This is a genomic window from Halomonas chromatireducens, assembly GCF_001545155.1.
GTDB classification, from domain to species: domain Bacteria; phylum Pseudomonadota; class Gammaproteobacteria; order Pseudomonadales; family Halomonadaceae; genus Halomonas; species Halomonas chromatireducens.
In genome coordinates this window covers 3,539,535-3,654,877 of sequence record NZ_CP014226.1, presented here as the reverse complement: position 1 = coordinate 3,654,877, position 115,343 = coordinate 3,539,535, and the positions used below count along the sequence as shown (strand labels likewise).

At 61.8% G+C, this 115,343-nt stretch carries 100 protein-coding genes, 3 tRNA genes, 1 rRNA gene and 6 pseudogenes (2 of these 110 cut by a window edge); 44 read left to right on the top strand and 66 right to left on the bottom strand.

The window, feature by feature from the left end; translation table 11 throughout:
• From carA to greA, 3 genes are all read left to right on the top strand, one after another.
• A protein-coding gene (gene carA / locus LOKO_RS16895; protein ID WP_201025424.1) for a glutamine-hydrolyzing carbamoyl-phosphate synthase small subunit crosses the window boundary here: on the top strand, positions 1–442 show its end. It extends 713 nt beyond the left edge of the window; the window shows 442 of its 1,155 coding nt (coding positions 714–1,155); its start codon lies beyond the left edge, outside the window; it ends in the stop codon at positions 440–442.
• A gap of 105 nt (positions 443–547) precedes the next feature.
• A complete protein-coding gene (gene carB, locus LOKO_RS16890; protein ID WP_066451862.1) occupies positions 548–3,793 on the top strand; it encodes a carbamoyl-phosphate synthase large subunit in 3,246 nt (1,081 codons plus the stop codon).
• Entirely contained in the window at positions 3,790–4,266 is a 477-nt protein-coding gene (gene greA, locus LOKO_RS16885) for a transcription elongation factor GreA (protein ID WP_066451861.1), read from the top strand. The genes carB and greA overlap by 4 nt, the downstream gene beginning before the upstream one ends.
• A 92-nt stretch (positions 4,267–4,358) precedes the next feature.
• Here greA and yhbY read toward each other — a convergent pair whose 3' ends face one another.
• Positions 4,359–4,685: a ribosome assembly RNA-binding protein YhbY gene (yhbY, locus tag LOKO_RS16880; protein ID WP_066451860.1), complete on the bottom strand. Its 327-nt coding sequence runs from the start codon at positions 4,683–4,685 to the stop codon at positions 4,359–4,361.
• Between the two features lie 176 nt (positions 4,686–4,861).
• Here yhbY and rlmE point away from each other — a divergent pair, with 176 nt between their 5' ends.
• The 15 genes from rlmE (at position 4,862) to pnp (ending at position 20,611) form a co-directional block, all read left to right on the top strand.
• The gene (gene rlmE, locus LOKO_RS16875; protein WP_417935374.1) at positions 4,862–5,551 is read left to right on the top strand and encodes a 23S rRNA (uridine(2552)-2'-O)-methyltransferase RlmE; all 690 of its coding nucleotides are present in this window, start codon (positions 4,862–4,864) and stop codon (positions 5,549–5,551) included.
• 179 nt (positions 5,552–5,730) lie between these two features.
• Positions 5,731–7,776, top strand: coding sequence for an ATP-dependent zinc metalloprotease FtsH (gene ftsH / locus LOKO_RS16870; RefSeq protein WP_066451859.1), 2,046 nt, complete (start codon positions 5,731–5,733; stop codon positions 7,774–7,776).
• A gap of 90 nt (positions 7,777–7,866) precedes the next feature.
• Complete coding sequence (gene folP, locus LOKO_RS16865) at positions 7,867–8,733, top strand: dihydropteroate synthase (RefSeq protein ID WP_066451858.1); 867 nt, start codon at positions 7,867–7,869, stop codon at positions 8,731–8,733.
• A complete protein-coding gene (glmM, locus tag LOKO_RS16860) occupies positions 8,726–10,075 on the top strand; it encodes a phosphoglucosamine mutase (protein ID WP_066451857.1) in 1,350 nt (449 codons plus the stop codon). Before folP ends, glmM begins: the two co-directional genes overlap by 8 nt.
• Positions 10,076–10,148: 73 nt before the next feature.
• Complete coding sequence (gene tpiA, locus LOKO_RS16855; protein ID WP_066451856.1) at positions 10,149–10,898, top strand: triose-phosphate isomerase; 750 nt, start codon at positions 10,149–10,151, stop codon at positions 10,896–10,898.
• Between the two features lie 5 nt (positions 10,899–10,903).
• Positions 10,904–11,260 (top strand): preprotein translocase subunit SecG, encoded by a 357-nt coding sequence (gene secG, locus LOKO_RS16850; RefSeq protein WP_066451855.1) that lies wholly within the window; start codon positions 10,904–10,906, stop codon positions 11,258–11,260.
• A gap of 25 nt (positions 11,261–11,285) precedes the next feature.
• A tRNA-Leu gene (locus LOKO_RS16845) sits at positions 11,286–11,372 on the top strand.
• Between the two features lie 151 nt (positions 11,373–11,523).
• Positions 11,524–11,600: transfer RNA gene (locus LOKO_RS16840), tRNA-Met, on the top strand.
• A gap of 214 nt (positions 11,601–11,814) precedes the next feature.
• Positions 11,815–12,276: a ribosome maturation factor RimP gene (gene rimP / locus LOKO_RS16835; RefSeq protein ID WP_066451854.1), complete on the top strand. Its 462-nt coding sequence runs from the start codon at positions 11,815–11,817 to the stop codon at positions 12,274–12,276.
• A gap of 53 nt (positions 12,277–12,329) precedes the next feature.
• Positions 12,330–13,823 (top strand): transcription termination factor NusA, encoded by a 1,494-nt coding sequence (gene nusA, locus LOKO_RS16830; protein WP_066452420.1) that lies wholly within the window; start codon positions 12,330–12,332, stop codon positions 13,821–13,823.
• Positions 13,824–13,850: 27 nt separating this feature from the next.
• On the top strand, positions 13,851–16,391 hold the full coding sequence (gene infB, locus LOKO_RS16825) for a translation initiation factor IF-2 (protein ID WP_066451853.1): 2,541 nt from the start codon (positions 13,851–13,853) through the stop codon (positions 16,389–16,391).
• 18 nt (positions 16,392–16,409) lie between these two features.
• Complete coding sequence (rbfA, locus tag LOKO_RS16820) at positions 16,410–16,865, top strand: 30S ribosome-binding factor RbfA (protein ID WP_066451852.1); 456 nt, start codon at positions 16,410–16,412, stop codon at positions 16,863–16,865.
• A complete protein-coding gene (gene truB / locus LOKO_RS16815; protein WP_066451851.1) occupies positions 16,865–17,791 on the top strand; it encodes a tRNA pseudouridine(55) synthase TruB in 927 nt (308 codons plus the stop codon). Before rbfA ends, truB begins: the two co-directional genes overlap by 1 nt.
• A 91-nt stretch (positions 17,792–17,882) precedes the next feature.
• Positions 17,883–18,152, top strand: a complete 270-nt coding sequence (rpsO, locus tag LOKO_RS16810) for a 30S ribosomal protein S15 (protein ID WP_043512930.1) — start codon at positions 17,883–17,885, stop codon at positions 18,150–18,152.
• Positions 18,153–18,478: 326 nt separating this feature from the next.
• Entirely contained in the window at positions 18,479–20,611 is a 2,133-nt protein-coding gene (gene pnp / locus LOKO_RS16805; protein WP_201025338.1) for a polyribonucleotide nucleotidyltransferase, read from the top strand.
• Between the two features lie 191 nt (positions 20,612–20,802).
• Here pnp and LOKO_RS16800 read toward each other — a convergent pair whose 3' ends face one another.
• From LOKO_RS16800 to dksA, 11 genes are all read right to left on the bottom strand, one after another.
• Positions 20,803–21,978 (bottom strand): acetyl-CoA C-acetyltransferase, encoded by a 1,176-nt coding sequence (locus tag LOKO_RS16800; protein ID WP_066451849.1) that lies wholly within the window; start codon positions 21,976–21,978, stop codon positions 20,803–20,805.
• A gap of 171 nt (positions 21,979–22,149) precedes the next feature.
• Positions 22,150–22,530 carry an aspartate 1-decarboxylase gene (gene panD / locus LOKO_RS16795; protein ID WP_066451848.1) on the bottom strand — a complete coding sequence of 127 codons (381 nt, stop codon included), beginning with the start codon at positions 22,528–22,530 and terminating at the stop codon, positions 22,150–22,152.
• Between the two features lie 52 nt (positions 22,531–22,582).
• Entirely contained in the window at positions 22,583–23,431 is an 849-nt protein-coding gene (gene panC, locus LOKO_RS16790) for a pantoate--beta-alanine ligase (protein ID WP_066451847.1), read from the bottom strand.
• 77 nt (positions 23,432–23,508) lie between these two features.
• A complete protein-coding gene (gene panB / locus LOKO_RS16785; protein WP_066451846.1) occupies positions 23,509–24,300 on the bottom strand; it encodes a 3-methyl-2-oxobutanoate hydroxymethyltransferase in 792 nt (263 codons plus the stop codon).
• Positions 24,301–24,400: 100 nt separating this feature from the next.
• Entirely contained in the window at positions 24,401–24,904 is a 504-nt protein-coding gene (folK, locus tag LOKO_RS16780) for a 2-amino-4-hydroxy-6-hydroxymethyldihydropteridine diphosphokinase (protein ID WP_066451845.1), read from the bottom strand.
• Positions 24,901–26,304 (bottom strand): polynucleotide adenylyltransferase PcnB, encoded by a 1,404-nt coding sequence (pcnB, locus tag LOKO_RS16775; protein ID WP_066451844.1) that lies wholly within the window; start codon positions 26,302–26,304, stop codon positions 24,901–24,903. The genes folK and pcnB overlap by 4 nt, the downstream gene beginning before the upstream one ends.
• Positions 26,305–27,160: 856 nt before the next feature.
• Complete coding sequence (locus tag LOKO_RS16770; RefSeq protein WP_066451843.1) at positions 27,161–28,555, bottom strand: sigma-54-dependent transcriptional regulator; 1,395 nt, start codon at positions 28,553–28,555, stop codon at positions 27,161–27,163.
• On the bottom strand, positions 28,533–31,484 hold the full coding sequence (locus LOKO_RS16765) for an ATP-binding protein (protein WP_066451842.1): 2,952 nt from the start codon (positions 31,482–31,484) through the stop codon (positions 28,533–28,535). Before LOKO_RS16765 ends, LOKO_RS16770 begins: the two co-directional genes overlap by 23 nt.
• Entirely contained in the window at positions 31,474–31,650 is a 177-nt protein-coding gene (locus LOKO_RS19960) for a hypothetical protein (protein WP_043517015.1), read from the bottom strand. Before LOKO_RS19960 ends, LOKO_RS16765 begins: the two co-directional genes overlap by 11 nt.
• 14 nt (positions 31,651–31,664) lie before the next feature.
• Positions 31,665–32,576 carry a tRNA glutamyl-Q(34) synthetase GluQRS gene (gluQRS, locus tag LOKO_RS16760; protein WP_066451841.1) on the bottom strand — a complete coding sequence of 304 codons (912 nt, stop codon included), beginning with the start codon at positions 32,574–32,576 and terminating at the stop codon, positions 31,665–31,667.
• Between the two features lie 80 nt (positions 32,577–32,656).
• Positions 32,657–33,094 (bottom strand): RNA polymerase-binding protein DksA, encoded by a 438-nt coding sequence (gene dksA / locus LOKO_RS16755; protein ID WP_066451840.1) that lies wholly within the window; start codon positions 33,092–33,094, stop codon positions 32,657–32,659.
• Between the two features lie 240 nt (positions 33,095–33,334).
• On the opposite strand from dksA, the gene LOKO_RS16750 reads away from it, so the two are divergent.
• Together LOKO_RS16750 and sfsA are read left to right on the top strand one after the other, a co-directional pair.
• Positions 33,335–34,498 carry a pyridoxal phosphate-dependent aminotransferase gene (locus LOKO_RS16750; protein WP_066451839.1) on the top strand — a complete coding sequence of 388 codons (1,164 nt, stop codon included), beginning with the start codon at positions 33,335–33,337 and terminating at the stop codon, positions 34,496–34,498.
• 30 nt (positions 34,499–34,528) lie between these two features.
• Positions 34,529–35,305, top strand: coding sequence for a DNA/RNA nuclease SfsA (sfsA, locus tag LOKO_RS16745; RefSeq protein WP_066451838.1), 777 nt, complete (start codon positions 34,529–34,531; stop codon positions 35,303–35,305).
• Here sfsA and LOKO_RS16740 read toward each other — a convergent pair.
• The 7 genes from LOKO_RS16740 to LOKO_RS16710 form a co-directional block, all read right to left on the bottom strand.
• Positions 35,264–35,605, bottom strand: coding sequence for a Rieske (2Fe-2S) protein (locus LOKO_RS16740; protein ID WP_066451837.1), 342 nt, complete (start codon positions 35,603–35,605; stop codon positions 35,264–35,266). The genes sfsA and LOKO_RS16740 overlap by 42 nt on opposite strands.
• Positions 35,602–36,057: a DUF4426 domain-containing protein gene (locus LOKO_RS16735; protein WP_066451836.1), complete on the bottom strand. Its 456-nt coding sequence runs from the start codon at positions 36,055–36,057 to the stop codon at positions 35,602–35,604. The genes LOKO_RS16740 and LOKO_RS16735 overlap by 4 nt, the downstream gene beginning before the upstream one ends.
• Before the next feature lie 53 nt (positions 36,058–36,110).
• On the bottom strand, positions 36,111–36,710 hold the full coding sequence (gene metW / locus LOKO_RS16730; protein ID WP_066452419.1) for a methionine biosynthesis protein MetW: 600 nt from the start codon (positions 36,708–36,710) through the stop codon (positions 36,111–36,113).
• Complete coding sequence (gene metX / locus LOKO_RS16725) at positions 36,710–37,867, bottom strand: homoserine O-succinyltransferase MetX (RefSeq protein ID WP_066451835.1); 1,158 nt, start codon at positions 37,865–37,867, stop codon at positions 36,710–36,712. Before metX ends, metW begins: the two co-directional genes overlap by 1 nt.
• Positions 37,868–37,916: 49 nt before the next feature.
• Entirely contained in the window at positions 37,917–38,498 is a 582-nt protein-coding gene (locus tag LOKO_RS16720) for a YggT family protein (protein ID WP_066451834.1), read from the bottom strand.
• A 61-nt stretch (positions 38,499–38,559) separates the two neighbouring features.
• Positions 38,560–39,384 carry a pyrroline-5-carboxylate reductase gene (proC, locus tag LOKO_RS16715; RefSeq protein ID WP_066451833.1) on the bottom strand — a complete coding sequence of 275 codons (825 nt, stop codon included), beginning with the start codon at positions 39,382–39,384 and terminating at the stop codon, positions 38,560–38,562.
• A 235-nt stretch (positions 39,385–39,619) separates the two neighbouring features.
• Positions 39,620–40,336, bottom strand: coding sequence for a YggS family pyridoxal phosphate-dependent enzyme (locus tag LOKO_RS16710; RefSeq protein ID WP_066451832.1), 717 nt, complete (start codon positions 40,334–40,336; stop codon positions 39,620–39,622).
• 67 nt (positions 40,337–40,403) lie between these two features.
• Between LOKO_RS16710 and LOKO_RS16705 the strand changes: the two genes are divergently transcribed.
• Complete coding sequence (locus LOKO_RS16705; RefSeq protein WP_066451830.1) at positions 40,404–41,435, top strand: type IV pilus twitching motility protein PilT; 1,032 nt, start codon at positions 40,404–40,406, stop codon at positions 41,433–41,435.
• Between the two features lie 78 nt (positions 41,436–41,513).
• On the top strand, positions 41,514–42,656 hold the full coding sequence (locus LOKO_RS16700) for a PilT/PilU family type 4a pilus ATPase (RefSeq protein ID WP_066451829.1): 1,143 nt from the start codon (positions 41,514–41,516) through the stop codon (positions 42,654–42,656).
• 25 nt (positions 42,657–42,681) lie between these two features.
• On the opposite strand, the gene LOKO_RS16695 is transcribed toward LOKO_RS16700, so the two are convergent.
• Positions 42,682–43,824, bottom strand: coding sequence for an anhydro-N-acetylmuramic acid kinase (locus tag LOKO_RS16695; RefSeq protein WP_066451828.1), 1,143 nt, complete (start codon positions 43,822–43,824; stop codon positions 42,682–42,684).
• Between the two features lie 118 nt (positions 43,825–43,942).
• Here LOKO_RS16695 and tyrS point away from each other — a divergent pair, with 118 nt between their 5' ends.
• The 3 genes from tyrS (at position 43,943) to LOKO_RS16680 (ending at position 46,796) form a co-directional block, all read left to right on the top strand.
• Positions 43,943–45,142, top strand: coding sequence for a tyrosine--tRNA ligase (gene tyrS / locus LOKO_RS16690; RefSeq protein WP_066451827.1), 1,200 nt, complete (start codon positions 43,943–43,945; stop codon positions 45,140–45,142).
• Between the two features lie 484 nt (positions 45,143–45,626).
• Positions 45,627–45,742: ribosomal RNA gene (gene rrf / locus LOKO_RS16685) — 5S ribosomal RNA — on the top strand.
• Between the two features lie 244 nt (positions 45,743–45,986).
• A complete protein-coding gene (locus LOKO_RS16680) occupies positions 45,987–46,796 on the top strand; it encodes a substrate-binding periplasmic protein (protein WP_066451825.1) in 810 nt (269 codons plus the stop codon).
• Between the two features lie 48 nt (positions 46,797–46,844).
• Here the strand turns inward: LOKO_RS16680 and hisC are convergent, their stop codons facing one another.
• From hisC to hisD, 12 genes and pseudogenes are all read right to left on the bottom strand, one after another.
• On the bottom strand, positions 46,845–47,900 hold the full coding sequence (hisC, locus tag LOKO_RS16675) for a histidinol-phosphate transaminase (protein ID WP_066451824.1): 1,056 nt from the start codon (positions 47,898–47,900) through the stop codon (positions 46,845–46,847).
• 95 nt (positions 47,901–47,995) lie between these two features.
• A pseudogene (locus tag LOKO_RS16670) lies at positions 47,996–48,175 on the bottom strand (TRAP transporter small permease subunit); the annotation flags it as partial.
• A 68-nt stretch (positions 48,176–48,243) separates the two neighbouring features.
• On the bottom strand, positions 48,244–49,353 hold the full coding sequence (gene dctP / locus LOKO_RS16665) for a TRAP transporter substrate-binding protein DctP (protein WP_066451823.1): 1,110 nt from the start codon (positions 49,351–49,353) through the stop codon (positions 48,244–48,246).
• Between the two features lie 149 nt (positions 49,354–49,502).
• Positions 49,503–50,069, bottom strand: coding sequence for a LuxR C-terminal-related transcriptional regulator (locus LOKO_RS16660; protein ID WP_066451820.1), 567 nt, complete (start codon positions 50,067–50,069; stop codon positions 49,503–49,505).
• 15 nt (positions 50,070–50,084) lie between these two features.
• Complete coding sequence (locus LOKO_RS16655) at positions 50,085–50,879, bottom strand: 3-hydroxybutyrate dehydrogenase (protein WP_066451818.1); 795 nt, start codon at positions 50,877–50,879, stop codon at positions 50,085–50,087.
• Positions 50,880–50,942: 63 nt separating this feature from the next.
• Positions 50,943–52,109, bottom strand: a complete 1,167-nt coding sequence (locus tag LOKO_RS16650; protein WP_066451816.1) for an acetyl-CoA acetyltransferase — start codon at positions 52,107–52,109, stop codon at positions 50,943–50,945.
• Positions 52,106–53,530, bottom strand: a complete 1,425-nt coding sequence (locus tag LOKO_RS16645; protein WP_066451815.1) for a class I adenylate-forming enzyme family protein — start codon at positions 53,528–53,530, stop codon at positions 52,106–52,108. The genes LOKO_RS16650 and LOKO_RS16645 overlap by 4 nt, the downstream gene beginning before the upstream one ends.
• Positions 53,531–53,543: 13 nt before the next feature.
• Positions 53,544–53,693, bottom strand: a pseudogene (locus tag LOKO_RS19000) (c-type cytochrome); the annotation flags it as partial.
• 2 nt (positions 53,694–53,695) lie between these two features.
• Positions 53,696–53,857, bottom strand: a pseudogene (locus tag LOKO_RS19565) (TRAP transporter small permease subunit); the annotation flags it as partial.
• 68 nt (positions 53,858–53,925) lie between these two features.
• Positions 53,926–55,029, bottom strand: a complete 1,104-nt coding sequence (gene dctP, locus LOKO_RS16635; RefSeq protein WP_066451812.1) for a TRAP transporter substrate-binding protein DctP — start codon at positions 55,027–55,029, stop codon at positions 53,926–53,928.
• A gap of 103 nt (positions 55,030–55,132) precedes the next feature.
• Complete coding sequence (locus tag LOKO_RS16630; protein ID WP_066451810.1) at positions 55,133–55,885, bottom strand: SDR family NAD(P)-dependent oxidoreductase; 753 nt, start codon at positions 55,883–55,885, stop codon at positions 55,133–55,135.
• On the bottom strand, positions 55,882–57,192 hold the full coding sequence (gene hisD, locus LOKO_RS16625) for a histidinol dehydrogenase (RefSeq protein WP_066451809.1): 1,311 nt from the start codon (positions 57,190–57,192) through the stop codon (positions 55,882–55,884). Before hisD ends, LOKO_RS16630 begins: the two co-directional genes overlap by 4 nt.
• Positions 57,193–57,463: 271 nt before the next feature.
• Between hisD and LOKO_RS16620 the strand changes: the two genes are divergently transcribed.
• The 5 genes from LOKO_RS16620 to LOKO_RS16600 all read left to right on the top strand — a co-directional run bounded on the left by LOKO_RS16620 (position 57,464) and on the right by LOKO_RS16600 (position 60,986).
• Entirely contained in the window at positions 57,464–58,399 is a 936-nt protein-coding gene (locus tag LOKO_RS16620) for a 3-hydroxyacyl-CoA dehydrogenase (protein WP_066451808.1), read from the top strand.
• Between the two features lie 52 nt (positions 58,400–58,451).
• Entirely contained in the window at positions 58,452–59,471 is a 1,020-nt protein-coding gene (locus LOKO_RS16615) for a LacI family DNA-binding transcriptional regulator (RefSeq protein WP_066451806.1), read from the top strand.
• Positions 59,472–59,543: 72 nt separating this feature from the next.
• Complete coding sequence (locus LOKO_RS16610; protein ID WP_083517747.1) at positions 59,544–59,816, top strand: DUF411 domain-containing protein; 273 nt, start codon at positions 59,544–59,546, stop codon at positions 59,814–59,816.
• Between the two features lie 42 nt (positions 59,817–59,858).
• Entirely contained in the window at positions 59,859–60,299 is a 441-nt protein-coding gene (gene gloA, locus LOKO_RS16605; RefSeq protein ID WP_066451805.1) for a lactoylglutathione lyase, read from the top strand.
• A gap of 231 nt (positions 60,300–60,530) precedes the next feature.
• Complete coding sequence (locus LOKO_RS16600; RefSeq protein WP_066451803.1) at positions 60,531–60,986, top strand: META domain-containing protein; 456 nt, start codon at positions 60,531–60,533, stop codon at positions 60,984–60,986.
• A 49-nt stretch (positions 60,987–61,035) separates the two neighbouring features.
• Here LOKO_RS16600 and LOKO_RS16595 read toward each other — a convergent pair whose 3' ends face one another.
• From LOKO_RS16595 to LOKO_RS16575, 5 genes are all read right to left on the bottom strand, one after another.
• The gene (locus LOKO_RS16595) at positions 61,036–61,770 is read right to left on the bottom strand and encodes a phosphatase PAP2 family protein (RefSeq protein ID WP_066451800.1); all 735 of its coding nucleotides are present in this window, start codon (positions 61,768–61,770) and stop codon (positions 61,036–61,038) included.
• Positions 61,771–61,911: 141 nt separating this feature from the next.
• On the bottom strand, positions 61,912–62,694 hold the full coding sequence (locus LOKO_RS16590) for a 3-hydroxybutyrate dehydrogenase (protein WP_066451798.1): 783 nt from the start codon (positions 62,692–62,694) through the stop codon (positions 61,912–61,914).
• A 22-nt stretch (positions 62,695–62,716) separates the two neighbouring features.
• Positions 62,717–64,087 (bottom strand): TRAP transporter large permease, encoded by a 1,371-nt coding sequence (locus LOKO_RS16585; protein ID WP_066451795.1) that lies wholly within the window; start codon positions 64,085–64,087, stop codon positions 62,717–62,719.
• Between the two features lie 11 nt (positions 64,088–64,098).
• A complete protein-coding gene (locus LOKO_RS16580) occupies positions 64,099–64,701 on the bottom strand; it encodes a TRAP transporter small permease subunit (protein ID WP_066451792.1) in 603 nt (200 codons plus the stop codon).
• An 82-nt stretch (positions 64,702–64,783) separates the two neighbouring features.
• A complete protein-coding gene (locus LOKO_RS16575; RefSeq protein WP_144439693.1) occupies positions 64,784–65,887 on the bottom strand; it encodes a TRAP transporter substrate-binding protein in 1,104 nt (367 codons plus the stop codon).
• A 329-nt stretch (positions 65,888–66,216) separates the two neighbouring features.
• Between LOKO_RS16575 and LOKO_RS16570 the strand changes: the two genes are divergently transcribed.
• Both LOKO_RS16570 and LOKO_RS18995 read left to right on the top strand, forming a co-directional pair.
• Positions 66,217–68,337 (top strand): tRNA(Met) cytidine acetyltransferase TmcA, encoded by a 2,121-nt coding sequence (locus tag LOKO_RS16570; protein ID WP_470303276.1) that lies wholly within the window; start codon positions 66,217–66,219, stop codon positions 68,335–68,337.
• A gap of 97 nt (positions 68,338–68,434) precedes the next feature.
• Positions 68,435–69,061 (top strand): annotated as a pseudogene (locus LOKO_RS18995) (M20/M25/M40 family metallo-hydrolase); the annotation flags it as partial.
• 168 nt (positions 69,062–69,229) lie between these two features.
• Here LOKO_RS18995 and LOKO_RS16565 read toward each other — a convergent pair.
• Positions 69,230–70,168: pseudogene (locus LOKO_RS16565) on the bottom strand (cyanophycin synthetase family protein); the annotation flags it as partial.
• The gene (locus LOKO_RS16560) at positions 70,155–70,982 is read right to left on the bottom strand and encodes a cyanophycinase (RefSeq protein ID WP_235588893.1); all 828 of its coding nucleotides are present in this window, start codon (positions 70,980–70,982) and stop codon (positions 70,155–70,157) included. The pseudogene LOKO_RS16565 and the gene LOKO_RS16560, both read right to left, overlap by 14 nt.
• Before the next feature lie 389 nt (positions 70,983–71,371).
• On the opposite strand from LOKO_RS16560, the gene LOKO_RS16555 reads away from it, so the two are divergent.
• Together LOKO_RS16555 and LOKO_RS16550 are read left to right on the top strand one after the other, a co-directional pair.
• A complete protein-coding gene (locus LOKO_RS16555) occupies positions 71,372–72,673 on the top strand; it encodes an ATP-grasp domain-containing protein (RefSeq protein ID WP_066451786.1) in 1,302 nt (433 codons plus the stop codon).
• A gap of 59 nt (positions 72,674–72,732) precedes the next feature.
• Positions 72,733–74,775, top strand: a complete 2,043-nt coding sequence (locus LOKO_RS16550) for a CocE/NonD family hydrolase (RefSeq protein ID WP_066451785.1) — start codon at positions 72,733–72,735, stop codon at positions 74,773–74,775.
• A 635-nt stretch (positions 74,776–75,410) separates the two neighbouring features.
• Here the strand turns inward: LOKO_RS16550 and LOKO_RS16545 are convergent.
• The 6 genes from LOKO_RS16545 to LOKO_RS16525 form a co-directional block, all read right to left on the bottom strand.
• Positions 75,411–76,769, bottom strand: a complete 1,359-nt coding sequence (locus tag LOKO_RS16545) for an acyltransferase family protein (protein WP_066451783.1) — start codon at positions 76,767–76,769, stop codon at positions 75,411–75,413.
• 295 nt (positions 76,770–77,064) lie between these two features.
• Positions 77,065–78,225 (bottom strand): stealth family protein, encoded by a 1,161-nt coding sequence (locus LOKO_RS18990; protein ID WP_158509957.1) that lies wholly within the window; start codon positions 78,223–78,225, stop codon positions 77,065–77,067.
• The gene (locus LOKO_RS16540; protein WP_066451781.1) at positions 78,206–79,198 is read right to left on the bottom strand and encodes an IS30 family transposase; all 993 of its coding nucleotides are present in this window, start codon (positions 79,196–79,198) and stop codon (positions 78,206–78,208) included. The genes LOKO_RS18990 and LOKO_RS16540 overlap by 20 nt, the downstream gene beginning before the upstream one ends.
• Positions 79,199–79,282: 84 nt before the next feature.
• Entirely contained in the window at positions 79,283–79,522 is a 240-nt protein-coding gene (locus tag LOKO_RS20675) for a transposase (protein WP_083517644.1), read from the bottom strand.
• A 180-nt stretch (positions 79,523–79,702) separates the two neighbouring features.
• Positions 79,703–80,137, bottom strand: a complete 435-nt coding sequence (locus tag LOKO_RS16530; RefSeq protein WP_066451778.1) for a hypothetical protein — start codon at positions 80,135–80,137, stop codon at positions 79,703–79,705.
• Positions 80,134–80,547: an FAD synthase family protein gene (locus tag LOKO_RS16525; RefSeq protein WP_066451776.1), complete on the bottom strand. Its 414-nt coding sequence runs from the start codon at positions 80,545–80,547 to the stop codon at positions 80,134–80,136. The genes LOKO_RS16530 and LOKO_RS16525 overlap by 4 nt, the downstream gene beginning before the upstream one ends.
• A 175-nt stretch (positions 80,548–80,722) precedes the next feature.
• Between LOKO_RS16525 and LOKO_RS16520 the strand changes: the two are divergent.
• A pseudogene (locus LOKO_RS16520) lies at positions 80,723–81,741 on the top strand (IS30 family transposase).
• Between the two features lie 85 nt (positions 81,742–81,826).
• Here LOKO_RS16520 and LOKO_RS19715 read toward each other — a convergent pair.
• From LOKO_RS19715 to LOKO_RS16505, 4 genes are all read right to left on the bottom strand, one after another.
• Positions 81,827–81,997: a hypothetical protein gene (locus LOKO_RS19715; protein WP_158509956.1), complete on the bottom strand. Its 171-nt coding sequence runs from the start codon at positions 81,995–81,997 to the stop codon at positions 81,827–81,829.
• Positions 81,997–82,368, bottom strand: coding sequence for a response regulator transcription factor (locus LOKO_RS16515; protein ID WP_066451774.1), 372 nt, complete (start codon positions 82,366–82,368; stop codon positions 81,997–81,999). Before LOKO_RS16515 ends, LOKO_RS19715 begins: the two co-directional genes overlap by 1 nt.
• A 169-nt stretch (positions 82,369–82,537) precedes the next feature.
• Positions 82,538–84,709, bottom strand: coding sequence for a cytochrome P450 (locus LOKO_RS16510; protein ID WP_066451772.1), 2,172 nt, complete (start codon positions 84,707–84,709; stop codon positions 82,538–82,540).
• A 90-nt stretch (positions 84,710–84,799) separates the two neighbouring features.
• Positions 84,800–85,858, bottom strand: a complete 1,059-nt coding sequence (locus LOKO_RS16505; RefSeq protein ID WP_066451771.1) for a phytoene/squalene synthase family protein — start codon at positions 85,856–85,858, stop codon at positions 84,800–84,802.
• Positions 85,859–86,534: 676 nt separating this feature from the next.
• Between LOKO_RS16505 and ispH the strand changes: the two genes are divergently transcribed.
• Together ispH and LOKO_RS16495 are read left to right on the top strand one after the other, a co-directional pair.
• Positions 86,535–87,542, top strand: a complete 1,008-nt coding sequence (gene ispH, locus LOKO_RS16500) for a 4-hydroxy-3-methylbut-2-enyl diphosphate reductase (RefSeq protein WP_066451770.1) — start codon at positions 86,535–86,537, stop codon at positions 87,540–87,542.
• Between the two features lie 400 nt (positions 87,543–87,942).
• Positions 87,943–88,482, top strand: a complete 540-nt coding sequence (locus LOKO_RS16495) for a hypothetical protein (RefSeq protein WP_066451769.1) — start codon at positions 87,943–87,945, stop codon at positions 88,480–88,482.
• Positions 88,483–88,637: 155 nt separating this feature from the next.
• Here LOKO_RS16495 and LOKO_RS16490 read toward each other — a convergent pair whose 3' ends face one another.
• The 4 genes from LOKO_RS16490 to LOKO_RS16475 form a co-directional block, all read right to left on the bottom strand.
• Entirely contained in the window at positions 88,638–90,284 is a 1,647-nt protein-coding gene (locus tag LOKO_RS16490) for an alpha/beta hydrolase (protein WP_066451766.1), read from the bottom strand.
• Between the two features lie 68 nt (positions 90,285–90,352).
• Entirely contained in the window at positions 90,353–90,661 is a 309-nt protein-coding gene (locus LOKO_RS16485; RefSeq protein ID WP_066451764.1) for a hypothetical protein, read from the bottom strand.
• Between the two features lie 278 nt (positions 90,662–90,939).
• Positions 90,940–92,190, bottom strand: a complete 1,251-nt coding sequence (locus LOKO_RS16480; protein WP_066451762.1) for a ribonucleotide-diphosphate reductase subunit beta — start codon at positions 92,188–92,190, stop codon at positions 90,940–90,942.
• Between the two features lie 73 nt (positions 92,191–92,263).
• Positions 92,264–95,158, bottom strand: coding sequence for a ribonucleoside-diphosphate reductase subunit alpha (locus LOKO_RS16475; protein ID WP_083517643.1), 2,895 nt, complete (start codon positions 95,156–95,158; stop codon positions 92,264–92,266).
• 337 nt (positions 95,159–95,495) lie between these two features.
• Between LOKO_RS16475 and LOKO_RS16470 the strand changes: the two genes are divergently transcribed.
• Both LOKO_RS16470 and LOKO_RS16465 read left to right on the top strand, forming a co-directional pair.
• On the top strand, positions 95,496–96,209 hold the full coding sequence (locus tag LOKO_RS16470) for a response regulator (RefSeq protein ID WP_066451757.1): 714 nt from the start codon (positions 95,496–95,498) through the stop codon (positions 96,207–96,209).
• 3 nt (positions 96,210–96,212) lie between these two features.
• Entirely contained in the window at positions 96,213–97,847 is a 1,635-nt protein-coding gene (locus LOKO_RS16465; protein ID WP_066451756.1) for an ATP-binding protein, read from the top strand.
• On the opposite strand, the gene LOKO_RS16460 is transcribed toward LOKO_RS16465, so the two are convergent.
• Positions 97,834–98,748, bottom strand: a complete 915-nt coding sequence (locus LOKO_RS16460; protein WP_066451753.1) for a LysR family transcriptional regulator — start codon at positions 98,746–98,748, stop codon at positions 97,834–97,836. The genes LOKO_RS16465 and LOKO_RS16460 overlap by 14 nt on opposite strands.
• 101 nt (positions 98,749–98,849) lie before the next feature.
• Between LOKO_RS16460 and metE the strand changes: the two genes are divergently transcribed.
• The gene (gene metE, locus LOKO_RS16455; RefSeq protein ID WP_066451752.1) at positions 98,850–101,150 is read left to right on the top strand and encodes a 5-methyltetrahydropteroyltriglutamate--homocysteine S-methyltransferase; all 2,301 of its coding nucleotides are present in this window, start codon (positions 98,850–98,852) and stop codon (positions 101,148–101,150) included.
• A 110-nt stretch (positions 101,151–101,260) separates the two neighbouring features.
• On the top strand, positions 101,261–101,989 hold the full coding sequence (locus LOKO_RS16450; RefSeq protein WP_066451750.1) for an MliC family protein: 729 nt from the start codon (positions 101,261–101,263) through the stop codon (positions 101,987–101,989).
• 408 nt (positions 101,990–102,397) lie between these two features.
• On the opposite strand, the gene LOKO_RS16445 is transcribed toward LOKO_RS16450, so the two are convergent.
• The 8 genes from LOKO_RS16445 to LOKO_RS16405 all read right to left on the bottom strand — a co-directional run bounded on the left by LOKO_RS16445 (position 102,398) and on the right by LOKO_RS16405 (position 108,395).
• Positions 102,398–103,732, bottom strand: coding sequence for an RNA polymerase sigma factor (locus tag LOKO_RS16445; RefSeq protein WP_144439691.1), 1,335 nt, complete (start codon positions 103,730–103,732; stop codon positions 102,398–102,400).
• A gap of 284 nt (positions 103,733–104,016) precedes the next feature.
• Complete coding sequence (locus LOKO_RS16440) at positions 104,017–105,027, bottom strand: GSU2403 family nucleotidyltransferase fold protein (RefSeq protein ID WP_066451747.1); 1,011 nt, start codon at positions 105,025–105,027, stop codon at positions 104,017–104,019.
• A 349-nt stretch (positions 105,028–105,376) separates the two neighbouring features.
• Positions 105,377–105,703, bottom strand: coding sequence for a helix-turn-helix domain-containing protein (locus LOKO_RS16430; protein ID WP_066451743.1), 327 nt, complete (start codon positions 105,701–105,703; stop codon positions 105,377–105,379).
• Positions 105,700–105,972: a hypothetical protein gene (locus LOKO_RS16425; protein ID WP_066451741.1), complete on the bottom strand. Its 273-nt coding sequence runs from the start codon at positions 105,970–105,972 to the stop codon at positions 105,700–105,702. Before LOKO_RS16425 ends, LOKO_RS16430 begins: the two co-directional genes overlap by 4 nt.
• 274 nt (positions 105,973–106,246) lie before the next feature.
• Positions 106,247–106,459 (bottom strand): hypothetical protein, encoded by a 213-nt coding sequence (locus LOKO_RS16420; RefSeq protein ID WP_066451739.1) that lies wholly within the window; start codon positions 106,457–106,459, stop codon positions 106,247–106,249.
• Between the two features lie 171 nt (positions 106,460–106,630).
• Complete coding sequence (locus LOKO_RS16415) at positions 106,631–107,347, bottom strand: nucleotidyl transferase AbiEii/AbiGii toxin family protein (RefSeq protein ID WP_066451738.1); 717 nt, start codon at positions 107,345–107,347, stop codon at positions 106,631–106,633.
• Complete coding sequence (locus tag LOKO_RS16410) at positions 107,344–107,556, bottom strand: hypothetical protein (RefSeq protein ID WP_066451737.1); 213 nt, start codon at positions 107,554–107,556, stop codon at positions 107,344–107,346. The genes LOKO_RS16415 and LOKO_RS16410 overlap by 4 nt, the downstream gene beginning before the upstream one ends.
• 314 nt (positions 107,557–107,870) lie before the next feature.
• Positions 107,871–108,395: a DUF1269 domain-containing protein gene (locus LOKO_RS16405; protein WP_235588892.1), complete on the bottom strand. Its 525-nt coding sequence runs from the start codon at positions 108,393–108,395 to the stop codon at positions 107,871–107,873.
• 173 nt (positions 108,396–108,568) lie between these two features.
• Between LOKO_RS16405 and LOKO_RS16400 the strand changes: the two genes are divergently transcribed.
• Positions 108,569–109,363 (top strand): glycosyltransferase family 32 protein, encoded by a 795-nt coding sequence (locus LOKO_RS16400; protein WP_066451735.1) that lies wholly within the window; start codon positions 108,569–108,571, stop codon positions 109,361–109,363.
• Between the two features lie 1,096 nt (positions 109,364–110,459).
• Here the strand turns inward: LOKO_RS16400 and LOKO_RS16395 are convergent.
• The 3 genes from LOKO_RS16395 to LOKO_RS16390 all read right to left on the bottom strand — a co-directional run bounded on the left by LOKO_RS16395 (position 110,460) and on the right by LOKO_RS16390 (position 111,809).
• Positions 110,460–110,969: a CAP domain-containing protein gene (locus LOKO_RS16395; RefSeq protein ID WP_083517642.1), complete on the bottom strand. Its 510-nt coding sequence runs from the start codon at positions 110,967–110,969 to the stop codon at positions 110,460–110,462.
• 112 nt (positions 110,970–111,081) lie between these two features.
• Positions 111,082–111,225 (bottom strand): hypothetical protein, encoded by a 144-nt coding sequence (locus LOKO_RS19710; protein WP_158509955.1) that lies wholly within the window; start codon positions 111,223–111,225, stop codon positions 111,082–111,084.
• A 284-nt stretch (positions 111,226–111,509) separates the two neighbouring features.
• The gene (locus tag LOKO_RS16390; RefSeq protein ID WP_066451733.1) at positions 111,510–111,809 is read right to left on the bottom strand and encodes a hypothetical protein; all 300 of its coding nucleotides are present in this window, start codon (positions 111,807–111,809) and stop codon (positions 111,510–111,512) included.
• A gap of 481 nt (positions 111,810–112,290) precedes the next feature.
• On the opposite strand from LOKO_RS16390, the gene LOKO_RS16385 reads away from it, so the two are divergent.
• Entirely contained in the window at positions 112,291–114,270 is a 1,980-nt protein-coding gene (locus LOKO_RS16385) for a methyl-accepting chemotaxis protein (protein ID WP_083517641.1), read from the top strand.
• 280 nt (positions 114,271–114,550) lie between these two features.
• Here LOKO_RS16385 and LOKO_RS16380 read toward each other — a convergent pair.
• Positions 114,551–114,627: transfer RNA gene (locus LOKO_RS16380), tRNA-Pro, on the bottom strand.
• Positions 114,628–114,874: 247 nt separating this feature from the next.
• On the opposite strand from LOKO_RS16380, the gene LOKO_RS16375 reads away from it, so the two are divergent.
• On the top strand, positions 114,875–115,343 hold the 5' portion of the coding sequence (locus LOKO_RS16375) for a BCCT family transporter (RefSeq protein ID WP_066451731.1). 1,160 nt of this gene lie beyond the right edge of the window; the window shows 469 of its 1,629 coding nt (coding positions 1–469); its start codon is at positions 114,875–114,877; the stop codon falls past the right edge of the window.

Sequence of the window (115,343 nt, the reverse complement as noted above, 5' to 3'; positions counted from 1 at the left end):
TGTCTTCCTGGCCAACGGCCCCGGTGACCCCGAACCCTGCGACTACGCCATCAAGGCGATCGGCGAGATCCTCGAGACCGACATCCCGGTCTTCGGCATCTGCCTGGGCCATCAGCTGCTGGCGCTGGCCAGTGGAGCGAAGACGGTGAAGATGGGGCTCGGCCACCACGGCGCCAATCATCCCGTGCAGGACCTCGACACCGGCCACGTGATGATCACCAGCCAGAACCACGGCTTCGCCGCCGAGGAGTCGACCCTGCCGGCCAACCTCCGTGCCACCCACCGTTCGCTGTTTGACGGTTCGCTGCAGGGCATCGAGCGCACCGACCGCCCGGCCTTCAGCTTCCAGGGCCACCCCGAGGCGAGCCCCGGACCCAAGGACGTGTCGCCGCTGTTCGACCGTTTCGTCGCCATGATGAAGGAGCGCCTCGCCACGCGCTGAATGAATCTGCCCGGTCAGCCCCAGGCCCCGCCGGGCATCGAACGCTTCAGCGGACTCTGCGAGAGCCGCCTCACTCGTTAGCCAACAATTTTCGCGGGAACCGTCATGCCCAAACGTACCGACATAAAGAGCATCCTCATCATCGGCGCCGGCCCCATCGTCATCGGCCAGGCGTGCGAGTTCGACTATTCCGGCGCCCAGGCCTGCAAGGCGCTGCGCGAGGAGGGCTACCGGGTCATCCTGGTCAACTCCAACCCGGCCACCATCATGACCGACCCGGCCATGGCCGATGCCACCTATATCGAGCCGATCACCTGGCAGACGGTGGAGAAGATCATCGAGGCCGAGCGTCCCGATGCCCTGCTGCCGACCATGGGTGGCCAGACGGCGCTCAACTGTGCGCTGCAGCTCGACGAGCACGGCGTGCTCGAGAAGTATGGCGTGGAGATGATCGGCGCCAACGCCGATGCCATCAACAAGGCCGAGGACCGCGACCTCTTCGACAAGGCAATGAAGAATATCGGCCTGGCGTGCCCCAAGGCCAAGGTGGCGCACTCCATGGCAGAGGCCTGGGAGATCCAGGCCGAGCTGGGCTTTCCCACCATCATCCGCCCCTCCTACACCATGGGTGGCTCCGGCGGTGGCGTGGCCTACAACAAGGAGGAGTTCGAGGAGATCTGCACCCGCGGCTTCGAGCTCTCCAACAACCATGAGCTGCTCATCGACGAGTCGTTGCTGGGGTGGAAGGAGTACGAGATGGAGGTCGTTCGGGACAAGAACGACAACTGCATCATCGTCTGCGCCATCGAGAACTTCGACCCCATGGGCGTGCATACCGGCGACTCCATCACCGTGGCCCCGGCCCAGACGCTGACCGACAAGGAATACCAGATCATGCGCGACGCATCGCTTGCGGTGCTGCGCGAGATCGGCGTCGAGACCGGCGGCTCCAACGTGCAGTTCGGCGTCGACCCCAGGACCGGGCGCATGGTGATCATCGAGATGAACCCGCGGGTGTCGCGCTCCTCGGCGCTGGCCTCCAAGGCCACCGGCTTCCCGATCGCCAAGATCGCCGCCAAGCTGGCCGTCGGCTATACCCTGGACGAGCTGCAGAACGACATCACCGGCGGGCGCACCCCGGCCCCCTTCGAGCCGGCCATCGACTACGTCGTCACCAAGATTCCGCGCTTCACCTTCGAGAAATTCCCCCAGGCCAACGACCGCCTCACCACCCAGATGAAATCGGTGGGCGAGGTCATGGCCATCGGCCGCACCTTCCAGGAGTCGCTGCAGAAGGCGCTGCGTGGCCTGGAGACCGGCAACGACGGGCTCGACCCCAAGTTTCCTGAGTGCAAGGCCGGCGACTTCAGTGACGATGCCATGGCGCACATCAAGGGCGAGCTGCAGGCCGCCGGCGCCGAGCGCATCTTCTTCATCGCCGACGCCATGCGCGCCGGCATGAGCGTCGACGAGATCTTCACCCTGACCAATATCGATCCCTGGTTTCTGGTGCAGATCGAGGATCTGGTCAACATCGAGCAGCAGGTGAGCAAGCGTTCACTGTCCGACTTTACCCCCCGCGAGCTGTTCGGCCTCAAGCGCAAGGGCTTCAGCGATGCCCGCCTGGCGAGCCTGCTGGGCGTCGCCGAGAAGGAGTTCCGCAAGACCCGCCAGAAGGCCGGCATCCGCCCGGTCTACAAGCGGGTGGACACCTGTTCGGCGGAGTTCGTCTCGGACACCGCCTACATGTACTCCACCTACGAGGAGGAGTGTGAGGCCGAGGTCTCCGACCGCCAGAAGATCATGGTGCTGGGCGGCGGGCCCAACCGTATCGGCCAGGGCATCGAGTTCGACTACTGCTGCGTCCACGCCGCCTTCGCCATGCACGACGACGGCTATGAGACCATCATGGTCAACTGCAACCCGGAGACCGTCTCTACCGACTACGACACCTCCGACCGCCTCTACTTCGAGCCGGTCACCTTGGAGGACGTGCTGGAGATCGCCGACAAGGAGAAGCCGGTCGGGGTGATCGTGCAGTTCGGCGGCCAGACGCCGCTCAAGCTGGCCCGAGAGCTCGAGGCCGCCGGCGTGCCGATCATCGGCACCACGCCGGACGCCATCGACCGTGCCGAGGACCGCGAGCGCTTCCAGCAGATGATCGATAAGTTGGGCCTCAAGCAGCCGCCCAACGCTACCGCGCGCAGCTTCGACGAGGCCTTCGCCAAGGCCGAGGCGATCGGCTACCCGCTGGTGGTGCGCCCCAGCTACGTGCTCGGCGGCCGTGCCATGGAGATCGTCTACGACGCCTCCGAGCTCGAGAACTACATGACCCACGCGGTGAAGGTCTCCAACGACTCGCCGGTGCTGCTCGACCACTTCCTCAATGCCGCCATCGAGATCGATATCGACGCCGTCTCCGACGGCCACCAGGTGGTGATCGGCGGCATCATGCAGCACATCGAGCAGGCCGGCGTGCACTCCGGTGACTCCGCCTGCGCGCTGCCCCCCTACTCGCTGCCCGCCGAGGTGCAGGACGAGATGCGCGAGCAGGTCAAGAAGATGGCCGTGGAGCTCGGCGTGGTGGGCCTGATGAACGTGCAGCTGGCCTGGCAGGATGGCGAGATCTACGTCATCGAGGTCAACCCCCGCGCCTCGCGTACCGTGCCCTTCGTCTCCAAGTGCATCGGCATCTCCCTGGCGCAGATCGCCGCCCGCTGCATGGCGGGCAAGACCCTGGCCGAACAGGGCTTCGAGCGCGAGATCGTGCCGCACTTCTATAGCGTCAAGGAGGCGGTGTTCCCGTTCAACAAGTTCCCCGGGGTCGACCCCATCCTGTCGCCGGAGATGAAGTCCACCGGCGAGGTGATGGGCAGTGGCGACACCTTCGCCGAGGCCTTCTACAAGGCGCAGCTCGGCGCCGGCGAGGCGATTCCCGCCCTCACCGGGGAGCGCAAGGCGTTCCTCTCGGTGCGCGATCCGGACAAGTCGGGTGTTATCGAGGTGGCGCGTTCTCTGCTAGCATTAGGGTTCGGCCTGGTCGCCACTCGTGGCACCGCTGCGGCACTCGAAGCGGCAGGCCTCCCGTTCGACATCGTCAACAAGGTCTATGAAGGCCGGCCGCATATCGTCGATCTGCTCAAGAACGACGAAATCGCCTATATCGTCAATACCACCGAGGGCCGTCAGGCAATCAATGACTCCTCGGTGATCCGTCGTACCGCGCTCGCCCGCAAGGTGCCCTATGCCACGACCCTGGCAGGGGCCAGCGCCGTTTGCATGGCGCTCGAATATGGCGATGCCATTACAGTACGTCGGGTACAGGAACTGCATGCAGGAGCTACGCAATGAACAAGGTCCCCATGACCGTTGCCGGCGAGGCACGCCTGCGCAAGGAGCTGGAATATCTGAAAGGCGAGGCGCGCCCCAAGGTGATCGCCGATATCGCCGAGGCGCGTGAGCACGGTGATCTCAAGGAGAACGCCGAGTACCACGCCGCCCGCGAGCAGCAGGGCTTTATCGAAGGGCGCATCAAGGAGATCGAGAGCAAGCTCTCGGCGGCCCAGGTGATCGATGTCATGAAGCTGCCGCAGACGGGCAAGGTGATCTTCGGCGTCACCGTCGAGCTGATCAACCTCAACAATGACGAGACGGTGACCTACCAGATCGTCGGCGAGGACGAGGCCGAGATCAAGGCCGGCAAGATATCGGTGACCTCGCCCATCGCCCGCGCCCTGATCGGCAAGGAGGAGGGCGACGTGGTGGTGGTGAACACCCCGGGCGGCGAAGTGGAATACGAGATTGCCGGCGTCGAGCACCGCTGAGCCGGCGCCAAGCGAACAACCCCCGGCGACGCGGGTCGGCGGGGGTTGTATCGTCAAGGGCTGCTTGATGCAGCCCTGCATGCGGCTCGGCTTCAGTGGCGGCCGTGGTGGCCCTCGAAGCGCTTGACGTTGGAGAGCTTGGGGTTGCCCTTGGGGTTGGCTCGATAGAGCAGCGCCATCTTGCCGATGGTCTGTACCCGCTCGGCCCGGCTCGCGGTCAGCAGGGCCTCCAGCGCAGCGGCGCGGTCATCACGCTCCGTCAGGGCCAGCTTGACCTTGATCAGCTCGTGGTCGTTGAGCGCGCGATCGAGTTCGGCCAGCAGCCCCTCGGATACGCCGTTTTCGGATACCGTTACCACCGGGGTGAGGTGGTGGCCGATACTGCGAAATGCTTTCTTTTGTGCCTGTGACAAGCTCATGGTATGTTGCGTCTTCCCGGTTGCGCTCAGCGCACCATGGTACGGTGAAACGCGTCTCGACGAAAGCATTCAAGCGCTTCTCGGCGGCTGCCGTTTCGCTTCGCACCTTGCCGCTTCTGGCGCTGGTCTAATGGCTTTACAGATCCCTATTTCAAACGATGTCTCAAGGTGATGCCGTGGCTCGTTCCACTCCCTCCTCGCGTGGCGATGCGTCCAGTTCCGGCGACAAGCGTGCGTCGGGCAAGGCCGGGGCAAGCAAGACCAGCAAAGGCTGGCTGAAGGAGCACTTCGACGACCGGTTCGTGCAGCAGAGCTGGCAGGATGGCTATCGTAGCCGGGCCAGCTACAAGCTGCTGGCGCTGGACGAGAAGGACCGGCTGTTCCGGCCGGGCATGGCGGTGATCGACCTGGGTGCGGCGCCGGGCGGCTGGAGCCAGGTGGCCGCCGAGAAGGTAGGCCCCAGTGGCGTGGTGATCGCCTCCGACATCCTGGAGATGGACGCCCTTGCCGGCGTCGACTTCATTCAGGGCGATTTCACCGAGGAATCGGTACTCGATGCGATACTCGAGACCCTGGGCAATCGGCCGGTAGACCTTGTGATGTCCGACATGGCCCCCAATATGAGTGGTATGGCGGCCATCGATCAACCCCAGGCCATGTACCTGGTGGAGCTGGCGCTTGGCCTGGCTCGCCAGACATTGAAGCCACAGGGTCGCTTCCTCGCCAAGGTGTTCCAGGGCGAAGGCTTCGATACCTACCTCAAGGAGCTGCGCGACAGTTTCAGCCGGGTGGTGACCCGCAAGCCAGAGGCCTCGCGTGCTCGTTCGCGTGAAGTGTACCTGCTGGCGGAAGGATTTCGCGGCTGAGCTCCGGCTCGGCCACAATGATAGTCAAAGACTAACGGCGCAATGGCCGGACAGGGCTGCTCAACTATGTCACAGTATGGGCAGACATAGCCCCCACGGCTGGGCGGAACACGCCCCGCAGTGCGTGGTCTTACAAACAGGCGTTTCGGCCGACAGATGCTTGCAACGAGGGTAGGCCCTTGAACGATATGGCAAAGAACCTGATTCTGTGGTTGGTTATCGCCGCAGTATTGCTCACGGTATTCAACAACTTTACCGTCGATACCACACCGCAGACGATGAACTACTCCCAGTTCGTCCAGCAGGTGCAGAATCAACAGATCCGCAGCGTGACCATCGATGGCCACACCATCACCGGTGAGCGTCAGGACGGGTCGGAATTCCAGACCATCCGGCCCGCAGCGGAAGACCCCCGGCTGATGGATGATCTGCTGACCAACAACGTCACCGTGGTGGGCAAGGAGCCGCAGCAGCAGAGCCTGTGGACGCGGCTGCTGATCGCCAGCTTCCCGATTCTACTGATTCTTGCCATCTTCATGTTCTTCATGCGTCAGATGCAGGGCGGAGCCGGCGGCAAGGGCGGTCCGATGAGCTTCGGCAAGTCCAAGGCCAAGCTGCTCTCCCAGGATCAGATCAAGACCACCTTCGCCGACGTGGCCGGGTGTGACGAGGCCAAGGAGGAGGTTGAGGAGCTGGTCGACTTCCTGCGTGATCCCTCCAAGTTCCAGCGCCTGGGCGGCACCATTCCCCGCGGCGTGCTGATGGTGGGCCCGCCGGGTACCGGTAAGACGCTGCTCGCCAAGTCCATCGCCGGCGAGGCCAAGGTACCGTTCTTCTCGATCTCCGGCTCAGACTTCGTCGAGATGTTCGTCGGTGTGGGTGCGTCCCGTGTGCGCGACATGTTCGAGCAGGCCAAGAAGCAGGCGCCCTGCATCATCTTCATCGACGAGATCGATGCGGTGGGTCGCTCCCGCGGCGCCGGCATGGGCGGTGGCAACGACGAGCGCGAGCAGACCCTGAACCAGCTGCTGGTAGAAATGGATGGCTTCGAGGCCAACGAGGGCGTCATAGTCATTGCCGCCACCAACCGTCCTGACGTGCTCGATCCGGCGCTGCTGCGCCCGGGGCGCTTCGACCGCCAGGTAGTGGTGGGGCTGCCGGATATTCGGGGCCGCGAGCATATCCTCAACGTACACCTGCGCAAGGTGCCGCTGGGCGACGACGTCAAGCCGTCGCTGATCGCCCGAGGCACGCCCGGTTTCTCCGGCGCCGATCTGGCCAACCTGGTCAACGAGGCGGCGCTCTTCGCCGCACGCCGCAACAAGCGTCTGGTGAGCATGGAAGAGCTGGAGCTGGCCAAGGACAAGATCATGATGGGCGCCGAGCGCAAGTCCATGGTCATGACCGACAAGGAGAAGCTCAACACCGCCTATCACGAGTCGGGCCACGCCATCATCGGTCTGGTGATGCCGGAGCACGACCCGGTCTACAAGGTGACCATCATCCCCCGCGGCCGAGCGCTGGGCGTGACCATGTTCCTGCCCGAGCAGGACCGTTACAGCCTGTCGCGTCAGCAGATTCTCAGCCAGATCTGCTCGCTGTTCGGCGGCCGTATCGCCGAGGAGATGACGCTGGGTCCCAACGGTGTCACTACCGGGGCGTCGAACGACATCAAGCGCGCCACCGAGCTGGCCCACAACATGGTGGCCAAGTGGGGCCTCTCCGAGGAGATGGGTCCGATCATGTACGATGAGGACGAGTCCCACCAGTTCCTCGGCGGTCCCGGCCAGGGCGGCAAGCTCAAGTCCGGCGAGACCACATCGCGCCTCGACAAGGAGGTGCGCAAGATCATCGATGAATGCTACGCCAAGGCGCAGCAGATCCTCGAGGAGAATCGCGACAAGCTTGACGCCATGGCCGATGCGCTGATGCTCTACGAGACCATCGACGCCGACCAGCTCCGCGATATCATGGAGGGCCGCGCGCCGCGGCCGCCCAAGGACTGGGAGGACGGCGATTCCGGCACCGGCGCACCGGTAACCGGCGAGACGCCGTCTACCGGCGAAGAGTCCGAACCCGAGCCCGAGGCGGCCGGACCCACCGATGGCGGCAGTGGTGGAGACAGCAGCAGCGATGGTAGCGATAGTGGTAATGGTGATGAGGATGAAGACGAGGAGCCGCGTCGTCGCCCGTCAGACCCGCTGGGTGGTCCGGCCGGGTCCTGATATCGACTCATCGCAGGCAGGCGCCCCTCTGGGGCGCCTTTGCCATGCGGGGCAACCGTTTTGTCAGCATGCCGCAACAGGACCGATTGCATGATGGAAACCGCTACACCCACCTGGCTGCCGTGCGGGCGTCACCGTCTCGATCTCTCTTACCCCCGCATCATGGGGATTCTCAACGTCACACCCGACTCCTTCTCTGACGGTGGCCAGCACACCGTCATCGACGATGCCGTGCGGCATGCCGAGCGCATGCTTGCCGAGGGCGCGGCGATCATCGATGTGGGGGGCGAATCCACCCGGCCTGGTTCCCGGGATGTCTCCACCCAGCAGGAGCTGGATCGTGTCATGCCGGTGGTCGAGCGTCTGGTGCGCGAGCTTGACGCCCTGGTGTCGGTGGATACCAGCAGTCCCGTGGTGATGCGGGAAGTCGCCGCGATGGGCGCGGGGATGATCAATGATGTTCGTGCCCTGCAGCGTGAGGGGGCGCTTGAAGCAGCGCTGGGTACCGGCCTGCCGGTCTGTCTGATGCACATGCAGGGCGAGCCGCGGGACATGCAGCACGCCCCTCGCTATGATGTGCCGGTAGAGGCCTCGGTCAGCGATTTTCTCGAGTCACGAGTCGCTGCCTGCGAAGCCGCCGGGCTGCGGCGTGAGCGCCTGCTGCTCGACCCGGGATTCGGCTTCGGCAAGAGCGTCGAGCACAATCTGAGGCTGCTCAATCGCTTGAGTGATCTGAGCACTCAGGGGCTTCCGCTGATGGTGGGGATGTCGCGCAAGAGCATGATCGGCAAGGTGCTCGGGCGGCCGGTCGAGGAGCGACTGCCAGGTGGCCTGGCGCTGGCGTCACTGGCCGTCGAGCGCGGCGCAAGCATTCTGCGCGTCCATGATGTTGGCCCAGTCCTGGATGCGGTAAACATGACATGGGCCGTGCTTAGGGAAGGCTGCGAGCATGACTAGACGCTATTTCGGTACCGACGGGATTCGGGGTACGGTGGGTGAATATCCGATCACCGCCGACTTCATGCTGAAGCTGGGCTGGGCCATGGGTCGCGTGCTGGCCCGGGACAACGGGCGCGCTCGTGTGCTGATCGGAAAGGACACCCGTATCTCGGGCTACATGTTCGAGTCGGCGCTGGAGGCGGGGCTCTCGGCGGCGGGGGTCGACGTGGCCCTGCTCGGCCCGATGCCAACGCCGGGGATCGCCTATCTGACGCGGACCTTCCGGGCCGATGCCGGTATCGTGATTTCGGCGTCGCATAATCCCTTTGCCGACAACGGCATCAAGTTTTTCTCCACCGAAGGCACCAAGCTGGCCGACGAGATCGAGGAGCGCATCGAGGCGATGCTGGACGAGCCGCTGACCACGGTGGCCGCCGATCGGCTGGGCAAGGCGGTGCGCATCGACGATGCCGCCGGCCGCTACATCGAGTTCTGCAAGTCCACGGTGCCCAAGCGTGTCAGCCTGCATGGGCTGAAGATCGTGCTGGACTGCGCCCACGGGGCTACCTACCACATAGCCCCCAGCGTCTTCCGCGAGCTGGGTGCCGAGATCAGCCTGGTGGGGGCGAGCCCCGACGGGCTCAATATCAACCGCGACGTAGGTTCCACGTACCCGGCCACGCTGCGTGCCGCGGTGATCCAGCAAAGTGCCGATCTAGGCATTGCCTTCGATGGCGATGGCGATCGGGTGTTGATGGTCGATGCCGACGGGCGCGAGATCGATGGCGACGACATCCTCTACCTGATCGCCCGAGACCGGCATGAGCGGGGGCAGCTCAACGGTGGCGTGGTGGGTACCCTGATGACCAACTTCGGGCTTGCCATGGCGCTGGAGGCGATGGGCGTTCCCTTCGAGCGCGCCAAGGTGGGGGACCGCTACGTGGTGGAGCGCCTGGTTGCCAACGAGTGGCAGCTGGGCGGCGAGTCGTCCGGTCACATCGTCTGTGCCGACGTGCAGAGCACCGGTGACGGTATCGTGTCGGCATTGCAGGTGCTGGCGATCATGGTCGCGGAAGACAGGTCGCTCAAGAGCCTGTTGTCGGGCCTGGAGAAGGTACCCCAGGTGCTGGTGAATGTGCGCCTGACGCCGGGCAGCGATGCCAAGTCCTTGATGGAGAGCTCGGCGGTCAAGGATGCGGTAGCTTCCTTGGAAGAGGAGTTGGGCGACGAGGGTCGCGTACTGCTTCGTCCTTCGGGCACAGAACCGCTGATTCGCGTGATGGTGGAGGGGCGGGCGCATCTCGATGTGGAGGGCATGGCTCGACGCCTGGCCGCCGAAGTGCAGCAGCAGTTGGGCTGACGACCGCGCCGAATGGTTGTCTTGACACGACGCCTCCTATACCATTTCGCACCACTTTGAAAGAGGACGCCGTATGCGAACGCCGCTGATTGCCGGGAACTGGAAGATGAACGGTTCGGCCTCTCTGGTCGAGGATTTCGGTCGTGCCTTTCCCCGTACCGTGCTCCCGGCGTCGCTGGATGTGGTCATACTCCCGCCCTTTCCTTACCTGGACATGGCGCAGCGGGCCTTTGCCGATACCTCGCTCGAACTGGGTGCCCAGACGCTCAACCCGCTGCATTCCGGAGCCCGCACGGGTGAGGTGAGCGGCCAGATGTTGCGGGAATTCGGCGTGAGATATGCGCTGGTGGGGCACTCTGAACGCCGCCAGCTCTACCGCGAAAACGACGAGGCCGTGCATGATCGGCTGCTGGCTGCGCTCAGTGTCGATATCACGCCTATCCTCTGCGTGGGAGAGAGCCTGGAGGAGCGGGACGCGGGTCACACCATGGAAGTGGTGCTGGGCCAGGTGGGCTACGTGATGGCGCGCCTCGAGCCCGAACAGCGTCCACGGGTGGTTATCGCCTATGAGCCGGTCTGGGCGATAGGCACCGGTCGCACGGCGACACCCGGCCAGGCCCAGGAAGTAATGGCCGGGATTCGAAAGTATCAGGCCAGCTTCGATCGCGGGCTGGCGGCAGGGATGCGATTGCTTTACGGCGGCAGCATGAACGCAAATAACGCGGCTGAGCTGCTGGCCCAGCCGGACATCGACGGCGGCCTCGTGGGCGGTGCTTCGCTCAAGGTCGACGATTTTCTAGCCATTTGTCAGTCAGCAGGTTGAATTCCATGCAAGTTGCCATTCTCATGATCCATGTGGTGATCGCCATCGCCCTGGTTGTCCTCATCCTGCTGCAGCAGGGCAAGGGCGCCGAAGCCGGCGCCGCCTTCGGTGGCGGTGCCTCCCAGACCGTGTTCGGCTCGCGAGGCAGTGGCGGTTTCATGTCCCGCGCCACGGCCGTGCTGGCGGTGACCTTCTTCGCCACGTCGTTGACGCTGGCCTGGTTTGCTACGCAGGCCCAGGCGCCGGAAGTCGGCATCCCCGATGCCCGCCTGATCGAGCAGCAGAACGGCGTGCCGACCCTTGACGACGACGCCCGTGACGTGGATAATACCGCGCCAGTGCTGGAAGAAAGCAACGACTAAGGTTGAGGCTCCAGACATCAAGAAAGCCGAAGTGGTGGAATTGGTAGACACGCTATCTTGAGGGGGTAGTGACCGTAAGGTCGTGCGGGTTCAAGTCCCGCCTTCGGCACCATCTGAAACGACGTGATCCGCTGGCTTGTCAGGAGATCACGAGACGACAGAAGCAGGATTGGCACCAGGAAGGTTGTAAGAAGAAGGGTTGTAAGCGCCAATGCGGCTTGACTCAAGCGCATCAGGCACCTACAATCGCCGACCTGGAATGTTGCGGGGTGGAGCAGTCTGGTAGCTCGTCGGGCTCATAACCCGAAGGTCATCGGTTCAAATCCGGTCCCCGCTACCATCTTCCGGTCAGCTGTCTTGCGAGGCAGTCATGAGCGCTGAAGTGGTACTACAGGTTTCTTGTGAAAGGCCCCTTCCTGCGAAGGGGCTTTTTGTTAGCAGCTTACTGTTGGCCCAGGCCGGCAGCGCTTATCCGGGCAACGCCAATCAGCCACCTAGCTTTCCTGTTTACTCCCGGCCAGGTGCCTGATGCAACGGCTGTAGGAGCTTTCTCTGTGGCACTCAAGGACGCTGCGCTGTATGCGCTAATCGAGCCGGTGGTCACCGCCATGGGTTTCGAGCTCTGGGGCATCGACTATCGCCCCCAGGGCAAGCATTCCCGTGTTGTGATCTACATTGATCATGCCGAGGGTGTGAGCGTGGACCATTGCGCTGATATCAGTCGCCAGGTCAGCGCCGTACTCGACGTGGAAGATCCCATTCCGGGTGAGTATCGCCTGGAGGTGTCGTCGCCGGGCATGGACCGGCCGCTCTTCACCCTCGACCAGTTCTCTCGCTTTGCGGGACATCAGGTGGCGCTGAAGCTGCGGGTACCCTTCGATGGGCGGCGCAAGTTCCAGGGACTGCTGGCCGGCATCGAGGACGACGAGGTGCTGTTGCAGCAGGACGGCGAAGAGTATTGCTTTCCCATCGAAAGCATCGATCAGGCACGTGTGGTGCCACGGTTCGAAGACTGAGGTTGAAGGCCGAGATCGGTGCATATGGACAGGTTTTCTGGCGAGGCAAAGGCATGAGTAAAGAAATTCTGACGGTCGTCGATGCGATCTCCAATGAAAAAGGCGTGCCCCGCGATGTGATCTTCGAGGCCGTCGAGGCGGCCCTGGCCAGCGCATCACGCAAGCGCTTCGAGGGTCGGGAAGTGAGCGTGCGTGTTCACATCGACCGTTACACCGGCGAATACGAAACCTTTCGTCGCTGGGAAGTGGTGGAAGACGACGAGTTCGAGAACCCCGATGCCGAGATCAAGGAGTCCTTCGCCGAGCGTCGCGATCCGCCGCTCAAACGGGGCGACGTGGTCGAGGAGCAGATCGAGAATGCCGCCTTCGGTCGTATCGCCGCCCAGACCGCCAAGCAGGTCATCGTGCAGAAGGTGCGCGAAGCCGAGCGTGCCGAGGTGGTGCGTCAGTACGCCGAGCGCGAGGGCGAACTGGTCGCCGGTATCGTCAAGAAGACCACCCGCGACGGCCTGATCATCGACCTGGGCGACAACGCCGAGGCGTTCCTGCCGCGTGGCGAGATGATCCCCGGCGAGCGCTACCGCATGAACGATCGGGTCCGGGCGCTGCTGACAAAGGTCGATGCCGATGCGCGTGGCGCCCAGCTGATCCTGTCGCGTACCTGCCCCGAGCTGATCATCGAACTGTTCAAGATCGAGGTGCCGGAGATTGCCGAGCAGCTCATCGAGATCAAGGGAGCTGCGCGGGATCCCGGCTCCCGGGCCAAGATCGCGGTCAAGACCAACGACCGGCGCATCGATCCGGTGGGTGCCTGTGTCGGCATGCGGGGTTCGAGGGTGCAGGCGGTGTCCAGCGAGCTGCAGAACGAGCGGGTCGATATCATCCTGTGGGACGACAACCCCGCCCAGCTGGTGATCAACGCCATGGCGCCGGCGGATGTCGGTTCCATCCTCGTTGACGAGGACGCGCATGCCATGGACGTGGCGGTTGCCGAGGACAATCTGGCCCAGGCCATCGGTCGTAGCGGCCAGAACGTGCGCCTGGCCTCGGAGCTCACCGGATGGCGAATCAACGTCATGACCGAGGGCGAGGCCGAAGACAAGCGAGAGCAGGAGATCGACAGCCTGGTCGAGCATTTCATTCAGCATCTGGATATCGAGGATGACCTCGCCCGGCTGCTGGTGGAGGAGGGTTTCACCACCCTGGAAGAGATCGCCTACGTGCCCCTCGAGGAAATTCTCGAGATCGAGGAGCTCGATGAGGAACTGGTGGAAGAGCTGCGTGCGCGTGCCAAGGATGAACTGCTGAACCTGGCCATTGCCTCCGAGGAGGCGCTGGACGGTGCTCAGCCGGCCGATGACCTGCTGGAAATGGAGGGCATGGAGCGTCATCTGGCCTTCATTCTGGCGAGTCGCGGCATTGTCACCATGGAGGACCTCGCCGAGCAGTCCGTCGACGATCTGATGGACATCGAGGGCATGGACGAGGAGCGCGCTGCATCACTGATCATGACTGCCCGTGCGCCCTGGTTCGCGGACGAACAGTAAACGGGTCACGGGCTGAGGAGGGTCAACATGTCAGAAATGACCGTTAAAGATTTTGCAGCGAAGGTGGGGCGCGACGTCCCTCGCCTGCTGGAACAGATGAAAGAAGCCGGGCTCGAGCACAAAGCCGAGACTGATGCGGTGTCCGAGGAGGACAAGCGTCAGCTGCTCGACTATCTCACCAAGAGCCATGGCGGCGGCGACGGTGCAGGGGCCAAGAATCGGATTACCCTGACCCGCAAGACAAGGAGCCGCATCAAGACCGGTGAGCGGGGCAAGACCATCGAGGTGCAGGTGCGCAAGAAGCGTACCTACGTCAAGCGCGCCGAGGACGAGGCGCCGGCTCCCGAGCCGGTGGAGGACGCCGGTCCGCGCCAGCTGGTAGGCGACATGGCGGATTCTCGGGCCAAGCGCGAAGCGCAGGATGCCGAGGACGCCAAGGATCGTGCCGCCGAGCGCCAGGCACGTGAGGAGGCTGCGAAGGCCGAGGCTGCCGCACCGGCACCCGCCGAGGAGCCAGCCCCAGCCAAGCTCGCCGAGGTACCGCAGATTCCGGTCCCTGAGTTGGATCAGTCGGAGCCTTCGGCAGAGCCGCCGGCACCGCCCAAGGAGGGTCGCAGCGATCGTCGCACCGCGCCGCCGAAGAAGACGGCTGCCAAGAAAGGGCGTGGTCGTGACGATGAGGATCGCGGTGATCGCGAGGAGCGTCGTCGCGGTGGTGCCGCCAAGAAGGCCAAGCGTTCCGAGCGCCGTGGCAGCCGCCGCGGTGGCTCCCAGGGCGGCGGCCAGCACGGCTTCCAGAAGCCGACACAGCCGATCGTGCGCGAAGTGTCCATCCCTGAGTCGATCAGTGTTGCGGAATTGGCCGACAAGATGTCGATCAAGGCCAACGAGGTCATCAAGGCGATGTTCACCATGGGTGCGGCGGTGACCATCAACCAGACCATCGATCAGGACACCGCGGCCATCGTGGTCGAGGAGATGGGCCACAAGCCCAAGCTGGTCAAGGACGATGCGCTGGAAACCGAAGTGCTGTCCGGCATCTCCTACGAGGGCGACGAGATCACTCGCTCGCCGGTGGTCACGGTCATGGGTCACGTCGACCACGGCAAGACCTCGCTGCTCGACTATATTCGCAAGGCCAAGGTGGCGACCGGCGAGGCTGGCGGTATCACCCAGCACATCGGCGCCTACCACGTGGAAGACGAGCACGGTGGCGTGACCTTCCTCGATACCCCGGGTCACGCGGCGTTTACCGCCATGCGTGCGCGTGGTGCCAAGGCCACCGACGTGGTCATCCTGGTGGTGGCGGCCGACGATGGCGTCATGCCCCAGACGATCGAGGCGATCGAGCACTCCAAGGCAGCCGAAGTGCCGATGGTGGTGGCGGTCAACAAGATCGACAAGGAAGGCGCGGACTTCGACCGTATCCGCAACGAGCTTTCCCAGCACGGGGTCATTTCCGAGGACTGGGGTGGCGATACGCAGTTCGTTCACGTTTCGGCCAAGACCGGTGAGGGTATCGAGGAGCTGCTGGAGGCGATTCAGCTGGTTTCCGAAGTCCTCGAGCTCAAGGCGGTGCCCGAGGCTCCCGGCAAGGGTGTCGTGGTCGAGTCGCGTCTCGACAGGGGCCGTGGACCGGTGGCCACCGTACTGGTCCAGAACGGTACCCTGCGCAAGGGTGACATCGTCCTGGCCGGGCTGCACTACGGCCGCGTACGGGCGCTGACCAACGAGCTCGGCCAGCAGGTCGACGCCGTGGGGCCGGCGATGCCGGTAGAGATCCAGGGCCTCGACGGTACCCCGGATGCCGGTGACGACTTCATGGTCGTGGCCGACGAGAAGAAGGCCCGCGAGGTCGCCAACTTCCGCCAGGGCAAGTACCGCGAAGTGCGTCTCGCACGCCAGCAGAAGGCCAAGCTGGAGAACATGTTCAGCCAGATGGGCCAGGACGAGGTGGCCAAGGTCAACATCGTGCTGAAGGCCGATGTGCAGGGCTCGCTGGAAGCCATCAAGGGCGCCCTGGAAGAGCTCTCCACCGGCGAAGTCGAAGTGGCCGTGGTCTCCTCCGGCGTGGGCGGCATCACCGGTACCGATGCCAACCTGGCGCTGGCCTCCGAGGCCATCGTGGTCGGCTTCAACGTCCGTGCCGATGCGGCCGCCCGTGAGATCATCGAGCGTGAAGGCCTGGATCTGCGCTACTACAGCGTGATCTATCAGCTGATCGACGAGGTGAAGCAGGCCATGAGCGGCATGCTGGCACCGGAGTGGAAGGAAGAGATCGTCGGCGTGGCCGAGGTTCGTGATGTCTTCCGCGCACCGAAGATCGGCGCCGTGGCGGGCTGCATGGTGGTCGAGGGCAGCGTGCATCGCAACAAGAAGATCCGCGTATTGCGCGACAACGTGGTCATCTACGAAGGCGAGCTCGAGTCCCTGCGTCGCTTCAAGGACGACGTCAACGAAGTGCGTAACGGCATGGAGTGTGGCATCGGCGTGAAGAACTACAATGACGTTCAGGTTGGCGACAAGATCGAAGTCTTCGATCAGGTCAAGGTCGAGCGGACGCTCTAACCGGCCAAGGAGTCGAGCATGCGCGAATTCAAGCGTACCGACCGTGTCGGCGACCAGCTGCAGAAGGAGCTGGCAGTACTGATCCAGCGCGAGGTCAAGGACCCGCGCCTGGGGATGGTCACGGTCAGCGGCGTCGAGGTCAGTCGTGACCTCGGCTACGCCGATGTGCATGTGACCCTGCTGGGCGAAGAGGATCCCGAACGTATCCGGGAGAACCTCAAGGTGCTCAAGCAGGCTGCTGGCTTCCTGCGCAGCCAGGTCGCCCGGCGGATCAAGCTTCGCCACGTGCCGGAGCTGCGCTTTCATTACGATGAGAGCGTGGTGCGTGGCCAGCGACTGTCGTCGCTGATCGACGAGGCGGTCTCCCGGGATCGTGCCCGTAACGAGGCGGAGGACGGCGAGGCTTCTGGCAATCAAGACGGCGACGTCGCTGACGGCCAGGCGCGTAGCGGCAACGAGGACGAGAAGGACTGATGGCGCGTCGGCGTCGCGGTCTGCCGGTGAACGGGGTGCTGCTGCTCGACAAGCCCCAGGGAGCGTCGAGTAACCATGCCCTGCAGCGTGCCCGGCGCCTGTTCCAGGCGCAGAAGGCAGGTCACACCGGGACGCTCGACCCCATGGCCACCGGATTGCTTCCGGTCTGCTTTGGCGAGGCGACCAAGTTCTCCTCGTACCTGCTGGAGGCCGACAAGGTCTACCGCACTCGCATCCAACTGGGTGTTGTGACCGACACCGGCGATGCCGAAGGCGAGGTGGTCGAGCGCCAGGCGGTACCGGTGCTGAAGGAGGCGGACATTGAAGCGGTCCTGACGCGGTTCCGCGGCGAGATCGAGCAGGTTCCGCCCATGTACTCGGCGCTCAAGCATCAGGGGCGCAAGCTCTACGAGCTGGCCCGCGAGGGCAAGACGGTAGAGCGTGCAGCCCGCCGCGTGACAGTGTATGATGCGCGCCTTCTGGCCCATGATGGCGATGCCTTCACGCTGGAAGTGCGCTGCAGCAAGGGCACCTATATCCGCACCCTGGCCGAAGACATCGGGCGGGCTCTGGGGTGTGGCGCTCATATCACTGCGCTGCGGCGGCTCAAGACCGGGCCCTTCGACGCCAGCGAGATGGTTGCCTTCGAGGGGCTTGATGCGCAGCCAGGCCAGGCCGAGCTCGAGGCAAGACTCTTGCCGGTGGATGTTCTTGTTGCGCATCTGCCGTCGCTCGAGCTGGATGCCGAGGCAGTGTCACGGCTGCGGCATGGGCAGTCGGCCTTTGTTTCGCCCGGCGCCATGGCGCCAGGCGAGACGACAAGACTCTATCACGACGGGATCTTCTTGGGTCTCGGCGTGGTCAGGGTGGCAGGGGAGATTGCCCCCCGCCGCCTGCTGAGTACCGCTCCGGCGGACTCGGTGTGAGACCAGCGCCTTCGGGCGCAGGCGTGGAGACTGCAAATATGCGTGGTCTCCGACATTCATTACTCAGGCATATTGCTTACTGGAGAGATAGATGGCACTTACCGCCGAAAAGAAGGCCGAAATCGTCAATGAATTTGGTCGTGGTGACAACGATACCGGTTCCCCCGAAGTGCAGGTAGCCCTGCTCAGCGCCAACATCGACGGCCTGCAGGATCACTTCAAGACCAACAAGCAGGATCACCACTCACGTCGTGGCCTGATCCGCATGGTCAACCAGCGCCGCAAGCTGCTTGACTACCTGAAGCGCAAGGACTTCGAGCGTTATCAGGCACTGATCCAGCGTCTGGGCCTGCGTCGCTAAGAAAAGGGTATTTCGCTACTGCGCTCGATATCCTGGTTGCCGGCGGTACTCGGAATCCTCATGTAGCGAGCTACACTCCGGTTCCTGCGCTCCGGCGGCAACCAGCCTCTCGTCGCTCGTAACGCGAAATCCTCCTTTTCTTCAGGTCATTCGAACGGGTAGCCCCTCAGGGGCTACCCGTTTTGCTTTTTTAGCCCCGAGAGGCGGATACGCGATTGCCTTGTGGAAATGTCGCTAACCGGTGGCCCTGAGGCGCGTCAACCCCTAAAATAGTCGCCGAGTCAAAACGACCCAAACACAGAAAAGTAACGTTGAAGGAAGTCGCCGTGAATCCGGTCAAGAAAACATTTCAGTACGGTCGCAGCACCGTCACCCTGGAAACCGGGCGCATCGCCCGCCAGGCCAGCGGTGCCGTGTTGGTCACCATGGACGATACCGTGGTGCTGTGCACCGTCGTCGCCAAGAAAGAGCTCAAGCCAGGGCAGGACTTCTTCCCCCTGGCGGTGTTCTATCAGGAAAAAACCTACGCGGTCGGCAAGATCCCCGGCGGCTTCTTCAAGCGCGAGGGGCGGCCTACAGAGAAGGAGACCCTCACGTCTCGCCTGATCGATCGCCCGGTTCGCCCGCTGTTCCCCAAGGGGTTCATGAACGAGGTGCAGGTGATCTGTACCGTCCTCTCTACCGACCGCAACCATGACCCGGACATCGCCGCCATGCTCGGCACCTCCGCGGCGCTGTGCATCGCCGGCGTGCCGTTCAACGGCCCCCTGGGTGCCGCGCGGGTGGGCTTCGACGAGGAGAAGGGCTACTTCCTCAACCCCACCGTGGAAGAGCTTGCCAACTCCGAGCTGAACATGGTCGTTGCCGGTACCGAGAAAGCGGTGCTGATGGTGGAGTCCGAGGCCAAGGAGCTGCTCGAGGACGAAATGCTGGGCGCCGTGCTCTATGGCCACCAGGAGATGCAGGTCGCCATCGAGGCCATCAAGGAGCTGACCGCCGAGGCCGGCAAGCCGAAGTGGGACTGGCAGCCGCCCGCCGAGAACACGCCCCTCAAGGACGCCATTGCCCAGGGCTTCGAGGCCAAGGTGGGCGAGGCCTATCGTGTCACCGACAAGATGGCCCGGCAGGACGCCCTGTCAGCACTCAAGGCCGAGGCCGTCGAGCAGCTCGCCGGTGAAGAGGAAGGCAAGTTCGATGCCGATGAGGTCAAGGGCGCCTTCGCCGCGCTGGAGAAGCGTGTGGTTCGCTCCCGCGTCGTCAAGGGCGAGCCGCGTATCGATGGCCGTGACCAGAAGACAGTGCGGCCTTTGAATATCGAAGTGGGTAGCCTGCCCAAGACCCATGGCTCGTCGATCTTCACCCGCGGCGAGACCCAGGCCATCGTCATCGCCACCCTGGGTACCCTGCGCGATGCTCAGCTGATCGAGTCGCTGGAGGGTGAGCGCAAGGACCGCTTCATGCTGCACTACAACTTCCCTCCCTATTGCGTGGGTGAAGCTGGCTTCATGGGTGGACCCAAGCGTCGCGAAATTGGCCACGGCCGCCTGGCCCGTCGCAGCATCGAGGCCATGCTGCCCACGTCCGAGGACTTCCCCTACACCATCCGTGTGGTATCGGAGATCACCGAGTCCAACGGCTCGAGCTCAATGGCATCCGTGTGCGGCTCCTCGCTGGCACTGATGGACGCCGGCGTGCCGATGAAGGCACCGGTGGCGGGTATCGCCATGGGCCTGGTCAAGGATGCCGACGGCTTCGCCGTATTGACCGATATCCTGGGCGACGAGGATCACCTGGGCGATATGGACTTCAAGGTGGCTGGTTCGTCTGCTGGTGTGACTGCGCTGCAGATGGATATCAAGATCGAGGGGATCAACGAGGAGATCATGGAGGTTGCCCTTCAGCAGGCCAATGAGGCTCGCCTGCATATCCTCCAGCAGATGAACGACGTGATCGCCCAGAGTCGTGCGGAGGTGTCCGAAAACGCCCCCTCCATGGCAACCATCAAGATCGACCCGGACAAGATCCGCGACGTCATCGGCAAGGGCGGCGCCACCATTCGCAAGATCTGCGAAGACACCGGCGCCTCCATCGATCTCGACGACGACGGCACCGTGCGTATCTACGCCGAGGACAAGGCGGCGGCCAAGAAGGCCATCGATACCGTGCTGGCGATCACCGCCGAGGCAGAAATCGGCAAGCTCTACCGCGGCAAGGTGGTACGCATTGCCGACTTTGGCGCCTTCATCAACATCATGCCGGGAACCGACGGGCTGGTGCATATCTCGCAGATCGTGCCCGAGCGGGTCAACGACGTGCGCGACTTCCTCAATGAGGGCGACGAAGTCATCGTCAAGGTGCTCGATATCGACAATCGCAACCGGGTGAAGCTCTCGATCAAGGAGATCACTCCGGAAGAGAAGGCCGCCTTCGAAGCGGCGGAAGCCGAACCTGTCGTCTAAGACAGCCAGGGCTCCAACGAAAACCGCCCCCATGGCCTGGCCATGGGGGCGGTTTTTTTAGCATCGCGGCTGATCCGGCGACAGGCCCCAAGTGTCGGACCATCACGGAGGCGCTGTAAACCCTTCCCTGGGCGCTACTTTTGCCTTCCCTGGCAAAAGACCTCCGCTGAGGCCTGTCCCGAGCGGTGCCTTTATCTTTCAATCGCCAGTGCCACGCCCTGCCCGCCGCCGATACACAGGGTCGCAAGGCCCTTCTTGGCATCGCGCGCGATCATCTCGTGCAGCAGGGTCACCAGCACGCGGCAGCCGGAAGCGCCGATCGGGTGGCCAAGTGCAATGGCGCCGCCATTGACGTTGACCTTGGAGACATCCCAGCCCAGCTCCTTGTTCACCGACAGGGCCTGGGCCGCGAAGGCTTCGTTGGCCTCCACCAGGTCGAGGTCATCCAGCGACCAGCCGGCCTTCTCCAGGCAGCGACGGGTGGCCGGTGCCGGGCCGATACCCATGATGGCCGGATCGACGCCGGCGTTGGAGTAGGCGGCAATGCGGGCGAGCGGCTCCAGGCCCAGCTGCTTGGCCTTGTCGGCGGAACAGATCATCACCACGGCGGCACCGTCGTTGAGCGAGGAGGCGTTGCCGGCGGTAATGGTGCCATCCTTCTTGAAGGCCGGGCGCATGCCGCCGAGCTTGTCGGCACTCACTTCGCGCGGGTTTTCGTCGGTATCGAAGACCACCGGGTCGCCCTTGCGCTGGGGTATTTCCACCGGGACGATCTGGCTCTTGAACTTGCCGTCACGTATGGCGGCGGCGGCCTTTTGCTGGGAAGCCGCGGCGAACTCATCCATCTGTTCGCGGGTGATGTCGTACTTCTCGGCCAGGTTCTCGGCGGTGATACCCATGTGATAGTTGTTGAAGGCATCCCAAAGGCCGTCGTGGACCATGGTGTCGATGGCCTTCCAGTCGCCCATGCGCTGACCGTTGCGCGAATTGGGCAGCACGTGCGGGGATGCCGACATGTTCTCTTGGCCGCCGGCGAGGATCAGCTCGGCGTCACCGCAGCGAATCGCCTGGGTGGCCAGGTGCAGGGCCTTGAGGCCCGAGCCGCAGACCTTGTTGATGGTCATGGCGGGTACGGTGTCGGGCAGGCCGGCCTTGATGGCGGCCTGTCGGGCGGGGTTCTGGCCCACACCGGCGGTCAGGACCTGACCCAGGAGCACTTCATCGACCTGGTCGCCGGAGACACCGGTGCTGGCGAGGATGTCCTTGATCACCAGGGCACCCAGGTCGCTGGCGGGAATTCCGGCCAGAGAGCCACCGAAGGCTCCCACGGCGGTACGGCGGGCGGCAACGATCACCACATCTTGCATAAGAAACACTCCTGAAATCGGTCGCAGACGGTAGCCCTGTCAGCATAGGCGACGCTTGTGCGCTGCGGCAATGCCCCAATGGGGTGAAATTCGTCAGTCAGCGTCCCCGGGCCATGCCGCAGCCCATGGCATCGTGGCCGGCGAACAGCCCGCGGAGGGTGCGGCTACTCGTCAAGCGAGCTGAACGGGGATGGCGTTGCTGGTGTGGCTGATGTCGTTACCTTCCTTCAGATAGACCAGTGCCGGCTGATGATTGTCCAGCTCGGCATCGCTGTAGTGGGCGTAGCTGCAGATGATCACCCGGTCGCCGGGGCCGGCCAGGTGGGCGGCGGCGCCATTGATGGAGATGACCTGAGAGCCCTCTTCGGCGCGGATGGCGTAGGTAGTGAAGCGCAGGCCGTTCTCGACGTTATAGATCTGGATCTGCTCGTTTTCGCGGATGCCGGAGAGGTCCAGCAGGTCACCGTCGATGGCACAGGAGCCCTCATAGTTGAGTACGGCATGGGTAACGCGGGCCATGTGGAGCTTGGCCTTGAGCATGATGGTGTACATGGGAGCAGCTTCCTCCGGAATACGATGCACAGGGTGCACATTGAATGCCGCGTCAGCGCGGCAGGGTCAGGGTCAGGTTGTCGATCAGGCGGGTTGGCCCCAGGCGGGCGGCGGCGAGGAGCACGGCATCACGGGTGGACTCGTCGACCGGTGCCAGGTCGAGGCCACGCAGCTCCAGGTAGTCTGGCTCGAAGCCATTTTCCCGTAGCCTTGCCAGGCCTGCTCCCAGGCTGGCGGTGACTGGCTCGCCGGCCTCGAGGGCGTCGCGCAACTCGCAGAGCGTCTGGTACAGCAGGGGAGCGATGGCGCGCTGGTCGGGGGCCAGGTAGCCGTTGCGCGAGGAGAGCGCCAGGCCATCCTCGGCCCGTACGATGGGTACGCCGACGATCTCGACGGGGAAGTGGAGGTCTTCCACCAGCTTGCGAATCACCGCCAGCTGCTGGTAATCCTTTTCACCGAAGCAGGCCGTGTCGGGCTGCACCAGGTTGAACAGAATGCTCACCACGGTAGATACGCCGTCGAAGTGGCCGGGTCTTGCGCCACCACAGAGCCCCTCGCTGACGGCAGGCACGCAGACACGAGTCTGTTCGTCCATGCCGCGGGGATAGAGCATGGCCGTATCAGGGGCAAACAGCAGGTCACAGCCTGCCTCTTCGAGCTTGGCCTGGTCATCGACCATGGTGCGTGGGTAGGCGTCCAGATCCTCATTGGGGCCGAACTGGAGCGGGTTGACGAAGATGGTCGCCACCACCACGTCGCCATGGCGGCGCGCTGCCTCCACCAGGGCGAGATGACCGGCGTGCAGGTTGCCCATGGTCGGCACCAGGGCGATACGCTGGCCGCGGCGGCGGTACGCACCGAGGGTCTCTCGCAGCTCAGGGATGTCTCTCAGGGTACGCATCTAGAACTCCAGGGTGTCACGAGGGAGCCAGGCCTTGCACGAAAAGTGCCTTCGCTCGCCGCCTTTTCGAACATATCCTAGAAACTGTGTTCCTCGGCCGGGAAGCGGCGCGCCTTGACGTCCTCGTGATAGCGGCGGAAGGCGCCTGGAATGTCGTCGGCCTCTGCCATGAAGTTCTTGACGAAACGCGGCATGCGGCCGTGGGTCACTCCCAGCACGTCATGCATCACCAGTATCTGGCCATCGGTGTCGGGGCCGGCGCCGATACCGATCACCGGCACGTCAAGTGCCTCTGTGATGGCGCGGCCGAGGCTGGCCGGCACGCACTCCAGCAGTATTACCGAGGCGCCGGCTGCCACCAGGGTGCGTGCATCCTCGAGAATCTGGGTGGCGCGCTCGGCATCGCGACCCTGCACCTTGTAGCCGCCTAGCTGGTAGACGGTCTGCGGCGTCAGGCCCAGGTGGGCGCAGACGGGCACCCCCCGCCGTGTCAGCTCGCGAATGCCGTCGGCCATCCACGCCTCGCCTTCCACCTTGACCAGCTCGGCACCGGCACGCATCAGCGCACCGGCGTCCTGCAGCAGGCGCTCCTGGCTGGAGTTGCTCATGAAAGGGAGGTCGACCATCAGCAGGCTTTGATCCTTGCCACGGGCCACGCAGCGGGTGTGGTAGCAGATGTCGTCCAGGGTGACCGGGAGGGTGCTGGCGTGGCCTTGCAGGACCATGCCCAGGGAATCACCGACCAGCAGCACTTCGATGCCGGCCTCGGACGCGCTCCGAGCAAAGGAGGCGTCATAGGCCGTCAGGCAACTGAAGGTTTCGCCTGCGCGCTTATGGGCCTTCAGCGTGCTTAGGGTGACGGTTTTCATGGCGTGCTCTCATGTTGTCCTCGGGTCGGCGCGGTGTTCTCCGCGCTGCCCTTGCGCGTGATTGTTACCAGAATGCGGGCGTGGTGTCGATAGGTAACACTTATCCTGGGTTATAAGGTAACACTCTGATCAGGTCCGGTGATCTCTGCTGCTCGGCCAGCGCGGTGACACTTTGGCCACCGGGAAGGATCAGCGTTGGCGCCAGCTCGGCGAGAGGGACCAAGACAAAGGCGCGTGCCTTCATCTCTGGGTGGGGCACCTGTAGTCGTGGTGTTGCGATGACCTGTTTCCCAAACAATAGCAGGTCCAGATCCAGGGTGCGGGGACCCCAGTGGCGCTGGCGAACGCGGCGATGGCGCTGTTCCAGTGCCTGCAGTTGATCGAGCAGCGCCAGTGGGGAGAGCCGCGTCGCCAGATGGGCCACGGCATTGATGAAGTCGGGCTGGTCCTGCGGCCCGACGGGACGGCTGGCATACAGGCTCGACACGCCTACCCGCTGCGTCAACGGCAGCTCGCCGAGCGCCTCGAGTGCCAGGGTCACCTGGGTTGCGGGCTCGTCGAGGTTGCTGCCAAGCCCCACATAGACGTCAACCAGGGGGATCACGGGTTATCGGGGGGCGCACTGCGTCGGCGGCGCTTGCGGGGCCGGCGGCGCTTGGGGCGATCACCGGGCGTGGCGTTGGCGCCGGCTTTCTCCAGCAGGCGCATCTGCTCGTGTTCGTCGCCTTCCTGAAAGGCGGTCCACCAGTCGCCAAGTCCGGGTTCGACCTCGCCAGCCTCTTCCCGCAGCAGCAGGAAGTCGTAGGCGGCGCGAAAGCGCGGATGTTCCCGGGTCTGCAGTGCGCGTTTGCCGCGACGCAGGGGTAGTCGCTGCTGTAGGTCCCAGATGTCGCGCATCGGCATGCTGAAGCGCTTGGGGATCGAGATGTGCTTCAGCTGGCGCGAGAGCACCTGCTGAGACGCCAGCTGAAGTGCGGGGATGGGCGGCATCCCATCTTCCTCCAGCGTCGCCTGGCGGAGCTGTACGGGCCCCCACAGCAGTGCTGCGAACAGGAAGGCCGGCGTTACCGGACGCTCCTCACGGATACGCTTGTCGGTGCTGGCCAGGGCCGCCTCGATCAGGCCTTCGGTCCAGGGCAGCGTGGCCATGGCTTCTTCCGTTTCGGGGAAGAGCATGGGAAACAGGCCATAGTGGCGCAGCATGCGGAAGGTTTCGACACCATGGCCGGCCATGAACAGCTTGAGTATCTCGTCGAACAGCCGTGCGGGCGGGATCTGCAGCAGCAGATGGGCCTGCTCATGGATCGGCGCCTCGGAGCCAGGCGCAATTTGGAAGTCGAGCTTGGCGGCGAAGCGGATGGCGCGCAGCATGCGCACGGGGTCTTCGCGGTAGCGTGTCGTCGGGTCGCCGATCATGCGCAGGGTGCGGGACTCGATGTCGCGAGCGCCGTTGGCGAAATCATGAATCGAGAAGTCGGCGATGCTGTAGTAGAGCGCATTGATGGTGAAATCGCGGCGCACGGCATCTTCCTGGATATTGCCCCAGACATTGTCACGCAGCAGCAGGCCTTGCTCGGACTGCTGGGCGATGTGGTCGCCATGGTCGTCGTTGGGTCTGCCACGAAAGGTAGTGACCTCAATGACTTCGCGACCGAAGCGCACATGCACGATGCGAAAGCGTCGACCGATGATCCGCGAGTTGCGAAACAGCTCGCGTACCTGCTCCGGCGTGGCATCGGTGGCGACGTCGAAATCCTTGGGCATTCGGCCCAGGAATGAGTCACGAATGCAGCCGCCAACCAGATAGGCCTCATATCCTGCATTGTGCAGGCGATAGAGTACCTTGAGCGCCGACTCACTCAAGTGCTGGCGCGATACGGGGTGCTCGTTACGGGGAATGATCCGCGGGCCGGCTAGTTCAGCGGCGGCGGCATCATCGGGGCCGAAGAGTGACCTGAGATGTTCGCCAGGGCTCTGCAGAAAGCGGGTAAATCCTTTGAACATGCGGCGATATCGACTCGCAGTTTGCGAAAGTTGTTGAGGGTAGTCGACCAGCGACACCTTGCAAAGCGCTGCGCCGAATCGCTGTACAGCCCAAACAGCAAAAGAGGAGGCCGATTGGCCTCCTCTGACAAGCTGAAAATGCTGCGTCCATGCGGCTGTTTCTTCTTCGTGATGGCACATCGCCTTGAATACGCACCACAGTCACCAAGATTTCACAGGCAAGCAATGTTGTTGTGATTGTTGACGTTCCTGGTTGCGACCGCCTCGTATTCAAAACAATAATCCAACCACGACGGCATCGTGAATATGCCTACCTTCGGCTTGTTGCTATTGTTGCCGAAGGCGCGCTTCTCTGGCCCTTGTTCTTGTTGGTAGCCATTGTGAGCGCGTCGCGTCCTGGGATCCGGTGCTTCGAGCGCATATTGTTGCTGTTGTTCAAGGCTTCGAAGGGCGGAGCATGTCGGGATGAGCTTGTTGTTATTGCTCCCGCGTCCGCATCGTTCACAACCCGCCTTGTTGTTGTTGGTGCGGGCTCTGTCTCGCCTGACCGCCTTGTTGTTGTTGTTGGCGCGGGTGACAGTCGGATGTTGTTTTTCTTACCCGTAAATATTGCACGCCACATGCCATGACGGTTATCGGCATTGCAAAACAGTGGGTTACGTTTTGGTGCGTGGTAAAGCCGATGCGGTCCCCCATCGGGTGTTACCCGGCTTGAGCCATCGCGGGGCAAATTCTGGGTGGTAAGGTAACACCTGGTGCAAAACCCCCGGCGAATCAGCAAAAAAGCGCCGCTGGCATATGCCAGCGGCGCTTGGACAATAGTCGTAGTCGGCCCTCGCACCCCATCGCTGATGGGTTAGGCACTGCTGCGTCGGGCCTGCTTCTTGCGCGGAATGCCCAGGCGCTGGCGCCGCTCCCACAGGCACTTGCGACTGATGCCCAGCTTCTGGGCAAGCTCCGTCTCGCTCATCTGATCCTGATGCTCCAGGACGAAATGCTGGAAATAATCCTCCAGGGAAAGGTCGTCACCATTCTCGTCCTGTTCGCTCTCGACCGGATCGACCGTTCTCGGCATCGGTTCGAGGGGCAGCCGGGATGAGGCCGGCCGAGCGGGGTGGAGGCCCAGGTCATCGGGGTGGATCAGGTGACCTTCCGCGAGTATCACGCCGCGCTCCAGAGCATTCTCCAGTTCGCGGACGTTGCCCGGCCAAGGGTAGTCCCTGATTTCCTGGCGTGCGGCACGTGAGAGACGCAGGCCGTTGCGCTCGTGACGCCGGCACGCCTTTTCCAGCAAAACATCGGCGATGGTCAGGACATCCTCCTCGCGGTCGCGCAGCGGTGGCAGGTCGATCTGCATCACGTTGAGGCGATAGTAGAGATCGAGCCGGAACTCGCCGGTCTTCGACAGGGCCCGCAGGTCGCGGTGGGTGGCGGCGATGAGGCGAACATTGACATGACGGGTCTCCACCGAGCCGATACGGCGGATCTCACCCTCCTGCAGGACCCGCAGCAGGCGTGCCTGTGCATCCAGGGGCAGTTCCCCGATTTCGTCAAGAAACAGGGTGCCGCCGTCGGCTGCCTCCACCAGTCCGGTGCGAGCGGCACTGGCGCCGGTGAAAGCCCCTTTTTCATGGCCGAAGAGCTCGGATTCGATCAGCGTCTCGGGAATGGCGGCGCAGTTGACGCTGATCAGCGCTGCCGCGGCGCGCTTGCTCTGCTGATGAATGGCCCGGGCCACCAGCTCCTTGCCGGTTCCCGACTCGCCCTGGATCAGCACCGTGACGTCTGCCGGTGCCGTCTTGCGGATGCGTGTGTAGACAGCCTGCATGGCGTGACACTCGCCGATCATCTGCTGGCGCGAGCCACCCGCATCGGTGATGTCCGGCGGCGGCGAGCGCTGGGAGGAGTGCTGGTGCAGTACCCTGGACACCGTTTCGAGCAGCTCGTCATGGTCGAATGGCTTGGCCACATAGTCGACGGCGCCTTCCTTCAGGGCATCGACCGCCGAGCGCATGCTGGCGTAGCTGGTCATGATCAGCACCGGAACCGGCGCCACGCTGGCGATAAGGGCGGTTCCCGGCTCGCCGGGCAGGCGTAGGTCGCTGATCACCAAATCGAAGTTCTTGGGATCCAGGGCGAGCGCCTCATCGACCGAGCCGGCTTCACTGACGCGATAGTCATGGCGTTCCAGCAGCCGCCGAAGGGCGGTGCGAATGATAGCCTCGTCTTCAACGATCAGAATCCTGCTCATTCGTCTCTTCACCATCCTGTCGTTCGGTGGGCAGCCACAGGCAGATGCGGGTGCCGCATTCATGCCCGGGGGGCGGTGACTCGATTTCGATTCTTCCATGATGCTCGGCAATGATGCTGTAGACCAGCGGCAGCCCCAGGCCGGTTCCCTCACCCGGTGGCTTGGTAGTAGTGAAGGGCTCGAACAGGTGATCGCGGACTCTGGCGTCGAGCCCCTCGCCTTCGTCGGTGACGGTCACTCTCACCATGCGGCCTTCCGGCTCCGCGGCTATCACTATGTTGCCACCCGGCTGGCTGGCGTCGCGGGCATTGCTCAGCAGATTGATCATCACCTGCTGGAGCCGCTGGGCATCGCCGATCACCTCCAGTTCGGCAGGGCAGAGATTATGGTACCTCACATCCTCGCCTGAGCGTGCCAGCTGTAACAAGTGCAAGGCCTCGTCGGTAACGGCCGCGACTGCGACCGGGGCGAAGCTGGTGCCGCCGATGTGGCGGCCGCCGTGGGCGAAGCCCACCAGTGAGCTCACGATACGGGAGACACGGTCGGTCAACTGCTGTATCTGGGCAGCAGTTTCCAGGACTTCGGGATCACTGGTGTCATAGCGCAGGTTCTGGGCCAGCGACGAGATGCCGGTGATGGGGTTGCCGATCTCATGGGCGACCCCGGCGGCAAGCTGGCCGATGGAGGCAAGACGAGCCGCATGGACCAGCTCGTCTTCCAGCCACTTCATTTCGCTATGGTCCTCGATCAGTATCACGGTGCCGCCGCGGACGTCGTCGTCGGCCTTGAGTTCGGCCCGGTGCAGGGTCAGGTAGCGGGTGCCGTCCTCCAGTGTCACCGCCTGCTTGTAGAGGTGATCCTCCTGCTCGGCTCGACTCAACAGATCTCCCCAGGGGGCGGGGAGGCCGTCGCGGCGGGCGCCGATCACGCTATTGCCATCGATGCCGGAGAGCTCGGCCAGGGCGTCGTTCCACATCAGCAGTTCGTCGTCGACACCGAAGGCGCACAGCCCCACGGGTAGCCGTGTCAGGATGCGACGATGGTAGCGACGTAGCCCATCCAGCTCCCGGGCCAGTCCGGTCAGGCGTGAGCGATAGGCTTCCAGGCGGCTCTCGACGAAGTGGATGTCGTCGGTGGGTTCCTGGCCACCACGCCGGTAGGGCAGGTAGCGGTCGACGATATCCTGGGCCACCGAAGGCCCCATGAGGCCGGAAAGGTTGGCCTGGATCCGGTCGCGCAGGCGGCGCAACGCATAGGGGCGGCCGTCCAGGGGGGAAAGGCCCAGGTCGGTCAGGGCTCGCTCCACTTCCCGTTCGGCGACTTCGTCACCGAGCGCCCTGGCCAGGGGTTGCTTGAACTCTTCACCGGTGGCTGCCTGCAGGGGCAGGCGCTTGGGGCGGATCACGGCGTCCACCGAGCAGGCCTCGGCAGCGGCACGCTCGCCGGGAGAGGTACGGGTGGCCAGCGACACGATGATGAAAGTCAGGCTGTTTGCGGCCAGCGACACTAGGGTTACGACATACCAGTTCGGCTCGCCGGTGAGCATCTCCAGCCCGGGTGGTATCAGCACCAGGGCGGGGAGGGCTGTGAGCAGGGGTAGCCACAGGCCGACAAGCCAGACCAGGGTCCCGATGACCAGGCCCGATACCATGCCCTTGCGATTGGCTCCGGGCCAGTAGAGCAGCGCAAGCAGGCCCGGCAGGCACTGCGCCATGCCTACAAAGGCGGCGAGCCCGAGGGTGGTCAGGTCATGATTGACCCCGACAGTACGGTAGAAGAGCCACCCACCCAGGATTACCGCGGCGATCAGCCCGCGACGAAGCCAGCGCAGCCAGCGATAGAGGTTGGGTTGGGCTTCCGGGGGGTGCGCGACCAGCAGCACATGATTGAGGATCATCCCCGACAGGGCCAGGGCGATGATCACCATGGTCGCGCTTGTGGCGGCCAGGCCGGCGATGAAGGCGAGCGCCTGGACCCAGAATGATTCCGATAGCCCGAAGGCCAGATAGGCGGAACCGATCAGTTGATCGCTTCCCAGTCGCTGGCCGGCCCACAGGATCAGCGGCACAGGTATTGCCATCAGCAGCAGAAACAGTGGCAGGGACCAGCTGGCTTGAAGCAGGGTGTGCCGTGAGAGCGTCTCGGCAAAGGTAATATGGAAGATGTGCGGCATCAGCAAGGCCGCGGCGAAAAACAGCAGCAAGAGGGTGCGCCAGTGGGCCGCATCGGGCTGTGTCACTCCCGCCTGATAGGCCTGGCCGGGGCCATCCAGCCAGAGCTGCAGGTCGGCTGGACCATCGAAGACCACGAACAGGGCAATTCCTCCCAGCGCCAGCATGGCGCCGAGCTTGATGAGCGAGGTCAAGGCGATGACCGTCAGCAGCGTGTCATGCCGAGCGTACTGGTGCCTGTGCCGGGTACCGAAAAGCATGGCGAACAGGGCTATAAGAGCGCTGAAGACCAGTGCCAGGAGGGCAGGTGAGGCCGCGCCTGTCATCAGGTAGATGGCATCACCCAGGGTCTGCACCTGTAGAGCGAGCAGGGGAAGCACAGCCAGCAGACTGATGATCGTTACCAGGGTGCCGACCCAGCGTGAGCGAAAGCGAAAGGCAAAGAGATCGGCCAGCGAGGAGAGCTGGTAGGTATGGGTCATGCGCTGAATGGGGACCAGCAGGACCGGCGCCAGCAGGAAAGCGCCGGCCACGCCCAGGTAGTAGGCGAGATAGCCGTACCCTTCGCTGGCGGCAAGCTCCAGGCTGCCGTAGATGGCCCAGGCGCTGGCATACACCCCTAATGCCAGGGTATAGACGGCGGGGTGGCGGGTAATGCGGCGGCCGATCCAGCCGCGCTCCACCGCCAGGGCGCACAGGAACATCAGCAGCAGATAGCTGGTGCCCAGGGCGAAGACGCTGGCCAGGCTATTGTTCATCCAGCTTCCTCTTCTGCTCCAGCCATAACGTCAGCGCAATAAGTATTCCCCATATGACGAAGGGGCGGTACCAGGCCACCCCCGGGCTGGACCAGCCGCTCATCAGCAGCGGCGAGAGCAGGTAGCCCCCGAATACCAGCAGCAGCATGATGCGATAGACGTACACGGCGTGCTCCTCGGTCAGGGTGGATCAGTGGCAGCCATGTCGGCAGCAGCAGCCTGCCGGGTGGCCTCGGGGCGAATGCGACCCACTTCCCAGTGGGTAATGGCCCATTCGAGCTGCTCGGTAGCGGGTGCGGAGGCCAGTGAATCGGGCGGCGCTTGATCCAGTGCTGCCAGGGCGCGATGCAGCAGTGGGCGCACCTCCTTCTCTCTCACGGGGAGCGCTGGTGCCAGGTTCTGCTTGGAGAGCTTCTGGCCGTCGCGGCTCATGATCAGGGGTAGATGCAGGTAGCGCGGTTCAGGCAGGCCCAGGGCATGCTGCAGCTGGCGCTGCCAGGGCGTATTGTCGAGCAGGTCGAAGCCACGCACCACATCGGTGATGCCCTGGTCGGCATCATCGACCACCACGGCCAGCTGGTAGGCCCAGAGACCATCCTTGCGCTTGAGTACCACGTCGCCCAGCTCGGCCGGATCGAAGCGCTGGATACCGAACAGCCTATCCTGCCACATGATCGGACGCAGCCCCTTGTCGCTGCGCAGTCGCCATGCCCATGGCTTTTCGGGCTCCCGCACGCCGTGGCGACACCAGCCGGGGTAGATCGGAAAGTCGCGCCACTGCTTGCGTGAACAGCTGCAGGGGTAGGCGAGGCTCTGTGACGTCAGGTTCTCCAGGGCGGCGGCGTAGGCCTCGTTGCGGTCGCTCTGCCAGTGGATCGGGCCGTCCCAGTGCAGCCCGAAGGCCTCGAGCTGACGCAGGATGGTATCGGCGGCCCCGGGGGGGCAGCGTGGCGGATCGATGTCTTCGATGCGCAGCAACCACTGGCCGTCCGCCTGGCGGGCATCGAGGAAGCTGGCCAGGGCGGCGATCAGTGAGCCGAAGTGAAGTGCGCCGGATGGGGTGGGGGCGAAGCGGCCGCGATAAGGGGGCATGGATGACTCCCGATGTTGGCGGTCGTCACGCAAACGGGCACCCTGGGGTGCCCGTTGCGACAGCAGCAATGGTTTGCGGCTCAGCCGCCGAGCTGCTTCTCCTTGAGCTCGGCCAGGGTCTTGCAGTCCACGCACAGTGTCGCTGTGGGGCGGGCTTCAAGCCGGCGGATGCCGATTTCGACGCCGCATGCCTCGCAAAAGCCATAGTCGTCCTCGTCGATCTTATCGAGGGTCTCGTTGATCTTCTTGAGCAGCTTGCGTTCACGATCCCGTGTGCGCAGTTCGAGGCTGAAGCCCTCTTCCTGAGTGGCACGATCGGCTGGGTCGGCGTAGTTGTTCGCCTCTTCCTGCAGATGGCGCACGGTGCGATCCACCTCTTCCATGAGCTCCTGTTTCCAGCCCAGCAGGATCTGTCGGAAGTGCTCCAGCTGTTGCTCGTTCATGTACTCTTCACCCGATGCTGGCTCGTACGGGGTGAATTTCTTGGGCGCTTCCGTTTTTTGGTCTGCTACTGGCATGGGACTGCCTCTTTAACTTTAGTGACTGCTGATCAATACCCGCTCCGATACTCTGCACGGTATCTCACGCCAAAGGCATGCTTGTTTAGCGGAAAAACGCCGCCTTTGCAATAGCTACCTTGGCAATACTGGCGAGGGAGCGGCCTGCGCGACGGTCTTGAAAAAAGATAGAATCTACCTTGGAAAGCCCGGCGGTGAAAGGTTCCCGTCAGGCCCGGAAATTTTAATCGGGAGTCAGTCATGTCGTGGAACGCGCGGGTCGATCGTGTAGCCCCTTTCCGTGTGATGAGCCTGCTGGAGATCGCACAGGCCCGTGAGGCAGCCGGGCACGATGTCATACACCTGGAGGTGGGCGAGCCCGACTTTACCACGCCGGCGCCGGTGCTCGCCGCCGGGCAGCAGGCGCTGGCGTCGGGGCAGACCCGCTATACGCCGGCAGCGGGGCTACCGGCGCTGCGCGAGGCGAGCGCCGGGCACTACGCCGAGCACTTCGGTGCCGTGGTGGACCCGTCACGGATTCTGGTCACCCCGGGGGCATCAGGAGCGCTCCTGCTGGCCAGCCAGCTGCTGGCTGGCCCCGGCGACCGGGTGCTGATGGCCGACCCCAACTATCCCTGCAATCGCCACTTCATGGCCCTGGCCGGCGCCGAAGTCGATGCCGTACCGGTGGGCCCAGAGAGCGGCTGGCAGCTGGATGCGGCACTGATCGAGCAACACTGGCGGAAGGACACCCGCCTGGCGATGCTGGCCACGCCCTCCAACCCCACCGGCCATATGCTCGATGGGGCGCAGCTTGCCGCGGTTGCCGACAGCGTGGCGGCCCGGGGCGGCGAACTGCTGGTGGACGAGATATACCAGGGGCTCTGCTACGACATCGCGCCGCTGTCGGTGGCCGCGATCACCCCCGATGCCTTCGTGGTCAACAGCTTCTCCAAGTACTTCGGCATGACCGGCTGGCGCCTGGGCTGGCTGCTGGCACCCGAGGCGGCAGTGGAGCCGCTCACCCGGCTGGCCCAGAACGTGTTCCTGGCGGCCTCCACCCCGGCCCAGCACGCGGCACTGGCCGCCTTCACGCCTGAGTGTCGCGATATCCTCGAGACGCGCCGTGCCGAGCTGGGGCAGCGCCGCGATGCGCTCCTGGCAGGGCTTGCCCGGCTGGGGTTGGCGCCCTCGCTGCCGCCCCAGGGGGCCTTCTACCTGTGGCTGGATATCTCCCGCTATAGTCGCGACAGCCAGGCCTTCTGCCGGCAGCTGCTCGAGGAGGAGAACGTGGCGATCACGCCGGGCATCGATTTCGCGCTGACGGGAGGGGAGCATCACGTGCGTATCGCCTTTACCACCGGTATTGCACGGCTCGAGGAGGCCGTGGCCCGGCTCGAGCGCTTCCTGGCGCGCCAACCGTAGCGGGCGCAGCAATGAATCGGAGGTTTTTCCATGGAGTATCCTCGGCTGGTGCCCGGCACCCTGCTGCGCCGCTATAAGCGCTTCCTGGCCGACGTGCGCCTCGCCGACGGGCGTGAGGTAACTGCCCACTGTCCCAATACCGGCTCCATGCGGGCGGTGAACGTGCCGGGCTGCCGCGTCTGGCTGGCACCCAGCGATAACCCGTCGCGCAAGCTCGCCTGGACCTGGGAGCTGATCGAGTTGCCCCAGTCTGACGGTAGCCTGGCATTCGCGTCGGTGCATACCGGACGGACCAACCGTATCGTCGAAGAGGCGCTGCGCGCAGGGCAGGTGGCGCCCCTGGCGGGCTATGCGACGTTGAAGCGCGAGGCGAAGGTGGCAACGGAGGGGGGAGCAGCATCGAGTCGGCTCGATTTTCGCCTGGACGATCCGCTGCGGGGAACCGCCTATGTCGAGGTCAAGCAGGTCACCCTCAAGGAGAGCGATGGCCATGGCTATTTCCCCGATGCGGTGAGCGAGCGGGGGCGGCGCCATCTGGGCGTGCTGGGCGACCTGGCGGCGCAGGGCCATAGGGCGGTGCTGCTATTCTGCGTGGCCCATACCGGCATCGGGGATGTGGCTGCCGCCGCACACCTCGACCCCGCCTATGCGATGGCACTGGGCGAGGCGTCGGAGCGCGGGGTCGAGATACTGGCTCATGGTTGCCGGGTGGACTGCCGCGAGGGGGTGCCGCAGGTGATTCGACTGACCGGGGCGCTGCCCGTTTCACTCACCCGCCAGCTGGATATTGCCCTCGGCGTCGACTGAAACCGCTACCGGCTCCAGGTGGCGCCCCTGGCAGGGACCGAAGACGCATTCGCCGGTGTCGGGCAGGAACAGGGCGCCGTGCATGGCGCACTGGATCAGCTCCCCGCCGGCTTCGAGAAAGACGTTCGGTTCCGCCTGCAGCGCAACCCCCTGATGAGGGCAGCGATTGACGAAGGCGCTGATTTTCCCATGCACCGTTACCAGAAGGACGTCGCGCCCGTCGGGCAGATGCAGACCCAATGCCGAGGTGGCGTCGAGCTGAGCGCGTCGGGCGATGATGGTGGCAGGCACAGGGCTCATCGGTCGATGGTGAATCGCTGGATGAAGCCGACCTTGGCGGGTGCCTGATTGCGGTCGTGGCGGACCTCGAGGTCGAAGCGCATGGGTTCGTCCTCAATGATACGGAAGACCGCTACCTGAGACACGCTGTCGCCGGTGCGCAGCGAGCGGAAGGAGAGGGGGGAGGGGGAGCCATCGCCGACCGTGCCGACCTTACCGCTGACGGGGGCGTTTACCGCCCGCATGGTGCCATCCTCAAGCGCTTCGAGCACGCTGACATTGACCAGCGCCATGGCAGGGCTGCGCTGAATGCCATGCTCGGCGGCCACGTCCGCGCTGAGAAAGCTGGTGCTGACGGCGCTGTAGTGTACCTGGTAGTCGCCCACCTGTTCGTACTGCTGGGCCTGCAGGGGCAGTGCCAGGCAGAGGAGCAGCAGGCAAGCGATGTTGGCCAGGCTGGTTGGATATTGCATTGTGGCTCCCTCTTGTCGCAGCCGGTCTGCCATGGAGGTCCCCGCGCCGGGGCTTATTTCCGCTGCCGGCTGATGCGGAAGATGGCGATTTCGCCGAACAGGTTGGGCCAGAGCCGCGAGGCCCAGTGACCTTCATGATCGCGTATCCCCACGGCCCGGTCGGTGATCGTCAGGCCCTTCTCACGACACAGGTGCTCGAAGTCGTTGAAGGTCGACAGGTGAATGTTGGGGGTATCGTACCAGGCATGGGGCAGCGTCTTGGAGACCGGCATGTAGCCGCGAATACCGAGGTGTACACGGTGCCGCCAGTAGGCGAAGTTGGGGAAGGTAATGATGCACTCGTCGGCGACCCGCAGCATTTCGTCGAGCATCCGGTCGGGGCGGCGCAGCGCCTGCAGCGCCTGGGTCATGACCACCAGATCGTAGGTGTCATCCTCGAAGTTCACCAGGCCCTCGTCGAGGTTCTGCTCGATGACGTTGACGCCCTTTTCGATGCAGGCGGTGATGCCCGCCGGGTCGATCTCCAGGCCATAGCCGCTCACCCCCTTGTCCCGGGCCAGCGCCTCGAGCAGGGTGCCGTCGCCGCAGGCCAGGTCGAGGATATGCGCGCCCTGGGGAATCCAGCGATGAATCAGTTCCAGATCGGCTCGCATCATGAGCGCTCCTCCAGGCCCAGGTCACGGGCCGCACGGGACATGAAGGCGGTAAAGACGGCCTGGTAGCGTGGCTCCGGCAAGAGGAAGGCGTCATGACCGTGGGGGGAGTCGATGTTCACGTAGCTTACCGACTTGCCGGCCCGGGTCAGGGCGTTGGCCAGCTCTCGGGAGCGGGAGGGAGGGAAGCGCCAGTCGCTGGTGAAGCTGACCACCAGGAAGGGGCACTGCGCCGGCTTCACCGCCTTGGCCAGGACGCCGCCGTGTACCGCGGCCGGGTCGAAATAGTCCAGCGCCTTGGTCATCAGCAGATAGGTGTTGGCATCGAAGGAGCCCGAGAAGGTATCGCCCTGATGTCGCAGGTAAGACTCCACCTGAAACTCCACGCCGTAGCCGAAATTGAGGTCTTCACTGCGCAGGTCACGACCGAACTTGCTGCCCATCGCATCTTCCGACAGATAGGTGATATGCCCCACCATTCGTGCCAACTTGAGGCCACGGCGCGGGACCTTGCCGTGCTCGTTGTACCAGCCGTCGTGGAAGTCGGGGTCGGAACGAATGGCCTGTCGTGCCACTTCATTGAAGGCGATGTTCTGTGCCGATAATTTTGGAGTCGCAGCGATGACGGCGGCATTGGCGATGCGTTCGGGGTAGGCCAGGCTCCATTGCAGCACCTGCATCCCGCCCAGGCTACCGCCGATTACGGCGGCAAAGCGCTCGATACCCAGGCGATCGGCCAGGCGAGCCTGGCTGTGGACCCAGTCGCCCACCGTCATCATCGGGAAGTCCGGCCCCCACTGGCGGCCGGTCTGCGGATTGATGCTGACGGGGCCGGTGCTGCCGTGGCAGCCCCCCAGATTGTTCAGCGACACGACGAAGAAGCGGTCGGTATCGATGGATTTACCGGGTCCGATATGGGCGTCCCACCAGCCCGGCTTGCGCTCATCGGCAGCGTGGAAACCCGCGGCATGATGGTGACCCGAAAGGGCATGGCAGATCAGCACGGCATTGGTTCGCTCGGCGTTGAGCGTGCCGTAGGTTTCATAGACGAGATCATAGGCTGGCAGCGTCTTGCCGCAGGCCAGTTCCAGAGGGTCTTCGAAGTGCGCCGTCTGTGGCGTCACCAGGCCGACCGAGTCGGCGGGAATCTCGGGCATTGGTGGTTCGGCGTCCTGTCGTTGGGGTCCGGTAAAGGTCGACACGGGCTTATAGTCCGACCAGGGCTCCGGCGATACCGGCGGCACGGGTCAGGGCGCCAACCACGATACCGTCGATAATGCTGATGGCGATGAATACCACGATGGGTGACAGGTCGATCATGCCCAGCGGCGGAATGACCTTGCGCACCGGCGCCATGATCGGCTCCACCAGCTGCATGACCAGCAGCGCACCCGGGTGGCTGGCGTTGGGGGCTACCCAGCTGAGTATGATCATCACGATCAGGGCGAAGAAATAGATCTTGAGGATTGCATTGGCAATGGCGGCCACCGCGCCGATGGCCACGTTGCCAATCGGTGGCATCCCGAACCCGGCGATTTGCAGGATCACCACAATGCTGATCGCCTTGAGCACGAAGGCCGCGGCCAGGGTTGCCAGATCGAAGCGGCCCATTACCGGACCCAGAAAGCTCTGGAAGGGGCGCACCACCGGCTGGGTGATCTTCACCACCGACTGGCTGATGGGGTTGTAGTAATCGGCCTGTGATGCCTGCAGCAGAAAGCGCAGCATCATCAGAAACAGATAGATATTGATCAGGGTGTTGACCAGCAACAGGCCAGCATTTCCCATGTTCGGCTCCTTTCTCTCATGTCGGGGGAGGTCGCCGCGAGCTGCGGGCGCCCTCTAGGTGCTAGCGCTGTGCGAATTCGTCGCCCATTTCGCGGGCGCGCTTGGCGCAGGCTTCCATGGCGTCGATCATCGTGCCGCGAAGGCCGGCCTGCTCCAGATGTTCAACGGCACGTTCGGTGGTTCCGCCGGGCGACATGACGTCACGCTTGAGACGTGCCGGGGTGAGCTCGCTTTCCTGGGCCATGCGCGCTGCGCCGAGAGCGGTCTGGATCGCCAGCCGGCGAGCCGTCTCGGCGGGCAGCCCCAGTTTCACACCGGCCTCCTCCATGGCCTCGAACATCAGGAAGAAATAGGCGGGGCCACTGCCGGAAACGGCTGTGACCGCATCCAGCAGGGACTCTTCTTCGACCCACTCGACCAGCCCCACAGCGCCGAGCAGCTCGCTGGCCTGGTTACGCTGTTCGTCGGTGACTTCGGGCGTGGCGTATAGCCCGGCGGCACCGGCGCCGACCAGAGAAGGCGTGTTGGGCATGCAGCGGACCAGCGCCGTGCCGCCGCCCATCCAGGCCTGCAGGGTGGCGGCGTCGATTCCTGCGGCCACCGAGACGATCAGCGGGCGCTGCCGCTGCAGGGTGTCACGCAACCCTTCACAGACGTTCCGCATGACCTGGGGCTTGACGGCCAGCACTACCACATCAGCGTCGCGTACCGCTGCGGCATTATCCGTATTGGTACGAATGCCGTAGCGCTCATGGATCGGCGCCAGGAAGGCATCGCTGGGTGAGGTGGCGGTAATCCCGGTGGCCGGGTGCCCACTGTCGATCATCCCGCCAATGATGGCGCTGGCCATGTTGCCGGCGCCGATGAAGGTGACTCTGCTGGCCATTGCGATCTATCCTTTTTCGTCATGAAGCGACCGGGTCAAGGCCGGTACGCACTACGCTTTGTCTGAAACTGCCTGCGCTCGACCATATTGCGTTAAACATCGGCTTGTGCGCGAGTCCGATCAAAAGTACGCATTTACACGCGCAAGCTTCACCTTTTGACTCGCAGCTACGATATCACTCGCTCTTCGAGCAGCGGAGCTGACCAAATCGCCTTTCCTGCCGACTTTCTCGGGCTCAGGTGGTGCGGTCCCGCTCGCCAAAGATGGCGGTACCCAACCTGACCAGTGTGGCGCCTTCTGCGACAGCAGCTTCCAGGTCGGCGCTCATCCCCATCGACAGGGTGTCCAGCGGCGCCTCGGGAAATGTCTCGCGCAATGTACCCAGTGCCTGGCGCAGTCGGGCGAAGGGTTCCCGCTGTGCTGAGGCCTCCCTGGCCGGGGCGGGAATGGCCATCAGGCCCCGCAACCTGAGTGCCGGCATCGACAGCACGGCTTCGGCCAGTCCCGGCAGCTCCTCGAGCATGACCCCGGATTTGCTCGGCTCGGCACTGATATTGACCTGCAGGCAGATATTCAGCGGCCCGAGCCCGTCGGGCCGCTGATCGTTCAGCCGCCGGGCAATCTTCTCACGGTCGACGCTGTGTACCCAGGTAAAGTGCTCGGCCACTTCCCGTGTCTTGTTGGACTGCAGCGGGCCAATGAAATGCCAGACGATATCCTCCAGATCCCTGAGTTCGGTCTGCTTGGCGAGTGCTTCCTGAACGTAGTTCTCGCCGAAGTCTCGCTGCCCCTGCAGCCAGGCTTCCCGGATCATGCCAGCCGGCTTGGTCTTGCTGACCGCGAGCAGGCGCGCATCTTCGGCCGGGCGTCCGGCTGCCGCCAGGGCATCGGTCAGCCGCCCTCGAGCGGCAGCCAGGGACTCACTGATGACGAGATTCGTGGTATTACTCACCTGAAGTCCTTCATGTCAAAAGGTCTGGCATACTGAAGAGAACCTTACCTGGAAGCAGGGGAACCGCATGGATATTACCGAACTGCTGGCGTTCTCGGCAAAGCAGAACGCTTCCGACCTGCATCTGTCTGCCGGTCTGCCGCCCATGATCCGTGTCGATGGCGACATTCGACGGCTCAATGTGCCGGCGATGGAGGACCGGGAGGTCCGCAAGCTGATTTACGACATCATGGGCGACCGCCAGCGCCGCGACTACGAGGAATTCTTCGAGACCGACTTCTCCTTCGAGGTGCCTGGCGTGGCTCGCTTTCGTGTCAATGCCTTCAATCAAGTGAGGGGCGCTGGCGCGGTCTTTCGTACCATTCCCAGTGAAGTACTGACCATGGACGACCTGGCGCTGGGGGATGTCTTCCGTCGACTGGCGCTGCTGCCCCGCGGTCTGGTACTGGTGACCGGCCCCACCGGCTCGGGCAAGAGCACGACGCTTGCAGCGATGATCGACTATATCAACGATCACCGCTACGACCATATCCTCACGATCGAAGATCCGGTGGAATTCGTGCATCGGAGCAAGCGCTGCCTGATCAACCAGCGTGAGGTACACCGAGATACCCACGGCTTTACCGAGGCCTTGCGCAGCGCTCTGCGCGAGGATCCCGACGTGATACTGGTCGGCGAGCTGCGCGACCTGGAAACCATCCGGCTGGCGCTGACCGCTGCCGAGACCGGTCACCTGGTGTTCGGTACCCTGCATACCACCTCTGCTGCCAAGACCATCGACCGTATCATCGATGTCTTTCCCGGCGAGGAGAAGTCGATGGTGCGCTCTATGCTCTCGGAGTCCCTTCAGGCGGTGATATCCCAGACCCTGCTCAAGCGTCAGAGCGGTGGCCGAGTGGCCGCACACGAGATCCTCATTGCCAACGCGGCAGTGCGCAACCTGATTCGTGAGGACAAGGTGGCGCAGATCTACTCGGCGATCCAGACCAGTGGCAACCTGGGCATGCAGACCCTGGATGCGTCCCTGGCCAAGCTGGTCACCGACAATGTCGTGACTCGCGAAGAGGCTCAGGCCCGGGCCAAGGGTATGCTGTCGTAGGATCCGCTGGCGCGGGGCTTGCTGGCTCAGGGCCATTGATTGAAAGTGCCAAAAATAAACAGGTAAGGGAGCAGGGACATGACAGCACAAGAATGGTTGGAGCAGCTGCTGGGCATCATGGCCCAGAAGGAAGCATCGGACCTGTTGATCTCGGTTCAGGCTCCCCCCACCATCAAGATCGCCGGCAAGTTGATCGCGCTGGGTGACCAGAAGCTCTCGCTGGCTGAGGTGCGGGAACTGGTCAATACGGCGGTTCCCGAGGGTCTGCGGGAGCGCTTCCTGATCGACCGTGAGGCCAACTTCGCTCTGAGCCTCTCCGGCTTGGGCCGCTTTCGAGTCAGCGCCTTTCAGCAGCGTAGTCAATTGGCCATGGTGATCCGCCGTATTGCCTTCGACATCCCTCATCTCGAAGAGCTGTCGCTACCGCCACAGCTGGGTGAACTGGCCAACCTCAAGCGTGGACTGGTGTTCGTGGTAGGCGGCACCGGCACCGGCAAGTCGACCACCCTGGCGTCGATGATCCAGCAGCGCAACGAGACGGTGGGCGGCCATATCATCAGCGTCGAGGATCCCATTGAGTACGTACACCCCCACAAGAAGGCGATCATTAACCAGCGTGAGGTGGGGATCGACACCGAGTCCTTCGAGGTGGCACTCAAGAACACGTTGCGCCAGGCGCCGGATGTGATTCTGATCGGCGAGGTGCGCACCCGCGAAACGATGGAGCATGCACTGACCTTCGCCGAGACCGGGCACCTGTGCCTGGCCACGCTGCACGCCAACAACGCCAACCAGGCGCTGGATCGCATCCTTCACTTCTTCCCCCACGAGCGACACGAGCAGATATGGCTCGACCTGTCGCTCAACCTGCATGCGATCGTTGCCCAGCAGCTGCTGCCGACCCGTGATGGCGGGCGCTGCCCGGCTATCGAGATTCTGCTGCGCACGCCACTGATTGCCGACCTGATTCGCAAGGGCGACGTCGGCGAAATCAAGAATGTCATGGCCCGCTCCCGGGATCTCGGCATGCAGACCTTCGACCAGGCGCTTTTCGAGCTCTACATGGCCGGGCAGATCACCGAGGAAGTGGCGCTGGTGCATGCCGACTCGGCGAATAACCTGCGCATGATGATCAAGTACGAGGATGAAGGCAGCGATGTGCTGGCCAAGGCGCAGGATTCGGCGCAACGGCTGTCACTCCGCGACGAGGACGACTTCTAGGCTGCGCGCTTCCTCGGTTCCTGTTTCAGGAAGCATAGATGCCGCCGAGCACCCGTGGGCCGGCGGCGCCGGTGACGCTGGGCAGGTTCCCGGGCAGGCCCTCCAGGCGTCGCCAGGCGAGCCAGGCGAAGGCGCCCGCTTCCAGCCAGTCGGCCGGCCAGCCCCAGTCACTGCTGGGCACCAGGGGGGTCTCCGGTATATGCCGGGCCAGGCGGGTCAGCAGGTCCGGGTTGTGGGCACCGCCGCCGCAGGGAATCAGCGCCGCTGCCGGCGGTGCCTGGAGCCGCTCTCGCGCCATTGCGATACCCAGGGCGACGCTGGTGGCGGTGAGCTCCGATAGCGTGGCCTGCACGTCTTCAGGTGCTTCCCTTCCCGTCAGATGACGCGCCAGCCAGTCGAGATGAAAGACTTCGCGGCCGGTACTGCGCGGCGGCGGTCGATGGAAGAAGGGCTCGGCCAGCAAGCGTTCCAGCAGGGCTTCGTCGACGCGTCCCGAGGCGGCCCAGGCGCCATCCGAGTCGAAGCGGCCACCGCGATGTCGCGCATGCCAGCCATCCATCAGGGCGTTGGCGGGGCCGGTGTCGAAGCCGATGATCTCTGCATCGCTTTCGGCCGGCGGCAGCAGCGTCAGGTTGGCGAAGCCGCCGAGGTTGAGCACCATGAGCCACTCATCCTGCCGACGAAATACAGCATCATGAAAGGCGGGTGCCAGCGGTGCCGCCTGCCCGCCGGCGGCCAGGTCGCGGCGGCGGAAGTCCGCCACTACCGTGCATCCGCTCAGTTCGGCCAGCAGGCTGGGGTTGTCCAGCTGCAGGGTATAGGCGGGTGCCTCCTCATGCCCCCTGCCATGCCCCCAGGGGGCATGCTCGATGGTCTGGCCGTGGCTGCCGATGGCGGCGATAGCCTCGGGCGGCGTGTCGTTGGCAGCCAGCAGCCGTTTGACGGCTGTCGCTTGCAGGTGGCAGAACGCGTGCTCGGCCGAAGCCAGTTCGGCAAACTCGACGCGCTCGGCCTGGCAGAGTGCCAGCAACGATTCGCGCAGGCTGTTTGGCATGGGCTCGGCGTGGGTGGCGAGCAGGTGCGCCTTGCCGTGGTCGTCGATTTCGACCAGGGCGGCATCGACGCCGTCGAGGCTGGTGCCGGACATCAGGCCGATGAACAGTGTCATTCCTCTACTCCAGTTGCTGAGCCCCCTCCGCGAGGCGCCAAGTCATGCTAACATTCTGCCCCATTCAATGGACCCTGCGGGCAGGGCCTGGCAACCGTATTGTGTGGAGTCGGAGACGATGACCGATGTCGCGAGCGCGCTGGCGCTTCTGAAGCGTGGCACCCACGAGATCCTGATCGAGGACGAGCTGGTAAAGAAGCTCGAGTCCGGGCGCAAGCTGCGTATCAAGGCGGGTTTCGATCCAACCGCCCCTGACCTGCACCTCGGCCATAGCGTGCTGTTGACCAAGATGCGCTTGTTTCAGGAGCTCGGCCACGAGGTCATCTTCCTCATCGGCGACTTCACCGGGCGCATCGGCGATCCCACCGGCAAGAATGTCACGCGCAAGCCGCTTACCGAGGAGGAGGTCCGCGCCAACGCTCAGACCTACAAGGAGCAGGTGTTCAAGATCCTCGACCCCGAGAAGACCGAGGTGCGCTTCAACTCGGAGTGGTTCTCCGCCATGACCGCGGCCGACATGATCGAGCTGGCCGGCCAGAGCACCGTGGCACGCATGCTCGAGCGAGACGACTTCAACAAGCGCTACAAGTCCAGCCAGCCGATCTCCATTCACGAGTTTCTCTATCCGCTGGTGCAGGGCTACGACTCCGTGGCGCTGAAGGCCGATGTGGAAATGGGTGGCACCGACCAGACGTTCAACCTGCTGATGGGGCGAGAGATTCAGAAGCACTTCGGCATGGAGCCCCAGGTCGTCATCACCATGCCGCTGCTCGAGGGCCTCGACGGCGTGCAGAAGATGTCCAAGTCGCTGGGCAACTATGTCGGCGTGGATGAAGCGCCCGGGTCCATGTTCAACAAGCTGGTTTCCCTGCCCGACAGCCTGATGTGGCGTTACTTCGAGCTGCTCTCGCTGAAGAGCAACGAAGAGATCGAAAGCCTCAAGCGCGATGCCGAGCAGGGTGCCAATCCGCGCGATATCAAGATGATCCTGGCCCGGGAGCTGATTGCTCGCTATCACGGCGAAGAGGCCGCGGCCAATGCCCACCGGTCTGCCGGCAACCAGTTGGCCGAGGGAGAGCTGCCCGAGGACCTGCCCGAGATCGAGGTCGACTTCGAAGGCAGTGCCCAGGCGCCCATCGCCGCCGTGCTCAATCGCTCGGGTCTGGCCAACAACAGTGCCCAGGCCAAAGACATGCTGGGCAACGGTCGGGTCAAGGTCGATGGCGAGGTGGTCGCCAAGGACCATATGCTCGATACCGGCAAGAGTTACGTCATCCAGGCAGGCAAGAAGCGCTATGCGCGGGTAACGCTCTGCTAAGGAGCTTATCCTTTCCCTGGAGCGACTGATTACAAGTCAGTGGCTCTACCAGCGCCCGCCATGTGCGGGCGTTGTCGTCTCTGGGCGGGCATTCCATCCACAGGCGATTGGCCCAACGGCCTGTGGAAAGCGCTTGTAAAAAGCGCCTGTGGGTAGTTTGGCTGTCCATCGTTCTGTCATTGGCCGGTCATCTTCCTGAAATTTTTTTACAAGGCCCCTTGCAGGGGCCAAGGGAAAGCCGTAAAGTACGCATCCGCTGCCGGCAACGGGCAAACGTTACCGGCGGTGGAAGTGGAGAAAGTGCTTGTTTCTGTTTGGTTTTTCCGGATCGGCTGATGAGATTCGCGATTGACAGAAGCGCCGGAGACGGTAGAATGCACGCCACGCTGAAGGCAGCCGGCAAGAGCGGCGCTTCGCGGCAAAATCACCCNCGGTGAGCACCGTGGCCGAGACGATCACGCCAGCATGATTCCAACCCGTTTTGCCTGACGACCATAGCGTTCGGGAACCACCTGATCCCATGCCGAACTCAGCAGTGAAACCGCTCAGCGCCGATGGTAGTGTGGGGTCTCCCCATGCGAGAGTAGGTCATCGTCAGGCATTTATTCAGAAGCCCCGGCCATTGGTCGGGGCTTCGCCGTTTTGGGGTCTCCCATGGAGAGTAGCGGGAGGCCGCCCCGGTCGTCAGGCATTTATTCCGAGAAAACCCCAAGCATTCCGTGCTTGGGGTTTTTTCATGGCACTTGCTCATATGTAACACTTGGCAAAGTTAGGTTAAGGTATGAGTCGGCGATAGGCTTGTGGTTATGCTGCAATCAAGATCGTGACTAGGGGGAGGGTTGCTATGAAACAGCTACAAGGTCTCTTCCTGTCGACATTCTGTCTGTTGGCTTTCTTCTGGGCGGGAGGGACAGCCTCCTATGCAGCCGAAGAGAAAACGGTGCGGATCGCCACACTCTCCGATTACCCCCCCTATGGTTTCTACAAAGACAACCGAGGCCCTCCATTCTCGGAGGTGTTGGTGCCTCCCGGCAGCGATGCCGACAGCTTTCAAGGCTACAGTTGGGATATCGTGCGAGAAAGCTTTCATGCCCAGGGCTACACCATCGAGCTGGTTATCACGCACTGGGCGCGCGCCATGGCGAGCGTCAGAGAAGGTAACGTCGACCTGCTCTACCCGACGGGTATGAACACGGAGCGATTGGGCTATTTTTCCTATTCGGAATCACCGGTCAACGATGCTGCCTTCCTGGTCTACGTAAACCAGGGCACAAAGATCGAGTGGCAGGGCCTGGCTTCGCTGGATGGCATGACTATCGGTATGGTCCGGGGCTACAACTTTGGGGATGAATGGGGCGAACAGGAAGGGATATCGAAGTATCCACTCAATAGCATCGAGCAGGGTTTTCGTATGCTCCAGCGAGGGCGTCTGGATGGGTTTGCCGGCTACGAAACGAACTGGGACTATGTGCTCAAGGAGATGGGGCTACAGGGGCAGTTCGACAAATTACCCGAATTCGGCGCCAGCAGAGAGTATGTGGTTGGATTGAAGACCAACCCCGACGCCGAACGCCTGCTGCGCGATTTCGACGCCGGGTTTCAGGCCATCAAGGAGAGCGGCGATTATCAGCGCATAGTGGCGCGCTGGCGCTGACTCTCCCTTGAAGAGAGCGCCAGCGAATATACGTCAACGACTGTCTTCTCAGCCGCAGAGTATCTCCAGAGCCTCTAGCAGGGAATCCATCTCATCGTCGGTGCCGATGGAAATGCGCAGGAAATTACGCAGCGCATCGGTATTGAAATGTCGCACCAGAATGCCGCGCTCCCGTAATCCGACGAAGAGCTGGGCGGCATCGAAGTCGGGATGCTCCACCAGTACGAAATTGGCCTGGGAAGGCAGTATTTCAAAGCCCAGTTCATTCAGGCGCCGTATGGTGCGTTCACGCGTCGCGATGACCTTCCCCCGACAGGCATCGAAGTGCTTGCGGTCCTCGAGCGCGGCGATACCGATGGCACTGGCCAGGCTGTCGATGGGATAGGAGTTGAAGGAGTCCTTGACCCGCTCGAGGCCTTCGATCAGCTCGCGTGAGCCAATGGCATAGCCAAGGCGCAGACCGGCCAGGCTGCGTGATTTTGAAAAGGTGCCTGTTACCAGCAGGTTGGGGTAGCTCGCTACCAGCGGCACGACGCTTTCGCCGCCGAAGTCGACATAGGCTTCATCGACCAGCACGACACACTCGGTGATACGCTCCAACAGTGATGCAATGGCATCACGGCAGTGGCCATGGGCAGTCGGTGCGTTGGGGTTGGCAAAGATGGCGCCGGCACTATCAGAAGTGAAAGCCTCGAGGTCGACGCGCCACTGATTATCCAGCGGAAGGGGGCGTCGCTCGATGCCATACAGCCGGCAATAGACCGGATAGAAGCTGTAGGTGGTGGCCGGCATCTCGAGGGGCCGGTTGTGACAGAAGAAGGCCTGGAAAGCCAGCGCCAGAACTTCATCGGACCCGTTACCGACGAAGACCTGCTCGGGCTCGACACCGTACTCATGGGCCAGGGCCTGGCGCAGGGCACGAGACTCCGGGTCCGGGTAGAGGCGCAGATGGTCGGCGGGGAAGTCACGCAGCACCGCCTCGACTCCTGGGGCCGGCGGATAGGGGTTCTCGTTGGTGTTCAACTTGATCAGGCGTTCCCGTGGCTGCTCTCCCGGTACATAGGGGGTCAGCTCGCGCACGGCGGGACTCCATAACTGGCTCATGCTCGCTCGCTTGGCTAGATGACGTGAAACTTTAGCCCATGTTGACCCGAGCGGCGTGACCGCGCAAGCCGTTGACGTGCTAGCCTAGGCGCNAGCATGAAATGGGCGCCGAACAGCATCTTGGTGATATCGAAGGCCCAATCGCTCGGGCGCCCGGTAAAGAAGCGCAAGGCAATGTCGTAAAGCACCACCAGGGTGATGATGGCAATCAACGGCGCAATGACACGCCCGAGTGTCTCATTGAGCGTGTCGATCGCCTTGGCAATCGCATTCATGGAGTCGAGTCTCCGGCGTCAGGGCGAAGAGTGCCGCTCCGGCGCAGGGCCGGAGCGGCAGGGAGGGCTTACAGGCAGGCTTCGACTTCTTCCAGCGACGGCAGGTCGTCCATGGTCCGGCTCATATTGAACGGCGCGGACAGGTCTCTCCAGTTGGCGTAATGGTCCATATAGCTCAGCATCGAGTGCAGCACCTTGGCATACATGGGGTCCTCGCAGGCGCCGCGTAGGTAAACTTCATTGGTGATCTCCTGAATGCGTGCGAGCTCATCCGCGCTCAGCTGGGAAATCTCCACGCCAGCCTCCTGGAAGTTCAGGGTGCCTTCCGTTGCGCTCTGCTCGAAGTGCGAAATTGACCAGGCCAGATTGGCCTGCGCCGCAAGCTCGAGCTTTTCCTGGGTCTCCTCGGTGAGGGCGTCCCAGGCATCCTTGTTGATCATGACCCCCAATACGGTAGCGGACTGGTGCCAGCCAGGCGTTGACCAGTAGTCGGCAACCTCGGCAAAGCCCGCCTGGTAGTCCACCCCGGGTGAGGAGAACTCGGCCCCGTCGACCACGCCGCGCTCGATGGCCTGGTAGATCTCGCCGCCGGCCAGGGTGACCTGGGAGCCGCCGAGCTGTTCTAGGATCCGGCCCTGATCGCGCCCCCCAAGTCGCAGGCGCTTGCCTTCGAAGTCGGCCAGCGTCTCTATCTTGGTACGCCCGATGAAGCCCGTCTCATTGTTGAGAATGGCATAGGGCAGGTACTGGATATTGAACTGGTTGTAGACCTCTTGGTAGAGCTCGTACCCCCCCCAGTGCTGGATCCAATTCAGGTAGTCGACCGCGTTAAACAGGCTCGCCGTGGTGCCCAGAAGGGCGAAGGCGGGAGAGCGCCCCGCCCAGTACACGCCCGTCTCACCGGCCGCTTCGATACTGCCGCTCTCGGTAGCATCGAAGACCTCTCCTCCCGGCATGATGGTGCCGCCGGCGCGAAACTCGATCTCGATCTCGTCACCGGCAATACGGTGTACCGTATCGACCCAGCGATGATCCGCCTCGATCAGGGCCAGGTTATCCGGCCAGGTCGTGGTCATGGTCCAGCGTGCCTTGTCGGCCATGGCCTGGGTTGAGAGAGTGCCCAGTGCAACGGCCGCTGCCAATGAACAGGTGGTAAGGAGATGCTGATGCGTTTTCATGACGTGATCCTTGTAATTGTTGGGTCGGTGCCGAGCGACATTCACGGAGCCGTACCGGTCGGAATGGTCGCTTCTGACTTCATCCTAGGGAGCCCTGTCCCGTGCCGATATACGTAGTACTACGTAGCGCAGTCCGTAGATGGTCCTGCCTATGAAAGCTGGATGATGCGCGACACCATCTCCGCGGTGTTGCGGCAGTCGAGCTTCTTCATGATGCGAGCGCGGTGGGCTTCCACGGTGCGATGGGAGATCCCCAACTGGCGGGCAATTTCCTTGCAGGTCAAACCATTGGCAATGAAGCTGGAAATTTCCCGTTCGCGCATGGAGAGTTGGTTTGCCCCCTGGGGGCGAACGTCGATCTTGATAAAGGTCCAGACCGCCAGGTCGAAAGGGGCCTCCGGCGTCAGTGTTCGTCCTCGAGTCTTGGCCCAGAAGACTTCGCCCGTTCGCGTCTGCATGAAGCGTTCGTCGGCATAGTTCGGCGTCCTCAGCATCTCCTTGTAGCCACGGTCGCCGATCGTCTTGAAGTCCGCAAAGCAGGGGTAGAGCTTGAGCATCAGTTGGCCGACCAACTCGCTGCGCGGATACTCGAAGAGGTCGCAGAAGGCGTGGTTGCACTCGAGGATGCGCCGTTTCTGCGTCACCACAATGGCGCTGGCCGAGTACTCGAAGGCCAGCGCCATCAGCTCGCGGCCCATGGGCGGAGAGGTAGCCATCAGGCAGTCTCCTCCTTAGACGCAGGTCCAGCCGCCGTCGATGGGCATGGCTGTGCCGGTGATATGCCGTGCCGACTCTCCCCCCAGGAACAGGGCCAGTTCCGCCACATGGGCGGGAGGAATGAGCCTGCCGTCCGGCTGCTTTTCCGAGACGAGGTCGCGAACGGCCTCCTCTCGGCTGCTACCCAGTGCCCGTTGACGAGCCTCGATCTGAGGCGCAATGATCGGCGTGTCGGTCCAGCCCGGACAAATGGCATTGACGGTGATGTCCTCCCGGGCGGTCTCCAGGGCAACCTCCCGGGTAAAGCCCACCACACCATGCTTGGCGGATACATAAGCCGACTTGCCCACTGAAGCCACTAGGCCATGCACCGAAGCCAGGTTGATGATCCGCCCCCAGCCCTTGCGGCGCATGTCGACCAGCGCTTGCTTGGTGCAGTGGTAGACGGCAACCAGGTTGATGGCGATGATCGACTCCCAGAGGTCATCGGGAAACGCCTCGATGGAAGCGGTCTTCTGGATGGCGGCGTTGTTCACCAAAATATCGACATCACGGCCCTCTTCACGAAGGCGGGTGAACATCTCATGAATGGCCTGTTGGCTAGCCAGGTCGGCCTGCTGGTAGCAGACCTCCCTGGCGCCGGCTACCTTGAGCTGATCAGTCAAGGCGCCGACCGCCTCTTCCGAACGGGCCACCCGATCGTGGACGATGATGGCGGCGCCCTGGCGGGCATAGGCCAGGCAAATGGCGGAACCGATGCCCCCCAGGGCGCCGGTGACCAGGATGTTCTTGTCGTGAAGCTGGGACATGGCCGTACTTCCTCGCTTGTTGTTGGTGTGAGTTGCTGTCATCAAGGACCCGAGTGAGAGGTGTCAGCCGATGGTGCGCTCCAGGACACTGGCGTAGCTGGCCACACCCATGCCGCCCATGTTGAAGACGGCGGCCAGACGGGCGTCGGGGATCTGGACGCCTGTGGCCTCGCCCAGCAACTGCCGGGCGGCCAGGACGTGCATGGATACCCCGGTGGCGCCGACCGGGTGGCCCTTGGACTTGAGGCCGCCGGAGGGGTTGACCGGCAGCTTGCCGTCGGGCATCACCCAGCCTTCGTTGATGGCGCGGGCGCCCTGGCCGAGCGGGGTGAGCCCCATGGCCTCATAGATCATCAACTCGGCGATGGTGAAGCAGTCGTGTACCTCGGCCAGCGATAGCTCGTCGAGGGTGAGGCCGGCGCTTTCCAGCACCTGCTTCCAGGCCCGGCCGGCACCTTCCAGGTGGGTGAGGTCGCGCCGGGCCAGCGGCATGAAGTCGGTGACCTGGGCCCTGGCGCGGAAGCGAACCTGGCGCTGGCTGGTGGGTGCGGCGTCGGGGTGGGACAGCACGATGGCCGCGGCACCATCGGAGACCGGCGAGCAGTCGGTGCGCTTAAGCGGCGCGGCAACGACCGGGTTCTTGTCCGAGACATCGCGGCAGAAATCGACCCCCAGGTCCTTGCGTAGCTGAGCCAGCGGGTTGTGGACGCCGTTGGCATGATTCTTGGCTGCGATGCGGGCCAGGCTATCGGTGTGATCCCCGTAGCGCTCGAAGTAGGCCCGCGCGACCTGGGCAAAGATGCCGGCAAAGCCGGCCTCGACACCCTGTGACTCGGGCCGGTAACTGGCACCCAGCAAGCCCTCGGCGATGGCGGTGGGTGAGGCGTCGGTCATCTTCTCGGCCCCAATGACCAGTACCCGTTTCGCCAGTCCGCCCTCGATCAGGTTGATGCCCTGGTAGAGTGCCGCCGAGCCGCTGGCGCAAGCGTTTTCGCAGCGTGTGGCGGGCTTGAAGCGCAGCTCAGGGTCGGTCTGGAGAGCCAGGGAGGCAGGAAACTCCTGTGGGCACATGCCGCTATTGAACTGTCCGACATAGATGGCATCGATGTCGCGGGCGTCGACGCCGGCGTCGGCCAAGGCGTCCCTGGCCGAGTCGGCGATCAAAGCCTCGAGGCTGTCGTCGAGCTTGCCGAAGCGGCTGTGTGATACGCCGATGATCCGCGTCTTCATGTTGGGTTCTCCTCTTGTTGGCTGGCAAGGCGCTTCCGCAGCTCCGTCTTGACGATCTTGCCATAGGCATTCTTGGGCAGGGCGTCGAGGATCTGATAGCGCTTGGGTCGCTTGAAGCGAGCCATGCGCGCCAGGCAGTGCTGGTCAAGGGCCTCAGGCTCGACCGTCCCGTGGAGGGAGACGAAGGCCACCACCTCTTCTCCCCACACCGGGTGATGGACCCCGACGACCGAGGCTTCGTGGACGGCAGGGTGCTGCAGCAGCACCTCCTCGACCTCTCGCGGGTAGATGTTGGTGCCACCACTGATGATCACGTCCTTTACACGATCGGTCAGGAACAGGGTGCCGTCAGCCTCCATGCGACCGATGTCCCCGGTCCTGAGCCAGCCGTCGCGCAGGGCCTCGTCCGTCGCCTCCGGGGCGTTCCAGTAGCCCAGCATCACGCTGTCGCCGCGTACACAGATCTCTCCCTCCTCACCGTCGGGCAATAGTGTCCCCTCGGCGTCCAGGATCGCCACCTCAACTTGGGGGTGGGGGCGCCCGACTGGTACCAGCGACTGGAGGTCACTCGAGGTGTCGCTGGCCTCGGCGTAGGAGGCATGTTCCTCGCGGCTCATCACCGAGATGGTCATGGGGCTTTCGCCCTGGCCATAGATCTGCACAAGCCGAGAACCGAAGGTCGCCAGAGCATCGCGCAGGTCACGCTCGTACATCGGCCCGCCGCCATAAACTATCGCCTGCAGATGGTCGAGTGACAGGGCCGTATCGGTGGCATCGAGATGGTCGACGAGACGACGAATCATGGTCGGCGCCAGAAACATGGCAAGGCCCTGATGGCGGTTGACCAGATCAACGAACTCGGACTCGTCGAAGCTGGCACTGGCAGGCACCAGGTTGGCACACCCCCGCATCAGGTAAGGGATGACATAGATGCCGGAGCCGTGGGACAGCGGCGCGAAGTGCGCCAGCACGTGGTGGGCCTTGACGCGCTCCACGTTGGTCAAGTAGCAGTTGCTCATGCAGGCCAGGTTGCCATGCGAGAGCGTGGCTCCCTTGGGGCGGCCAGTGGTGCCGCTGGTGTAGAAAATCCAGGCGGCGCTGGTCGATGCCCGGTCGATTGGTGCCGCGAGCGGCTTGCCATCGGGAACGAAGTTGGGGGAGTCGGGCATGAGCTGTCGGGCGGTGCTGGCCAACGGAGCTTCCGGTGTGCTGTCGCTGATCAGTAGTCGGCTGCCGCTGTCCTCGAGGATGAAGTCTACCTCGCGGCAGTGGAGTTTGGCGTTAATGGGCACCACGACCAGGCCTGCGTACCAGGCGGCCAGCAAGGCATCCAGATAGGCCGGCCGGTTCTTCATGTAGATGGCCACTCGATCCCCCGGGGCGAGCGCGTGGTGGATGAAGTGGCCAGCCAGGGCCTGCACAAGCCGTCTACGGCAGCATCTGCTCGTTGCCGGCCAGTGCCGGGAACGCCGGCGGAGAGCCCTGACCTTCCACCTGGTGACAGGAGGCACAGATGCTGCCGTAGACGGCTTCACCACGCTCCATCAGCTCATCCATTTCCCAATCGCGATCGACGCCAAGCGCNACAGCATCTTGGTGATATCGAAGGCCCAATCGCTCGGGCGCCCGGTAAAGAAGCGCAAGGCAATGTCGTAAAGCACCACCAGGGTGATGATGGCAATCAACGGCGCAATGACACGCCCGAGTGTCTCATTGAGCGTGTCGATCGCCTTGGCAATCGCATTCATGGAAGCTCTCCGTTGTAGGGCCCACAAAAAACCGCCCCGGGATCAGCCGGGGCGGCATAGACCTCCCGTTACAGGCAGGCTTCTATCTCTTCCAGAGAGGGCAGGTTATCCATGGTGCGGCTCATGTTGAACGGCACCGAGATATCGCGCCAGGTAGCATAGTCCTCCAGGTAGCTGATCATGGAGTGGTAGACCTTGGCGTGGTCGGGATTCTCGCAGGCGCCGCGCAGGATGACATCATTGGTGATGTCCTGGATGCGGGCCAGGTCCTCTTCGGAGAACTGGTTGATCTGCACGCCGGCATCGATGAACTTCTGCGTCGCATCGGTGGACTCACGCTCGGACCATGCCAGTGACCAGGTCATGGTGGCGTCGGCGGCAATCTTCAGCTTCTCTTGGGTCTCCTCGGAGAGGGCGTCCCAGGCCTCGCGGTTGATCATCACGCCAAACACACTGGCGGACTGGTGCCAGCCCGGGGTGGCCCAGTAATCGGCGACCTCGGCAAAGCCGGCATTGTAGTCCACGCCCGGGGTGGAGAACTCACCGGCGTCGATCACGCCGCGCTCGATGGCCTGGTAGACCTCGCCGCCGGCGAGGGTGACCTGGGAACCACCGAGCTCCTCGAGCACGCGGCCCTGATCACGCCCGGAGAGGCGTACGCGCATACCGTCGAGATCGGCCAGGCTCTCGATGGGGGTGCGGCCCATGAAGCCCGACTCGTTGTTCAGTGCGGCATAGGGGAGGTAGACCATGTCGTACTGACCGTAGATCTCCTGATAGAGGTCCCAGCCGCCCCAGCGATGGATCCAGTTGATGTAATCCACGGCATTGAAAAGGCTGGTGGTGGTGGCCAGGGGCGAGAAGGCCGGGTTGCGGCCGGCCCAGTAGCCGGGCCAGTCGCCGGCGGCTTCGATGCTGCCGGTCTCGGTGGCGTCGAACACCTCGGTGCCGGGCATCAGTGTGCCGCCGGCGCGGAATTCGATTTCAAGTTCGTCGCCGGTCAATTTGTTGGCCAGCTCAGCCCAGTGGCGGTCGATCTCGATCAGGTCGATGCTGTCGGGCCAGGTGGACGTCATTGTCCAGCGCTCCTGGGCCTGGGCCGTGGTGGCCATGGCGGCGAATGCAATGCTGGCTGCCAGGCCGGTGAGGGCGAACTTGGTCGTATTCTTCATGTAGTGCTCCCTTTCATTGGGTTTGTTTTGTGGTGCAAACAGTCATTAAGCAAGTTGGCGGGTAAAAGGCACCATAAGATGCCCTGCGTATCACGATTCCAAATCAATGTGCCGTCCAGCCGCCATCTACCATCAAGGCACTACCCGTGACCATGGCGGAAGCGGGAGAGGCGAGAAAGACAGCGGGCCCCATGACATCCTCAATCTGCCCGAGACGCCCCAGCGGAATCTTGTCCAGCACCCCTTCCAGAAAGCCGGGCTCCTGGAAGTAGGGCCGGGTCATCGGCGTCTCGATGAAGGTGGGGCAGAGGCTGTTGACTCGAATGCCGCGAGGGCCAAGCTCCACTGCCATGGCACGTGTCATGCCTTCCACCGCAGATTTAGAAGCGCAATAGAGGCTCCGGTTGGCGGCGCCGACATGACCCATCTGCGATGAGAGGTTGATCACGCTGCCTCCGTCGGGCATCAGTTCGATCACCGTCTGAGTGATGAAGTAGGTGGCGCGAACGTTGAGATCCATGACTGCGGCATAGTCCTCCTCCGATACGTCTGCAATCGGTTTGGGCCGATTAGTGCCGGCGTTGTTGACAAGGATGTCGAAACGTAGGCCCGACAGGGCGCTTTTGACGGCACTCGAATCATTGACATCCAGTGGCAAGGCCTCGGCAGCATGGCCGGCGGACTTCAATGCCTCGACCAGTGCCTCGAGCTTTTCCCGGCCACGAGCCACCAGGCTGACATGCGCGCCAGCCTGGGCGAGGGCGCAGGAGACGGCCAGACCTAACCCCTGACTTGCGCCGGTAACCAGGGCGCGCTTGCCGTCCAGACGCCCATCAGGTGTCTGCGGCAGCCTCATGCATCTACCGCCGAGGCGTAGGGCACATCACGCTTGCCATAGCGGCGAACGCGCTCATTGGCTTGTTCACCGTGTCCGGCAAAGCCTTCCAGAGCACACAGGCGCGAACAGTAGGCGCCAATCTCGGCAGATGCTTCGTCGGTCAATATGCGCTGATAGGTGCAGGTCTTGAGGAACTTGCCGACCCACAGGCCCCCGGTATAGCGAGCGGCCTTCTTGGTCGGCAGGGTGTGGTTGGTGCCGATTACCTTGTCACCGAAGGCCACATTGGTACGTGGGCCCAGGAAAAGGGCGCCATAGTTGGTCATCTTCTCAAGGTAGAGCTCAGGGTCTTCTGTCATTACCTGAACATGCTCGTAGGCCATGTCATCCGCCACCTGCAGCATCTCTTCAGGGGTATCGCAGAGAATGACCTCGCCATAGGTTTCCCAGGACTGTCGCGCCACCTCGGCGGTAGGCAGCTTCTTCAGCAACTCCTCGATCTGGGCCATGGTGTCCTTGGCCAGTGCCTCTGACGTGGTCAAAAGCGCCGCCGGCGAATTAGTGCCGTGCTCGGCTTGCCCCAGCAGGTCGGTGGCGCAAAGTAGCCCATCGACTGTATCGTCGGCAATGATGAGGGTCTCCGTGGGACCAGCAAACAGGTCGATACCGACACGGCCGAAAAGTTGTCGCTTGGCTTCGGCGACAAAGGCATTGCCCGGGCCGACCAGCATATCCACCGGGTCGATGCTTTCGGTGCCGATGGCCATTGAGCCCACCGCTTGAACTCCCCCCAGAACCAGAATCTCGTCAGCACCGGCCAGGTGCATGGCGGCGACAATGGCAGGGTGGGGGTTGCCCTTGTAAGGCGGTGCAGCGGCGATCACTCGTTTGACGCCCGCTACCTTGGCAGTCAGCACACTCATGTGCGCTGAAGCCACCATGGGGTAGCCTCCGCCGGGGATATAACAGCCTACGGCATTGATCGGCAGGTGCTTGTGGCCCAGAACGACTCCAGGTCGCGTTTCGACTTCGACGTTCTGCATGGAAGCCAGTTGGGCCTCAGCGAAGCGGCGGATCTGCGACTGGGCGAAACGGATATCCTCAAGGTCACGCTCGGAGACTTCGCTGATGGCCTGTTGAATCTCGCTGTCGGTGAGGCGGAAAGAAGCGGGCGACCAGTTGTCGAACTTTTCCGATAACTCGCGAACAGCGGCGTCACCACGGGCTTCAATGTCGGCGAGGGTGCTTTCGACGGTGTCACGCACCTTGCGGTCAGCTTCGGCACGGGCTTCAACGGAAGCGCCCGCCTTGAGGTGACGAATCATATGGCTCTCCTGAAATGTGTGACTGGAGTGCAGGCTAGGTTGCATTGAATACGAATGCAAGATTTTTTAAAATGCTCTTGTAGGAAATCGTGCTTAATTTTAAGACGTTGTTTAATAAGTATTATCTTGATGATTTGGATGAATTCGTATTCATTTTTTCGTGCATTTAGTGAGATTGTCTGCGACTAATGTATAAGGGTCGGGCAGGTGTCCCTGTGGGAGCCTCGCAGCAACATTTGCCTACGACAACAGCAAGCACGAGAGATCGGAAATGACATATCGCGTCGCAGTTGCAGGAGCTGGCCTGATCGGTAGGGCTTGGGCAATCGTTTTCGCCAGAAAAGGAGTACCGGTCTGTCTGTATGACGTGGACGGGTCGACGTTGAGGAAGGCGCCCGAGAAAATTCGGGCTTCACTCGAGGATCTCGAGGCCGCCGGCTTGATTACTGATCCCGCTGCCGTGATGGCTCATATCAGAATCGAACCGGAACTTGCCAAGGCCCTAGACGGCGTCAATTACGTTCAGGAGTGCGGTCCCGAGAATGTCGAGGTCAAGAGGCGGCTTTATACCGATCTCGAGGCGGCGGCGGCTCCTAATACAGTGCTTGCCAGCTCCACCTCGGGAATTGTTGCTTCTCAATTCATTGAGCACCTGTCTCATCCTGAGCGTTGCCTGGTGGCGCATCCGGTCAACCCTCCCTATCTCATTCCGTTGGTGGAGGTAGTCCCCGCGCCGGTGACCAACGAGGCCTCGGTGGCGCTCACCATGCAAATCATGGAAGCGGTGAACCAGTCTCCCATTCTGGTCAGGCAGGAGGTGCAGGGCTTCATTCTCAATCGCTTGCAAGGTGCCTTGCTCAATGAGGCACTGCGGTTGTTTCGGGATGGCTATGTCTCGGCAGAAGATATTGACAAGACCGTCAAGCATGGACTTGGGCTACGGTGGTCGTTCATGGGTCCCTTCGAGACAATCGACCTGAATGCACCTGCCGGTGTGGTGGATTATGCCGCCCGCTATGGACCGCTCTATCGTGACGTGGACATCCAGCGTGGCAATGACAACCCCTGGGCCGAAGAGACCCTCGAGGCCCTTGATCGTGAGCGACGTGCCGCCCTGCCGGTGAGTGAACTCGGCGAGCGCCAGGCCTGGCGTGATCGCCGGCTCATGGCCTTGATTGCGCACCGCAACACGCAGCAGACGTCATGACCGGGTGTCCGCTCGGCGTCCAGCCGGACTGTGGCAGGCTTGGAGGGACGCGATGAAGAAACGCTCCGTTACCTCGCGTGATGTCGCCGCGCTAGCGGGTGTTTCTCAGTCGGCGGTGAGTCGCTGTTTTTCGCCACGAGCGAGCATTTCCGACGGCACGCGGGAAAAGGTGCTTGCCGCGGCAAAAACACTTGGCTATCGCCCGAACAGCATTGCTCGCAGTCTCATTACGCGGTCGTCACGCACTATTGCCGTGGTGATGTCGCAGCTCGATAACCCCTTCTATGCTCAGATGCTTGACCGCGCTTCACGCCTTTTCCAGGTAAAGGGCTACCACCTGCTGTTGTTCATGGTCAGCGCCGATGGCGAGTCGAAAGGCGTCATGGGTGAAATTCTGCAAAGTCAGGTTGACGGCATTCTCATGCTATCAGCTTCACTCTCCTCCTCCTTTGCCCAGGAGTGCGTCGAGCGCAGTATCCCCGTAGTGTTGATCAACCGCACTGTCGATTCGGACAGTGTGAGTCAGGTTGCCAGTGACAACTACCATGGTGGGTACTGGGTGGGCAGCTTTCTTGCCGCGGCAGGGCATGAACGCTGTGCCTTTATTTCTGGCCTGCCGAGCGCCTCCACCAATGTGCATCGGCGCCGGGGTTTTCTCGATGCCCTGGCGGCCTACGGCCTGACCTGCTGGGCGGAGGAGCGAGGCGATTATCAAGCAGACATGGCCCGGCAGGCGACACACCGGCTGTGTGGCGGGGATTCCCGCCCAGATGCCATTTTTGCGGCCAATGATCACATGGCGATTGCCGTGATCGAAACCTTACGTACCGATTTTTCTCTGCGCGTCCCGCAAGATGTATCCGTGGTGGGATTTGATGATATTCCACTTGCGGCACTCCCCAGCTATCGTCTCACCACTGTGCGCCAACCCCTTGAGGAGATGGTGGTACAAGCGGCGGAGCAGTTGCTGTGGCAGATTGCCGAAGGTCGCATTGTCGCTGTCAACCAGACGCTCCCCATCGTTCCTATCCTGCGCGAAAGTGCTCGGTGCCCCACAGATGTCCACATCTGAACGACAGCGCCCGCCACTCGTTTGAGTGGCGGNGAGGAGGGCTTCGAGGTTCGCCAGCACAAGACCCGCGATATGCGCTCGGTAAAGATGGAACACGGTGTCACCCCGGAACTCTCCTCCTGTCATACGGCGCTGATCGATGGCTATGTCATCGAGGGCCATGTTCCGGCAGCCGACATCAAGCGACTGCTCGAGGAGCGTCCTGAGGTGGTGGGACTGACGGTGCCTGGCATGCCCCATGGTTCACCGGGTATGGAAACCGGCCGTTACGACGACTATGCGGTGCTCACCTGGCAGCATGAGGACCGGACGCCGGCCATCTTCAGCGAGTACACTCATGACTGAGAGACTTCCCTGAACGAACCAATATAGAGATAGAGGTGGCCCATGCAATTTCTGCACACCATGGTGCGCGTCAGCGACCTGGATGCGTCGCTTCGCTTCTACTGCGATCTGCTCGGATTGAAGGAGGTGCGCCGCAAGGAGAACGAGAAGGGGCGCTTCACCCTGGTCTTTCTCGCCGCGCCCGAGGACGAGGCCCGCTCGGCCGAACTCAAGGCACCCGAGCTGGAGCTGACCTGGAACTGGGATCCCGAAGAGTACACCGGTGGGCGCAATTTCGGCCACCTGGCCTACCGGGTCGATGATATCTATGCCCTGTGCGAGCGTCTGCAGGAGAACGGGGTCACCATCAACCGGCCGCCCCGCGATGGACACATGGCCTTCGTGAGAAGCCCCGACGGCATCTCCATCGAGCTGCTGCAGCGGGGCGAGGCGCTGCCGCCAGCAGAGCCCTGGGTCTCCATGGAAAACACCGGCACCTGGTAAAGGAAACACTGCACAAATGCCTGCGCGAGCGAATCGCTGCGTTGCGCGGTGCCGAAGCGTAGGACCGTCGGATCCTCACCTATACCCCGTAGGCTCCGTGCGCCTTGCGACCCACAGGAATGTGGGAAGTGCGTTGGTTCGTCGGGAACGAACCTAGCCGCTTCATCTCGCTCGGCAATTTGTTCAGCGCTTCCTAAGACCGGCATAGAGCAATAAGGAACAAATCTCTCGATGAACAAAACTCTCTCTGGCCGAGCGCTGCTGCTGGCGCTCGTCGCCATGACCCTGGCTGCGTGTGGCGGCAAGCCCACCGAGCCGACTCGTCAAGACGAAGTGCGCGTCTCCAGCGACCACCCGGTGGTGGGACAGCGCTGGAACCTGCTGCTGGTCGGCACCGATGAACGCCTCTCGATGCCCACTACGCCCCATTTCGTGATTGCGCCCGACGGCCGTGTCACTGGCCACGATGGCTGCAACACGATCAATGGCAAGGTACAGCTGGATGACGGCAACCGCATTCAGTTCCGCGAGCTGGCCACCACGAAAATGGGCTGCCCGCAGCTCGATGACGCCAGCCGGGTCACCGGCATGATGGAAACGGCCTACCGCTACCTCATCGATCACGACCGGCTGGTGTTCTTTGGCCCGGATCAGCGGGTATTAGGAGGCTGGCGCAAGGCGAATTGAAGCAAGCAAAAAGCGCGGCCATGGCCGCGCTTTTCAACATCCGATTTCCCTAACGACCCGGCAAGGCGTTACGTACCTTGATCATCCCGGCAGTAAGCGCTCGCGAGAGTGCTGGTGCCAGTGGCGTAAGCAGTATCCAGGGCGCGACGAACAGGTTGATCACCACGGCTGCAAAGTAGACATCGCTGAACCAGTGGGCACCGCTGAGGATACGTGGCGCGCTGAGCAACACGGCGAAGACCGCGCTGACCAGCATCACCTTTAGCCCCGCAAAGCGCCACATGAATGCGGTGAACAGCACCAGATTCACGCCGTGGTCGCCGGGGAAGCTGCTACCGGAGCTGTCCTTGGTCGAGAAGTCGACCATCTCGGTGATCAGGTTGACGTTCTCGTACACCAGGGTGGGGCTGGGGTGGGTGTAGGACACTACCATGCGAAAACCCTGGGCGATGAACACCGCCGAGAGCAGCATGGTGATACCGATGCCGCCCCAGCGCAGCATGCGGTAATGCGGGTCGGGATCGCGCCCGATGGCCCACAGGTAGATAGCCAGCAGGATCATGAAGCTGACGACGTCGAACAGTCGGTTGTTGGTGGCCGCCACGAACAGCACCCAGGCTTCGTTCTCTTCGCTGAGCCAGGCATTGGTGGCGAAGAAGACGGCATCGTCTATCTCCGTCCAGAACATCAGCCCCGGCGATAACCAGGTCCAAACCAGAATGGCACCCAGGAGGTTGAAGAGCAGAATGCGTCCAAGCGCAAAGTTGGTTTCAGTCTGAGACATGGGCGTCGGCACGCGTTGTGGAAGTGTGAGCCCATTCTAGGCGAAACGCCTATAGCAGAACAGCGTTCCCTAATGGTGGTGTCAATTGGCCGTTCCCTGCACCAGGCAGCCGGTATGGCCGACTGCCTGGGCGAGTTCCCGCTACTGCATATACCAGCCGTGGCTGGCCACGATCGACTGTCCGGTTAGCGCCGCCGTGGGGAAGGCGGCGAGATGCAGCGCCACCTCGGCGATATCGTCCAGGGTGGTGAACTCCCTGTCCACGGTGTCCTTGAGCATCACGTCGCGTATCACCGCTTCCTCGGAGATTCCCAGTGCGGCGGCCTGTTCGGGAATCTGCTTGTCGACCAGCGGCGTACGCACGAAGCCGGGGCAGATGACATTGGTGCGTACCCGATGCGCAGCGCCCTCCTTGGCCACGGTGCGGCATAGACCCAGCAGGGCATGCTTGGCCGCCACATAGGGCGCCTTGAGCGGCGAGGCGAGCTTGCTGTGCACCGAGCCCATGTAAAGCATGCAGCCACCGCTCTCCTGCTGATACATCTGGCGCAGGGCGGCACTTGTCAGCAGGAAGGCACCATCCAGATGCACGGAAATGACCTTGCGCCAGTCGGCGAAGCTCAGGGTGTGCAGCGGCTCGATATGCTGAATCCCGGCATTGGCGATGGCGATATCCAGGCGTCCCCATTCCTGGATCACCTGCGCCACACCGGCCTCCACGGCCGCCTCGTCGGTCACATCCATCGCCACGGCCATGGCCTCGCCACCCTGCTCGCGAATGGCGTTCACCGTGGCGTTGGCCGCTTCGAGATTTAGGTCGGCAATGGCGACCCGAGCGCCTTCCCGGGCATAGCGTTCGGCGATGGCGCGTCCGAGACCGCCGGCGGCGCCGGTAATCAGGGCTGTCTTGTCACTCAGTTGCATGGTCGTATCTCCGTATCTTGGATCAGCGTCCGCTATAGACCTGTGCGGGCAGCCAGGTTGCCAGGGGTTCATAGAAGAATACCAGTGCCAGCCCCAGCAGTTGCAGTGCCACGAAGGGTGCCACGCCCTTGTAGATGTCGGTGGTGGTAATGCCCGGCGGACAGACGCCCTTGATATAGAACAGCGCGAAGCCCACCGGTGGCGTCAGGAACGACGTCTGCAGGCAGATGGCGAAGAGGATGGCGAACCACACCGGATCGACGCCCAGGCTGAAGACCACCGGCGCCACCAGCGGCAGGATGATCAGCGTGATCTCCACCCAGTCGAGGAAGAAGCCGAGCAGGAACACCACCAGCATCACCGTCAGCACCACCCCGGCGGGACCGAAGGGCAGCCCGGTGATGGCGGCGCGGATCACATCGTCGCCCCCCAGTCCGCGCAGCACCACGGCGAAGATGGTAGCACCGACGAAGATGCCGAAGATGAAGGCCGTGGTACGGGTGGTCTGGTAGAGCGCCTTGGAGACGACGTCGAAGCTCAGGCGACGATTGAACAGCGCCAGCAGCACGGCCCCCAGGGCGCCCACCGCCGACGCCTCGGTGGTGGTCGCAAAGCCAGTGAAGATCGAGCCGAGCACCGCCACGATCAGCGCCATGGGCGGCAGCACGGCGATCAGCACCTCGAGCAGCGCCCGGGCGTTGAGCGGCTTGCGGTTCTCCGGCGCCGGAGCCAGGTCCTTCTTGATATAGGCGGCGATCAGGATATAGGCGATGTACATCACCGCCAGCATGATGCCGGGGATCAGCGCGCCCATGAACAGCCGGCCCACCGAGGCCTCCGAAGTGCCCAGGCGGTCCGCCATCAGCACCAGCATGATGCTGGGCGGCACCAGGATGCCCAGGGTGCCCACCGAACAGGCGGTGCCCACGGCCAGCGACTTGTTGTACTTCGCCTGCAGCATGGGGCCGATGGAGAGCATGCCGAGCAGCACCACCGAGGCACCGACGATACCGGTGGAAGCGGCCAGCAGCACGCCGACGATCACCACCGTCACGGCGTAGCCGCCGCGCAGGCCGCCGAGCACCCGCACCAGGGAGTTCATCAACCGCTCGGCGATGCCGGAACGGTCGAGCATGATCCCCATGAAGATGAACAGCGGCAGCGCCACCATCAGCTCATTGGCGACGACGCCATAGAGCCGGCGGTCGAGCACGCCGATGGTGCCGCCCCAGGAGAACCACAGATCGGCGCCCATGTGCTCGACCAGCACATGGCCGATGATGGCGAACAGGAAACCGATGCCGGCCAGCGCCCAGGCGACGGGGAAGCCGATCAGCAGCAGCCCCATGAACCCGGCGAACATGCCGATGACGAGATATTCTTCGAGACCCATGATGATCCTCGTTAGCGAAAGTCGGTCGGGCGACGCAGGTGCAGCTCCCGAGGAAAGCGAAAGAGGTAGGTGCAGCAGCGCAGCGCCCGCGACGAGAGCGCGATGGCGATCAGGGCCATGCCGATGGGCAGCGTGCTCTTGATGATGAAGCGGTAGGGCAGGCCGCTGGGTGCCTGGGAGCGCTCACCGCGGGTAAAGGAGCGGTAGGCGTACTCGATGAGGTTGTCGATCATGAAATAGAGAATCGGCAGCATCAGCAGCACGATGCCGAGCAGTTCGACCCAGGCCTGGAAGCGCAGGGAGAATCTCTCACGCAGCACGTCGACGCGGACATGGTCATCGGTGACCACGGCATAGGAGAGGGTCAGGATCATGGTGGCGCCGAACAGGTGCCAGGACATCTCTTCCAGGGCGATGGAACCGCGGCCGAGGATGAAGCGGCTGAAGACATTGGTCAGCACGACGGCCAGGGTGGCGATCCACAGCCAGGAGAGGGTCTTGCCGATCACCGCGATGGCGGTGTCGAGCGTATGGCTCAGCCGGTTGGTGGGCAGAGCCTGGGGCTGTGGGTGAGGCGAGTTGACCGACTCGTGATCGGCATGGGGTGTGGACATCGATGAGCGGCCTCATGTAACCGGAAGCAGTGCAATACGCATCAGAGGGCCTTGCGGCCCCCTGATGCTCAGCCGTGTTGGATCAGTCGGACTGGGGCGCGTAGTAGGAGCGCGGCAGGTACCCTTTCGAGTGCCAGTTACCGTGAACGCTCATCCACTCGCGCTGGCTCTCCAGGACGCGGGCGAACAGCTCGTCCTCGCTGGACATCTCATCGAGTACCTGCATGGTGACCGCCTCGAGCTCGGCGAGGATCTCCGGCGACAGGGTCTGAGCGTTGACGCCCTCGGCCTCGAACTCCGCCAGCGCCTGGGGATTCTCCCACTCGCTCTCGGAGAAGCCGAACAGGGTCGCCGAGCGACAGCCGGTCTCGATCTGGGCGCGGCTCAGGTCAGTCAGGCCATCCCAGGTCTCCTGGTTCACCAGCAGATGGGAGGTGGTATAGGTCTGGTGCCAGCCGGGCATGATGTAGTTCTGGACGATCTCCTGCATGCCCAGGATACGGTCGACCGCCGGGGCGGAGAACTCCATGGCGTCGATGGTGCCGCGCTCCATGGCCTGATAGAGCTCGCCACCGGGAATCATGGTGACCGAGGCGCCCAGGTTTTCCATCACACGACCGCCGATACCGGCGAAGCGGATGCGCAGGCCGTCGATCTGGTCCAGGTCCTCGAGCGGCTCGGCGAACCAGCCGGCGGCTTCGGGACCGATGACGCCGCACAGCAGTGCCTTGACGCCATAGGGCTCATAGACTTCCTGAAGCAGGTCGTCACCGTCGCCGAAGTAGTGCCAGGCCATGAAGGCGGGCGGCTCCATGCCGAAGGGAGGGCCCGAGAGCAGCGGCAGCACCGGGATGCTGCCCTGATCGTAGCCGATCCAGGTGTAGCCTGCCGGGTAGCGGCCTTCGGAGACGGCATCGAGGATCTCGAAGGGCGGAATCAGCTCGCCCGGCTCGTAGTAGCGCAGGTTGATATTGCCGTCGGAGATGGCTTCCAGGGTTTCGGAGAGATGTACCACCGGGGTACTCAGGCCGACCAGGTGCGACGGGAAGGCGATGGGAACCTGCCAGCGAACCCGCTCCTGGGCATTGGCGGTACTCACGAGGGTGGCACTTGCCAGCATCACGGCTGCGGTTGTGCCGATCAGCTTGAAACGTACAGGCATTCTGCGGCCAGTATGGGCTTGCATAGACGCGACTCCACTTGTTGCGACGGGTATTGTTGTAGGAAAGGCCTATTCCGAGAATGAGATTATAGAGGGGGCTGGTCTGGCTCAAGTTGGAAAATTGGTAAGACCAATATTGGTTGTTGATACAATGCCGTCTGCATAGGGTGGAGTTACAGAAAGTTGCAGGCTATGGCGGGGAAAAGCAAGAAACGTGCTGCTAAAATCTTGAAACAAAGGTGATGTGTTAGCAGGCTCATGAATAGCCGCCCAAAAGGCATTTCGACCAATTGCTAAGAGATTAAGCGTTTTACTGTTGCCAAAAAAGGCAATGCCTTCTATGGGAGAGGCTTTTGAGAGAGTCAGAGATCGCTCCGCTGCTCAATTGGTCAGACCAAATGGCGAGAAATGGCTACCGTGGGCTTGTCTGGATCAGCGGTAGCCCGGACGAGGCCATCAAGCGTGCCTCGGAGATCTGGCAGCAAGGCTCCTGGCGTGCGCCTTGCTGGGTGGCTGCCGATCCTCCGCCCGAGTGTGATCTCGCTCCGTGGATGCCGCCATCGAAGGCGCGCAGCTACCTGGGAGCCGAGCATGACATGATCGTGTTCGATACGGTCACGGCAGGGGGCGATTTCGACCCTAACGCCTTTGGTGCCTTGAGCGGCACTTTGTGCGCCGGTGGGTTGCTGCTGCTGCTGACGCCAGTCGACTGGGCAAGGTCGCAGGCAGATAACCAACAGTACAGCCGCTACCTCTCGCGTCTACGCCGCCGGCTGGAGGCAGACGGTAGTGTGGCTCACTGGCGTGCCGGCGCATCGCCAGAGGTGCCTGCATGCCCCCGCGTCAAGGCGGCAAGGCTCGCCCCGGTCGAAGATCCGGATTGCCTCACAGCCGATCAGGCCGAGGCGGTTTCACGGCTGGTCCGGCAGAAGCGTCGGCGGCCCCTGGTACTCACGGCGGACCGAGGGCGCGGAAAGACAGCGGCCCTCGGCATTGCCTGTGCTCGTCTACTGGCCAGTGGAGAACCCCAGATACTGGTCACGGCGCCCCGGCCTTCGGCGGTGTCGGCCCTGTTTGAACGGCTGGCGTTTCACTGTCCGGAGGGGCGGCGGCAAGGTGGCGATTTCTTCGACGCCAGAGGCGGGCGGGTGACATTTGTCGCACCGGATGAGCTATCCGCCATGGCTGAACGGGGGGAGGTGGGCGGCAGTGGCAGCCGGTTGTTGGTGGACGAGGCGGCGGCGATTCCCGCGGGTTTGCTGTGCCAGTGGCTCGAGGCCTTTCCCCGGATCGCCTTCGCCACCACCGTCCCTGGCTATGAAGGCTCTGGCCGTGGCTTTGCCCTGCGCTTCCGGGAGCGGCTGCAGCACCTGTCTCCCGACTGGCATGAATTTCACTTGGCGGCGCCGATACGTTGGGCAATGGGTGACCCGTTGGAGCGGCTGGTCAGCGATCTGCTGCTGCTCGATGCCGAGCCGCCCACCTCTGCGCCATCGGCGCCATTGCAGGAGACATGCTGGAAGCGTTCGGTGCTTGCCGCCGAGGAGGAAACCCTGCGCGAGATATTCGGCCTGCTGGTTCAGGCCCACTACCGCACGACCCCGGGCGACCTGCAACGCCTGCTGGACGAGCCGGGGCTGCGGATCTCGACGCTGGATGCTGCGGGGCAAGCCCTGGGAGTGGTGGTTCAGGGAGACGAAGGTGGCTTTCCTTCGGTGCTGGCGGAGCGGGTGGCACGAGGCGAGCGTCGCCCACCGGGGCACCTGTTGGCCCAATCTCTGGCTGCCCATGCCGGCTCCCGAGACGCCCTGGAAGCTCGCATTCGGCGCGTGCAGCGCATCGCCGTGCATCCTGGGCGCCGCCGCGAGGGGGTAGGGAGATGGCTGCTGGAATCGGCTCTGGCTGAGGCCCGGCGGGACGGGATAGACCTGCTGGGCGCCAGTTTCGGCGCCGAGCCGGGACTGATCGCCTTCTGGCAGGCGCAGCGCTTTCGGGCCGTCAGGCTGGGGCTGTCCAGAGAGACGTCTACTGGTGAGCATGCGCTGATGGTGGTGAAGCCGACCAGCCCAAGGGGCGAAGCCCTGGCCGGCGCGCTGACGACAGGCTTTCAGCATCTACTGCCGGCATTGCTGGCCTTCGAGCTCAATCAACTGGACCCAGCGGTGGCCGTCACGCTTCTGGCCGAAGGGCCGCGGCCCGCTCTGGAAGCCAAGGATCGGTGCGATATTGGCGATGTGGCGTTCGGCTATCGTGATCCGGCCCTGGCGCGTCCGGCCCTGCAGAACCTGCTGCGTCAGGCGGCGATCGATGGGTGTCGCGATCCGGCGCTGGTATGGCTGGTGGCCTGGGCCTTCCAGGGCCGTGACATCCGCTGGATGGCGACTAACCTGAAGGTGCCGGGTCGGCGCGGCGTCATGGAGCAGCTGCGCAAGGCCGTGGCCCGGCTCATCGAGGGGCAAATCGCGCAGGGCTAGGTGAAGAGTGAAGTGGGGGGATGGCGAGTTTGAGTGGACTTTCCCCGGCGCGATCGTCCCGGTAAGGTAGCGCGGTTATCCACATGAAGACTCAACGATGAACGAACATCTCGAGCAGCTTTCGCCGCAGCCACTGTGGCGGCACTTCCGTACCTTGTGCAACACACCGAGACCTTCCGGCCACGAGGCCGCATTGGTGGCCGTTCTCGAGGCCTGGGCCGACGCCCGTGGCCTGGCCCATGATCGCGATGCTTTCGGCAATCTTCGCATTCGCAAGCCGGCCACGCCGAGCCATGAAGCGGCACCGGGCATTATCCTGCAGGGGCACCTGGACATGGTGGCTCAGGCCAACGCCGACCACCCCCATGACTTCACGCAGGACCCCATCGAGACCTATGTTGACGAAGGCTGGCTGCACGCCCGCCATACCACGCTTGGAGCGGACAACGGGCTGGGCGTGGCGGCAGCGCTGGCTGTGCTCGAGGATGATACCCTCCGGCACGGCCCGCTCGAGGCGCTGTTCACCCTGGAGGAGGAGTCCTCCATGGGTGGGGCCCTGAATCTGGCGGAGGGGTGGCTTGATGGCCGGTTGCTGCTCAATCTCGATTCGGAGGACCGCGGGGAGGTCTTCATCGGCTGTGCCGGTGGCGCCGATATCGTGGTGGAAGCCCAATTGCCGACTGCCGAACTCGCCGACGATGAAGTGGCGCTGCGGCTCTCCCTCNCTAAGATTCTGCTGTGCTATCAGCCGATGGGAATGTTCGTCCAGCTGAATCTGTGTCAGCAGGTTTTCATGGCCGATACCGCGACGCGGGTCCCGGTTCTCCCTGTCTATCAGCGCCTGCAGTGTCGTCTGACCATCGCCGATCACATGGGCCGGGCGACGCCTGGCGGCGGCGGCGAGCTTGCCGTCGATCACTAGTAGCCTGTGATCCTCTCCTTTGATGAAGTTCTCGACCATGACCGTCGAATTGTGGCGGGAGGCAATGGTGAACGCTTCCCGCAGTGCCGCTTCGTTGGTGATGTCCGTGCTGACACCGCGGCCGTGATTGCCGATCAGCGGCTTTACGACAACGGGATAGCCGAGATCGAGAGCGGCCTCGAGCGCCTCATCGATCGAATGGCAAATGTGCCCATGCGGCACGGGAATCCCGGCCTCGCCGAGCACTTGCTTGGTCCAGTGCTTGTCATCGGCGATGCCGTGGCTTATCAGGCTTGTGCGGCAAGTCACCGTTGCCTGGATTCGTTGCTGACGGCAGCCGTGTCCCAATTGGACATAGCTGCTGCTCTGGTCAAGGCGAGCCCAGGGAATCCCTCGGCGCTTGGCGGCATCCACGATCGATGCCGAAGATGGCCCCAGCATATGCGCGTCTCGCACCTGCTTGAGGCGGGATACCACCGTGGGGATATCGATCTCGTCGCCATTGAAGAGCCGTGTGACGATATCAATGGCTTCCACCCCGGCCGCCAGGCCGCAGGCCTCGTCCCGGTAGCGATAGACGACGTTATAGATGCCGGTTTCGTAGGAATCGACCGTCTTGCCGTAGCCCACCGAAAAGCCGATCAGGTTCTGCAGTTCAATTGCGACATGCTCTACGACGTGGCCGGCCCAGGTGCCCCGGACGAGTCGTTCCAGAAACCCGCCGGCACGTCCGACCGAGCACCGGTGCTCGTACAGGGTCGGCAGGAGTTCGGTGATGCGTTCTGTGATGCCGGGAACGGTATCGCTTGGCCGCTCCTCGAGTTCACCGATGTCCAGGCGCAGGAAGATAGCCGGATAGCGGCTGTAGTAATTCGGACCGCGCAGCGCCCGATGTTCAAGTATGTTCATTCCCATGGCTCCCTGCCAGGATGGCGCTGAGTTCCTCAGCGACGAGATAGCGTCGTGAATCGATATCGTATCCATGGCCACTGACCATGGCGTGCAGGATCATGTGCTCGACGGCAACCGGCTCGCCCATCGCCAATTCCGCAATATTGGAGCTCGCCAGATCCCGGCTGTCGATGATGATGACGTGCCCCGGCCCGATGGCTTCCAGAATGCGGTTCGGATGAACAATGACCGCTGCATTCTCGCCAATGCCGACGCCCAACTGCTCCGGGTTGCTGGCACCCACTTCCATGAGACGCGTGAATCGACCCCGCTCGAGAAAGTGGCTGTCGATGACCATCCCGCGAACGATGCCCAGCCCGAAGCTCATGTTGACCGCCCCTTTGCGCAAGGCGTCTGCTGCCGCACCGTTGTAGATCATGGTGCTTGGCATGGCTGCAGCGCCTGCACTTGTCCCTGCTACTACGGCGCCGGCCCTAAGGCTTTCGCGAATCGCCCGCAGGGTGGCGGTGCCGCCAAAAATATTGGTCAGGCGAAGCTGATCGCCCCCGGTCAAGAAAATCACGCCACTTCGTTGAATAAGTCGGACAGTCTCGGGGTCGGCGGCTTGTTGGCGATCCTGGATTTCCAGCGCATGGACCTGGCTTGCGCCCAGGCGAGTAAAAGCCGCTTCATAGCAGGGCAGGAGCTGTTCAGGAATGCTGCTGGCCGTGGCGATGATGGCGACTTCGGCATTGTCTTTGGGGGCAAGCTCGAAAACTCGTCGCAGGATGGCGAGTTCGGAAGTCTTGTCCTCGGCACCGCCAATGGCCACGATGTGGCCGGAAATGGTGGGGTAGTGTGAAGCCATATCCCATTCGCCGCCCAGCGACGCTCTTGAGGTACGCTGAATCATTACCGGTGCTGGTAATGGCGTATCGCGTGATGCTTTAACCCGTCTCTTCACTTATAACAGCCGAAAACCGCCTTAGCCATGTTTATAGCGATTCCCCGGTAGGACTAGACCCCAGCTGTGGAGTAGTGAAATTTCTGCTCTATCGCGTATTGCCCCAGCGCAGCAACAATTAACCGCTATGCTTTGATAAGCGGCCTTCCCCCATGCCAGTCCCGTGGGTCAGGACGGCAATGGCCATACCCTGCCTGCTACCCGTTGCACCGCGGCTGCGAGGACTACGACAGCCGAGCTTGCGCCAGGAGGCGATCATGAGCGAACGGAATATTTTTGTTGTCGGGATGGATGATTATAATTGCAAACGACTCAATCACTTACGTGGGGCTGAGAATTATCGGTTTCATGGTGTGATCGACCCAATGGAGGTCAACGATACAGAAGTTTTTCCTATCGAAGACATGCTGGACAGGGCCGAAACTCAACTGAAAGAATTCAGTGAGCCTATTGATGCCATCGTTGGCTACATGGATTTCCCCGTCTCGACCATGCTGCCGCTGCTCTGCAAGCGATTTGGTACGCGCTCTACCAGTCTCGAGAGTTTGCTAAAATGCGAGCACAAGTATTGGAGTCGACTCGTTCAACATGAGGTGATTGCCGATTATATTCCGCGCTTTACCGTTTTTGATCCCTTCGACAGCCAGGCATTGCAGCATATTGGAGAGGCTGGGCTTTATTTCCCCTTTTTCGTGAAACCCATCAAGTCTTCAGGGTCGCGACTTGGCTTCCGCATTGATAGTCCCGAGGACTTCGCCCATGCCGTATCGCAATTGTGTGAAGGCATTGGCACGATTTCAGAGCCTTTCAATTATGTGCTTGAGCAAGCCAGCTTGCCTGGCGAAGTGCGCTCTGTCGATGGTGGCCACTGCATGGCTGAAGAGATTATCGGTGGGTGGCAATGTACGGTCGAGGGATACGTCTTCCAAGGTGATGTTACCCCTTATGCCATTGTCGATTCGATTCGCTATCCGCAAGTGCTGAGTTTTTTCTATTATCGCTACCCGTCCCGTCTACCCTCTCACATTCAGGCAAAGATGCAGGAACTGACTCGTCAAGTGATGGCCCATATCGGATACGACAATGCGGCCTTCAACGTCGAATACTTCTGGGATGAGGTTCAAGATCGCATTTGGCTGCTGGAGATCAATACCCGTATTGCACAATCACACTGCGACCTTTTCGAAAAGGTCGATGGGGTCAGCCATCAGCAAGTGACGGTGGACCTGGCTCTGGGACAGTTGCCAGACATGCCTTACCGTCAAGGGGCATTCAAGGTTGCAGCGAAATTCTTCTATCGGGTGTTCTTCGTCGACGCCACCGTCAGCCGGGTACCGAGTGCCGAGGAAATCGAGACACTGCAGCAAGCCTTTCCCGGCACCATGATCACGGTACAGGTCGAGATCGGCATGCGCTTGTCATCCCTACCTGAGCAAGACAGCTACAGCTACGCCCTGGCTTACGTGTGGATGGGGGCAGACGACGATCTCGCACTGGAAGAGAACTACGCACGCCTTGCCGAGCAGCTTAATTTTGCGTTCGAGGACATCGTCGGCTGACGTGCTCTAGTCGTGGGAATGAATGTAAGAAACCCGATTACGAAAATGGGAGCAGGGTCATGCATATCGTCAGCGATTTTCCCCGCGACGTGCAGGATGAGGAAGGTTGGATCACGCTGGCCGATGGCTGTCGGCTGGCCATTCGTATCTGGCGACCGGTGGATGCCGAGAGTGATCCGGTACCGGCAATCCTCGAATACCTGCCTTATCGCAAACGAGACCTGACGGCGATGCGTGACGCACAGACGCACGCTTACTGGGCCGGCCACGGCTACGCCGGGGTGCGTGTAGACATACGTGGCAGTGGCGAATCGGACGGCGTGCTGACCGACGAATACCTGAAGCAGGAACTGGACGATGGCGTCGAGATCCTGCACTGGCTGGGTCAGCAATCCTGGTGTACCGGTGATGTCGGCATGATCGGCATCTCCTGGGGCGGGTTCAACGGCCTGCAAATTGCGGCAATGCAGCCGCCCGAGCTGAAGGCCGTCATCACACTGTGCTCGACCGACGATCGCTACGCCGATGATGTCCACCACATGGGTGGCTGCCTGCTTGGCGATAACCTGTCATGGGCCTCGACCATGTTCGATGGCAATACCTGCCCACCCGACCCGCTGTTGGTTGGTGAGCGTTGGCGGGACATGTGGCTGGAGCGCCTTGAGCATAGTGGGCTCTGGCTGGCTACCTGGCTGCAGCATCAGCGTCGCGACGACTACTGGAAGCATGGCTCGGTTTGCGAGGACTTCTCACTCATTCGCTGCCCCGTCTATGCCATCAGCGGCTGGGCAGACGGATATTGCAACGCCGTGTTTCGGTTGCTCGCGGGGCTCGATGTGCCACGCAAGGGCCTGGTTGGCCCCTGGGCGCACATGTATCCGTATCATGGTGTTCCGGGCCCGGCCATCGGTTTTTTGCAGGAATCACTACGCTGGTGGGACTATTGGTTGAAGGGCAAAGAAACGGGCATCATGGACGAGCCGATGCTGCGCGTATGGATGCAGGAATCGGTTCCGCCGTCGGCCCGCTACGAGGTACGACCGGGGCGCTGGGTTGCCGAACCGAGCTGGCCATCACCGCGGATCGAACCGAAGCACTTCCGTTTCACCAGTGGTCATGATTTGCTGCCGGACCCCCCGAATCCCTCGGCTTGCGTATCGGGCGACGATGCTCCTCTTTCCGTTCGTTCGCCGCTGTCTGTAGGGCTGTATGCTGGCAAGTGGTGCTCCTACAATGCTCCGCCGGACCTGCCTCACGATCAACGCGACGAGGACGGCGGCTCGCTGATTTTCCAGACGGCACGGCTCGAACAGGACATCGAGATTTGCGGACAACCCATTGTCGAGCTCGAGATCGAAGCCGATCAGCCGGTGGCGATGGTGGCGCTACGGCTCAGCGATATTGCCGATGACGATAAGGCGACCCGGATTTCCTATGGCCTGCTGAACCTGACCCACCGTGACAGTGACGAGTTTCCCCAGGCCTTGGAACCGGGCAAGCGTTATCGCGTGCGCGTCCCGCTTAAACACATCGCGCAGAAGTTTCCCGTGGGCAACGCGATACGCCTCTCGCTTTCGACCAGTTACTGGCCGCTGGCCTGGCCGTCTCCTGTGCCTGTCAGACTGACAGTGCACCCTGCCGGGTGCCTGATGATTCTGCCATGCCGCGAGCCCCAGCCCCGGGAAGAAGCGGCACTGCCCCCATTTAGCTCGCCGGAGGCAGCACCGCCTCTGGCGGTTAGCGTGATACAGCCGAGCCAGGAGGCGTGGCGAGTGATACGTGACCTGGCCAATGACCAGACCACACTCGAAGTCATCAATGACCAAGGCACCTTTCGTCTCGATGACATCGAGCTGGAACTCTCGGCACGGGTCGTCGAGCGCTATACCTATGCCTACGGCAATTACGACAGCGTGAGTGGCTGGACCGAGTGGGAGCGTACTTTCCGACGCGGCGGCTGGGAAGTACGCAGTGTGACTCGCACATTAATGACGTCTGACGCTCAAAGCTTTCGTCTGCGAGCGACACTTGATGCCTTTGAGGGCGATAGCCGGGTATTTTCCAAGAGTTGGGACGAGAAAATCCCGCGCGATCTTGTTTGAGTGCTGGAGTGCTGGAGTGCTGCGAACAGTTAACGTTCTTCGAGAGCATAGGTAACATTTTTCAAGAGAGGGGGCGCTACCCCTGAGCAGGAGCCGTTCTGGCGCAATTCAATCCAAGAAAAAGCCCGGCCGCTGGGGCCGGGCGAGTCCTTGACGCTCCCTTGTCAACCTACCTTGGGAATCCTTCCCAAGCCTCCTTGGTTTCTGAGCGTTCCGTCGCTCGGCCTTCCGTGTGGGCTTTCCCTTACCCTGTTCATAAAAAGTAGCAGCCCAGAGCCGATACCGAATTAACCTGTGATAAAGAATCCTGTAAGTAAACGTCGATTTAATGCTACGAATGGGTAGCGGCGAGATCAGCGAGAGACGGTAAACAAAAAAGCCCGGCCTTTCGGCCGGGCTGGATCTTCGCTTCCTTACATCCACCTCGGGTATCCTTCCACCCCGAGCATCCTTGGATAGTCGAGTATTCCTGACTCGGTCATCCCTGGCTGAGCCTCCGTGCTCAGTACGCCTCTACTGTCACACTCGAGCTAGCCTGTGACGTTAACCTGCGGCAAGTGGTGTGTAAGACATTGCCGATAGAATTTGTAAGAAATAGCTTACAAGGCCTTCGGTTCCACTTCCTGTTACTCGGCTCAGGTGCGTCCCAGTGGTTCTCCTGTCGGCTGCGGGTGGGCGCGCAGCAGCCAGGAGGCGGCCGCTACGCCGGCCAGGCCGAAGAGGGCGCCGGGCAGGGCGCCGAGGGCCAGGCTGGCGATGATGCCGCCGAGTAGTGCGGCCCCACCGGTCAGAATCGCCGAGGTGCCGGTGGCGGAGACCACGTCGCGCTTGCGGCTCATCTCGAAGGACACCACGGCGACCATGACCGGGGCGACAGCGACGATGCACAGCAGGAGCCACAACAGGCGGCCGAGCCAGAAGCCAACCTCGCCCGGTATGCCGGCGTCGATGGGCAGGCCGAGTCGCTCGCCCAGCCAGGCTGCCGGCAGCTCGGCCAGCTTGTGCCAGAGGTAGAGCGGCATGCCCAGGGCGCCGAGGATAGTCACCACCCTGTCGACTCGGCGGCGCTCCAGTAGGCGGCGCATGGGGCCTTCACAAGTCAGTACGACGCCGACCTGCACCCACATCACGCCCACCAGGGCCAGGGTGGGCGGAAGCAGGTTGCTGGGCACGCCGAATTCACCGTCCACCATGGCGACGGGATAGCCCGAGGCCACCGCGGCTGCCAGCCACAGCAGCCCGAACAGCAGCAGGGCGAGGCCGCAGCCCAGGCCGGAGAAGCGGCCGTGCTTCCAGGCGATGCCGAGCTGCTGCGGCAACAGCCAAACGAGAATGGCATTGAGCCAGCCGATGCCGCCGCCGTTGGCGGTGACGTGAGTGCCCAGCTCCAGCAACTCGCCGGGGGCAGTCATGCCGGCGCGCAGGAGATCCACCAGGGCGGCAAGCACTAGCAGCCCCGCCACGGCCTTGAGCCCCCAGCGGCGGTCGGCCCAGACGCTGAGCGGCAGCAGCGCCTGCACTCCCAGCAGCATCATCAGGAACCAGAGATGGACGGTCAGCGAGTGGTTGAGGGGGCCGAGCAGGCGCCCCCCGGTGTAGGCGGCGACGATGACGAAGGCCACCAGCACCGCCAGGTAGGTCACGGTGGGTCGCGCCAGGCCAAGCGCCCGGCCTGCCCACCAGTGCAGCTGGCGATGGCCCTGTTCCAACCGGCGCTGGGCACCGTCGGCACTGACTGCGGCCGAGACGAACACGAACAGGGGGACCACCTGCAATACCCAGGTGAGTACGCCGGCGCCCGTCCACACCAGCAACAGGTGATCGGTGGTGGTCATCAGGCCGTTGTCGAGCCGGGGCAGCGTCGCGATCCAGTGGCCGAACACGACGACCAGCAGCGCACCGGCGCGCAGGGCATCGGGATAGCGATCCCGGGCGGCCTGAGGTTCGCCGTCGTTTATCGTTGTCGAGCCCAATGCCTGAGGCCTCTGTGTCATGACGTTTCGTTTCCATTCGATTGGCCCTTGCAAATACAGGGCACTTGGTTAATATAGTTATCGAACAGTGTTTCCTAACATCTTCCACGAAACGCCAGCGCCTTGCAAGAGTGTCGTGAAAGACGCTGAAACAGAGGAATTGCCATGGATACCCACACGTTGCTGATCCATGTCCTGCTCTAACTCACAAGGTTGGATAGTTTCCACTTAAAACTAGGCATTTTAAATCACTGCGGGAAATTGTACCTTAGGCAACTAGATTTCCATGGATGTATGAACATACTTAGCAAAAACATCAACTAATTCTTTTGAAGTATTTTTTCCTTATGCGCACTTGCGCTTTTTTTAGATAATACAGGCAATCTTTTCTTTCACCAACAGCACGCTCAATCCACTTGGCAAAACCTACAAACTCTGACTCCATGGCATGGAAATCATTTATACAAGCAATTCTAACTTTATTACTAAAAATTTTATCAATCCTTTTTTTGGTTTTAGCCCTACCTAAAGTTAACACATTATCTTTTTTAATATGAACATGGTCTTTCTTCTTGCTAAAATAGCAATTGTTTGACTTTATCAAGAACAAGTCATGAACCCCCTGTGCCAGAAACTGTCTTTTATCTCGAAATCGATAACTAATGTTTTTTACGAAAGCCTTTTCGTAATTAAGAAAAAGCTCTTCCAGCACACGTTTTTTTAATGGGAATGCCACATGCGCTGAAGCAAAAAAATGGCTTTGATTGAACCCTAGCATTGTGGCCGAATTTATTTTATTTATTCTATGCAGCCTCTCCTCGTCTATGTCTGTAAAATCCACCCATTGACCACGCAAGACTGGCTTATTATTCTGAAAAAACCGGGTTGGCCCTGTTGGCCCTACAAGAAACACATCATCATTAAAGTATACAAAATTATCAGACAGCCCCTCAATTCTCCAAAGCATGGTTTCTATTGAGAGAGAGTTGAAAGTCGGAAGAAACTCCTCATAGCCTCGAAATATATGCCGATGGTCAATAATCTTAATTTTATCTCGTGCCTCTTTGCTCAGATATGACAGTTCTGGAACTTGATCATCGGTTACAATCCATATTTTTCTAAACCAAGGTGCATGTATCTCTATGGATTTCAAGCAGTATCTAATTTCATTATTATTTAACCAACGATTGGTATCAGTGGCATTATCATGTAGTTCACCAGCTTCATTCAGCAGCCAATGGTTGCGCTTCTGATTATGCTTGGGATCAGATCCATCTACCCAAGTGATAACTGCGTCAATATCCAAAACAATCTCCATTTGAGATAAAGCGGTTTCAAGTTCCAAGTGCAACACTATTGAACCCGGCTTATTCATGAGGGCGGCCTTAAAACGAAGATAGCGGATGGTATTCTCTTGAGAAATCAGCGCGTTCCGCCAAGAACCTGATTCCCTGAATTCAAGCAATACGCGCAGCACCTGCGGTATCCAGGGCTCTTGAGTATTCTCCCAAGAACACATGTGCCGGTGTCCGGTAGCCGAGGCGCTTTCGGGGGCGGTCATTGAGCTTTCTGATCACCTTGCGCAACTCGGCGTTGGTGACCTGCCGGAAGTCCGTTCCCTTGGGGAAGTACTGCCGTACCAGGCCATTGGTGTTCTCGTTGCTCGCACGCTGGCCGGAGCAGTAGGGATCACAAAAGTAGGTCGCAGCAGTCAGCGCCTTGGCCACGGCTTCGTGACCGGCGAACTCCGAGCCGTTGTCCAGGGTGATGGTCTGCACAGCACCCCGGCGAGGCTTCAGCAGGCGGATCATGGCCGCTTGCGTCAGCTCCGCCGATATCCTAGGCAGCCGTGCTGCCAGCAGGTAGCCGCTGCGACGCTCTACCAGCGTGACCAGCCCTGATTGCTTGTGCCCCCGGATCACGGTGTCGCCCTCCCAGTGCCCGATGACGAGCCTGGTATTGATCTCCGCCGGGCGATGCTCGATGCCCACACGGTTGGGAATCTTGCCGAGTCCTGCGCTCTTGGCCTGGGCCCGGTGCTTGCTGCGCCGTTTGGGCTGACGGAGATGCTGCCAGAGATCGCCACCCTGCGCCTTTTCATCCCAGATCAAAGAGTAGACCCACTGGTGACTGACGCCTAAGCCGGCCAAGGGGGCCATGAAACCGCTGATCTGCTCCGGGCTCCACTCTTCACGCAGCCGGTCGACGACGGCGGTGATCATGCTGGGCAAGCGCTTCGTCCACTTCCAGGCGGTGCGTCGCCGGTAGTCGCCGCGGGACTGTGCCTGCTCGGGATCTTTGCCGCTGGCAATGACATTGCGGCGCAGCTCGCGGCTGACCGTACTGCTATGGAGGCCAAGCTCTTTGGCGGTCTGCCGCTGGCTCACGCCCAGGTCGTGGCGGGCGAAGATCTGGTATCTTTGGGTCTGGGTCAGCTGTCGGTATCCCATGCTCTGCTTCACTTTGGTAGGTAAGGCAGTGAGAGTACCGGCGCTGGCCCCCCTGCTTCTACCCGGTGGTCCAAAGTGCTGCGGTTATTCTATGAATCTAGGCAGGACGATCTGGAACTTCTCCTGGCTGGTCCATTGGTCGGGCTTGGTCGAACGTGATGGCAAAACCTGTCCTCGTGATCTGGCCTGTTTCCGCCAATTGTAGAGGGTTGTCGCTGTAATGCCTTCCTGCTCGGCCAGTTCCGGGATGGTCAGGCTCATGGGCGGCGCCATCTTCTTGAGGATGGCTTCCTTACGCTCTGCGGGGTAACGCACGTTGATCACCTCTCAATCCGTTTAGGTGACAACTACGTTGACGGATAGGGCCAGGGAAATAGGCCACTTGAGGTGGTCAAAAATCAAGCGCTGAAGCGCGAAATTTGCTGCGCTGAGCGCTAGAGGCGCTCGGCATCGAATTGATCAGCGGTTCCCTAGGTCAGGTCGGAAGAAAAAATACATTGAACATTATAACCTGAGTTTGCTCATCAGATAATCAAGCAGTTCTATATCAGTATCAATTTTCCTAATAACAGGGGGGCTTGGATAGTCTTCATCACGCCATATGATCCCATCGACTTCCACATTTCTATCGTAACGTGGAAATATGTGAAAGTGAACAATCGGGTCTTTCATCATCAAGCAAACTGCATTGATACGTATCGCACCAAATTTTTTCTTTGCTAGCGTTTCCGCTTTACCCAGCATCTGGGCCAGTTCAGCTCCCTCTTCCGCTGTCAGTTGGCTCAGCTCAGTTTTTCCCTTGGCAGAACTCAACACCATTGAGCCCAAGGTCAGCTGCTCAGGGCGGACCGACAGCACCCAATGTTCATTTTGAAGAATAGTTAGCCCATCTAGCTGAAACGTTTCACGGAATGCTGTGAGCATGTTTTCCTGTGTCATAGCTTCTCCAGTATCTCCCTCAACTTGGTGCTGGAAGTATGAGTCGTGTATGGAAAATAGACGATCTCTACGCCGACTTCAGCAAACTGACGCTCCAACTCATTCCACTTCTCAGTGCCCTGCCAATCATTGCCTACAAACATCTTGTCAAACTTCCAGTTGTTCCAGGCTTCAAACTTGTCCATGTTTGTTTGAGGAACAACTTCATCGACAAATTCTATGTGCTCTACGATTTCCATCCGCTCTGTAAAGGGAATGATTGGTCGCTTGCCCTTTCTAAACTCAGACAGCTCATCAGTGGTTACACCAACAATCAAGTAGTCACACTCAAGCTTGGCTCGCTTCAGAAGGTTCAAGTGGCCAATGTGGAAAAGGTCATAAACGCCTGTCGTGTACCCTATTACTTTCATCACTCCCTCTCTATTTTAGATTGCACGAATTCGCTGCAAGTCACGGCCATGTATTAAAATTATAAAAATCAAGTCACTAGTCCGACACATTCATAGGCTACAATGGGATCGTAAATCAAGATGGGCGGTCTCAATGACCAAGTGCAACACGTGAACCCTCAGGTATCGTGTTGCCATGACCCATTGTTATCACCACCTCAACTTAGAAGAGCGAGCCGCCCTCATGATCATGCGAGCCACGCACTCGATCCGCGACATCGCCCACACCTGGGCCGTGCATCGAGTACCGTGTCGCACGAACTCGCTCGCCACACGGTTGATCCCGTCAAGGGCTACAATGCCGGCCTGGCAGGCCATCGAGACCGATTGACGCGCCATCGGCCACGTCAGCGCCCGAAACTGCATCCCGAGGGTGAGCTGTTCGAGCTAGTGACCCATCTGCTGCGTCAGTACTGGTCACCGAAGCAAATCGCCAGCACACTGAAGCTCATGTTTCCTCACGACACTGGCCGACAGGTCTCGCATGAGACCATCTACAACGCGATCTACCTCATGCCGCGCGGGACGCTTAAGAAGGAGCTGATAGCCTGCTTGCGTCAAGGCAAGGGCAAACGACGGCCACGCAGTCGCGGCCAGGATCGACGCAACCAGATTCCGGATCTGATCAGCATTCACCTGCGGCCGCCCGAGATCGAGGATCGCCTGATGCCGGGCCACTGGGAGGGTGACCTGATCATGGGCGCCAACAACCGTTCTGCCGTCGGCACGCTGGTTGAACGCACCACGCGCTTAGTCATCCTGGCCAAACTGGATGGCACCACGGCGACAGCGGCGGCTGTGGGGTTCAGCGATAAGCTGAACGAGTTGCCGCGGGCACTGCGGCTCAGCATTACCTATGACCAAGGCCGCGAGATGGTGAAACACGCCGAAATCACTCAGAAGAGCGGTACGGCCATCTACTTCACTAACTCGCATAGCCCATGGCAGCGGGGATCGAATGAGAACACCAACGGGCTGTTGCGACAGTACCTGCCGAAGGGGACGGACCTCTCTGTCTACAGTCAGGCAGAACTAGATGCTATCGCCGACTCATTGAATACCCGGCCTCGTAAGACTTTGGACTGGCGAACGCCGTTGGAAGCTTATGCCGAGGTGCTCAAGAAATCCGTTGCCGGCCCGAGCACCCTTCAATAGTGTTGCGCTTGGAACTGGAGACCGCCCCCCATAGGGGGCGAAATTATTTATTGAGAGAGCACCATTTCCTAGCTTCATCACAAGCCTACATCATAAAGAAGCAGCCCAGCCAGAGTACCAGCCGGGCCAGTCCTTGAGGCTGAAACAGGCTATCCAGCCAGGCGGCGAAGATGGCTCCACCAAAGAGGCTGATTCCGCTGAGCAGCAGCCATAGCCCGATCAGGCGCTGGCGCCTGGGGAGCTTGCCACGCATCATCAGGCATCCTCGGCCAGCAGGGTCTTTACCTTCTCGACCAGCGCCTGGGTAGAGAAGGGTTTGGTCACGTAATCATCGGCCCCCAGGGCCAATCCCTTCTCTTTCTCTACCTCGCGACCATGGGCCGTGAGCATGATGATTGGCAGCCTGGCATGTTGTGGATCGTTGCGCAGCTGTTCCAGGACGTCGAAACCACTGATGCCAGGCAGGCTGATATCGAGCAGGATGAGATCCGGTGGCGAATCGGTAACGCTTTTGAGAGCGCTTTCACCATCCTCGGCGGTAACCACGTCGAAGCCGGCCTGCTGCATCAGGAACTCGATCGACAGAACGATGTTGGGCTCATCGTCTACCACCAGAACCTTGGCCATCGGTCACTCCTCATATAGGGTCTTTTATAGATTATTACTCATCAGTCTAGTGGGCATGGGGGTGCCGGCAAAGACGACCTTGGGCCAAACAGACTCTGTCATCCTTCGTTGCTTCCTAAAGAGAGAGCTGCCCAATGGTATACGGACCATCCATCGGGCTAGCGAAGCGTTACGGCGCCCCTGTGCGGATTCGGTCCATGATGACTGATGCAATATCCTTGCGAGCCTGCGGATCGTGTTCGACGAGCTCCAACAGGGCATCGCGCTGGATAGCGAGGGTCTCTACGGGGCCATCCGGCGTAACCTGTACCGTTGCCGTTCGTGCTCTTGATTCGATAATGCCGATTTCACCAAAGTGGTCGCCTGCTTCAAGCGTCGCCACTTGCTGTGTCCCATTTGCATCCTCGATCAGTACTGCAACTTTCCCGGTGAGAAGAATGTAAAACCAGTCGGCCTCATCCCCCTGGCGAATGATGGTGTCGTCGGCCTCGAAGCGTTTCAGCGAGCCGGTCCCGGCCAGCGTTCTCAGCTGCTCTGAGGTGAGTGCAGGCAGGGCTTTGTGCATACGGGTGGTCAGGTAGCGCTGGCGCAGCGCAGCCGCGATTTCACCGGGCACCAGGTCATCCTTTAGCACGATGGCCAGGAAATCTTCCCGCGTCATCTCCAGCACCAGTGTGCGGGTAGTCGACAGACAGTTGGCGGTTCTGCGACCCTCTCCGAGCAGGCCGATTTCGCCAAAGTAGCTGCCTGGCTCCAGGGTGGCCAGATGTTCATCCGACCCCGACGTCACCTCGACGGTGCCTTCAATCAGAACATGGAATGTCTCGGCCCGCTCTCCCTTGCGCAGGATGTAATCACCCGGCTCATGGCGGCGGGCGGTCACATGGTCCAGCCGCTCGCGCATGGCGGGCTTCGCCAGGCGGCCACTCTCGAAAAGCTCATCGAGTGCGTTGACGGCGAGTTGCGTGTGATCCGTCTTTCCCGCGGCATGCTTGCTGCGCTCTTCATTAAAACGGATACGGAACTTGCGATCCGGTGCTGGCAGCGGAGCGAGGACGGTGCGCAGCGGATCATTGGCCGGTACGCGCTCGAAGGTGCGTCGGTGAATGATCCGGCTGATCGAAACCAGGGTACACGTCTCCACCAGCCCCCCTGCGGGGCAGACGCGTTTGCCATATCCGTAAGGCGCGTATGCCCGGCGCTGTTTGTGTTCATTGCGTGGTGCGCGGCACCGGTCTGGATCGAATCGGTGTGGTTCCGGATAAAAGTCGGCACTAAAGTGGTTAGGGACCCCGCTATAGACGCAGAATTGCCCCTTGGGAACCGTGTGGCCGTTGAACTCGAAGGGCTCATCGACCATGAATGGCATGCCAAGCGACACCGGGTGTAGCCGCATCGACTCCTTGAGCGCCGCATTCAGCGTGCTCATGCCGCGCAGATCGAGGCTGTCGGGCAGCCCGTTGGCATAGGCGCCGTCGACTTCTTCGCGCACGCGTTCGTAGTGTTCGGGGTTCGATAGCAGGTCGTGCAGAAGGAAGGCGACGGTGCGGTTCATATACACCACGGTACCGATAATGCCGTACTGCAACGTTGCCACCAGATCCTTGCGCGGCAACGGGTTTCCGTCATCGTCTGTGGCGCTGACGAGGGCATCCAGGATCGTGTACGGCATGCCATGGTCTGCCGGGCGATTTTCATAACGCGTGAGTACTTCATCCGCCATCTTCATGACGTCCCGGCGCAGCTTCTTGTAGGCCGGCAGATGGACGCTGAACTCCGGCACCTTCTTGACGCCTATGTTCATTACCCACACCGCGTAGCGGTTGGCGGTATCGAAGTAGGCGTCCAGGCTCTCACCACACAGTAACCGGCTGTATTGATCGAAGCTTACGCGTGTGCATAGATCCATCACCGACACGGTGCTGCCCGGCGGATGCCGATCCAGGCCCTCATCCACGCAGCCGACGAGATCGGGAATAAACTCTGCGGCCAGCTGACGGGAAAACGCGAGACGTGCCTGATTGCGTAGATTCTGATACGCCCCAACGGGCTGCGTCAGCAGCACGACCCCCCCGATCTGTTTGTCCACCGGACCGAAAAACGCCTCTCGGCTCATGCCCTGTTCGCGGAATTCCAGCAGATGGTTCAGCGATTCCGGCCCCGCCATGATGGTGTAATTGCGAAACAGGTAGTTGACCTGAAACACCGGGCCGAGCTTCTCGTAGGCCTCACTGAAAAACCGATTGGCGTCTTTGGTCAGCAACTCGATCGTGTTGCCGAGCAGGGGTAAGCCAGGCAGGCTGGGTGGGGGCGTAGACTCGGTGGGCTTCGAATCAGTCATCAAGCGGATTCCTGTTATTGGGTGCTTGTCCGGCTATATGCCGCATGCGGGTGGCGTTGCGCCAGAATAAGAAAAGCGTGGGGCGCATCTTCATGCATTTCCGTCATGGCCCGCCTGCAGGCGGCCGAGTTCCTGTTCCTGAACGCTGGGCAGTCGGTAGCAGCTCAGCCGAAAGACACCTCGCAGCAGCATATCGTTGACGACCGTGAGGTTATTCGTGGCCACGATCATGCGCAGGCGTCGCCGCGATATCTTGACCTGCTCGCCGGCAGTGAAACCTGGGTTGTCGGCAATGTTGCGCAGCGTCGAGAGCGCCATGCCGATCGACCAGCTGCAGAAGCGGCGAATGCCGACCTCAGAGGCGGGAATGCGCAGCGTGTACTCTTGCGCCTGGCGCAGATGATGATGCGCAACGGCCACCAGAAAGCGGATCCCGTCGCGATAGCCGGGATGATCCTGCCAGTCATGTGTCCGCCTCAGGTCAATGCCACGCGCCTCGAAGACGTCACGCGGGAGCCAGCAAATATTGCGCTGACGATCATCCCAGACGTCTTTCAGAATGTTGGTCAACTGCAGTCCCTGGCCGAAGGCCAACGACAGGCGCCGAAGCTCTTCGCGCTGGGCGTGGATTTTCGGATTGATGTCGGCGAACAGGCGAGTCAGCATTTCGCCAACGCATCCAGCAGCCACGTAGCAGTAATCGCGCAGGCTGTCACTGTCTTCGAGCCCATAGGGGTTCTTGAGACGTTCGAAATTCGCCATGCCGTTGCACATGGTGGTTAAGCAATCGCGCAATGCCCTCTGCTGATCGACCGGCAATTCTCCGAAGGCGAGCAGCACGCCGGGTGTCTGAACGATGAGTTCCCGTTCCAGGGGGTCTTGTACCAGTCTGGTATCGAGCAGCGCCTCGGAGAACTTCCGAGCGGCGATGGGGTCACTCAGCCCTTCCAGCAGGCGCTGGTAATGAGCGTCTTTTTCGTCGGGCGCCATGGCGGTGCTATCTTCCACCGTGTCGGCAATACGACACAGGAGATAGGCATTGGTGATCGCCGGGCGCAGGGGCATCGGTAACTGTGGAATGGTCAGAGCAAACGTCCGGGAGACACCGGGCAGCAGCCGGTTCTGTAGGGCGAGCGAGGCAGGCCTCATAGCAGTCTCATCTCCGATGTCGGGAACAGGGTATTTCCCGCTCGAGCCAGATCATGTTGAATGTCTCCGATATCTCGGGATTGGCGTGAAAAAAGCGATGAGCGCTAAAAAAGGCACATTTTTCCACGAACATGCAGCTGGGCTATTCTAATCAATTGGCCGCATCAACAGGCGTTAACCAGTAATACACTGAAGGAGGCCGTCGGAATGAAAGCGTACCGGTCCGCCCAGCGACCTGCAACGGCCCCGTTCATGTTACCCCAGCTTTTTCATCAGGGTGCCAGACCGGCCCTTTCTGCTGGTTCGGGGCAGGCGCTGGCCACTGAGGCGTGATCAAGCCACCTGATGATCATCAGTTCTCTTGCATTTCTATCTACGGCTTTTCCGGAAAAATGCTGTGCATAAGCGTAGGCGGGCTCATCGACCATCGACAGGCTTTCCCTGTTTGTGATTGGATTGATGGGGAAGGCCAGAGCGGATAGCGGCGCGGTTGTGGCGCTGGTAGTGTGTCGACGATTCAATCGGGAAGGCCTTTAACCAGACGCTGGCGGGGGGTAACCTGATTTTTGAGATCGACAATTCCGTCGTTGAGCTGGGGCTGACCCCATTAAACGCGCTGTTTATTATTAACGGCACTCTCCATTTTTTTGCGATGCAGTGGCATCAAGGGGTGAGCATGGCTTCTGAAACAGCTTCCAAGACGCTCCCGGAGACGACATCTGAAGCCCCTGTGCAGATCAAACTGGCCAACCCGCGCGGTTTTTGCGCAGGAGTCAACCGGGCAATCGATATCGTCAATCGCGCGCTAGATGTGTTTGGCCCGCCAATTTACGTGCGCCATGAGGTCGTCCACAACCGTTTTGTGGTCCAATCGCTGCGCGAGCGTGGCGCGGTGTTCGTCGAAGAGCTGGACGAAGTGCCGGATGACGTCATCGTGATTTTCTCCGCCCATGGCGTGTCGCGTGCTGTGCAGCAAGATGCAGAACGGCGCGGGCTGAAAGTCTTCGACGCCACCTGCCCATTGGTCACTAAGGTTCACATGGAAGTGCTGCGCTACGCCAAGCGCGGCCAGGAGTGTGTTCTGATTGGTCACGAAGGACACCCCGAAGTGGAAGGCACCATGGGGCGCTACGACACCTCCCATGGTGGCCGCATCTATCTAGTCGAGAATGAACACGACGCGGCCAATCTGGATGTCAAGGATCCCACCCGGCTGGCATTCGTGACCCAGACTACGCTCTCGATGGACGACACCGCCAAGGTTATTGACGTCTTGCGGAATAAATTCCCCGAGATCAGCGGCCCGCGAACGGATGATATTTGCTATGCCACCCAGAACCGCCAAGATGCGGTGCGTGAGTTGGCCGCAGAGAGCGATTTGGTGCTGGTGGTCGGTAGTGCCAATAGTTCCAACTCCAATCGGCTGCGTGAGCTATCAGAGAGCATGGGAAAACCGGCGTACTTGATCGACAGCGCCGAGCAGATCGATGCGAGCTGGCTGGATAACGTGCAGCGCGTGGGTGTCACCGCCGGGGCCAGCGCGCCCGAGGTGCTGGTAAAAGACGTAATTGAACGCTTGAAGTCACTCGGCGCCGCCGCACCAAAAGAACTGGAAGGCCGCGAAGAAACCATCACTTTTTCAATGCCCCGTGAGCTGCATCAACTGGTAATTGCCAGGAGCTGATGAAAAGGGNGTGCCAGCTGACTGCATGATAGGTACATAGCTAGAGCGTGGCACTTGCGCTGACAGGCTGGGGTGTGGTTTATTTGTTATATCTGTTTCCTTTGTTAAAGTTGTTCTGCAGTCTTTTGTATGTATCAAAACTAAAGCCAGAAACAGTTAGAAGCTTGTCTCGGGCGATGGCACTTTTTATGCGGCCGCGGCAGTTAATCAGGATGGTGACTATACGGGGAATTATTCCACTTGCAATAGTGGTCAGAACAGGCTTTGCAATTACAAGGGCGGGATTTCAACCAAGCCAAAGGATCATATTCTTTCAGATGCCAACGATTTTCATAAGTTCATTTCTGCCATTTTTTCCGATGGATACAGCAGTGCCAGTTCGGACTCCTTGAGTGGCAGTATGTCGGGTTTCAATATCATATCTGAGGGCGATCACTTCGACTCGGATGGCGAGTATCGGCCTTTTGGCTATCTTGACGGTGAAGAGATGCCGGATGGCACCACGTGCTCAACAGACATAGACAAACAATGTCAGCCGAGCCGTGGAAAGTTTTCGGCGGGAGGGAGCTCGGCAGGTGATGGCGTACTGATCATCGATGGCAATGTGGAGTTTAACGGTAACCCCGAGTTCCAGGGGCTGATCATCGTTCTCGGCGATTATACAGTCAAGGGCGGCGGTGGAGGGGACTTGGAGGGCTCCATAATCGCCGCACCCTATAGCTGTCGGGATGGCAACTGTGTCTTCAATGAGGTGAATATCGACTTGACCGGTGGAGGAGGCAACGATTACCTGCACGTATTGGAATACCTGGACGCAGCATGGGAGCTTCTGGGGAGTGTTTCTCCCGAGGCGGCCAGGCTATGGTTGGAGGGGAATAACCCCGGCGGAAACTTTACTTACATGGCACGTGGCTGGCGAGAAATAACAGTCCCCCAGTAGCCTGGCATGTTTGCCTACTAGCCTGCGGCCTTTTCATTCAGGAAGAGGCCGCTTCGTTTTGGACCCTATGGATTGCGATAGCAATCCGGCAGTTCTCTGTCGCTTGTATTGTGCCAGTGCAGCCTTCGCACTCTGTTGGGAGTGCTTACCGACATTCAACGATAAGATTCGGCGACTCGTCTTTGCAGCTCCTCCAGCTCGGCCTCGGTCCAATCTTCCGGTTCGATCAGTTTCGCCCAGGCGTCCAGGTAGTGCCTGGCCGAGAAGGAGTGGCCGTAACCGGGCGGAGCATTGCCGATGGTCAGGTCGGCCAGCAGCTGCAGCATGGTCACTACCGGGTACCAGCGAAGTTCCGGCGAGACGTCCGGTGCGCGGGGCTCTCGCATCCACTCCGGTTCCCGGAAGAACGACCAGGGTTCGAAGAAGGTAATCGGGTCGCTGCCGTACTGCAGGTAGGCGATACGGAAATCCCCCCATTCTCCATACGGCATATCCAGCCCCTGGTACTGATTCATGAAGCGCACCACCGAGCCGTTGCGGAAAGTCGGGAGCCATGCCGGCGATCCGAGCTCGCGGTCGCGGGTCACCGCTTGCCAGGTTTCACTGCGATACGGCGGGCCGCTCCAGAGGGCGCCGTGAAAGGGGTCGTCGATGATGTCGTAGAAGTCGAAGGAGAGATCGGAATTGAGCGACCCCAGGCTGAGGCCGTGCAGGTAGAGCTTCGGCCGCGACTCGGCGGGAAGGGTGGTCCAGTAGTCGTAGACAACCTCGAACAGGGCGCGAGCGTTCTCTGCCCCGTAATCCCCTTCGGCAATGATCGTGAGGTGACTCGGCAGGTAGGAGTATTGGGCGGTTGCCGTGGCCACGTCGCCGCGCTGCAGGTACTCAAGGGTATTCTGGGCGCCGGGGTCGACCCAGCCACGGCCGGTGGGGGTAGCCAGAACCAGTACCGAGCGCTCGAAGGCGCGAACGCGCTTCAGCTCTGCCAGGGCGAGCTGGGCCCTTTCTTTCGGTGTCTCCGCGGCACTCAAACCAACGTAGACACGTATCGGTGCTTGCGCCGGCTCACCCAGGAATGCGGTCAGCTCCTCTGCGGAAGGGGTGCGGGAGATATAGCGCCGCCCACGGCTGCCCAGCTCTTCCCAGCCGATCAGCGAGCTGGCACTGCCGGTCTGCATCGGGTCGGTGGGTGGCGCCAGGTCGTCCTGGATCAACTCGTCCAACTGCTGGAAGGAGTTGTCTGCCACGCGCAGGGCCAGGGTGAAGATGATGCCATCGATGACCGACCAGAACAGCATGGTTGCTACGAGGACGCCGATGACATTGGATACCCGGTGGGAGATGTAACGCTGCAGTCGCTGCGAAAGAAAACGAAAGGTGCGACGGAACAGCCGGGCGACCAGCAGCAGGGCACCGAAGATCAGCAGGGTAATCGTGCCGATATAGAACGGGCGTATGCCGCTGACCTCCTCCATGCCCATGAGCTCGCGAATGCTGTTTTGCCATTCGGAGGCCTGCCACAGGAAGGCGGCGGCGATCACGGCACATACCACTGCTGCTGTGAGCTTGATGGTGAGTGCCAGCCGGAGACTGGGCTTGGGCAGGTGCAGGTAGTACCAGAGCCAATGGCCGGCATAGCCCAGCGCGTAGCCGGCGGCAAGCGAGAGCCCCGAAACGATGCCCTGGGAATACATGGGCCTCGGCAGCAGGCTTGGCGTAAGGGAGAAGGCAAAGAACAACGTCCCCACCAGCAGGCCTGTCGCCGAGAATTGTCGAAGCAGTCGTACGGCCGTGTGATGCATGTCTACCCTGCGCCCGTCGTCAAAAACCTAAGAGACTAGGGGCCAGGGCAGGGAAGTGCAACGCCGGCTCAATGCGAGCTCCATGCCTTGCCGCGGGTAAAGCGCACTGGCGGGCTGTACTTCTCGCCTGCGGGAGCCCGGTCCGGGGCAGGCCGCCCCCGCCAGCCGCGCGTGGGTGCCCACTCCTTGGGCTCCCGGTAGTTGAGCAGCGGATAGTCCCCCGAGTAGGGGTTGGGGGACGACGAGGGGAAAGCGAAGGCCACATGGGGATAGTGGGCGAGGGCGTCTTCGCTCTCATGGGCGGCCAGCGCCCGGTCCAGTGCGGTCTGCCAGGCCTGGGGATCGCGACGTGCTTCTACGGATCGTGTTGGATGCATGGGATTGTCCTCGGTTGTTGCGACTCAAGAGAGGCATTACCCGATCGCAGGCATTGCCCGGTTCATGAAAAACGCCCCGCCCGTTACCGGGAGGGGCGCTGCCATATCAGCTCGAAGGTGGCTTCTTATAGTAGCCGGGGATGCGGACTCTCTCCCCGCCTGGAAGATCGCGTACATGCGTGGGCACGTAGACGCGTTTGATGACACTTCTCGATTCGGTCATGGTGCTTCCTCCCAAGCTTGCAACTATCGGGTATGCCCCTTGCTTTCCAGTCCGCTCAATCCCAGCTCAGCGCGCCACCCACTTGATATTCCGTGACGCGGGTCTCGAAGAAGTTCTTCTCCTTGCGCAGGTCGATGATCTCGCTCATCCAGGGGAACGGGTTCTGGGCGCCGGGGTACTGCTCCTTCAGGCCGATCTGGGCCAGGCGGCGGTTGCAGATGAAGCGCAGGTACTCTTCCATGATCGCCGCGTTCATGCCGAGCACGCCGCGGGGCATGGTGTCCCGTGCATAGGCGATCTCGAGCTCGGTGCCTTCGAGGATCATCTGGGTCACCTCGTCCTGGAACTCAGGCGTCCACAGGTGCGGGTTCTCGATCTTGATCTGGTTGATCATGTCGACGCCGAAGTTCAGGTGCATCGACTCGTCGCGCAGGATGTACTGGAACTGCTCGGCCACGCCGGTCATCTTGTTGCGCCGGCCCATGGAGAGGATCTGGCTGAAGCCGCAGTAGAAGAAGATGCCCTCGGTGACGCAGTAGAAGGCCACCAGGTTGCGCAGCAGTTCCTGGTCGGTCTCCGGGGTGCCGGTGTTGAAGTCGGAACGCGCCAGCGACTGGGTATGCTTGAGGCTCCAGGCCGACTTGGCGGCCACGGAGGGGACTTCGCGGTACATGTTGAAGACCGCGCCCTCGTCCATGCCGAGCGACTCCACACAGTACTGGTAGGCGTGGGTGTGGATGGCTTCCTCGAAGGCCTGGCGCAGCAGGTACTGGCGGCATTCGGGGTTGGTGATCAGGCGGTAGAGCGCCAGCACCAGGTTGTTGGCCACCAGCGAGTCGGCGGTGGAGAAGTAGCCGAGGCTGCGCTCGACGATGCGCCGCTCGTCCGCGGTGAGCCCTTCCTGGCTCTTCCACAGGGCGATATCGGCGTTCATGTTCACTTCCTGGGGCATCCAGTGGTTGGCGCTGCCGTCCAGGTACTTCTGCCAGGCCCACTCGTACTTGAACGGCACCAGCTGGTTGAGGTCGGCGCGGGCGTTGATCATCTGCTTGTCGCTGACCTCGATGCGCGCCGCACCCATCTCCAGCTCCTCGAGGCCGGCGGCGACGTCGAGCTCCTCCAGCGACTTGCGGGCGCGCTCGATGCGGTCGGCCTCGGCGATCACGTAGTTCCCGCTGGCTTCCTGGATCTCGCCGGCGTCAGCCGGGGCGCTTGGCTGCGCCTTGGCGGCGGGCGCCGGGGTTGCCGGTGCCGGCTTGTCGGCAACGGCGGTCTCGTCTTCGTTGAATTCGTCCCAGTTCAGCATCTGTTTCTCTCCGGTATGTGGTCCGGCTGCCTGCAGGCGCGCAGTTTGCCGCACGCCTGCAGGGGGTGTCATGTCACTGGCAGGCTTCGCAGCCCAGGTCATCGATCTCGGAGGCGCTGGGGGCGCGTGAACCGCTGCCCGCCTTGCCGCTCAGGAAGTCCTCTATGCCCCGCGGTTCGGACGCGGCCGGGGCGGCGGGTGTCGGCTTCGGCGCACCGCCGTTGCTTACGGCATTCAGGGTGCCCCGCTCCACGGTGGACTTCTCTACCGAAGTGGCGCCCAGGGCGCGCAGGTAGTAGGTGGTCTTCAGACCACGGAACCAGGCCATGCGATAGGTCACGTCGAGCTTCTTGCCGGAAACCCCCTTGATGTAGAGGTTCAGCGACTGGGCCTGGTCGATCCACTTCTGGCGGCGTGAGGCTGCCTCCACCAGCCACTTGGGCTCCACCTCGAAGGCGGAGGCGTACTTCGCCTTGAGGTCATCCGGCACCCGGTCGATGGGTTGGACGCTGCCGTCGTAGTACTTGAGGTCGTTGATCATCACCTCGTCCCACAGGCCGCGCTCCTTCAGGTCATTGACCATGAAGGCGTTAACCACGGTGAACTCGCCGGAGAGGTTCGACTTCACATAGAGGTTCTGATACGTCGGCTCGATGGACTGGGTGACGCCGCAGATGTTGGAGATGGTGGCCGTGGGGGCAATGGCCATGACGTTGGAGTTGCGCATGCCCTGCTTGACGACCTTGTTGCGGATGCGCCCCCAGTCCTGGGTGCTCGAAGTGTCGACCTCGATGTACTGCTCGCCGCGCTCGACCCTGAGCTTCTCGATGGAGTCGATGGGCAGCACGCCCTGGCTCCAGAGCGAACCGTCGAAGCTTTCGTAGCGGCCGCGTTCAGCGGCGAGATCGCTCGAGGCCTCGATGGCGTGGTAGCTGACCAGCTCCATGGAACGGTCGGCGAACTCGATGGCTCCGTCGCTGGCGTAGGCGATGCCCAGGGCGTAGAGCGCATCCTGGAAGCCCATGATGCCCAGCCCCACCGGGCGATGCTTGAAGTTGGAGTTGCGCGCCTGGGGGACCGCGTAGTAGTTGATGTCGATGACGTTGTCGAGCATCCGTACCGCGGTGCGTACCGTCTTGCCCAGCTTCTCGTTGTCGAGCTGGCCGTCGGTCACATGCTGGGCCAGGTTGATCGAGCCCAGGTTGCAGACTGCAATCTCGTCGACGCTGGTGTTGAGCGTGATCTCGGTGCACAGGTTGGAAGAGTGCACCACGCCGGCGTGCTGCTGCGGGCTGCGCAGGTTGCACGGGTCCTTGAAGGTGATCCACGGATGGCCTGTCTCGAAGAGCATCGAGAGCATCTTGCGCCAGAGGTCCTTGGCGCGCACCCGCTTGTAGAGCTTGAGCTGACCGCTGTAGGTCATCGCCTCGTACTCCTCATAGCGCTTCTCGAAGGCGGCACCGTAGAGGTCGTGGAGGTCCGGGCAGTTGGAGGGCGAGAAGAGCGTCCACTCCTTGTCGTCGAAGACCCGCTTCATGAATAGGTCCGGCACCCAGTTGGCGGTGTTCATGTCATGGGCGCGGCGACGGTCGTCACCGGTGTTCTTGCGCAGGTCGAGGAACTCCTCGACGTCCAGGTGCCAGGTCTCCAGATAGGCGCAGACCGCGCCCTTGCGCTTGCCGCCCTGGTTCACTGCCACCGCGGTGTCGTTGACCACCTTGAGGAAGGGCACCACGCCCTGGCTCTTGCCGTTGGTGCCCTTGATGTAGGAGCCCAGGGCGCGTACCGGCGTCCAGTCGTTGCCCAGGCCGCCGGCCCATTTGGAGAGCAGGGCGTTGTCGCGGATGGCGCTGTAGATGCCATCCAGGTTGTCGGGCACGGTGGTGAGATAGCAGGAGGAGAGCTGGCTGCGCAGGGTGCCGGCGTTGAACAGCGTCGGCGTGGAGGCCATGTAGTCGAAGCTGGAGAGCAGCTCGTAGAATTCGATGGCGCGGCCTTCGCGGTCGTCCTCGTTCAGCGAGAGTCCCATGGCGACGCGCATGAACATCACCTGGGGCAGCTCATACCGCACGTCATCCTTGTGGATGAAGTAGCGGTCGTAGAGGGTCTGCAGGCCCAGGTAGGTGAAGGCGTTGTCACGGGTGTGGTCCAGCGCGTCGCCCAGCCGCTCCAGGTCGAATTCGGCGAGCCTGGGGTCGAGCTGCTCGAACTCGATGCCACGGGCCACGTAGGCGTGGAAGGCCGGCTTGTAGAGCTCGGCCATCTCGCCGAAGGTGGCCTCCTCGGCCACGCCCAGGAACGACAGCGCCTCGCGGCGCAGGTTGTCCTGCAGCAGCCGGGCGGTGACGTAGGTGTAGTTGGGGTCCTTCTCCACCAGGGTGCGGGCGGTCATCATCAGCGCCTGGGAGACGCCGTCTACGGTCACGCCGTCGTAGAGGTTCTTCAGCGCCTCCTCGACGATACGATTGGGGTCGACGTTGGCCAGCTCCGCGCAGGCGTCGAACACCAGGGTTTCGATACGCCCCAGGTCGAGAGGACGTCGGCTGCCATCGAGGGCCGTGACGTTGAGCGTCGGGTGGGGTTTCTCGATGTCATCGCCGGCGGCAGCCCGGGCCCGGGCGTGGGCTTCACGATAGAGGACGTAGGCGCGGGCGACCTTCTGCTCGCCGGCACGCATCAGGGCCAGTTCGACCTGATCCTGAATATCTTCGATATGCACCGTGCCGCCATCGGGCATGCGGCGCTGGAAGGTCTCGGCGATGGTGCGCGAGGCCTCGGCGACGAAATCGCGTACCCGGGAGGAGGTGGCGGCATTGTCGCCTTCCACGGCGATGAAGGCCTTGGACATGGCCACGGCGATCTTGCTGACATCGAATACTGCCACATCACCGTTACGCTTGATGACGCGTAGCGTCTGCGGTGCGGTGATGGACAGGCTGGCCGCATCGGGGGTCTGGAGCTGTTCCATGATGGGGTGTTCCCTTCCTCTCGGGGCTTTTCGTCGGGATGAGATGGGCATTGACAGCAAGGGCGCGGCTTGCTAGATGCACATCATCTTGTGGTTTGTTTGTAGGTGAACACAAGATAGAGTGCTTTTTGGCAGGCATCAAGTGGATAACCTGTGGGTGAGCTGGTGACTTCCTGTGGCGTCGCCATTCAGCGAGGCTATGCTTCGCTGCACAGGCGTTTTATACGCAATATCAACACAGGCATGCGAAATGACATATTTCGGGTATCCTTGTAAAGATGGCGGGACAGGGTGTCCCGGAAATGCAAATGAATTGCCCAGCACGGGGATAACGAGGATGGAACACAACCTGGAAAGCAGTGACATGGAACACGTTCTGATTATCGAGGACGACGTGCGCCTGGCCGAGCTCACGCGGGACTATCTGGAGGCCAATGGATTCCAGGTGACCGTGGAGGCCGAGGGCTCGCGAGGCGTTGAGCAGATCCAGGCCCTGCAGCCGGACCTGGTGATCCTCGATTTGATGCTGCCGGGTGAAGATGGTTTGTCAATCTGTCGCCGGGCCAGGCCCGACTATAGCGGCCCGATTCTCATGCTGACCGCCCGCACCGACGATATGGATCAGGTGCTGGGGCTGGAGATGGGGGCCGATGACTATGTTCCCAAGCCGGTTCAACCCCGGGTCCTGCTGGCACGGATGCGTGCGCTGTTGCGACGGGCGGACAATACCGAACAGGGGGGTGATATACGCCTTTCGTTCGGCAACCTGGACATCGACAGCGCGACCCGTGAGGCCTGGCTGGAAGGCGATCGTATCGACCTGACCAGTGCCGAGTTCGACCTGCTGTGGCTGCTGGCCAGCAACGCCGGTCGCGTACTCACCCGGGAGGAGATCTTCAGCGACCTGCGTGGCATCAAGTACGATGGGCAGGATAGATCCATCGACGTGCGGGTTTCGCGAATTCGCCCGAAAATCGGCGATGATCCCAACCATCCGCACCGCATCAAGACGGTACGCAGCAAGGGTTACCTGTTCGTCAAGGACGCCTGATCCATGCAGCGGTTCCTGGCCGATGGCACTTTCCTGCGCGTCTACCTGGCCTTGGCCATGGCGCTGCTGCTGACCTTCGGCCTGGCGCTGATGGGTCTGGCCCTGGTCGACCGGGTGCGTATCGAGCAATACCGTGAGCAGCTGGCCGAAGCACCGCTACAGCTCTTGACCCGGAAGGTCGCTGCCTTGCCGGCAAACGAGCGGGGAGACTGGCTTACCCAGCAGTCCGACCGGCTGGATATGCGACTCTCTCTGCGTAGCCCGGACGACGCCGGCCTGGGCTGGTTCGAGCGTAGACGCCTTGAGCGTGGCAGTGTCCTGGTCAAGCCGGAGGAGGGGGCCAACTGGCGTCTTTATCGCCGGATAGCGGGTGAGTACCGGGTGCTTGAGGCGCGGCTGTCTGGATTGAATGAGCGCCAGCTGCGTGGCCTTGCTCAGATGTTGGGAGACTGGCTGGCCGAGGAGGAGGGCGAGGCCCGTCAGCGCCGGCTGGCCAATGTCACCACCCCTGCCCTGCCGATTCACCTCAGCGATCTGGCGCCGGAGGGGCTCGACAGTCATCAGCTCTCGCGTCTGCGTGAGGGTGAGCTGGTCATTCGCCTACTGCCTGGCCATTGGGCGCTGACGGTCTATCTTGCCGTACCCGTGCAGGATGGTGGCCGACAGTGGCTATCGATCGGTCCGGTTTCGGCCCTGGAGCCGACCCCCATCTCCCTGCTGCTGCTGGTGCTGGTGATCATGCTGGCCGTGCTGGCGGCGATCATCTACCTCATTGTGCGTGGCGTCGAAGCCCGCCTGGCACGACTCGAGCTGGCCGCCGGTCGCATTGCCAGTGGCCGCCTCGATACCCGGGTCAAGGTCGACGGCGGTGGCTTCATCGGCCGGGTGGGTATGGCCTTCAACGCCATGGCAGCACAGGTGCAGTCGCTGCTGCGCTCCCAGCAGGAGATGATACGCGCCGTCTCCCACGAGTTGCGCACCCCGGTTGCCCGAATACGCTTCGCCGTGCAGATGGTCGAGGACATGACCGACGACCCGGCTGTCCATCGCCAGCTGCAAGGTATCGATGGCGACATCGAGGAGCTCGACCAGCTCATTGACGAAATTCTCACCTATGCCCGCCTCGACAGCGGAATCGTCAACGGCGCCGAGCTACAGCGCACCGTCGTCGACTGTCGCGCCATGGCCCAGCGTGTACTCGAGACTCTGGCTCCCCTGCACGCCCACCTTCGCCTGGAGCTGGCGCCCGGCCCCGAGGTGGAAACGCTTGCCGACTCGCGTTATCTGCAGCGGGCGCTGCAGAACCTGGTGGCCAATGCCTGCCGACACGCCCGTTCTCATGTGCTGGTGCGCCTCACCGTGGAGGCTCGGCTGGTGCGGCTGGACATCGAGGATGACGGCCCTGGCGTTCCGGAGAGCGAGCGCCAGGTCATCTTCAAGCCCTTTGCCCGGCTCGACGACAGCCGCACGCGGCGCTCGGGCGGCTACGGGCTGGGGCTCTCTATCGTCCAGAAGATCATGGTCTGGCACGGCGGCAGCGTCGTGGTGGACGACAGCCAGGAGCTGGGTGGAGCCCGCTTCTCGCTGTTGCTGCCGAAACCGAAGGAGATCGAGCGGCTATCTGTCAAGCCGGCCTGATGCCTTCCAGCACCGCGAACGACGTCTCCCGGGCGGTGCGCAGGAAGTCTTCCATCCACGGCTGGTCGCGGCTCTCTTCCCGAATGGCGGCATACAGCGTGCTCCACATCCCCTCTTCGCCCAGTGCCACTGCCTTCACATAGTCCCGTTCCAGGTACTCGGTCAACGCCCAGTTGGGCAGCGCGCAGACCCCGCGTCCGCTGGCGACCAGCTGCATCATCATGATGGTCAACTCGGCCGTGCGAAGCTCTCGTGGCCTGACCCCGGCGGGGTTGAGGAACTGGGTGAAGACATCCAGCCGGCTGTGCTCCACCGGGTAGGTGATCAATGTCTCCTCGGCGAGGTCCTGGGGAACCACGAAGGAGCGGTCGGCCAGCGGGTGCTGGCGAGCCACCGCCAGCAGGCCCTGATAGCGGAACAGCGGCTCGTAGTAGACCCCGGGCAGTGTCTGCGGGTCGGCGGTGATCACCAGGTCGAGCTGCTCCCGGGCCAGCGCCGGCAGCGGGTCGAAGTGGTGGCCGCCGGGGATGTCGATCTCGACCTCCGGCCAGTGATCGCGGAAGTGATCGATGGTCGGCATCAGCCATTGGAAACAGCTGTGGCATTCAATGGCCATGTGAAGCCGGCCTGGCTCATGGCCGACCAGTCTCGCCAGGTCCCGCTCGGCCATGCGCACCAGCGGCAGGACCTGCTCGGCCAGCGCCAGCAGGCGCTGGCCCGCACGGGTGAACTCCACCGGGCGGGACTTGCGCACGAACAGCTGGCTACCCAGGCGCTCCTCCAGATCCTTGATCTGATGCGAGAGCGCGGACTGGGTCAGGTGTACCCGTTCCGCGGCTTCCACCAGGGAACCCGCGTCACGCAGGGCAATCAGGGTGCGCAGGTGGCGTAGTTCAAGCATGATGAATCCAGCTCATGTTTTTGATTAGTATGTTTAGTTTGATTCACCAGAGGTGGCCGGCGAGACTGCTCTGCATTCATTCATGCAGAAGAGACATCATCATGACATTAGCTCATATATCTGGCTATCCGCGAATCGGCGGCGGTCGCGAGCTGAAGCACGCCGTCGAGGCCTACTGGCGGGGTGAGAGTGATCGCGAGGCGCTGGAGTCCACCGGCCGTGAGCTTCGTCGCAGCCACTGGCAGGTGCAGCGAGAGGCGGGACTCGACCTGGTCACGGTGGGCGACTTCGCCTTCTACGACCACGTGCTCAACGTCTCCACACTGCTGGGCGCCGTGCCACCGCGGTTTGCTGCCGAGGAGGAAGTCGTCGCCGGCGACGTCGACCTGGACACCACCTTCCGCATGGCGCGTGGCCGGGCACCCAGCGGTGAGCCCGCCGCCGCCTGCGAAATGACCAAGTACTTTGATACCAACTACCACTACCTGGTCCCTGAGCTGCACGCGGGGCAGCGCTTCCAGCTCGCCAGCAGCCGGCTGTTCGACGAGGTGGCCGAGGCCCGTGACGCCGGTCACCCGGTCAAGGTGGTGCTGACCGGTCCCCTGACCTGGCTGTGGCTGGCCAAGGAGAAGGGCGACGAGGCGTTCGATCGCCTGTCGCTGCTCGATGCCCTGCTGCCGGTCTACGGCGAGATCCTGGCCCGGCTTGCCGACCAGGGGGTGACGTGGGTACAACTCGATGAACCGGCGCTGGTCCAGGACCTGCCCAGGGAGTGGAAGCAGGCCTTCGAGTCGGCCTACAACACGCTACGCAACGCGCCGGTCAAGCTGATGGTGGCGAGCTACTTCGGCGGGCTTGGCGACAACCTGCAGCTGGCGGTCAGCCTGCCCGTGGATGGCCTGCATATCGATGTGGTTCGGGATCCCGGCCAGCTGACCACGGTGATCGACAACCTGCCTGGCTACAAGGTGCTCTCGGTGGGGGCCATCGATGGCCGCAACATCTGGCGGGCCGACCTGGCGGTGCTGCGCGAGCGGCTCGCCAGTGCCCGCATGCGCCTGGGCGAGCGGCTCTGGGTGGCGCCCTCCTGCTCGCTGCTGCATGTGCCGGTGGACCTGGACGCCGAGCCCGATCTGGATGAGGAGCTCAGGAGCTGGTTCGCCTTTGCCCGCCAGAAGCTCGACGAGACGGTGACCCTGTCGCGGCTGCTGGGCAACCGCGCCACCGCCGAGGATCGCGCACGGCTCGAGGCCGCCACCGCGGCGCTGGACGCTCGTCGCGAATCGCCGCGAATCCACAAGCCGGCCGTGGCCGAGCGGCTGGCCGCCATCGCCGAAGGCGACACCCGCCGTGCCGGCGCCTACCCCGAGCGGGCCCGGCAGCAGCGGCGCGCACTGGACCTGCCGCTGTTTCCCACCACCACCATCGGCTCCTTTCCGCAGACCGCCGAGATTCGTGCGGCCCGGCGCGCCTTCAAGGCTGGCGAGCTGGGCCGAGACGAATACGAAGCGCGCATGCGCGACGAGATCGCTGATGCGGTGGTACGCCAGGAACGGCTGGGGATCGACATGCTGGTGCATGGCGAGGCCGAGCGTAACGACATGGTGGAGTACTTCGGCGAGCAGCTCGAGGGCTATGTCTTTACCCGCTTCGGCTGGGTGCAGAGCTATGGTTCACGCTGCGTAAAGCCGCCGGTTATCGTGGGCGACGTGGCACGTCCGGCGGCGATGACGGTGCGCTGGAGCGAGTACGCCCAGACGCTCACCGACAGGCCGATGAAGGGCATGCTCACGGGCCCCGTGACCATGCTGCAGTGGTCCTTCGTGCGTGACGACCAGCCCCGCTCGACCACCTGTCGCCAGATCGCCCTGGCGCTGCGCGACGAGGTGGCCGACCTGGAGGCGGCGGGCATTCCGGCCATCCAGATCGACGAGCCGGCGCTGCGTGAAGGGCTGCCGCTGCGGCGCGGCGAATGGCCGGCCTATCTCGACTGGGCGGTGGCCTGTTTCCGCCTCACCGCTGCCGTGGCTCGGGATGCGACCCAGATTCACACCCACATGTGCTATTCGGAGTTCAACGACATCATCGCCGCCATCGCCGCCCTGGACGCCGACGTGATCACCATCGAGACGTCGCGCTCGGACATGGAACTGCTCGATGTCTTCCAGGACTTCGCCTACCCCAACGAGATCGGCCCCGGGGTCTATGACATTCACTCGCCCAACATCCCCCAGGTGGACTGGATGGTGCAGCTGATGGAGAAGGCTGCCGAGCGGATCCCGGCCGAGCGGCTGTGGGTCAATCCCGATTGCGGCCTCAAGACGCGCGGCTGGGCCGAGGTGGAGCCGGCCCTGGCCCACATGGTCGAGGCGGCCCGGGAGCTGCGCCGACGCCACGGCTGATCCAGCGTCCGGGGCGAGCATGCTTCGACAGCAAGCGTGAAAACAGGCGCCCCGGCCTTCGCCCCGGCGCCTGTTATGCTGTATCGGTTTGATACCCCCAAGGAACTGTCATGACGCTTTTTGGACTCTCTTCCTTTCGCCCAGCGCTGTTGGCTGCTGCTTCGCTGTTGCTGGTCGGCTGCGCCGCTACACCCGTCGACGGGCCGCGTCCCGGCACCGGTCAGGTCGCCAGCACCGCACCGCTGCTGCCTTCGATGCTCTTCCCCGGCGGCGCCGAGCGCTTCGAGGCCTGGCGCTGCACGCCGCAGCAGGATCTGGTCACCGCCTTTGGCGAGCGCGAGCTGCGGCTGTGGTCCGCCCACGGCGCCTATCGCCTGGCTCCGGCGGTGGTGGCCAGCGGTGCGCGCTACCAGCAGGGCGATCTCAGCTTCTGGAACAAGGGGGGAGACGCGGTGGTGGAGAGCGCCAACGGCCGGCTCGACTGCAGTGCCGACATGGCTCGCTCCCCCCTGACCCGCGAGCAGCGCCCCGGGGTGATGTTCCACGGCCGCGGCAACGAGCCAGGCTGGCACGTCAATCTGGCGCATGACACCCCAGAACTGACGCTGACGCTGGATTACGGTGCGCGGGAGCTGACGCTGCCCTACCGCGTCACCGCCATGGATAACGCCCAGGGGCGAGTGTCCCTGGCCAGCGGCCTGACCGATCAGCCTTTCGAGCTGTGGCTGGAGGCGAGGGCCTGCTTCGATGACATGAGTGGCGAGCCGTTCCCCGCACGGGTGACCTTGACCATTGATGGGGAGACGCTAAGAGGGTGCGGGCAGGGCATCGCGCCCTAGGCTTACCTGATTACGACTCACCAGGCGCGTGGTGGAGGCCGCCGCGTTGGCGGTGATCGTTGGCGTCGGCAATACCGCCGGGAGGCCTGCGGCCTCCAGTCGCGAGCTGAAGCTACTCCTACAGGGTGGTAGTCGCCTGTTATGGCAGGAAAAGGCAGCTGTAGGAGCGCTGGTTTCCATCGCGACTAGCGCCGTCAGGCGCCTTGGCGGAGGCTGCCGGCGTTGGCGATGATCAGCAACATTGGCAACACCGCCGGGAGTCCTTCGGCCTCCAGTCGTGAGCTGAAGCTACTCCAACATTAGAAAAACCGCTGTTGGAGCGCTCGGTTCGGCGCCCCGACTCCGCATCGCGACTGGCGCCGGCAGGCGCCTTGGCGGTGGCAGCTGTCGGCGATGACTGGGCCGGATCTAACGATGCGGCAGGGCAGCGGTTACGTTCTCCAGCGCTCTTTTCCCCTGCTCGCTGCCTTTGTGCTGTTCCCACCAGAGCTGATGTACGGCTCTTACCCTAACGGTGACGCGCTGAATTCCCAGGATTTGCGCCATGGCCAGTCGGTGCAGGCCCTTGTTGACCTTGACCATGCCTCCGTGCCGGTCGATGGCGATACCAAGCGTGTCCTTCCCCAGGTTGGCCTTGTAGCCGAAGCAGCTCATGTCTTCCATAAAGAGCAGATAGCGTTCCAGGTAGGCGTGAATGCGTGACTCCGAGTCCAGCAGGATGCCATGGTGGTGCATGCGCAGCGCGCCGCCCAGTTCCACTCTGTTCAACAGGCGGTTATAGCTGTCGCTGGCGGTCAGGTCGAGCCGGTGGCTCCAGAGATCGCGAATGAACTTCTGGCGCTGGGTGTCGGCAAGCGCAGGTGTTTTCAGGTCCCAGTCCCCCGGCCAGATAAACTGATTGGAGATCTTGCGCCGTTGAGTGCGGTTCGGAAAAGAAGCGGGAAAGTCCATGCCTCGGCTGAGTGCGTTTGGGTCGATCTCGAGGTCGAGTCTTCCACCGAGATGCGCTTCGATGCTTCGGCGCGGCAGGCCCTGGCTTTCCAGAAGTGCGCTGCCGGCCTTTTTGTTGAGCCAGCGTTCGAACCATTGGTCTTCAAACGGGCGCCCCAGGCGGCGCTTGAAGCCTTCCTTGATTTGAAATGCGGCTCGAGAGCGGAACATGCGATAGCGCAGGGCCGGGTCGTAGAGCGGCGGGTAGACTCGCTCGCCGGTTGGCGTCAATGGTGCGTTGCGCTGTGCGATTTCGGCTGAGATGCGCTCGTTCAGTTCAGCTAGCAACAGGGGGGAGGGCGCTACCGAGGGCACCTGGTGCGACAGTGCCAGTAGCCTGGTGCCGCTGAGCAGCGCTGGGCGAGGCCCGGTGGGTGAATCCACCGTGGTTGAGTGCTCGGCTTCCAGTGCGTCAACCCGGCGCCTCATGGCCTGCTGTGAACCATGCAGCGCCAACAGCTGGTTATAGAGCCGGCTGGCGAATATGCCGTACAGCCAGACGCTGGGCGCCGTGTTGCTGCCTGGCTCTGACAGATTGCGCCAGGCAAGCACCAGGGTATCGCGGCACACCGCCTCATGGTGCTCTGGCTGTTCTAGAAAGCCAGCCGACACGCCGAGCAAGCCTGGTAAACAGGCGCTTGCCAGGTGCTCGAAGGCAGTGATGTCACCCTCGATACAGCCACCAATGAGTGTATCCAGTGACGCTGAATCGGCACTAGCTGGGTGGGTAGGCGCGTTGTGGTTGCTAGCCAAGGCGGGTCTCGGGCAGGAATGGAAAAAACCGGCATTCTAGCCGAATGCACCATTGTTGTCTTGAGCGGGTAGCCGAGGCCAGCGTGCTTCGCGTTGGTGGAGCAAAGCGCCGGCATTGGCGACACCGCTGGGAGGCCTTAGGCCTCCAGTCGCCGATGCGTCGGACCGGATCTAAAGATTCTCCAACAGCGGCGTGGTTTGCCTTGATGGAAAGAACAGCTGTTGGAGCGCTGGTTTCCATCGCGACTGGCGGCCGTAGGCGCCTTGGTGTTCTCAATCAACGGTCACACATCAAAGTCGTCGAAACGCGTGCTTGCCTGCTGCCTGACCAGGTGCGGGAAGGCCCGCTCGACGGCTAGTGTGGTTGACAGTTCCCGCAGTTCGTTACCCAGGAGGGTGGCTATCAGCTGCGCCTGCGCTTCATCTCGATGTCGCTTGATGGGTTCCCGGTCCGATCGCTGGCTAACATAGTGCTTGTGCAGCACGAACGCCCGCGGGTCTACGGTGGACAGCCGAAGCGGCATGCCGCGTTCATCGAACACGACAGCTTCGAAGCGCGGTGAGGCGATCGCCCATTTCAAGGAGTCGATGCCCACCGGCTTCAGGTCGCCAGCTTCCAAGTGATGTTCGAAGTCGTTCATTGCCATCACCTCGGCGGCCTGGGTAATCAGGTCGATCATGTAGCCCTGGGCATTGGCGGCACGAAACTCGTATGGGGTATCGGTGAGCGGCTCGAACGAGCGATCGCTGGATCGTATGACCGATAGCAGGGTCTCCCCCTCCAGGGCCGTTACGATCCTCAAACCTTGCCGGGCGTCCATCAGGACGTCCATATCGGCTGTCGCCAGGTGTTCGGGTTCGATCCTCACTCCAGCACGGGCCTCGTAGGCATACAGGGCGTTGGTGCCGATTATCCGAAAGGGGAGGTTCCTGCGTTGCAGTGCCCGGATTACCCTGGCGCCGGCGACCGGGAAGCGGTTCAGCCGGTTGGCCCGGATATAGGCGGCGTGCAGCTGGAGCTGTTCCTTGAGTGATTGCTCCCGGGCCTGGTGCTCAGCCTTTCTGGTATCGAACGCTTCCCGAATGGCCTCGGTTTCGGCGGACCGCGGGCCTAGCGAGTGGTTCTTGCCGCCGGTGTAGGCCCGGTAGAGGTACTCCCGCCCATGGATGCGTTTCCAGTGCATCGAGCCCTTGACCTGTCGCGCCTGGCCGCGATGCTGCTCAAGCGCTTCGAAGAGCTGGATGGCGTTCACGGCAACGCGGGATTGCTCAGGCTGTAGGCGCTGATATGACATGGGGAGCCTTCTGTAGGCGGGCTTTAACTAACATGGTGATAATTATGGTAGAGAATTAGTTAAAGTCCAATATGCCGCGCGACATTGCCTTTCAGCCTGTAGTGATTGCCACCATCAACAACACCGCCGGGAGTCCTTCGGCCTCCAGTCGCGAGCTGAAGCTGCTCCAACAGCGGCGTGGTTAGCGTAGGTGGAAAGGATCGCTGTTGGAGCGCCGCTTTGCGTCGCGACTGGCGCCGGTAGGCGCCACGGAGGAGGTTGAAACGCAAGTGATGGCCGCGAACGTCGGCAACGCCGCCGGTAGGCGCCTCGGAGGAGACCGCGGCGCTGGCGGTGATGGTTTGCTGAGTCATTCCTTTGTATTGTCCGGCTCTTTCTCCATCACTTTCTCGAGCAGAGCGGGCTGGCGCGGCATCAAGCAGACTTTCAGTCCGAGTGGGCGGAAGGCGCGATTCATCACTTCAAGCGTGACGTTACCCTTGTCGCCTTCCATATCGGATAGGGTACGTCGGCTAATACCTACCAGCCGTGCATAGTCATTCTGGGTAAGACCGAGCACATCGCGTCTCAGAAGACGCAGTAGATCGCCTTCGCTGATTTCCCCAGCGACAAGACGCCGAGTGGCTTCGATCAGTTTCTCTTCCCTCTCGTCTGGGCTCAGGCTGTGTCGTTTCATGTCAGCCCCCAGGAGGTGAGACGGTGGTTTAGTGAGCCTAGCCCTACGGCAGGCATAGTGAGTATCCGCTCCGGTACGCCGTGTTCGTGCAATCTCTCCTGCAGCCCGATCAGCTCTCTGGCCAAGGCCTTGAGTTCGCTTATGGTCTGTTCGGCCGGGGCCAGGTCATTCAGTGCGTGGGCTATGGCGATCCAGTCGAAATTGCCACCCTCTTCAAAAGGAGAGCCCCATCGCGTTGTGCGCGTCACCCCCTCGGGGTCGGCCTTCATGGGCGCGAAGTCATAGATGGGGGCGTGCCAGATTCCTTCTGGCCGCTTGACCCATGTCGGGTTGAGGTACCTCTAGCTGGGCGGCGTCATGCCAGTGGTGATCGAGATAGATTTGAAGCGTAAGGCGCATGGTGCTTCCTGGTGAGCATTATTATGCTCAATAGTAGCTCTTTCTCAAAATTATGAGAAGTATAGTGCTCTTTTTGTGGGGTGATCCCAAAAAATGAGCAGTATAAAGCTCGCAGGCTTATGGCAGTATTGTCCGGCGCCAGGGTCAATCAGAGACGTTGGCGGTGGTCGCCACCATCGGCAACACCGCCGGGAGTCCTTCGGCCTCCAGTCGTGAGCTGAAGCTTCCTCCAACAGCAGCGTGGTTGCGTTGGTGGAGAGGATTGCTGTTGGAGCGCTGCTCCGCATCGCGACTGGCGCCGGCAGGCGCCTTGGCGGAGGCCGCGGCGGTGGGAATGACCGCCAGCCTTGGCAACACCGCCGGGAGTCCTTCGGCCTCCAGTCGTGAGCTGAAGCTTCCTCCAACAGCAGCGTGGTTGCGTTGGTGCAGAGGATTGCTGTTGGAGCGCTGCTCCGCATCGCGACTGGCGCCGTCAGGCGCCTTGGTGGAGGCTACAGCGCGCCACCTGAGGGCTGCCCTGGCCGAAGCCTAGTGCAAGCCGAGCTTGCTGAGCCATTCCGGCGCTTCCGTGGAGATTAGCTCTTGGGCCAAGGCCTGCTCTATCTGAAGAGATGTTGTTGCATGCTCAAGCACGACATGTTGATTGGCTACTACGCGGCTGAGGGCGCCACGCAACCCCCGCAGAATGACGCCTTCCCCATAGTCCTCACAGGCGATCTTCCATGCGGCCTCGGGTATTTCTCCCCACTCTCGGCGCATCATGCACAGATCCAGAATGTCCTTGCTGTGATTCATGTAACGGTCGGCATTGGCGGTCAGCTTCGTGGCAAAGCAACCTTCCTTCCCAACGAAAGGGATGGGAAAGAGTTGAGATCGGGGGTCAGGTTTGATCGCTTCGTTGTCGAAATGAATGATTTCAAGCTTGATGGGATGGCCTGGGCCTTCAAGTAGCGCTCGAATGGCGTCTCGATCCGCCCGTATTTCTCGGTCGTTCAACAGCGCCAAAGTATGGCCTGGCAGTAAGAGGGGGCCAAAGCTATGGGGTGTGATGGCTGATCTGGCCGCTCGATAGGCGGATCGACCAATGCAAAACAGGTCGATATCAACAGATTCGCGGAACTCATGCAGCTCAAGGGCGATCCTGGTGCCACCGCCAAACAGGATATTGTTAGCTGAAAGAAAATCGCCATCGAAATGCGTGAGTAGCTGGCCAATGGCGCGATGGTGCGCTCGGCGGTACATCATGCTACTAGCATGTGACCGTGGCCATAGGCTTTCTTGAGTTGGAGGATCAACTCTTGCTCCTCTTGCTCGAGACGGTCCTGGTCAACGAAGCGCCAGCGCTCTTCATATAGGCGAAATGCAACGTCGGGCTCGACAAATGTCTCGGCCCGATCCCAAAGGATCAGATCAAGCTCAGGGTATCTGTGTCGATTGATCAGCGTCGTTTCCATGGTTCCGCCGGTAGCGAAGGCACGTTGTTTGCAATACTCAGAGTAATCGGCAGCACTGGTCGAGTCAAAGCGAGTATCAGTAGGCCAGGTGGCAGTTTGCTAGGCGTGCTCGTCATTGGGAACAATGATCGCCATCAATGGCAACACCGCCGGGAGGCCTGCGGCCTCCAGTCGCCGATGCGTCGGACCGGATCTAAAGATGCTCCGACAGTGCGGAAGTTGCTGACCTTGTTGGAGCGCTCGGTTCGGCCCTCCGACTTTGCGTCGCTACCGGCGCCCCGGCGGAGGCTGCCGTTGTTGGTGGTGGGGCGGGGTCAGTGCCCTTCAGGGACGTTTTGCTTCTGGTCCTTGGTGCTTATCTTGTCGATGATCACTTCGGGGTGGTGACGCTTGATTGTATTCCGGAATTCCTCTTCCCGCGCTTCGGGAACGTCGATGATCAGCAGCATGGAGCCGCGCTTGATCGCTTTATCGTATTTGCCGACCTTGACGTCACGGACGGATACGCCAACCAACGTGCTGGCGAAGACGCCGAACAGCGCACCAAAGACGATCATGCCAAGGGTGATCCAGACGATATTCGTGTCGAGGATAATGTAGTGGGCGATCAGGCCCAGGATCAGGCCGAGTACAGCCCCGGCGATGGCGCCGCGTTTCGAGGCATTGACCACATCGGATGTTTGAATGAGAGTAGCGACCGGGACTCCTTCCTTTTCCAAGGGCCGCCAGTCCTTGCCCATCACATGCAGTTCGTCCTTGGTCAACCCCATCGAGTGGAGTTCGTCGACGACGACCGAGGTGGTTTCCTTGTCGGGTATCAGAAAGTACAGGCGTTGCATCACATTCTCCCTTTCCATGCTGGCCTTGGCTGCAGGGCCATGAGGTGTCCTTCTCCTGTTAAGGTGTAGCAGGCGAGCGACGGTTCTTGCCATGATTCGCATAAATTGAACAACGATTCGCCTGTCGTGTCTGATGACGGCATGCGGACCATTGACAGCGCTAGGGAGGTGAATTGAAAAACATCGGTGTGCTGGCCTTCGCCAGATTCTTGAAGCTGCTGGCCAATACCACCAAGGTGGCTGCGTATGGTTTTCACTACCTCTTTCCGGACAAGCGTTTCATCATCCCCGAGAGGGCGCCGCCGCTCTGGCGTTCCCGGCGTAGCTCGCGCATTCCTCGAACGCTATGGCAGACCAACTTCACCAATCGGGCGACCCTGCCTGTCTACCTCAACTACCTCTGCAACCGGTTGCTGGCACCGTGCTACGAGTATCGCTTCCTGATAACGGAGGACCGGGCATCGTTCATTGAGGCGAACTTTTCGCCGGAGATTTTCGCCGCGTATTCGAGGCTGCAGGTGGGAGCGGCCCAGGCCGATTACTGGCGCGTTCTGGTGTTGCATAAACGGGGCGGCGTGTACCTGGACATCGATGCGCATGTGGTGTGGCCGCTGGACCGGATCGTCAAGCCGGCATTCGATGAGCTCTTCATTGCCACCAAGCGCGGCGAAATCAGTAACTACTTTATCGCCAGCGCCCCGAACAACCCCCACCTGCAGCGCGTGGCTGAGGCGATACGCGAAAATATCGAGGACGATAGCGAAAAGAATATCTTCGAGCTGACCGGGCCTGGCGTGTTCAATAAGGTGCTTTCCCGCGATGCTGTCCGCACCCGGCTCTATCGCTATACCTGCAACCAGGGCAACTTCACCAATGAACACTTCCAGTACATCGACAAGCCTGAAGGGAAGTGGACGAGGCAGCAGCAGCAAATCGATGTGGTGCGCAAGCTCGAGCCGGGGGAGTAGGACGGAGGTCGCCAGCCTTGGCAACACCGCCGGGAGTCCTTCGGCCTCCAGTCGTGATCTGAAGATACTCCAACAGGAGGTCGTTGCTGACCTTGTTGGAGCGCTCGGTTCGGCGCCCCGACTCTGCATCGCGACTGGCGCCGGCTGGCGCCGATAGGCGCCTTGGCGGAGGCGTTGGGAGTGATCGCCAGCCTTGGCAACACCGCCGGGAGTCCTTCGGCCTCCAGTCGTGATCTAAAGATACTCCGACAGCGACGTGGCAACATTAGTAGAGAAAGCAGCTGTTGGAGCGCTCGGTTCGGCGCCCCGACTCCGCATCGCGACTGGCGCCGGTAGGCGCCTCGAGGGGGGGCTGCCGGCGTTGGCGGTTTCACGCTGTACTTGGCCCGCCGTTGGGTAAAATCATGCACTGTTATGTAACATTGTTCCGCTATGAGGGCGGGAATGGTAAGGCTGCGCCTTCTTGGTGCAAATTGTCGCAATCGTGATGAAATGTCGACAACAATGGGGCATGATGTTTTTGGTCACCCAACAGGAGATGCGTCATGCCAAATACACAACACGTCGCCAGCCTGAGTAGTGAAGTGCTGGATCACTGGGTTTCACACGCCATTGCCCAGCAGGCAGCCCAGCAAGCCCTGGCTGCTTATATTCGTTAGTCCTGGCTCTATCGTAACAACCGGACCAGGGAGGGTCCTGCATTTCCTCTTCTCCCGCTTTCCCCGCTAGATCTTGCTTCAACGCTTTTCTCTCTTCAGTCGTCAACTTTTCGACCTGGTATACGCGCGTGCGTGCTTCGGACTGGCTTTTCGCTGCGACAGGCGCTGACAGGCGCCACGGCGGCTACCACCGTGGCATGAAAGAAAGCTGTTGGAGCGCTCTGGCGCCGTCAGGCGCCTTGGCGGAGGCCGCGGCGTCAGCACTAGCCGCTAAATCGGCAACACCGCCGGGAGGCTTGTGCCTCCAGTCGCCGATGCGTCGGACCGGAGCTATAGCCTCCTCCTACAGCGGCGGGGTTAGCGTTGGAGGAGAGTGACTCCTCTCTTGCGCAGAAATTGCGCAAGCGGGTATTCGACTGTAATTGCTTTCATTATCTTCAGCGGGGCCGGGCGAAGACCTGGGTCCAGAAGGGGGAGTACTCCGAGTCCTCCGCTTCGACGACAGCCGCTCCCATCTCGGTGAATTGGTCGCTCATGATATTGGCGCAGTGGCCCGGGCTCGAAAGCCAGCCCTCGATGACCTCGGCGACATCGGCCTGGCCGGCGGCGATATTCTCGCCGACCGCCATCCAGTCATAGCCGGTATCGTTGACCCGTTCATTGACGCCGACATCTTCGGCATCGGTATGTCCGAAGAATTCGTTTTTTGCCATGTCTTGGGAATGCGCCTCGGCGGCCTCCTCGAGGCGGCAGCTCCATGCCAGGGATTGCGTTGCCTTGTATGCGTCGTCGCCGCATTGACGGTCTTCGCTGCGCGCCTCGTTCACACGTTCCAGCATCGCCTGCTGCCTGGCATCGGGTTCGCACTCCCCGGCGTGAAGCATGGCAGTGCCGGTCAAGCCGAACAGGAGCAGGAGCAGGGCGGACGGGAGCTTGATGTCTTGCATGTGCCTTTCCTCTGGCTCTGGCATCGGCCGCTATTGGCGCTGGCTCAGGGCAGGGCCGCCACGTCCATGCTGCCAAATCGAGCGGGGCGAGGGAGTGGCGGCTGTTCCCATATCAGTGGCGTCGATTATCCCCAGGGGGGTAGTTGCGGTCTGCTCGATAGCAGCACCAGGCGTGCTGCGTCTGCGGTTGACGGGTTTCGTGGCTCTCCATTACACGTAATAGCCAGGCTGCGGCATGCTCGAGAATCCGTTTCATGCTGACCTCCATGTGTGTGGCTAGTGTGGTTCCACTACTCTCTTCCTACCTTCTGTATGGACAGTAGTGGCGTCCGGCGTCAAGCGGTATGGGCCAGGGATGTGGTTACCGATGGTTGCTGTCGGTAAGGTTGACCCGGATTCCAAGGTTCCAGGTCCACTGTCTTCATGGAATGGCATGCAGGTGCCTACAGCTCTGTCAGGGGGCTCCTGCAGGCGGGCTTAATTGGGAATACTGTTGAAGCTGAAGTATGCCGTCATGCGTATGCAGGCAGGGAGAGCCGGTCAGGGAAGGTGGGTGCAGCGCATGACATAGCCTGTATGAGTTCCTGTCGGGGTTACGGCAGCGAGGTCAGTGGAGTTGAGCCACTCCTCCATGACGAGCCGGTTCGCCCACTCCTTTGCCGTATCCCAGGCGTCCGCTTCCGAGGCGGTAGCGCGTATCGCTGGCATGGAATGCAGTGAGGCGATGGCGCCGGGGCTGGCTTCCCATCGCGCCACGGCAAGCCACTCACAGTTGAACGGATCCCTGGTGAGAACCAGTTCAATCTCGATGCCCTGCTGGCTGTAGTTTATCCGTTTCATTGTGATCGCCACTCATGGTGTCCATTCCTGCTCAGGATAGTGGTGGCCCAAGGTATTGGATGTGAGCCAGGGCGGGCTTTGTTGTAAGAGATTGCCGCCATGGCAGCGTAACTAGGCGTTGGCCTGTCCTTCTCTCTGGCGACCTCACAGTAAAACGGCATCGGCCGGCTTCGAGGCCATGCAGGCCTCGAAAACCCTTATCGGCCGGAACTTCTCCTCAAGTCATCGCCACGGGGCGTAATCAATCCTCGGCGTCCATCGTGACATCCTGCCGATAAAATTCCGAAAAATCGCTCCACTAATTGACGTGTATCAGCGAAATCCTCTACTGGCTCGCCGATGACTCAGGAATAGATATCTGTGGACGATATTGCATGCACGCAGATCCTCTGTTGGATCACCTTGTCATCCAGGTAATGATGCTGCACTGCATCAAGCTCGCCTCATACCTTCCCCGTAAGTAGGGCTGGAGATTCCCACCATGATGCACCTGTTAAATCGTCTTCCCATGAGCGGGAAGTTCATCCTTGTGCTGGCGCTGCCCGTACTGGCCATGCTTTGGTTTGCCGGCATCGGCATATTGGAGCGCCAGCAACTCGCCACCAACATGACCGAACTGTCGGAGCTCGCTGAGCTGTCGGCTGATGCCGGTAATCTGGTACACGAGTTGCAGCGAGAGCGTGGCATGTCCGTCGGCTATATCGGCAGTGGCGGTAACAGTTTCGGAAACCGGCTGTCGGCCCAGCACCCACATACCGATCTTGCTATCCAGGCTCTCCAAAACACACTGTCCGAGATGGACATTGCATCAATCGATGAGGCTTTTGCTCAACGCGCCAGCGTCATGGAAAGCCAGCTCGCCACAGTTGCTGACATGCGTCGCCAAGTCCTCGATCTCTCAGCCAACAGCGACCGGGCCACCACGTTCTACACGGAGTTCAATGAAGCCTTGATCACCATGATCGGGCGAATCGCGCACCTTGCTGAAGACGATGACATCACGCTTCAGCTTGGCGCCTACGTTAGCTTGCTCAAGGCAAAGGACCTTGCGGGCATTGAGCGCGCCATGCTCACTAACGCTTTCAGCATCAACGTCATGGCTGGCTCCACCTACCAGCGGATGATGACCCTGTTCGGTCGTCAAGAGGCTTATCAGGACTCTTTCCACAGTATGGCCAATGCCGAGCAACGCGAATTACTCGACAGCCTACTGTCTGGTCCGGAGATGGAGCGTCTTGCCGAGATGCGCCAGGTAGCGATCGACCGTGGTGTCCAAGGTTTCTTCGGCATTGATTCCGAAGCCTGGTTCGATCAGCAGACCCTCAAGCTCGATCGCATGAAGGAAGTCGAAGACGCGGTTTCCGCCAACGTCCTCAACGAGGCATCGGTCTTGAGAAATGACGCACGTCGGGACCTGACAGGCTTCCTGCTCATGGCAGCCATCGCTGGCTTTGCGGCACTCGTGCTATCCCTGCTGGTCGTGCGTAGTCTGCTGCGCCCACTGCATCACAACCTTCAGGATATCCAGGAGCGCGGCGGCGATCTGACCCGGCGCCTTGACGTCCCCGGGAGTGACGAGCTGTCACGCCTCTATGCTGCCTTCAACAAGGCATCCGATGAGATGGAGGCCCTCGTCGGTAACATCCAGAACAACGCTCTATCCGTCGAAGTTGCCAGCGGCGAAATCTCACAGGGCAACCAGGACCTGGCTCAGCGAACGGAAGAGCAGTCCGCCTCACTGGTCGAAACCGCCACCAGCATGGAGCAGATCACCGCCACTGTGCGCAATACCGCCGACAATGCCCGTCAGGCCGAGACCATGACCGGCGAGGTTAGCCAGGAGACCTCAGATGCTACCGGCGTAGCCGAGCGTGCCAGTCAGGCGATGCAGCAAATCTACACTGCCAACCAGGAGGTGACGTCGATCGTGGCTGCCATCGATAGCATTGCCTTCCAGACTAACCTTCTGGCGCTCAATGCGTCTGTCGAGGCCGCCCGGGCCGGCGAACATGGTCGCGGCTTCGCTGTCGTCGCCCAGGAGGTGCGCAAGCTCGCTGGCCGCAGTGCCGAAGAGGCTGAGCAGATCCGCCGTCTGGTCGACAACAATGTGGCTCGCATCAGCGAAGGTGAGTCGCTCGTCAACGAGACCACCACCGCCTTGGAGACCATCGCCGTCAAGGTCACCCAGGTAGCCGATTTGGTCCGTGACATGTCAGCGGCTACCGGCGAACAGTCCGCCGGCATCGAGCAGATCAACCAGGCCGTCTCTCAGTTGGAGGAGGTTACACAGCAGAATGCAGCGCTCGTTGAACAGGTGGCTGCCGCCAGTCGCTCGCTCGATGATCAGGCGGGTGACATGGCCAAGCTCATGCGTCGCTTCAAAGTTACTACCATGGGAGGTGCCATTTTGCATCGCCGGCAGCACCAACTCACATCAGTGGACGAGCCGGCCTTCGGCTAATTCCCAGCGTAGTTAACCGTTGGTCTCGACAGGCCGTATCAAAGAGACACTTAACTATGGATCGCTCTTGAAATCGCCCCGCTTCGGGGCGATTTCATTAATACCCATCGTTGCGTATAGGGCATGGGTGGCGTGCAGAAGGGCACCGCCTGTCGATCAGGCATCATCGGGCATGCCGGGCGCTGGCCGCGTTTCGCCCTGGCGTTTTACCAGGTTTTTACCACCAACGAAAAACCGCCACTCGGTATGACCCGTAAGTGGCGGTTTTTCTTGAATCTAATGGTCGGAGCGACAGGATTCGAACCTGCGACCTCTGCAACCCCATTGCAGCGCGCTACCAAGCTGCGCCACGCTCCGACTGTCGTTCTACAAATCCGGGTTTCTCCGGTTTTCCGGTTGGTTGGCCGTGACCAGCACCCCGAGAACGAGGCGTATACTAGCGCGTTCCTGTCTAAATGAAAAGCCTCTTTTGTACTTTCCTTTCAGAAGCTTGCCTTTACAAGGGGTTGGTCGGGGCGAGGCGCCGAGCTCGCCGTGAAGGGAGGCGGCCATTGCTTTATGATAAACATCGGCAAATGCTCATCATCGTCAAAGGAATACGTCCATGTACCAACAGGCTCAGCGCGGCCCTTTGAAGGGTCTGAACCCGCGGGTAACTCTGGTGACGTTCGTGGTCGTGGTGGTTTCCCTGATCTTCGGCGCGTTCTTTACCGAGCAGTTGGGGCATGGCCTGGCCCTGGTGCGCTCCGTTCTGGACCCGTTTCTCGAATGGTATTACGTGCTGCTGGTGGCCTTTCTCCTCTTGTTCATGATTTGGCTAGGCACCGGCCGCTACAAGAATGTACGCCTGGGCAGCGACTTCGAACAGCCGGAGTTCACCTTCTTCTCCTGGGTGGCTATGCTGTTCGCGGCAGGGACTGGCGTTGGCATTCTGTTCTGGTCGGTGGCCCAGCCGATACTGCAGTTTCAGGAGAACCCCTTCATCGCCGACGGCATGAGCCCTGATGCTGCTCGCGTGGCCATGCGCTTGACCTATTTCCACTGGGGCTTGAATGGGTGGGCGATCTTCTCTT

Coding starts and splice junctions, on each gene's coding strand:
- LOKO_RS16515 (WP_066451774.1), bottom strand. CDS start 82,368: ATGGCCAAGGTTCTGGTGGTAGACGATGAGCCCAACATCGTTCTGTCG.
- LOKO_RS16720 (WP_066451834.1), bottom strand. CDS start 38,498: ATGGGAAATGCTGGCCTGTTGCTGGTCAACACCCTGATCAATATCTAT.
- pcnB (WP_066451844.1), bottom strand. CDS start 26,304: ATGTTCAAAGGATTTACCCGCTTTCTGCAGAGCCCTGGCGAACATCTC.
- LOKO_RS16620 (WP_066451808.1), top strand. CDS start 57,464: ATGACATATCGCGTCGCAGTTGCAGGAGCTGGCCTGATCGGTAGGGCT.
- LOKO_RS16585 (WP_066451795.1), bottom strand. CDS start 64,087: ATGGGTCTCGAAGAATATCTCGTCATCGGCATGTTCGCCGGGTTCATG.
- metW (WP_066452419.1), bottom strand. CDS start 36,710: ATGCGAGCCGATCTGGAACTGATTCATCGCTGGATTCCCCAGGGCGCG.
- LOKO_RS16505 (WP_066451771.1), bottom strand. CDS start 85,858: ATGAGGCCTGCCTCGCTCGCCCTACAGAACCGGCTGCTGCCCGGTGTC.
- LOKO_RS16425 (WP_066451741.1), bottom strand. CDS start 105,972: ATGAAGGCCGACCCCGAGGGGGTGACGCGCACAACGCGATGGGGCTCT.
- LOKO_RS16465 (WP_066451756.1), top strand. CDS start 96,213: ATGCAGCGGTTCCTGGCCGATGGCACTTTCCTGCGCGTCTACCTGGCC.
- dksA (WP_066451840.1), bottom strand. CDS start 33,094: ATGCCAGTAGCAGACCAAAAAACGGAAGCGCCCAAGAAATTCACCCCG.
- secG (WP_066451855.1), top strand. CDS start 10,904: ATGCAAGTTGCCATTCTCATGATCCATGTGGTGATCGCCATCGCCCTG.
- LOKO_RS16410 (WP_066451737.1), bottom strand. CDS start 107,556: ATGGAAACGACGCTGATCAATCGACACAGATACCCTGAGCTTGATCTG.
- LOKO_RS16395 (WP_083517642.1), bottom strand. CDS start 110,969: ATGCAAGACATCAAGCTCCCGTCCGCCCTGCTCCTGCTCCTGTTCGGC.
- LOKO_RS16540 (WP_066451781.1), bottom strand. CDS start 79,198: ATGGGATACCGACAGCTGACCCAGACCCAAAGATACCAGATCTTCGCC.
- dctP (WP_066451823.1), bottom strand. CDS start 49,353: ATGAAAACGCATCAGCATCTCCTTACCACCTGTTCATTGGCAGCGGCC.
- ispH (WP_066451770.1), top strand. CDS start 86,535: ATGGCTTCTGAAACAGCTTCCAAGACGCTCCCGGAGACGACATCTGAA.
- LOKO_RS19710 (WP_158509955.1), bottom strand. CDS start 111,225: ATGAAACGGATTCTCGAGCATGCCGCAGCCTGGCTATTACGTGTAATG.
- LOKO_RS16740 (WP_066451837.1), bottom strand. CDS start 35,605: ATGAGCCCTGTGCCTGCCACCATCATCGCCCGACGCGCTCAGCTCGAC.
- LOKO_RS16385 (WP_083517641.1), top strand. CDS start 112,291: ATGATGCACCTGTTAAATCGTCTTCCCATGAGCGGGAAGTTCATCCTT.
- LOKO_RS16490 (WP_066451766.1), bottom strand. CDS start 90,284: ATGCATCACACGGCCGTACGACTGCTTCGACAATTCTCGGCGACAGGC.
- LOKO_RS16525 (WP_066451776.1), bottom strand. CDS start 80,547: ATGAAAGTAATAGGGTACACGACAGGCGTTTATGACCTTTTCCACATT.
- LOKO_RS16600 (WP_066451803.1), top strand. CDS start 60,531: ATGAACAAAACTCTCTCTGGCCGAGCGCTGCTGCTGGCGCTCGTCGCC.
- LOKO_RS16750 (WP_066451839.1), top strand. CDS start 33,335: ATGTCGTGGAACGCGCGGGTCGATCGTGTAGCCCCTTTCCGTGTGATG.
- LOKO_RS16555 (WP_066451786.1), top strand. CDS start 71,372: ATGAGCGAACGGAATATTTTTGTTGTCGGGATGGATGATTATAATTGC.
- LOKO_RS16405 (WP_235588892.1), bottom strand. CDS start 108,395: ATGCAACGCCTGTACTTTCTGATACCCGACAAGGAAACCACCTCGGTC.
- sfsA (WP_066451838.1), top strand. CDS start 34,529: ATGGAGTATCCTCGGCTGGTGCCCGGCACCCTGCTGCGCCGCTATAAG.
- truB (WP_066451851.1), top strand. CDS start 16,865: ATGGCGCGTCGGCGTCGCGGTCTGCCGGTGAACGGGGTGCTGCTGCTC.
- greA (WP_066451861.1), top strand. CDS start 3,790: ATGAACAAGGTCCCCATGACCGTTGCCGGCGAGGCACGCCTGCGCAAG.
- LOKO_RS16590 (WP_066451798.1), bottom strand. CDS start 62,694: ATGCAACTGAGTGACAAGACAGCCCTGATTACCGGCGCCGCCGGCGGT.
- proC (WP_066451833.1), bottom strand. CDS start 39,384: ATGGCCAGCAGAGTCACCTTCATCGGCGCCGGCAACATGGCCAGCGCC.
- panB (WP_066451846.1), bottom strand. CDS start 24,300: ATGAAAACCGTCACCCTAAGCACGCTGAAGGCCCATAAGCGCGCAGGC.
- LOKO_RS16415 (WP_066451738.1), bottom strand. CDS start 107,347: ATGATGTACCGCCGAGCGCACCATCGCGCCATTGGCCAGCTACTCACG.
- LOKO_RS16475 (WP_083517643.1), bottom strand. CDS start 95,158: ATGGAACAGCTCCAGACCCCCGATGCGGCCAGCCTGTCCATCACCGCA.
- hisC (WP_066451824.1), bottom strand. CDS start 47,900: ATGAGCCAGTTATGGAGTCCCGCCGTGCGCGAGCTGACCCCCTATGTA.
- LOKO_RS16575 (WP_144439693.1), bottom strand. CDS start 65,887: ATGCAAGCCCATACTGGCCGCAGAATGCCTGTACGTTTCAAGCTGATC.
- nusA (WP_066452420.1), top strand. CDS start 12,330: ATGAGTAAAGAAATTCTGACGGTCGTCGATGCGATCTCCAATGAAAAA.
- panD (WP_066451848.1), bottom strand. CDS start 22,530: ATGTACACCATCATGCTCAAGGCCAAGCTCCACATGGCCCGCGTTACC.
- LOKO_RS16650 (WP_066451816.1), bottom strand. CDS start 52,109: ATGAAGACGCGGATCATCGGCGTATCACACAGCCGCTTCGGCAAGCTC.
- carB (WP_066451862.1), top strand. CDS start 548: ATGCCCAAACGTACCGACATAAAGAGCATCCTCATCATCGGCGCCGGC.
- LOKO_RS16390 (WP_066451733.1), bottom strand. CDS start 111,809: ATGAAACGGATAAACTACAGCCAGCAGGGCATCGAGATTGAACTGGTT.
- yhbY (WP_066451860.1), bottom strand. CDS start 4,685: ATGAGCTTGTCACAGGCACAAAAGAAAGCATTTCGCAGTATCGGCCAC.
- LOKO_RS16450 (WP_066451750.1), top strand. CDS start 101,261: ATGACGCTTTTTGGACTCTCTTCCTTTCGCCCAGCGCTGTTGGCTGCT.
- LOKO_RS16765 (WP_066451842.1), bottom strand. CDS start 31,484: ATGAACAATAGCCTGGCCAGCGTCTTCGCCCTGGGCACCAGCTATCTG.
- rbfA (WP_066451852.1), top strand. CDS start 16,410: ATGCGCGAATTCAAGCGTACCGACCGTGTCGGCGACCAGCTGCAGAAG.
- rpsO (WP_043512930.1), top strand. CDS start 17,883: ATGGCACTTACCGCCGAAAAGAAGGCCGAAATCGTCAATGAATTTGGT.
- hisD (WP_066451809.1), bottom strand. CDS start 57,192: ATGATTCGTCACCTCAAGGCGGGCGCTTCCGTTGAAGCCCGTGCCGAA.
- LOKO_RS16460 (WP_066451753.1), bottom strand. CDS start 98,748: ATGCTTGAACTACGCCACCTGCGCACCCTGATTGCCCTGCGTGACGCG.
- tyrS (WP_066451827.1), top strand. CDS start 43,943: ATGACCGATGTCGCGAGCGCGCTGGCGCTTCTGAAGCGTGGCACCCAC.
- LOKO_RS16495 (WP_066451769.1), top strand. CDS start 87,943: ATGTCGGGTTTCAATATCATATCTGAGGGCGATCACTTCGACTCGGAT.
- metE (WP_066451752.1), top strand. CDS start 98,850: ATGACATTAGCTCATATATCTGGCTATCCGCGAATCGGCGGCGGTCGC.
- LOKO_RS19715 (WP_158509956.1), bottom strand. CDS start 81,997: ATGATGCGTGGCAAGCTCCCCAGGCGCCAGCGCCTGATCGGGCTATGG.
- metX (WP_066451835.1), bottom strand. CDS start 37,867: ATGCCCGAGATTCCCGCCGACTCGGTCGGCCTGGTGACGCCACAGACG.
- LOKO_RS16680 (WP_066451825.1), top strand. CDS start 45,987: ATGAAACAGCTACAAGGTCTCTTCCTGTCGACATTCTGTCTGTTGGCT.
- LOKO_RS16655 (WP_066451818.1), bottom strand. CDS start 50,879: ATGTCCCAGCTTCACGACAAGAACATCCTGGTCACCGGCGCCCTGGGG.
- folP (WP_066451858.1), top strand. CDS start 7,867: ATGATGGAAACCGCTACACCCACCTGGCTGCCGTGCGGGCGTCACCGT.
- LOKO_RS16550 (WP_066451785.1), top strand. CDS start 72,733: ATGCATATCGTCAGCGATTTTCCCCGCGACGTGCAGGATGAGGAAGGT.
- LOKO_RS16485 (WP_066451764.1), bottom strand. CDS start 90,661: ATGCATCCAACACGATCCGTAGAAGCACGTCGCGATCCCCAGGCCTGG.
- LOKO_RS16735 (WP_066451836.1), bottom strand. CDS start 36,057: ATGCAATATCCAACCAGCCTGGCCAACATCGCTTGCCTGCTGCTCCTC.
- gluQRS (WP_066451841.1), bottom strand. CDS start 32,576: ATGCCCCCTTATCGCGGCCGCTTCGCCCCCACCCCATCCGGCGCACTT.
- LOKO_RS16615 (WP_066451806.1), top strand. CDS start 58,452: ATGAAGAAACGCTCCGTTACCTCGCGTGATGTCGCCGCGCTAGCGGGT.
- LOKO_RS16430 (WP_066451743.1), bottom strand. CDS start 105,703: ATGAAACGACACAGCCTGAGCCCAGACGAGAGGGAAGAGAAACTGATC.
- LOKO_RS16610 (WP_083517747.1), top strand. CDS start 59,544: ATGCGCTCGGTAAAGATGGAACACGGTGTCACCCCGGAACTCTCCTCC.
- LOKO_RS16440 (WP_066451747.1), bottom strand. CDS start 105,027: ATGTCATATCAGCGCCTACAGCCTGAGCAATCCCGCGTTGCCGTGAAC.
- panC (WP_066451847.1), bottom strand. CDS start 23,431: ATGCGTACCCTGAGAGACATCCCTGAGCTGCGAGAGACCCTCGGTGCG.
- LOKO_RS16580 (WP_066451792.1), bottom strand. CDS start 64,701: ATGTCCACACCCCATGCCGATCACGAGTCGGTCAACTCGCCTCACCCA.
- LOKO_RS16695 (WP_066451828.1), bottom strand. CDS start 43,824: ATGACACTGTTCATCGGCCTGATGTCCGGCACCAGCCTCGACGGCGTC.
- glmM (WP_066451857.1), top strand. CDS start 8,726: ATGACTAGACGCTATTTCGGTACCGACGGGATTCGGGGTACGGTGGGT.
- LOKO_RS16700 (WP_066451829.1), top strand. CDS start 41,514: ATGACAGCACAAGAATGGTTGGAGCAGCTGCTGGGCATCATGGCCCAG.
- LOKO_RS16470 (WP_066451757.1), top strand. CDS start 95,496: ATGGAACACAACCTGGAAAGCAGTGACATGGAACACGTTCTGATTATC.
- dctP (WP_066451812.1), bottom strand. CDS start 55,029: ATGAAGAATACGACCAAGTTCGCCCTCACCGGCCTGGCAGCCAGCATT.
- LOKO_RS16770 (WP_066451843.1), bottom strand. CDS start 28,555: ATGAGCAGGATTCTGATCGTTGAAGACGAGGCTATCATTCGCACCGCC.
- LOKO_RS16660 (WP_066451820.1), bottom strand. CDS start 50,069: ATGGCTACCTCTCCGCCCATGGGCCGCGAGCTGATGGCGCTGGCCTTC.
- LOKO_RS16510 (WP_066451772.1), bottom strand. CDS start 84,709: ATGACTGATTCGAAGCCCACCGAGTCTACGCCCCCACCCAGCCTGCCT.
- LOKO_RS16595 (WP_066451800.1), bottom strand. CDS start 61,770: ATGTCTCAGACTGAAACCAACTTTGCGCTTGGACGCATTCTGCTCTTC.
- gloA (WP_066451805.1), top strand. CDS start 59,859: ATGCAATTTCTGCACACCATGGTGCGCGTCAGCGACCTGGATGCGTCG.
- LOKO_RS16630 (WP_066451810.1), bottom strand. CDS start 55,885: ATGAGGCTGCCGCAGACACCTGATGGGCGTCTGGACGGCAAGCGCGCC.
- infB (WP_066451853.1), top strand. CDS start 13,851: ATGTCAGAAATGACCGTTAAAGATTTTGCAGCGAAGGTGGGGCGCGAC.
- LOKO_RS16705 (WP_066451830.1), top strand. CDS start 40,404: ATGGATATTACCGAACTGCTGGCGTTCTCGGCAAAGCAGAACGCTTCC.
- LOKO_RS16480 (WP_066451762.1), bottom strand. CDS start 92,190: ATGCTGAACTGGGACGAATTCAACGAAGACGAGACCGCCGTTGCCGAC.
- LOKO_RS16545 (WP_066451783.1), bottom strand. CDS start 76,769: ATGACACAGAGGCCTCAGGCATTGGGCTCGACAACGATAAACGACGGC.
- LOKO_RS16530 (WP_066451778.1), bottom strand. CDS start 80,137: ATGACACAGGAAAACATGCTCACAGCATTCCGTGAAACGTTTCAGCTA.
- LOKO_RS16800 (WP_066451849.1), bottom strand. CDS start 21,978: ATGCAAGATGTGGTGATCGTTGCCGCCCGCCGTACCGCCGTGGGAGCC.
- tpiA (WP_066451856.1), top strand. CDS start 10,149: ATGCGAACGCCGCTGATTGCCGGGAACTGGAAGATGAACGGTTCGGCC.